General features: G+C 61.3%; 106 protein-coding genes and 1 pseudogene (1 of these 107 cut by a window edge). 72 read left to right on the top strand and 35 right to left on the bottom strand.

Going from position 1 to position 114,403, the window contains the following annotated elements; translation table 11 throughout:
* Positions 1 to 405: biotin/lipoyl-containing protein (locus tag HMPREF2604_RS11155; protein WP_305764411.1), on the bottom strand; the 405-nt coding region annotated here is incomplete at its 3' end.
* Between the two features lie 148 nt (positions 406 to 553).
* Between HMPREF2604_RS11155 and HMPREF2604_RS11160 the strand changes: the two genes are divergently transcribed.
* On the top strand, positions 554 to 952 hold the full coding sequence (locus tag HMPREF2604_RS11160) for an oxidoreductase (RefSeq protein WP_070519782.1): 399 nt from the start codon (positions 554 to 556) through the stop codon (positions 950 to 952).
* Here the strand turns inward: HMPREF2604_RS11160 and HMPREF2604_RS11165 are convergent.
* Positions 949 to 1,491, bottom strand: a complete 543-nt coding sequence (locus HMPREF2604_RS11165) for an isochorismatase family protein (protein WP_070565428.1) — start codon at positions 1,489 to 1,491, stop codon at positions 949 to 951. The two genes, HMPREF2604_RS11160 and HMPREF2604_RS11165, sit on opposite strands and share 4 nt — an antisense overlap.
* 28 nt (positions 1,492 to 1,519) lie before the next feature.
* Here HMPREF2604_RS11165 and HMPREF2604_RS11170 point away from each other — a divergent pair, with 28 nt between their 5' ends.
* Positions 1,520 to 2,794 (top strand): glutaminase, encoded by a 1,275-nt coding sequence (locus HMPREF2604_RS11170; protein ID WP_070565430.1) that lies wholly within the window; start codon positions 1,520 to 1,522, stop codon positions 2,792 to 2,794.
* Positions 2,795 to 2,846: 52 nt separating this feature from the next.
* On the opposite strand, the gene HMPREF2604_RS11175 is transcribed toward HMPREF2604_RS11170, so the two are convergent.
* On the bottom strand, positions 2,847 to 4,346 hold the full coding sequence (locus HMPREF2604_RS11175; protein WP_070519789.1) for a leucyl aminopeptidase: 1,500 nt from the start codon (positions 4,344 to 4,346) through the stop codon (positions 2,847 to 2,849).
* 155 nt (positions 4,347 to 4,501) lie between these two features.
* On the opposite strand from HMPREF2604_RS11175, the gene HMPREF2604_RS11180 reads away from it, so the two are divergent.
* On the top strand, positions 4,502 to 5,605 hold the full coding sequence (locus HMPREF2604_RS11180) for a branched-chain amino acid aminotransferase (RefSeq protein WP_070519791.1): 1,104 nt from the start codon (positions 4,502 to 4,504) through the stop codon (positions 5,603 to 5,605).
* A gap of 9 nt (positions 5,606 to 5,614) precedes the next feature.
* On the opposite strand, the gene HMPREF2604_RS11185 is transcribed toward HMPREF2604_RS11180, so the two are convergent.
* Together HMPREF2604_RS11185 and HMPREF2604_RS11190 are read right to left on the bottom strand one after the other, a co-directional pair.
* The gene (locus HMPREF2604_RS11185; RefSeq protein WP_070519793.1) at positions 5,615 to 6,529 is read right to left on the bottom strand and encodes a nicotinate-nucleotide--dimethylbenzimidazole phosphoribosyltransferase; all 915 of its coding nucleotides are present in this window, start codon (positions 6,527 to 6,529) and stop codon (positions 5,615 to 5,617) included.
* Positions 6,530 to 6,541: 12 nt separating this feature from the next.
* The gene (locus tag HMPREF2604_RS11190; protein WP_070519796.1) at positions 6,542 to 7,234 is read right to left on the bottom strand and encodes a DUF3043 domain-containing protein; all 693 of its coding nucleotides are present in this window, start codon (positions 7,232 to 7,234) and stop codon (positions 6,542 to 6,544) included.
* 179 nt (positions 7,235 to 7,413) lie between these two features.
* On the opposite strand from HMPREF2604_RS11190, the gene HMPREF2604_RS11195 reads away from it, so the two are divergent.
* Positions 7,414 to 7,758 carry a HesB/IscA family protein gene (locus tag HMPREF2604_RS11195; protein ID WP_070512402.1) on the top strand — a complete coding sequence of 115 codons (345 nt, stop codon included), beginning with the start codon at positions 7,414 to 7,416 and terminating at the stop codon, positions 7,756 to 7,758.
* Between the two features lie 83 nt (positions 7,759 to 7,841).
* On the opposite strand, the gene asnB is transcribed toward HMPREF2604_RS11195, so the two are convergent.
* Entirely contained in the window at positions 7,842 to 9,764 is a 1,923-nt protein-coding gene (asnB, locus tag HMPREF2604_RS11200) for an asparagine synthase (glutamine-hydrolyzing) (RefSeq protein WP_070519798.1), read from the bottom strand.
* Positions 9,765 to 10,118: 354 nt separating this feature from the next.
* On the opposite strand from asnB, the gene HMPREF2604_RS11205 reads away from it, so the two are divergent.
* The 12 genes and pseudogenes from HMPREF2604_RS11205 to HMPREF2604_RS11260 all read left to right on the top strand — a co-directional run.
* Complete coding sequence (locus HMPREF2604_RS11205; protein ID WP_070519800.1) at positions 10,119 to 11,198, top strand: aa3-type cytochrome oxidase subunit II; 1,080 nt, start codon at positions 10,119 to 10,121, stop codon at positions 11,196 to 11,198.
* A 19-nt stretch (positions 11,199 to 11,217) separates the two neighbouring features.
* Positions 11,218 to 11,649: an aa3-type cytochrome oxidase subunit IV gene (locus HMPREF2604_RS11210; protein ID WP_070519802.1), complete on the top strand. Its 432-nt coding sequence runs from the start codon at positions 11,218 to 11,220 to the stop codon at positions 11,647 to 11,649.
* Between the two features lie 555 nt (positions 11,650 to 12,204).
* The gene (locus HMPREF2604_RS11215) at positions 12,205 to 12,816 is read left to right on the top strand and encodes an aa3-type cytochrome oxidase subunit III (protein ID WP_369815732.1); all 612 of its coding nucleotides are present in this window, start codon (positions 12,205 to 12,207) and stop codon (positions 12,814 to 12,816) included.
* A gap of 67 nt (positions 12,817 to 12,883) precedes the next feature.
* Positions 12,884 to 13,771: a cytochrome bc1 complex diheme cytochrome c subunit gene (locus HMPREF2604_RS11220; protein ID WP_070519807.1), complete on the top strand. Its 888-nt coding sequence runs from the start codon at positions 12,884 to 12,886 to the stop codon at positions 13,769 to 13,771.
* A complete protein-coding gene (locus HMPREF2604_RS11225) occupies positions 13,768 to 14,988 on the top strand; it encodes a cytochrome bc1 complex Rieske iron-sulfur subunit (protein WP_070519809.1) in 1,221 nt (406 codons plus the stop codon). Before HMPREF2604_RS11220 ends, HMPREF2604_RS11225 begins: the two co-directional genes overlap by 4 nt.
* Positions 14,988 to 16,610: a cytochrome bc1 complex cytochrome b subunit gene (locus tag HMPREF2604_RS11230; protein WP_070519811.1), complete on the top strand. Its 1,623-nt coding sequence runs from the start codon at positions 14,988 to 14,990 to the stop codon at positions 16,608 to 16,610. The genes HMPREF2604_RS11225 and HMPREF2604_RS11230 overlap by 1 nt, the downstream gene beginning before the upstream one ends.
* 885 nt (positions 16,611 to 17,495) lie before the next feature.
* Positions 17,496 to 18,125 carry a C40 family peptidase gene (locus HMPREF2604_RS11235; RefSeq protein ID WP_070520146.1) on the top strand — a complete coding sequence of 210 codons (630 nt, stop codon included), beginning with the start codon at positions 17,496 to 17,498 and terminating at the stop codon, positions 18,123 to 18,125.
* 158 nt (positions 18,126 to 18,283) lie between these two features.
* Positions 18,284 to 19,360, top strand: a complete 1,077-nt coding sequence (locus tag HMPREF2604_RS11240) for a C40 family peptidase (RefSeq protein ID WP_070519813.1) — start codon at positions 18,284 to 18,286, stop codon at positions 19,358 to 19,360.
* A 3-nt stretch (positions 19,361 to 19,363) separates the two neighbouring features.
* The gene (locus tag HMPREF2604_RS11245; RefSeq protein WP_070565432.1) at positions 19,364 to 20,527 is read left to right on the top strand and encodes a glycosyltransferase family 4 protein; all 1,164 of its coding nucleotides are present in this window, start codon (positions 19,364 to 19,366) and stop codon (positions 20,525 to 20,527) included.
* Entirely contained in the window at positions 20,520 to 21,476 is a 957-nt protein-coding gene (locus HMPREF2604_RS11250; protein WP_070565434.1) for an ROK family protein, read from the top strand. Before HMPREF2604_RS11245 ends, HMPREF2604_RS11250 begins: the two co-directional genes overlap by 8 nt.
* Before the next feature lie 66 nt (positions 21,477 to 21,542).
* The gene (locus tag HMPREF2604_RS11255; RefSeq protein ID WP_070565436.1) at positions 21,543 to 22,289 is read left to right on the top strand and encodes a lysophospholipid acyltransferase family protein; all 747 of its coding nucleotides are present in this window, start codon (positions 21,543 to 21,545) and stop codon (positions 22,287 to 22,289) included.
* A 72-nt stretch (positions 22,290 to 22,361) separates the two neighbouring features.
* A pseudogene (locus tag HMPREF2604_RS11260) lies at positions 22,362 to 23,276 on the top strand (hypothetical protein); the annotation flags it as partial.
* A gap of 35 nt (positions 23,277 to 23,311) precedes the next feature.
* Here the strand turns inward: HMPREF2604_RS11260 and HMPREF2604_RS14560 are convergent.
* Positions 23,312 to 24,574, bottom strand: a complete 1,263-nt coding sequence (locus HMPREF2604_RS14560) for a glycosyltransferase 87 family protein (RefSeq protein ID WP_371440693.1) — start codon at positions 24,572 to 24,574, stop codon at positions 23,312 to 23,314.
* A 60-nt stretch (positions 24,575 to 24,634) separates the two neighbouring features.
* Here HMPREF2604_RS14560 and HMPREF2604_RS11265 point away from each other — a divergent pair, with 60 nt between their 5' ends.
* Positions 24,635 to 25,147, top strand: coding sequence for a polyadenylate-specific 3'-exoribonuclease AS (locus HMPREF2604_RS11265; RefSeq protein ID WP_070519824.1), 513 nt, complete (start codon positions 24,635 to 24,637; stop codon positions 25,145 to 25,147).
* A gap of 66 nt (positions 25,148 to 25,213) precedes the next feature.
* Positions 25,214 to 26,602 carry a class II 3-deoxy-7-phosphoheptulonate synthase gene (locus HMPREF2604_RS11270; RefSeq protein WP_070565440.1) on the top strand — a complete coding sequence of 463 codons (1,389 nt, stop codon included), beginning with the start codon at positions 25,214 to 25,216 and terminating at the stop codon, positions 26,600 to 26,602.
* A 27-nt stretch (positions 26,603 to 26,629) separates the two neighbouring features.
* Here HMPREF2604_RS11270 and HMPREF2604_RS11275 read toward each other — a convergent pair whose 3' ends face one another.
* Positions 26,630 to 27,880 (bottom strand): protein kinase domain-containing protein, encoded by a 1,251-nt coding sequence (locus HMPREF2604_RS11275; RefSeq protein WP_070565442.1) that lies wholly within the window; start codon positions 27,878 to 27,880, stop codon positions 26,630 to 26,632.
* Positions 27,881 to 27,930: 50 nt separating this feature from the next.
* Between HMPREF2604_RS11275 and HMPREF2604_RS11280 the strand changes: the two genes are divergently transcribed.
* On the top strand, positions 27,931 to 28,329 hold the full coding sequence (locus HMPREF2604_RS11280; protein ID WP_070519830.1) for an Rv2175c family DNA-binding protein: 399 nt from the start codon (positions 27,931 to 27,933) through the stop codon (positions 28,327 to 28,329).
* Here HMPREF2604_RS11280 and HMPREF2604_RS11285 read toward each other — a convergent pair.
* Genes HMPREF2604_RS11285 through HMPREF2604_RS11295 form a run of 3 tightly spaced genes read right to left on the bottom strand, consistent with a single transcriptional unit; the run spans position 28,298 to position 31,545 of the window.
* Positions 28,298 to 29,836, bottom strand: coding sequence for an alpha-(1->6)-mannopyranosyltransferase A (locus HMPREF2604_RS11285; protein ID WP_070565444.1), 1,539 nt, complete (start codon positions 29,834 to 29,836; stop codon positions 28,298 to 28,300). The genes HMPREF2604_RS11280 and HMPREF2604_RS11285 overlap by 32 nt on opposite strands.
* Before the next feature lies 1 nt (position 29,837).
* Positions 29,838 to 30,929, bottom strand: a complete 1,092-nt coding sequence (locus HMPREF2604_RS11290; protein ID WP_070565608.1) for a polyprenyl synthetase family protein — start codon at positions 30,927 to 30,929, stop codon at positions 29,838 to 29,840.
* A 43-nt stretch (positions 30,930 to 30,972) separates the two neighbouring features.
* The gene (locus tag HMPREF2604_RS11295) at positions 30,973 to 31,545 is read right to left on the bottom strand and encodes a GNAT family N-acetyltransferase (RefSeq protein WP_070533340.1); all 573 of its coding nucleotides are present in this window, start codon (positions 31,543 to 31,545) and stop codon (positions 30,973 to 30,975) included.
* Positions 31,546 to 31,798: 253 nt separating this feature from the next.
* On the opposite strand from HMPREF2604_RS11295, the gene HMPREF2604_RS11300 reads away from it, so the two are divergent.
* Both HMPREF2604_RS11300 and HMPREF2604_RS11305 read left to right on the top strand, forming a co-directional pair.
* A complete protein-coding gene (locus HMPREF2604_RS11300; protein ID WP_070565446.1) occupies positions 31,799 to 32,242 on the top strand; it encodes an SAV_6107 family HEPN domain-containing protein in 444 nt (147 codons plus the stop codon).
* A 152-nt stretch (positions 32,243 to 32,394) separates the two neighbouring features.
* Positions 32,395 to 32,802 carry a DUF3040 domain-containing protein gene (locus tag HMPREF2604_RS11305; protein ID WP_070533336.1) on the top strand — a complete coding sequence of 136 codons (408 nt, stop codon included), beginning with the start codon at positions 32,395 to 32,397 and terminating at the stop codon, positions 32,800 to 32,802.
* Between the two features lie 78 nt (positions 32,803 to 32,880).
* Here the strand turns inward: HMPREF2604_RS11305 and HMPREF2604_RS11310 are convergent, their stop codons facing one another.
* Genes HMPREF2604_RS11310 through HMPREF2604_RS11320 form a run of 3 tightly spaced genes read right to left on the bottom strand, consistent with a single transcriptional unit; the run spans position 32,881 to position 35,317 of the window.
* Positions 32,881 to 33,447, bottom strand: coding sequence for a TetR/AcrR family transcriptional regulator (locus HMPREF2604_RS11310; protein WP_070533334.1), 567 nt, complete (start codon positions 33,445 to 33,447; stop codon positions 32,881 to 32,883).
* Positions 33,448 to 33,482: 35 nt separating this feature from the next.
* Entirely contained in the window at positions 33,483 to 34,172 is a 690-nt protein-coding gene (locus HMPREF2604_RS11315; protein WP_070565448.1) for an ABC transporter ATP-binding protein, read from the bottom strand.
* Complete coding sequence (locus HMPREF2604_RS11320) at positions 34,169 to 35,317, bottom strand: ABC transporter permease (protein WP_070519845.1); 1,149 nt, start codon at positions 35,315 to 35,317, stop codon at positions 34,169 to 34,171. The genes HMPREF2604_RS11315 and HMPREF2604_RS11320 overlap by 4 nt, the downstream gene beginning before the upstream one ends.
* 524 nt (positions 35,318 to 35,841) lie before the next feature.
* On the opposite strand from HMPREF2604_RS11320, the gene mraZ reads away from it, so the two are divergent.
* The 19 genes from mraZ to HMPREF2604_RS14140 all read left to right on the top strand — a co-directional run bounded on the left by mraZ (position 35,842) and on the right by HMPREF2604_RS14140 (position 56,630).
* The gene (gene mraZ, locus HMPREF2604_RS11330) at positions 35,842 to 36,276 is read left to right on the top strand and encodes a division/cell wall cluster transcriptional repressor MraZ (protein ID WP_010190539.1); all 435 of its coding nucleotides are present in this window, start codon (positions 35,842 to 35,844) and stop codon (positions 36,274 to 36,276) included.
* A 174-nt stretch (positions 36,277 to 36,450) separates the two neighbouring features.
* Complete coding sequence (rsmH, locus tag HMPREF2604_RS11335) at positions 36,451 to 37,494, top strand: 16S rRNA (cytosine(1402)-N(4))-methyltransferase RsmH (RefSeq protein WP_070565452.1); 1,044 nt, start codon at positions 36,451 to 36,453, stop codon at positions 37,492 to 37,494.
* The gene (locus tag HMPREF2604_RS11340; protein ID WP_070565454.1) at positions 37,491 to 38,327 is read left to right on the top strand and encodes a cell division protein FtsL; all 837 of its coding nucleotides are present in this window, start codon (positions 37,491 to 37,493) and stop codon (positions 38,325 to 38,327) included. Before rsmH ends, HMPREF2604_RS11340 begins: the two co-directional genes overlap by 4 nt.
* Positions 38,328 to 38,653: 326 nt before the next feature.
* On the top strand, positions 38,654 to 40,522 hold the full coding sequence (locus HMPREF2604_RS11345; RefSeq protein WP_070519851.1) for a peptidoglycan D,D-transpeptidase FtsI family protein: 1,869 nt from the start codon (positions 38,654 to 38,656) through the stop codon (positions 40,520 to 40,522).
* Positions 40,523 to 40,580: 58 nt separating this feature from the next.
* Positions 40,581 to 42,134 (top strand): UDP-N-acetylmuramoyl-L-alanyl-D-glutamate--2,6-diaminopimelate ligase, encoded by a 1,554-nt coding sequence (locus HMPREF2604_RS11350; RefSeq protein WP_070519853.1) that lies wholly within the window; start codon positions 40,581 to 40,583, stop codon positions 42,132 to 42,134.
* Positions 42,131 to 43,666 (top strand): UDP-N-acetylmuramoyl-tripeptide--D-alanyl-D-alanine ligase, encoded by a 1,536-nt coding sequence (murF, locus tag HMPREF2604_RS11355; protein WP_070519855.1) that lies wholly within the window; start codon positions 42,131 to 42,133, stop codon positions 43,664 to 43,666. The genes HMPREF2604_RS11350 and murF overlap by 4 nt, the downstream gene beginning before the upstream one ends.
* Positions 43,667 to 43,689: 23 nt before the next feature.
* Positions 43,690 to 44,802 carry a phospho-N-acetylmuramoyl-pentapeptide-transferase gene (gene mraY, locus HMPREF2604_RS11360; protein WP_070519857.1) on the top strand — a complete coding sequence of 371 codons (1,113 nt, stop codon included), beginning with the start codon at positions 43,690 to 43,692 and terminating at the stop codon, positions 44,800 to 44,802.
* Positions 44,799 to 46,190, top strand: coding sequence for a UDP-N-acetylmuramoyl-L-alanine--D-glutamate ligase (gene murD / locus HMPREF2604_RS11365; RefSeq protein ID WP_070565456.1), 1,392 nt, complete (start codon positions 44,799 to 44,801; stop codon positions 46,188 to 46,190). The genes mraY and murD overlap by 4 nt, the downstream gene beginning before the upstream one ends.
* Positions 46,191 to 46,209: 19 nt before the next feature.
* Positions 46,210 to 47,691, top strand: coding sequence for an FtsW/RodA/SpoVE family cell cycle protein (locus tag HMPREF2604_RS11370; RefSeq protein WP_070565458.1), 1,482 nt, complete (start codon positions 46,210 to 46,212; stop codon positions 47,689 to 47,691).
* A gap of 29 nt (positions 47,692 to 47,720) precedes the next feature.
* On the top strand, positions 47,721 to 48,806 hold the full coding sequence (gene murG / locus HMPREF2604_RS11375; RefSeq protein WP_070519863.1) for an undecaprenyldiphospho-muramoylpentapeptide beta-N-acetylglucosaminyltransferase: 1,086 nt from the start codon (positions 47,721 to 47,723) through the stop codon (positions 48,804 to 48,806).
* Between the two features lie 39 nt (positions 48,807 to 48,845).
* Positions 48,846 to 50,336, top strand: coding sequence for a UDP-N-acetylmuramate--L-alanine ligase (gene murC / locus HMPREF2604_RS11380; RefSeq protein WP_070565460.1), 1,491 nt, complete (start codon positions 48,846 to 48,848; stop codon positions 50,334 to 50,336).
* Complete coding sequence (locus tag HMPREF2604_RS11385) at positions 50,329 to 50,988, top strand: cell division protein FtsQ/DivIB (RefSeq protein WP_070565462.1); 660 nt, start codon at positions 50,329 to 50,331, stop codon at positions 50,986 to 50,988. Before murC ends, HMPREF2604_RS11385 begins: the two co-directional genes overlap by 8 nt.
* Positions 50,989 to 51,194: 206 nt before the next feature.
* Positions 51,195 to 52,559, top strand: a complete 1,365-nt coding sequence (gene ftsZ / locus HMPREF2604_RS11390) for a cell division protein FtsZ (RefSeq protein ID WP_070565464.1) — start codon at positions 51,195 to 51,197, stop codon at positions 52,557 to 52,559.
* A 24-nt stretch (positions 52,560 to 52,583) separates the two neighbouring features.
* Entirely contained in the window at positions 52,584 to 53,324 is a 741-nt protein-coding gene (gene pgeF, locus HMPREF2604_RS11395; protein ID WP_070565466.1) for a peptidoglycan editing factor PgeF, read from the top strand.
* Positions 53,325 to 54,038, top strand: a complete 714-nt coding sequence (locus tag HMPREF2604_RS11400; RefSeq protein WP_070565468.1) for a YggS family pyridoxal phosphate-dependent enzyme — start codon at positions 53,325 to 53,327, stop codon at positions 54,036 to 54,038.
* A gap of 69 nt (positions 54,039 to 54,107) precedes the next feature.
* Entirely contained in the window at positions 54,108 to 54,530 is a 423-nt protein-coding gene (locus HMPREF2604_RS11405) for a cell division protein SepF (RefSeq protein ID WP_070519876.1), read from the top strand.
* A gap of 212 nt (positions 54,531 to 54,742) precedes the next feature.
* Positions 54,743 to 55,054, top strand: coding sequence for a YggT family protein (locus HMPREF2604_RS11410; protein ID WP_070520150.1), 312 nt, complete (start codon positions 54,743 to 54,745; stop codon positions 55,052 to 55,054).
* Between the two features lie 168 nt (positions 55,055 to 55,222).
* Positions 55,223 to 56,353 carry a DivIVA domain-containing protein gene (locus HMPREF2604_RS11415; protein ID WP_070565470.1) on the top strand — a complete coding sequence of 377 codons (1,131 nt, stop codon included), beginning with the start codon at positions 55,223 to 55,225 and terminating at the stop codon, positions 56,351 to 56,353.
* Between the two features lie 106 nt (positions 56,354 to 56,459).
* Positions 56,460 to 56,630 (top strand): hypothetical protein, encoded by a 171-nt coding sequence (locus HMPREF2604_RS14140; protein ID WP_168163002.1) that lies wholly within the window; start codon positions 56,460 to 56,462, stop codon positions 56,628 to 56,630.
* A 63-nt stretch (positions 56,631 to 56,693) separates the two neighbouring features.
* Here the strand turns inward: HMPREF2604_RS14140 and HMPREF2604_RS11420 are convergent, their stop codons facing one another.
* Positions 56,694 to 57,767: an HNH endonuclease signature motif containing protein gene (locus HMPREF2604_RS11420; RefSeq protein WP_070565472.1), complete on the bottom strand. Its 1,074-nt coding sequence runs from the start codon at positions 57,765 to 57,767 to the stop codon at positions 56,694 to 56,696.
* Positions 57,768 to 58,130: 363 nt separating this feature from the next.
* Between HMPREF2604_RS11420 and ileS the strand changes: the two genes are divergently transcribed.
* Complete coding sequence (ileS, locus tag HMPREF2604_RS11425; RefSeq protein ID WP_070565474.1) at positions 58,131 to 61,328, top strand: isoleucine--tRNA ligase; 3,198 nt, start codon at positions 58,131 to 58,133, stop codon at positions 61,326 to 61,328.
* A 110-nt stretch (positions 61,329 to 61,438) separates the two neighbouring features.
* Here ileS and HMPREF2604_RS11430 read toward each other — a convergent pair whose 3' ends face one another.
* The 6 genes from HMPREF2604_RS11430 to HMPREF2604_RS11455 form a co-directional block, all read right to left on the bottom strand.
* The gene (locus HMPREF2604_RS11430; RefSeq protein WP_210384688.1) at positions 61,439 to 62,686 is read right to left on the bottom strand and encodes an MFS transporter; all 1,248 of its coding nucleotides are present in this window, start codon (positions 62,684 to 62,686) and stop codon (positions 61,439 to 61,441) included.
* Between the two features lie 107 nt (positions 62,687 to 62,793).
* Positions 62,794 to 63,435 (bottom strand): GntR family transcriptional regulator, encoded by a 642-nt coding sequence (locus HMPREF2604_RS11435; RefSeq protein ID WP_070562676.1) that lies wholly within the window; start codon positions 63,433 to 63,435, stop codon positions 62,794 to 62,796.
* A 127-nt stretch (positions 63,436 to 63,562) separates the two neighbouring features.
* Complete coding sequence (locus tag HMPREF2604_RS11440) at positions 63,563 to 64,168, bottom strand: metallophosphoesterase family protein (protein ID WP_083299252.1); 606 nt, start codon at positions 64,166 to 64,168, stop codon at positions 63,563 to 63,565.
* Complete coding sequence (locus HMPREF2604_RS11445) at positions 64,161 to 65,822, bottom strand: ABC transporter permease (RefSeq protein ID WP_070565478.1); 1,662 nt, start codon at positions 65,820 to 65,822, stop codon at positions 64,161 to 64,163. The genes HMPREF2604_RS11440 and HMPREF2604_RS11445 overlap by 8 nt, the downstream gene beginning before the upstream one ends.
* Positions 65,823 to 65,856: 34 nt before the next feature.
* Positions 65,857 to 66,924: an ABC transporter substrate-binding protein gene (locus tag HMPREF2604_RS11450; RefSeq protein ID WP_070565480.1), complete on the bottom strand. Its 1,068-nt coding sequence runs from the start codon at positions 66,922 to 66,924 to the stop codon at positions 65,857 to 65,859.
* Between the two features lie 32 nt (positions 66,925 to 66,956).
* On the bottom strand, positions 66,957 to 67,949 hold the full coding sequence (locus tag HMPREF2604_RS11455) for an ABC transporter ATP-binding protein (RefSeq protein WP_070565609.1): 993 nt from the start codon (positions 67,947 to 67,949) through the stop codon (positions 66,957 to 66,959).
* A gap of 111 nt (positions 67,950 to 68,060) precedes the next feature.
* On the opposite strand from HMPREF2604_RS11455, the gene HMPREF2604_RS11460 reads away from it, so the two are divergent.
* On the top strand, positions 68,061 to 69,533 hold the full coding sequence (locus tag HMPREF2604_RS11460) for a DNA polymerase IV (RefSeq protein WP_070533297.1): 1,473 nt from the start codon (positions 68,061 to 68,063) through the stop codon (positions 69,531 to 69,533).
* Here HMPREF2604_RS11460 and HMPREF2604_RS11465 read toward each other — a convergent pair.
* Complete coding sequence (locus HMPREF2604_RS11465; protein WP_070533294.1) at positions 69,530 to 70,465, bottom strand: asparaginase; 936 nt, start codon at positions 70,463 to 70,465, stop codon at positions 69,530 to 69,532. The genes HMPREF2604_RS11460 and HMPREF2604_RS11465 overlap by 4 nt on opposite strands.
* A gap of 106 nt (positions 70,466 to 70,571) precedes the next feature.
* Between HMPREF2604_RS11465 and HMPREF2604_RS11470 the strand changes: the two genes are divergently transcribed.
* Positions 70,572 to 71,201: a WKL family lipoprotein gene (locus HMPREF2604_RS11470; RefSeq protein ID WP_070519893.1), complete on the top strand. Its 630-nt coding sequence runs from the start codon at positions 70,572 to 70,574 to the stop codon at positions 71,199 to 71,201.
* Positions 71,202 to 71,326: 125 nt separating this feature from the next.
* On the opposite strand, the gene HMPREF2604_RS11475 is transcribed toward HMPREF2604_RS11470, so the two are convergent.
* Entirely contained in the window at positions 71,327 to 72,274 is a 948-nt protein-coding gene (locus HMPREF2604_RS11475) for a DUF6263 family protein (protein ID WP_070565482.1), read from the bottom strand.
* Between the two features lie 32 nt (positions 72,275 to 72,306).
* Between HMPREF2604_RS11475 and lspA the strand changes: the two genes are divergently transcribed.
* The 4 genes from lspA to HMPREF2604_RS11495 are packed head-to-tail and all read left to right on the top strand — an operon-like array spanning position 72,307 to position 74,628.
* A complete protein-coding gene (gene lspA, locus HMPREF2604_RS11480; protein WP_070562687.1) occupies positions 72,307 to 72,837 on the top strand; it encodes a signal peptidase II in 531 nt (176 codons plus the stop codon).
* Positions 72,821 to 73,744, top strand: a complete 924-nt coding sequence (locus tag HMPREF2604_RS11485; RefSeq protein WP_046647986.1) for an RluA family pseudouridine synthase — start codon at positions 72,821 to 72,823, stop codon at positions 73,742 to 73,744. Before lspA ends, HMPREF2604_RS11485 begins: the two co-directional genes overlap by 17 nt.
* Positions 73,741 to 74,340 carry a hypothetical protein gene (locus tag HMPREF2604_RS11490; RefSeq protein WP_070565484.1) on the top strand — a complete coding sequence of 200 codons (600 nt, stop codon included), beginning with the start codon at positions 73,741 to 73,743 and terminating at the stop codon, positions 74,338 to 74,340. The genes HMPREF2604_RS11485 and HMPREF2604_RS11490 overlap by 4 nt, the downstream gene beginning before the upstream one ends.
* Before the next feature lie 18 nt (positions 74,341 to 74,358).
* Positions 74,359 to 74,628, top strand: a complete 270-nt coding sequence (locus HMPREF2604_RS11495) for a type II secretion system protein (RefSeq protein ID WP_070519902.1) — start codon at positions 74,359 to 74,361, stop codon at positions 74,626 to 74,628.
* Here the strand turns inward: HMPREF2604_RS11495 and rarD are convergent.
* Positions 74,625 to 75,530, bottom strand: coding sequence for an EamA family transporter RarD (gene rarD, locus HMPREF2604_RS11500; RefSeq protein ID WP_070562693.1), 906 nt, complete (start codon positions 75,528 to 75,530; stop codon positions 74,625 to 74,627). The genes HMPREF2604_RS11495 and rarD overlap by 4 nt on opposite strands.
* Positions 75,531 to 75,595: 65 nt before the next feature.
* Here rarD and dnaE point away from each other — a divergent pair, with 65 nt between their 5' ends.
* Positions 75,596 to 79,171: a DNA polymerase III subunit alpha gene (gene dnaE / locus HMPREF2604_RS11505; RefSeq protein WP_070565611.1), complete on the top strand. Its 3,576-nt coding sequence runs from the start codon at positions 75,596 to 75,598 to the stop codon at positions 79,169 to 79,171.
* A gap of 112 nt (positions 79,172 to 79,283) precedes the next feature.
* Positions 79,284 to 80,480 (top strand): cobalamin-independent methionine synthase II family protein, encoded by a 1,197-nt coding sequence (locus HMPREF2604_RS11510; RefSeq protein WP_070519906.1) that lies wholly within the window; start codon positions 79,284 to 79,286, stop codon positions 80,478 to 80,480.
* An 87-nt stretch (positions 80,481 to 80,567) separates the two neighbouring features.
* On the opposite strand, the gene HMPREF2604_RS11515 is transcribed toward HMPREF2604_RS11510, so the two are convergent.
* Together HMPREF2604_RS11515 and HMPREF2604_RS11520 are read right to left on the bottom strand one after the other, a co-directional pair.
* On the bottom strand, positions 80,568 to 81,194 hold the full coding sequence (locus HMPREF2604_RS11515) for a hypothetical protein (RefSeq protein WP_070565486.1): 627 nt from the start codon (positions 81,192 to 81,194) through the stop codon (positions 80,568 to 80,570).
* A 109-nt stretch (positions 81,195 to 81,303) separates the two neighbouring features.
* Positions 81,304 to 83,217 carry a choice-of-anchor I family protein gene (locus HMPREF2604_RS11520; RefSeq protein ID WP_070565488.1) on the bottom strand — a complete coding sequence of 638 codons (1,914 nt, stop codon included), beginning with the start codon at positions 83,215 to 83,217 and terminating at the stop codon, positions 81,304 to 81,306.
* Positions 83,218 to 83,395: 178 nt separating this feature from the next.
* Here HMPREF2604_RS11520 and ilvA point away from each other — a divergent pair, with 178 nt between their 5' ends.
* From ilvA to HMPREF2604_RS11540, 4 genes are read left to right on the top strand one after another with little or no spacing between them, the layout of a single operon-like run.
* Entirely contained in the window at positions 83,396 to 84,679 is a 1,284-nt protein-coding gene (gene ilvA / locus HMPREF2604_RS11525; protein ID WP_070565490.1) for a threonine ammonia-lyase IlvA, read from the top strand.
* Positions 84,679 to 85,317, top strand: coding sequence for a YigZ family protein (locus HMPREF2604_RS11530; RefSeq protein WP_070565492.1), 639 nt, complete (start codon positions 84,679 to 84,681; stop codon positions 85,315 to 85,317). Before ilvA ends, HMPREF2604_RS11530 begins: the two co-directional genes overlap by 1 nt.
* A gap of 34 nt (positions 85,318 to 85,351) precedes the next feature.
* Complete coding sequence (locus HMPREF2604_RS11535; protein ID WP_070519916.1) at positions 85,352 to 85,588, top strand: hypothetical protein; 237 nt, start codon at positions 85,352 to 85,354, stop codon at positions 85,586 to 85,588.
* Positions 85,589 to 85,594: 6 nt separating this feature from the next.
* Positions 85,595 to 85,981: an RNA-binding S4 domain-containing protein gene (locus HMPREF2604_RS11540; RefSeq protein WP_070519918.1), complete on the top strand. Its 387-nt coding sequence runs from the start codon at positions 85,595 to 85,597 to the stop codon at positions 85,979 to 85,981.
* Here the strand turns inward: HMPREF2604_RS11540 and HMPREF2604_RS11545 are convergent.
* The 5 genes from HMPREF2604_RS11545 to HMPREF2604_RS11565 all read right to left on the bottom strand — a co-directional run bounded on the left by HMPREF2604_RS11545 (position 85,978) and on the right by HMPREF2604_RS11565 (position 92,054).
* Entirely contained in the window at positions 85,978 to 86,982 is a 1,005-nt protein-coding gene (locus HMPREF2604_RS11545) for a GTP pyrophosphokinase (protein WP_070565494.1), read from the bottom strand. The genes HMPREF2604_RS11540 and HMPREF2604_RS11545 overlap by 4 nt on opposite strands.
* A 49-nt stretch (positions 86,983 to 87,031) precedes the next feature.
* Positions 87,032 to 87,640: a hypothetical protein gene (locus tag HMPREF2604_RS11550; protein ID WP_070565496.1), complete on the bottom strand. Its 609-nt coding sequence runs from the start codon at positions 87,638 to 87,640 to the stop codon at positions 87,032 to 87,034.
* 141 nt (positions 87,641 to 87,781) lie between these two features.
* Positions 87,782 to 89,167 (bottom strand): 3'-5' exonuclease, encoded by a 1,386-nt coding sequence (locus tag HMPREF2604_RS11555; protein ID WP_070565497.1) that lies wholly within the window; start codon positions 89,165 to 89,167, stop codon positions 87,782 to 87,784.
* An 89-nt stretch (positions 89,168 to 89,256) separates the two neighbouring features.
* On the bottom strand, positions 89,257 to 91,452 hold the full coding sequence (gene glgX / locus HMPREF2604_RS11560; RefSeq protein ID WP_070565499.1) for a glycogen debranching protein GlgX: 2,196 nt from the start codon (positions 91,450 to 91,452) through the stop codon (positions 89,257 to 89,259).
* A gap of 20 nt (positions 91,453 to 91,472) precedes the next feature.
* Positions 91,473 to 92,054, bottom strand: a complete 582-nt coding sequence (locus HMPREF2604_RS11565) for a TetR family transcriptional regulator (protein ID WP_070565501.1) — start codon at positions 92,052 to 92,054, stop codon at positions 91,473 to 91,475.
* 176 nt (positions 92,055 to 92,230) lie between these two features.
* Between HMPREF2604_RS11565 and HMPREF2604_RS11570 the strand changes: the two genes are divergently transcribed.
* Positions 92,231 to 92,968: a hypothetical protein gene (locus HMPREF2604_RS11570; protein ID WP_070565503.1), complete on the top strand. Its 738-nt coding sequence runs from the start codon at positions 92,231 to 92,233 to the stop codon at positions 92,966 to 92,968.
* Positions 92,969 to 93,117: 149 nt separating this feature from the next.
* Positions 93,118 to 93,519: a hypothetical protein gene (locus HMPREF2604_RS11575; RefSeq protein ID WP_227485693.1), complete on the top strand. Its 402-nt coding sequence runs from the start codon at positions 93,118 to 93,120 to the stop codon at positions 93,517 to 93,519.
* Here HMPREF2604_RS11575 and HMPREF2604_RS11580 read toward each other — a convergent pair.
* The gene (locus HMPREF2604_RS11580) at positions 93,516 to 94,439 is read right to left on the bottom strand and encodes a YbjN domain-containing protein (RefSeq protein ID WP_070565505.1); all 924 of its coding nucleotides are present in this window, start codon (positions 94,437 to 94,439) and stop codon (positions 93,516 to 93,518) included. The genes HMPREF2604_RS11575 and HMPREF2604_RS11580 overlap by 4 nt on opposite strands.
* A 152-nt stretch (positions 94,440 to 94,591) precedes the next feature.
* Between HMPREF2604_RS11580 and hisD the strand changes: the two genes are divergently transcribed.
* The 14 genes from hisD to pyk all read left to right on the top strand — a co-directional run bounded on the left by hisD (position 94,592) and on the right by pyk (position 107,038).
* Positions 94,592 to 95,941 carry a histidinol dehydrogenase gene (hisD, locus tag HMPREF2604_RS11585; RefSeq protein ID WP_070562719.1) on the top strand — a complete coding sequence of 450 codons (1,350 nt, stop codon included), beginning with the start codon at positions 94,592 to 94,594 and terminating at the stop codon, positions 95,939 to 95,941.
* 3 nt (positions 95,942 to 95,944) lie between these two features.
* Positions 95,945 to 97,048, top strand: coding sequence for a histidinol-phosphate transaminase (locus HMPREF2604_RS11590; RefSeq protein ID WP_070562721.1), 1,104 nt, complete (start codon positions 95,945 to 95,947; stop codon positions 97,046 to 97,048).
* A 56-nt stretch (positions 97,049 to 97,104) separates the two neighbouring features.
* Positions 97,105 to 97,737, top strand: a complete 633-nt coding sequence (gene hisB / locus HMPREF2604_RS11595; RefSeq protein ID WP_070519938.1) for an imidazoleglycerol-phosphate dehydratase HisB — start codon at positions 97,105 to 97,107, stop codon at positions 97,735 to 97,737.
* Positions 97,738 to 97,743: 6 nt separating this feature from the next.
* On the top strand, positions 97,744 to 97,926 hold the full coding sequence (locus tag HMPREF2604_RS11600; RefSeq protein WP_070562724.1) for a hypothetical protein: 183 nt from the start codon (positions 97,744 to 97,746) through the stop codon (positions 97,924 to 97,926).
* Positions 97,927 to 97,976: 50 nt separating this feature from the next.
* Positions 97,977 to 99,197: an MFS transporter gene (locus tag HMPREF2604_RS11605; RefSeq protein WP_070520166.1), complete on the top strand. Its 1,221-nt coding sequence runs from the start codon at positions 97,977 to 97,979 to the stop codon at positions 99,195 to 99,197.
* Positions 99,194 to 99,829: an imidazole glycerol phosphate synthase subunit HisH gene (hisH, locus tag HMPREF2604_RS11610; RefSeq protein ID WP_070519943.1), complete on the top strand. Its 636-nt coding sequence runs from the start codon at positions 99,194 to 99,196 to the stop codon at positions 99,827 to 99,829. Before HMPREF2604_RS11605 ends, hisH begins: the two co-directional genes overlap by 4 nt.
* A 30-nt stretch (positions 99,830 to 99,859) precedes the next feature.
* Positions 99,860 to 100,642 (top strand): bifunctional 1-(5-phosphoribosyl)-5-((5-phosphoribosylamino)methylideneamino)imidazole-4-carboxamide isomerase/phosphoribosylanthranilate isomerase PriA, encoded by a 783-nt coding sequence (priA, locus tag HMPREF2604_RS11615; protein ID WP_070519945.1) that lies wholly within the window; start codon positions 99,860 to 99,862, stop codon positions 100,640 to 100,642.
* A 4-nt stretch (positions 100,643 to 100,646) separates the two neighbouring features.
* Complete coding sequence (locus HMPREF2604_RS11620; RefSeq protein WP_070533252.1) at positions 100,647 to 101,450, top strand: inositol monophosphatase family protein; 804 nt, start codon at positions 100,647 to 100,649, stop codon at positions 101,448 to 101,450.
* A 129-nt stretch (positions 101,451 to 101,579) separates the two neighbouring features.
* On the top strand, positions 101,580 to 102,344 hold the full coding sequence (gene hisF, locus HMPREF2604_RS11625) for an imidazole glycerol phosphate synthase subunit HisF (RefSeq protein ID WP_070565507.1): 765 nt from the start codon (positions 101,580 to 101,582) through the stop codon (positions 102,342 to 102,344).
* Positions 102,341 to 102,742 carry a phosphoribosyl-AMP cyclohydrolase gene (gene hisI, locus HMPREF2604_RS11630; RefSeq protein WP_070565509.1) on the top strand — a complete coding sequence of 134 codons (402 nt, stop codon included), beginning with the start codon at positions 102,341 to 102,343 and terminating at the stop codon, positions 102,740 to 102,742. Before hisF ends, hisI begins: the two co-directional genes overlap by 4 nt.
* A complete protein-coding gene (locus tag HMPREF2604_RS11635; RefSeq protein ID WP_185963198.1) occupies positions 102,735 to 103,364 on the top strand; it encodes a TIGR02234 family membrane protein in 630 nt (209 codons plus the stop codon). Before hisI ends, HMPREF2604_RS11635 begins: the two co-directional genes overlap by 8 nt.
* A 173-nt stretch (positions 103,365 to 103,537) precedes the next feature.
* Positions 103,538 to 104,365 (top strand): indole-3-glycerol phosphate synthase TrpC, encoded by an 828-nt coding sequence (locus HMPREF2604_RS11640; protein WP_070565511.1) that lies wholly within the window; start codon positions 103,538 to 103,540, stop codon positions 104,363 to 104,365.
* 41 nt (positions 104,366 to 104,406) lie between these two features.
* Positions 104,407 to 105,312 (top strand): prolipoprotein diacylglyceryl transferase, encoded by a 906-nt coding sequence (lgt, locus tag HMPREF2604_RS11645; RefSeq protein WP_070562730.1) that lies wholly within the window; start codon positions 104,407 to 104,409, stop codon positions 105,310 to 105,312.
* 304 nt (positions 105,313 to 105,616) lie between these two features.
* Complete coding sequence (pyk, locus tag HMPREF2604_RS11650) at positions 105,617 to 107,038, top strand: pyruvate kinase (protein WP_070520168.1); 1,422 nt, start codon at positions 105,617 to 105,619, stop codon at positions 107,036 to 107,038.
* 159 nt (positions 107,039 to 107,197) lie between these two features.
* Here the strand turns inward: pyk and HMPREF2604_RS11655 are convergent, their stop codons facing one another.
* A complete protein-coding gene (locus HMPREF2604_RS11655) occupies positions 107,198 to 109,588 on the bottom strand; it encodes a glycogen/starch/alpha-glucan phosphorylase (protein WP_070565513.1) in 2,391 nt (796 codons plus the stop codon).
* Between the two features lie 141 nt (positions 109,589 to 109,729).
* A complete protein-coding gene (locus HMPREF2604_RS11660) occupies positions 109,730 to 110,938 on the bottom strand; it encodes an amidohydrolase (RefSeq protein WP_070565515.1) in 1,209 nt (402 codons plus the stop codon).
* Between the two features lie 36 nt (positions 110,939 to 110,974).
* On the opposite strand from HMPREF2604_RS11660, the gene HMPREF2604_RS11665 reads away from it, so the two are divergent.
* Positions 110,975 to 111,373, top strand: coding sequence for a hypothetical protein (locus HMPREF2604_RS11665; RefSeq protein ID WP_070565517.1), 399 nt, complete (start codon positions 110,975 to 110,977; stop codon positions 111,371 to 111,373).
* Between the two features lie 31 nt (positions 111,374 to 111,404).
* On the opposite strand, the gene HMPREF2604_RS11670 is transcribed toward HMPREF2604_RS11665, so the two are convergent.
* Positions 111,405 to 112,523, bottom strand: a complete 1,119-nt coding sequence (locus HMPREF2604_RS11670) for a glycerate kinase (protein ID WP_070565519.1) — start codon at positions 112,521 to 112,523, stop codon at positions 111,405 to 111,407.
* 172 nt (positions 112,524 to 112,695) lie between these two features.
* Between HMPREF2604_RS11670 and gdhA the strand changes: the two genes are divergently transcribed.
* Entirely contained in the window at positions 112,696 to 114,042 is a 1,347-nt protein-coding gene (gene gdhA, locus HMPREF2604_RS11675; protein WP_070565521.1) for an NADP-specific glutamate dehydrogenase, read from the top strand.
* A gap of 114 nt (positions 114,043 to 114,156) precedes the next feature.
* Positions 114,157 to 114,403, top strand: the 5' end (the start) of a protein-coding gene (locus HMPREF2604_RS11680; protein WP_070565523.1) for a DivIVA domain-containing protein. 500 nt of this gene lie beyond the right edge of the window; the window shows 247 of its 747 coding nt (coding positions 1-247); it begins with the start codon at positions 114,157 to 114,159; its stop codon lies beyond the right edge, outside the window.

A 114,403-nucleotide genomic window follows, 5' to 3' on the forward strand; every position in this document is an offset into this window, starting at 1 on the left:
GATGGTGCCCTCGGTGACGGACTCACCGAGCTCCGGCATCTCTACGTCGGTGGCGTCACCAGAAGCAGCAGGGGCCTCGGACTCAGCGTCTTCAGCAGGCTTGTCCGGAGTCTCCTCGGCCTTCTCGGAGGAATCCTCCGACTCCTCAGCAGCCGGTGCGGACTCGCCCTCGTCACCGATGATGGCGATGACCTCGCCCACGTCTACGGTGTCATCTTCCTCTGCCTTGATTTCGAGGATGGTGCCGGCGACTGGGGACGGGATTTCGGTGTCGACCTTGTCGGTGGAGACCTCGAGGAGTGGTTCGTCGACCTCGACGGTGTCGCCGACGGACTTCAGCCACTGGGTAATCGTGCCTTCGGTTACAGATTCGCCCAGTTCGGGCATCACAACAGAGTGTGCCATAAGTATTAAGACTCCTCGAAAGTTGGAATTATTGAAACGCTAGTGTTCGATTCTACAGCGTGTTTATAAAAGGCGCGCACGGGTGGGGTGAATTAGGGCATCCTCCGCGCGAAGGGGCTCAAGGATGCCTCCGGTAGGCTAAAGAGCCATGTTCAACCCCTTCCGCCGCAACAGCTCTAAGTCCCAGCTGCGCCCGCCCCGCGCACCGGGGGAGACGATTCGCGCAGAAGATGCCCGCGAGCTTCAAACCTGGGCACAGGGACGCGCATATATCGAGGCCTTCGTTGAGCCGGAAACCGTGGTCAACGAGATGTCCGTGGTCGTAGTTGATGAGAACGGCGCCTTCATCCGCCGCCGTATCGGCGGGCCGAAAGGGATCGATGCGGTAGCCAAGCTGCTTCGATGCGATGTCTATGACGTCGAGGAGACCGGCTATCCGCAGCGCATGCGCGAGCGCATTGAACGCGAACGCATCCTGCGCAAGAGGGAAGAGCAACGTGAACGCCGCGAGCGCTTTGAGCAGCGCCAGCAGCAGAATAAGGACTAGTCCTTCACGATGGTTGCGCCCGCATCCGCGAGCTCGGCAAGCGCGGCGGCGCCACGGGACTCATCGACAGGCGCGCAGTAGTGTGCCAGAACGCGGACGGCGAAGCCTTCCTTAACTGCGTCGAGCGCCGTGGCCCGCACGCAGTGATCGGTGGCGATGCCAACGATGTCCACGGCGGTGATGTTGTGCTCACGCAACCAGTCTGCCAATGACACACCATCGGCCGCGCCTTCGAACCCGGAATACGCAGCGGTGTATTCGCCTTTGCGGAAGTAGGCTTGGGCGGCGCCGATGGATTCGTGCATGGCGGCACCAAATGAATCAGCAACGCAGTGCACTGGCCAGGAATCGACGAAGTCGGGCGATTCGGAGAAGTGGCTGCCCGGATCGATGTGCCAGTCCTGGGTAGCCACGACGGTGTCATAGCTGGGCTGAAGGGCGCCGATACGGTCAGCCACCTCGTTGCCTTTTTTGGTGGCAAGTGCGCCGCCAGGGCAGAAGTCATGTTGGACGTCAACGATGATGAGTGCAGGCTTCATACGCGGTAATTCTATAGGCTGGATGCCGATGAAATCACCGATTCCTTTTTATCTACAAAAAATCCTCGACCGCGTTCACGACCACGATTCCGGCGAGGTCGCGGACTATATCCCAGAGCTGGCCAGTGCAAACCCTGACCAACTCGGCGTAGCCCTGTGCTCTGTGACGGGGCACCTGTACAGTGCTGGCGATGCGGAGAACCGCTTTACCATCCAGTCCATCTCCAAGCCCTTCGTCTACGCGCTGGCGCTGCAGGAGCTGGGGCTCGATGAGGTTCGTGAGGTCGTCGGCCTAGAGCCCTCCGGCCAGGCCTTTAACGAGCTCTCCCTGGCAAAGGATCACCGCCCAGTGAACCCGATGATCAACGCCGGTGCCATTGTGGTCAACCAGCTCATCAACGGTGTGGACTCCAGCGTGGAGGACCGCGTGGAGAAGATTCGTTCTTTCATTTCAAAGCTGGCGGGGCGCGAGGTGGACGTCGATAAGCGCCTGTGTGACTCCGAGCTCGAGCACGCCGAACGAAACCTTTCGCTCGCGCACATGCTGCGTTCTTATGAGATCATTCAGGACGATGCCCACGACGCGGTACTGTCCTATACCTCGCAGTGCGCGCTGTCGGTCGACGTGCGCGACCTCGCCGTCATGACCGCGACTTTGGCCAATGGTGGGCGCCAGCCGGTGACAGGGGAGAAGATTCTGGACGCCGACGTGTGCCGCATGACCTTGGCAGTGATGAGTTCGTGTGGCATGTATGACGGCGCGGGGCGTTGGATGGCGGAAGTGGGAATCCCCGCTAAGTCGGGTGTGGCCGGCGGGCTCATTGGTACGCTGCCGGGGCAGATTGGTGTGGCGACGTTCTCGCCGCGCCTCGACGAGCAGGGAAATAGCGTGCGTGGCACCGCGATTTTCCGTGAGCTCTCCTCGGACATGGGCCTGCACCTGATGTCCACGGAGAACCGCTTCGGCGTGCACCCGGTGCGCAGCGTCGACGAGGATGAAGGGACCGCGATTATCCGACTGCAGGGCCACATCAATTTCACCGCTACGGAAGCCATCCTCCACGAGCTGGAGGAGCGCCAATTCTCTGGCAAGCGCCTAGCGCTGGACTTCTCGCAGGTTTCCGGCCTGCACACGGTGGGCCGACGCATGCTCAAGGAAGGCCTGCGCCGGCTGCGCGAGGGCGGCAACGAGGTGGCGCTTGTCGACGATAACGGGGTCGTCACCGACCGCGCCATGTCCGACGGCACCGTCCTCCCGCTGGCGGACAAGGAGGACTACGTCATCGCCGGCGAAGAGGTGTGAGCGGCCTGAAGCCGCTCACACGAGGGGCCGAATTGAAGCCGCCCACACGAGATTAGGACTCGGAGATCTCGCGCAGCGTTGCCACCACGGTGCGCACCGGTACGCCGGTGGCGCGCTTCGGGGTGTAGCCGCGCGGAGCGGAACCGTTCCAGGAGGGGCCGGCGATATCGATGTGTGCCCACTCGATGCCTTCGCCTACGAACTGCTTTAGGTAGGTGCCGGCGAACTCCATGCCGCCCTCGCGCTTGGCGTTGATGTTGCGGATGTCCGCGGCCTGGGACTTAATCTCCTCGTCGTGCTCCTCCAGCAGCGGCATCGCCCACGCGTTTTCGCCCACCTCGCGGCCGATTTCGGCGATGCGATCGCGGAAGACCTCGGAGCCCATAACGCCCGCGGTGCGAGAGCCCAGCGCCACGATCTGTGCGCCCGTAAGAGTAGCGGTCTCGATGAGGTAGTCGGGCTTGTCCTCGCTGGCGCGCGCAATGGCGTCGGAAAGCACGAGGCGGCCCTCGGCGTCGGTGTTGAGCACCTCTGAGGTCAGGCCACCGTAGTGGGTAATGACATCGCCCGGGCGGGTGGCGCCAGAGCCCGGCATGTTCTCAGCCAGCGGCAGGGTAGCGGTGATCTGGACCGGCAGCTTTAACTTGGCAGCCGCGATAATGGTGGCAGCCATGGCAGCCGAGCCACCCATGTCCGAGATCATGTCCCACATACCGTTGCCCGGCTTCAAAGAAATACCGCCGGTATCGAAGGTGATGCCCTTGCCCACAAGAGCCACGTGCTTCTTGGCCTTCTTGGGCTTCCAGCTCAGGCGCACCAGGCGCGGCGGGCGGGCCGAGCCCTTACCCACAGCCAAGATGCCACCGAAGCCCTGCTTTGCCAGCTGCTTTTCATCGAGCACCTCGACGTCAAGCCCGGCTTCCTTGGCCTGGCTGGAAATGATGGCGGCGTAGGACTCCGGGTAGAGCTCGTTCGCCGGGGTATTCACCAAGTCGCGGGTGAGCAAGACAGACTCAGCCACGGTGCGAGCGGCCTCGAATTCCTCGGAGGCGGACTTATCAGCCACAACGACGAAGGTTGCCGGCTGTTCCTTTTCCGTGAGCTCGGTGGAGCGGATGCCGCGGTAGGCGTAGCCGCCAAGGATGAGGCCTTCGACGGCGGCGCTCACACCGAAGTCCGCGAGGGTGGTCACGATGGTGCCCACGCCCGCGGTGGCGCGAGCGGCGCTGCCCGCGGCGCGGCGCAGCGCTTCATCGTCGAGTTCCTCGACGCCGCCCAAACCCAGCGCGATGACCTGTGCGGCGCCCGCCTTCTGCGGTGCGGGGACCTTCACGATTTCCCCAGCCTTGCCCGTCGCCCCCACTGCGGTGAGGGCCTCATACGTCGAGCGCAGCGCCGAGGAGCCGAGCAGGGAGGTACCCGGCACCTCGAGCCCATCCTCGCCAGCAAAGGTTGCGATCAACAGGGCGTCCGCCTGCTTGGGGGCCTTCTTGGCCAGCTCAACGGTGGGGAAAGAGCCGCGTGCGGGCAATTCGAACGTGGTAGAAGCCACGGTGTCCTCCTTGAGAAAAGTGACAATGGGATACTCCTCACACCCTACCCGTGTCCATGATGTGGAACGCGTCAGGGGCGATGCGCTCAAGAGGTGACTACGCCGCTAGGGCATTTCTGCATATCTATAGGTGTTGGGGGAGTACGCTATGAAACATGTTGAATTACACCGTGACGCGAACTGAAAACCCCACCTCCCCGGAGCGCCTGCAGGAGATTTTGGCTAACCCGGGCTTTGGCAAATACTTCACCGATCATATGGTGACGATTGACTGGACCGAGGACAAGGGATGGCATGACGCGCAGGTGCGCCCCTACGCGCCGTTCAGTATGGATCCGGCGTCCACTGTCTTCCACTATGGCCAGGCTATCTTCGAGGGCATCAAGGCCTACCGCCAGCCCGATGGCAGCATCGCCACCTTCCGCCCGGAGCAGAACGCGCAGCGTCTGCAGGCTTCCGCGGAGCGCATGGCCATGCCGCAGCTTCCGGAAGAAGAGTTCATTGAGTCTCTGCGCCAGCTTGTCGACGTCGACCAGGCCTGGGTCCCCGAAGCCGGTGGCGAAGCAGCTCTGTACTTCCGCCCCTTCATGATCGCTACCGATGTGTCCCTGGGCGTGCACCCGGCGCACTCCTACCGCTATGTTGTCATCGCCTCCCCGGCCGGCGCGTACTTCTCCGGTGGTATCAAGCCGGTGTCCGTCTGGCTGTCCACCGACTTTGTTCGCGCTGCCCCCGGCGGCACGGGTGCGGCCAAGTTTGCCGGCAACTACGCGGCCTCCCTGCTCGCTCAGGCGCAGGCAGCGGAGAAGGGCTGCGACCAGGTGGTGTGGTTGGATGCTATCGACCGCACCTACATCGAGGAGATGGGCGGCATGAACCTGGCCTTCGTCTACGGCGAAGAGGGCAACCAGACTCTGGTAACTCCGGCGTTGTCGGGCTCGCTGCTTCCGGGCATTACCCGCAAGTCCCTGCTGCAGGTGGCCGAAGATATGGGCTTGAAGGTCGAAGAGCGTCGCATCACCTACAAGGAGTGGGAGCAAGACGTTGCTTCCGGTGCGATGGTGGAGGCCTTTGCCTGCGGTACCGCTGCCGTCATTACCCCGGTGGGCCACGTCATGGGCACCGATACTGACTTCCACATCAACAACGATGAGGCAGGGGCCACGACGATGGCTTTGCGTGAGCGCCTCACCGGCATCCAGCGCGGGTCCGTTGAGGATACCCACGGCTGGCTGCACACGCTGGTTGAAGCGAAATAAGTGGGTTGCCTAGGCGAGCTCGGCGGCCAGCTGCACCAGCGGCAAGGCCGCGAGCGCGCCGAGGGGGAAACCTTCACTCAGGTTTAAATCAAGCAGTGGGGTTAGTCCCAGCTCTTTGAGAGCAAGGGCATAAGCCGGTTCGGGGGTGGTCGTCCCTGCGCGCAGCCAGCCCTTCACGCCGGGCGCGGTGCGCTCGGCCAAGACGGCGGCGGTGGCGGCCAGTGGACCGTCGATAAGCACCGGCGTCCGCCGCGCCGTGGCTTGCGCGATGAAACCCACCAGCGCCGCGAGGCTCGGGGAACCGATGGTCTGCACGACCTCCCAGCCCTCCAGGTTGCGGGCGCGGAACATGGAGTCGCGCACGACGCTCACGCGGGCTTTCCACATTGCATCCGTGATGCCGCTGGCCAGAGTATTCGTCCCCACAATCGCCACCGGTTCGGTATGGGTAATCCGGCCCATGACACTGGCGGCGACGGTGTTTGCGCCGATACCACAATCAGACGTGATGAGCAGATCTGTGCCCGAATCGATCTCTCGGTCAGCCGTAGCCATACCGAGTTCGATGTGTGATTCGCACTCTGCCGGGGACATAGCGGCGGAGGAGTCGCCAGGCTCAGCGCTGGTGGACTCTGTGCTGCATTCGACGAAGTCGATGCCCGCTCCTGCACGCTCCGCGGCGCTGAAGAGATTATCGCGCCACCGATCTGCATCGTTGGGGGAGTGCTCTGTGGCCCCTGTACCGTCGACGGTGCGTTCAACGTTGGCATCAGTGCCCTCAAAGACGATGGCTCGGGGGCGCTGAAGGGGCTTCGCCTGCGGGGAATCCTGCGCTGCCGCCAACCACGCGGCAATTTCTGCTACGCGGTTTGGGTGAGCTGCGGTTGAAGGGCGCAGCTGGGGAACGGCGGTGAATTCAGGCATGTGTCCTCCGGATTAGACGGTGGCTCCGCGCTCCACCTGCGGGCGCGGGGTGCGCCACTTACGCGGCTGGGAGGCGCGGGAGTACGCGTAGAAGCCTAGGCCAAAACCGGCCTCGGTGGTGCCGGGGAACTTGAGGCGTACGGCGTTATTGCACTTGCGCGCGAGCCAGAAACCCTCGACAGCGAAGACAACGATGACCGCCATGGCGCCGATAGAAATGATCTGGGATAGGCGCGGATCCCGGCTGCCGACGAACATGAGCACCAGCAGCACGATCATAAAGGGCATGACCCATTCGTTGATGAAGCGGCGGGAATCTACCCAATCACGTACGTACCGGCGAACCTCGCCCTTATCGCGGGCGAGCAAGTAGCGCTCGTCACCGGCGGCCATGCGTTCCTGTGCCACCTTGTTGCGCTCGCGGGACTCTTGACGCTCCTTGCGCTTGTATTCCTTCCATTCCGCCTTAGACATGGAAGCCTTGAGTTCCTTGCGGTGCTGGTAGCGCTGCGCGTCCGACATCCCCCGGGGATCACGCTTGACGCCGCGGGCGATTTCCTGCGCATCACGCTTGGGCGTGGGGCGGCCCTTCGGCGGCGTGTAGCCCTTGCGGTGCGGTTTCTCGGCGGCGGGTTGCTCTTCCGGCGCCGGGGTCTGCTCGGCGGGGGAAGAAGTCTTGTCATCTTTTTGCCACGGAAGTTTCACGCTGTTTAGCGTACAAGGTCTAGCAGACATAGCGGGAATAGGCCCGCGGGAGAGAGCGTTGTGGTGAGGGAACAGGACACCAGTGAACCACTAGTGAACTGTGAGGCATCCTTTCTTCCTCACCTGTGAGGGGGTAGGGTGGGCTCCAGAAAAATTCCGCATATATAAGAGGAGAAATCATGACCGCTCCCGCATCTGCAACCGGAGTTATCCTGACCGAGGCCGCTGCCGCCAAGGCAAAGTCCCTGCTTGAGCAGGAAGGCCGCGACGATCTGTCACTGCGCATTGCTGTCCAGCCAGGTGGCTGCGCGGGTCTGCGCTACCAGCTCTACTTCGATGACCGCACCCTGGATGGTGACAAGGTGGACACCATTGGCGGCGTCAACCTCGTCGTGGACAAGATGTCCATCCCTTATCTCACCGGTGCCAAGATTGATTTCTCGGACACCATTGAGGCCCAGGGCTTTACCATCGACAACCCCAACGCCGGCGGCTCCTGCGCTTGCGGTGACTCCTTCAATTAAATTCAAGTAAAGCCACGTTGACAAAACGATAGAGCCCTCGTCCGCAGTGTGCGGCGAGGGCTTCGTCAGTTTTGTTGTTTGGACTAGAGCTTCACGGGGTAGTCGCGCTGCTCGATCTTCGGGTCGATGCGGTCTTCCACGAAGATGCCGTGCCAGATCATGAAGGACAGAACCGTCCACAGGCGGCGCGAGTGATCGGATACTCCGTCGCGGTGTTCCTTGAGCATCTCCAGTACTTCCTTCTTGTTGAAGATGTCCTCGGTCTGGGACTCCGTGATCTGATCTTGGGCCCAACCGTAGAGTTCATCGCCGGCCAGCCAGTGGCGCAAGGGAACTGGGAAGCCAAGCTTCTTGCGGTGCAGCACGTGCGGCGGGACGATCTGCTCCATGGCCTTGCGCAGCGCGTACTTGGTGGTGCCGTGCGAAATCTTGAGGTCATAGGGGATGGTCTCCGCGACCTTAAACACTTCCTTGTCAAGGAAGGGCACGCGTAGCTCGAGCGAGTTGGCCATGTTCATCTTGTCGGCCTTGACCAGGATATCGCCGCGCATCCACGTAAACAGGTCGAGGTGCTGCATGCGGGCTACGGGGTCGAAGTCCTGAGACTGCGCATAAATCGGCGCGGTCACCTCGCGGTGGTCCCATTCCTGTTTAGCCCAGGGCAGGACGCGCTGGAGCTGCTCGAAGTTGAAGGAACGAGCATTTCCGTAGTAGCGCTCCTCCATGGTCATGGAACCGCGGTTGAGCAGGGACTTGCCCTTCATTCCTTCGGGGAGCACCTGTGAGAGCTTGCCCAAGCCGCGGCGCAGTGGGGAAGGAATTTTCTCAAACGGAGCCAGCGAGAGCGGTTCCTTGTAAATGGTGTAGCCACCGAAGAGCTCGTCTGCGCCTTCGCCGGAAAGTACCACCTTGACGTGTTTGCGGGCCTCCTGGGCAACGAAGTACAGCGGCACGAGGGAAGGATCGGCAACGGGATTGTCCAGGTACCACATGATCTTCGGGACGGCGTCGGCGTACTCCTCGGGGGAGACAATTTTGACGATGTGCTCCACACCGATTGCCTCGGCAGACTCGGCGGCGACATCCACCTCGGAATAGCCTTCCCGCTCGAAGCCAGTAGTGAAGGTGAGCAGGTTCGGATTGTGGCGCTTGGCCAAGGCCGCAATGGCAGTGGAGTCAATGCCGCCGGACAGGAAGGAACCTACGGTTACATCGGCACGCATGTGCTTCTCGACGCTATCCTCCAACGCCCGTGCAATCTTGTCGAAGAGCTTTTGCTCTTCGCCCTGCTTAACGGGCTGAATAGGGAAGCGAGGCTTGAAGTAGCGCTCAGACACGACCTTTTCGCCGGGACGAAGAGTAACGGTGCAACCCGACTCGACGCGGCGAATATTGGCGTGGAGGGATTCCGGTTCCGGCACGTACTGCAGGTCGGTGTAGTGCTCGATGGCGCGCTTATCAAGGCTGAGATCTAGACCTAGCGAATTGGCCATCGAGAGGATGCACTTCATCTCGGAGGCGAAAACCGTGCCGGCAGCCGTGGTGGCGTAATAGAGGGGCTTGATGCCGAACTGGTCTCGAGCGGCAAACATCGTGCGCGTTTCGGTGTCCCAGATGACGAAACCAAACATGCCGCGTAGGTGCTCTACTACGTCCTTGCCCCAGTGGTGGTAGCCGACGACGATGGGCTCACCATCGCCCTCGGTGTTAAAGGTGTAGCCGGCGGCGATGAGCTCTTCGCGCAGTTCGACGTAGTTGTAAATTTCGCCGTTGAAGGTGAGAGCGTAGCGCTGTGGGTTGTCTTCGGGGCCCCAACGCAGCGGCTGGTGGGAGTGCTCGAGGTCGATGATGGACAGGCGGTTAAAGCCAAAAGCCGCATCATCGTCATGCCAAGTACCAGCAGCGTCGGGGCCGCGATGGCGCATGCACTGGAGGGACTGCTCGAGTGCCTCCACGTGTTGGGCGGCGTTGCGATCGGCGCTGAGCAGCGCGCAGAGTCCGCACATAAACTTGCTTCTCCTTATATATCAAGGTCTATCCTCGACACACTTTACGGCTGGAGTTGGGCGATCTGCGAACCCCGCGCCGCGTTCCCCGTTAGGGTGCGAACTTTCGGATGATGTACAGCAGTATGCCTTGTGAATTGAGTCATAGGCGGAAGGGGGAGGGTGGGGTAGCTGGTGTGACCTTGCGCAGGTGGGCCGGTAACATCCCGTACGTTCACTATTTATAGAGCGGAACTAACACCTGATCAGTCCAGCGAAAAGGTCTGAAATTCAGGCGTGATCCTCTATCCTGATTGGGTAGGAATGCTCTGTGAGTATTCGAGAAGTTTGTGTGCACAGAAAGGCAGAACACACGTGGGACAGCGTAAGCAACGCAACCTCGGCCGTAAGGCAGGCTTGGCGGGCGTTATCGCTCTGGGCGGTCTAGCTCTGGCAGGTTGTGACGTCGCAGCGCCGACGGCCGTTGAAAATCTCCTAGGTATGGGTTGGCCAAAGGGTGTTACCCCTGAGGCTCACTCGATGTACAACTTCTGGATCTGGGTCTGGGTTGCTGCATGGATTATCGGCTTTATTATGTGGGGTCTCTTCCTCACTGCCATCTTCCGTTGGAGCGCGAAGAAGGCCGAGAAGGCTGGCAAGGGCGAGTTCCCGAAGCAGCTGCAGTACAACGTGCCGCTGGAGATGGCATTGACCATCATTCCGATCCTTATCATTATGGGCCTGTTCTTCTTCACCGTTCAGGCACAGCAGAAGGTTACGGCCTTGGATAAGAACCCTGAGGTCACCGTTGACGTGACTGCCTTCCAGTGGAACTGGAAGTTTGGTTACGCCGAGAATAAGGTTGATGGCGAGAATTACAATGGCGCCGATACTGAGCGCCAGAAGCTCGCTGAGGAATCTGCTGTGGATCCAGAGGGTACTGCGAACCCCAACCCGATTCACGGTAAGTCCATGGGCGACATTTCCTACCTCAACTTCAACAAGATTGAGACCGTCGGTACCACCGAAGAGGTTCCGGTTCTGGTTCTCCCGGTAGACACTCCGATTGAGTTCCGTCTTGCCTCCGGCGACGTTTCCCACGCATTCTGGGTTCCGGAGTTCCTGTTTAAGCGCGATGCCTACGCACACCCGGAGAAGAACTCCCAGGAGCGTCGCTTCCAGGTTGAGAAGATTGAGGAAAAGGGTGCCTTCGTCGGCCGCTGTGCTGAGATGTGCGGTACCTACCACTCCATGATGAACTTCGAGATCCGCACCGTTGACCGCGCGGACTTCAACGAGTACCTCAAGTTCCGCGAGGAGAATCCGCAGGCAACCAACGCCGAGGCCCTTGAGCACATTGGTGAAGAGCCTTACGCAGTTACCACCACTCCGTTCAACTCGCTGCGCGATACTCGCGATGCCGACAACTTCGTTGACACCTCGTCTGCGGCATAAGAAAAGGAACTGATACACAATGCGTGCAACATCTAAGGTCTTTTACTCAATTGCGACCTACCTCTTCGTGTCGCTCATCGTCTACATCATTGGTGTTAACTACGTCAAGGATGATGGCTACCTGTACGGCGCCGAGTGGGTCGGTATCGTTGGCATGCTCCTTGCCATGCTTCTCTGTATCATGCTGGGCGGCTACCTCCACTTCACCGATAACCGCGTTGACGTCACTCCGGAAGATTGGGAGGAAGCGGAGACTGAAGACGGAGCCGGTATTCTCGGCTTCTTCTCTCCGAGCTCCATTTGGCCGCTGTGCATGACCGGCTCCATCGCGGTGCTGGGTCTTGGCATCATCTTCCTCTACTTCTGGATGATCATCCTGGGTGCTGTCTTGCTCGTGACGTCCGTTACCGGCCTGTCCCTGCAGTACGGTCTTCCGAAGGAAAAGCACTAAGGCTTAGCCACTCCTGCCGCGCGACTTAGCGCCACGACTTCTCACGCCCCTGCCACACAACGTGGCGGGGGCCTTGTCGATCTTCAAGGCGTCGCGAAGCGTTGCAAAAAGTTCCCGGAGGCCCCAAAAAAATTTGTGTAGCCCGGCAGACTGGGGAAGGGCTTGGGGTACCAGGATGGCTGGGAGCAGGTCGGCCGTAGGAATTCCAGCACGTTAACGTGCGTTTTTACGGGGGTCATCCGAAAGTTGCAGTCCTGCACTTACGCGGCCGAGCGGGGGTGTGATTTATCTCATTAGGGCACGTCATGGGGAAGTAGCTCTGGCGGACGGGCTCCGGGTAGTTGACGTGCTTTGAATGCTTGCCGTCTTCGTTAGTACGTTGCACTACCTGCAGGGATGGGGCGTCGTAAAGCGCGGTGAAAAGTTCCCAACTATTTCCTGAATGATTTGGGCACTCCGGACGAGCTGAAGATAGTGAAGGTCTATGCTCTGGCCTCAAAAAAATCGGGGGGAAATGAGATGACTTATGCGGCTAGACCAGCCATACTGTTATGCGTGACGAGCGTAGTTTCTAACCAAGGTATGGCAGCACCACGTGTTGCCGCGCTGAACCGACCCAACATGGTCAGCGTTGGCACCATCGTGTTCCTGTCTCAGGAATTGATGTTCTTTGCTGGACTGTTCGCGATGTGGTTCACCTCGCGTGCGAACGGCCAGGAGGGTGACTGGGCTGAGCACACCGCGCACATCAACGTGCCGATGGGCTTCATCATTACGACAGTCCTGGTTCTTTCCTCCGTGACCTCTCAGTTCGGCGTGTTTGCAGCAGAAAGGGGTGACGTATACAAGCTCCGACTCTGGTACTCGGTGACCATCGCGTTGGGTGTTGTCTTCCTAGGCATCATGGCGTTCGAGTGGACAGAGTTGATCATGGCTGGTGTCACTGTTCAGTCCAGCGTGTTCGGTTCGGTCTTCTACATTCTGACCGGCTTCCACGCGGCTCACGTGACTGCGGGTCTGATTTCCTTCGGAATCATCTTGGCGCGCATCGCCCGCTCCAAGTTCACGCCTGCACAGGCCACCGCGGCAATGGCAGTGTCCTACTACTGGCACTTCGTTGACGTTGTGTGGATCGGCGTGTTCGTAGTCATCTACCTAGTTCAGTAGGCCGTAGTCGCCGGGGAGCAACCGGCCTACAGCCATTCATTTCCATGTACGAGTTATCTAAAGGAAAATGATGGATAACATCCAGCAGCCCGCCGCAGTGGAAGACACCACTGCCGCGGCTAAGAAGACCCGCCGTCGCCGCAAGGCGAAGCGCACGCTGGCTGGCGTCTTTGCGCTGAGCATCGGCCTTACCGGCGCTGGCGTCTTGGCTTCTGCCTTGACCCCTGACGCGCAGGTGGCTACAGCCGCAAAGGATGACCAGGCACTCGTTCAAGAGGGCAAGGACATCTACGAAGTCGCTTGTATTACCTGCCACGGCGCTAACCTGCAGGGCATCCAGGACCGCGGCCCGTCCCTCGTTGGCATTGGTGCCGGCTCCGTGTACTTCCAGGTTCACTCCGGCCGCATGCCGATGATGTCTAACGACGCTCAGGCTGAGCGCAAGACTCCGCGCTACACCGAGCAGCAAACCCTGGCGCTTGCCGCTTATGTTGCTGCCAACGGTGGCGGTGCCGATATCGTCTACAACGAGGACGGCTCCGTTGCGCAGGAATCCCTGCGCGGCGCTAACTACAACGGGCAGATTCAGGCAGAGGACGTAGCTAAGGGTTCTGAGCTCTTCCGCATGAACTGCGCGTCCTGCCACAACTTCACCGGCAAGGGCGGCGCGCTGTCCTCCGGTAAGTTTGCCCCGCCGCTGGCTCCGGCCAACGAGCAGGAGATCTACCAGGCAATGCTGACCGGTCCGCAGAACATGCCGAAGTTCTCTGACCGTCAGCTGACCGCAGACGAGAAGAAGGACATCATCGCCTACCTCAAGTCTGCAAAGGAAACCCCGTCCCCGGCCGGCTGGTCGCTCGGCGGTCTCGGCCCAGTGGCTGAGGGCCTGGCAATGTGGATCATCGGCATCAGCCTTCTGTGCGTTGCCGCTATGTGGATTGGATCTCGCTCATGAGCAACGTAAAGAAGAATTACTCTCGCAAAGAGCTCGATGCTATGAGCAACGACGAGCTCGCAGCACTCGGCACCGAGCTTGACGACGTTACCGTCGCATTCCGCAAGGAACGCTTCCCGGTCGAGGGCGACCCCGCTGAGAAGCGCGCCGCCGGCAATGTCACCTTCTGGCTCATCGTTTCTGTACTGATGGGCATCGCCTTCCTTGGCGTTTACCTTTTCTGGCCGTGGCAGTACAAGATGCTGGGGGAGGACGGCCTGTGGTGGCACACGCTCTACACCCCGCTGCTGGGCCTGACTTCCGGCCTGTGCATTCTGGGCCTGGGCTTCGCCATTGTTCAGTACGTCAAGAAGATTCTCCCGGAGGAGATCTCAGTCCAGCGTCGCCACGACGGTCCTTCCGAAGAGGTTGACCGCCGCACGCTGACCGCGCTGCTTAATGATTCTTGGAACACGTCGACGCTGGGTCGCCGTTCCACCATCAAGGGTCTGCTCGGCGGCGCCGGCGTTCTGTTCGGCCTGACGGTTATTGCGCCGCTGGGTGGCGCCATCAATAACCCGTGGAAGAAGCGCCACGATCTGAACTATGCCGGCGACGGCACGTTGTGGACCTCCGGTTGGACCATGCATGAAAAGGGCGTCAAGCTCTACCTTGCTCGCGACACCGGTACTATCGCCGAGAAGCATGAAGGCGAATCCGGCACTCACTACACCACCCGCGGTGTTACCCGCCTGGTTCGTGTACGTCCGGAGGACCTTGCGGCCGGCGGCATGGAGACTGTTTTCCCGCTGGCTGCTGAGGATGTCAACGATGGTGCTGAGTACTCCGAGGACAAGGACGTCTACGAGAACCACATGCACTCCATCCATGGCAACCGTAACGCCGTGATGCTCATCCGCCTGCGCAACGATGATGCCAAGAAGGCCATCGAGCGCAAGGGCCAGGAGGACTTCCACTACGGCGATTACTACGCCTACTCCAAGATTTGTACCCATATTGGTTGCCCGACCTCGTTGTACGAGGCTCAGACCAACCGCATTCTCTGCCCGTGCCACCAGTCGCAGTTCGACGCTCTGCACTACGGCAAACCGGTCTTCGGTCCGGCCGCCCGTGCACTTCCGCAGCTGCCGATTGACGTGGACGAAGAGGGCTACCTCATTGCTAAGGGCAACTTCATCGAGCCCGTCGGACCTGCATTCTGGGAGCGTAAGTCATAATGAGTAACAAACTTGCACAGATGGGTAACAACATGGACGAGCGGTACTCCGCTGCCGGCGTCCTGCGTACCCAGCTCAACAAAGTCTTTCCCACTCACTGGTCCTTCATGCTCGGTGAGATGGCACTGTACAGCTTCATCATCTTGGTGCTGACCGGCATCTACTTGGCGCTGTTCTTCGATCCTTCCATCACGAAGGTCATTTACGACGGCGCTTACACCCCGCTCAACGGTGTGGAGATGTCGCGTGCCTATGCAACTGCGCTTGACCTCTCCTTCGAGGTTCGCGGTGGTCTGTTCGTGCGCCAGATGCACCACTGGGCAGCACTCATGTTCATGATGTCCATGATTGCCCACATGCTTCGCATCTTCTTCACCGGTGCGTTCCGTCGCCCGCGTGAGGCTAACTGGATTATCGGTTGCGCCTTGATTCTCTTGGGCATGATCGAGGGCTTCCTCGGTTACTCCCTTCCGGACGACCTCCTCTCCGGTGTCGGTCTGCGAATCATGTCCGCCATTATCCTGGGCCTGCCGATCATCGGCACCTGGCTGCACTGGGCCATCTTCGGTGGCGACTTCCCGTCCGACCTGATGCTGGATCGTTTCTACATCCTGCACGTGCTGGTTATCCCGGGCATCATCCTGGGCCTGATTGCAGCTCACCTCATCATGGTCTGGTTCCAGAAGCACACCCAGTTCCCTGGACCGGGCCGCGCTGAGAACAATGTTGTTGGCGTCCGCATTATGCCGGTCTTCGCCACCAAGGCCATTGGCATGGGCATGATGGTTGCCGGCGTGCTGGCTCTCATCTCCGGTCTGATGACTATTAACTCCATCTGGAACCTTGGCCCGTACAATCCGTCTCAGGTTTCCGCTGGTTCCCAGCCGGATATTTACATGCTGTGGACTGACGGTGTTGCTCGTGTCATGCCGGCATGGGAGCTCTACATCGGCAACTACACGATTCCGTCCGCCTTCTGGGTTGCACTGCTCTGTGGCTTGATGGTTGTGTTGCTGTTTGCTTACCCGTTCATCGAGAAGAAGCTGACTGGTGACGACGCCCACCACAATCTCTTGCAGCGCCCGCGCGATGTCCCGGTTCGCTCCGCTATTGGCGCGGCTGCCATCACGTTCTTCCTTCTGGTGACGCTGTCCGGTGGTAACGACCACGTGGCTCACTTCTTCCAGATCTCCCTGAACGCGATGACTTGGGTTGGCCGTATCGGTCTCATCGTCCTGCCGCCGATCGCTTACTTCATGACTTACCGCATCTGCGTTGGTCTGCAGCGCTCCGACCGTGAGGTCCTGGAGCACGGTATTGAGACTGGCGTTATCAAGCAGCTGCCGAATGGTGCCTTCATTGAGGTCCACCAGCCGCTTGGCCCGGTGGATGACCATGGCCACCCGGTTCCGCTCGAGTACTCCGGTGCCGCGGTTCCGAAGCAGCTCAACCAGCTGGGTCTGGCTGACTCCGAGACGCAGGGCATCTTCTCTTCCGATGACCCGTCCATCGTCTCCCGCGTCAACGAGATTCGCCACGAGAACCACGCTGAGGAGGCGGAGATGTTCCGCCAGCTCAACGAGTCTAATCGCCGCGAAGACGAGGAGAACGGCCGCATCTAGCGCCTTCACTCGCTGAAACACGCTCACAAGAGCCCGTGCTCCTTTCCAATACGAGGAAAGGAACACGGGCTCTCAGCGTTTCTGTATCCGCTTTGTAGCGCTGTGACGGGCGGGTAGGACGCAGTGGTGGGTCCTGAACCGGCAAAGCGGGCAGTGGCCCTGCCAGAGTTGGGTATAGCGGCTGCAGTTAACTTTCCGTTAACCGTGAATCAACTTTGCCCCTTTATGCCACTCAAGGTGGCTGATCTCTAATGGTCGAGCAATAGCACCGGGGTCGGTGGAGGAATCTGCTAAAAGTCCACAGCATTTCTTGATTCTTTGGTGGTGTTTTAGGAGTGCACTGTGGGTAGGTTGGGGCATTTGATGCCCGGCATTACCGGTGTGTGACGAAGGTTACATCATTATTTTTATGGCGAATTCGGATTCCGGTCATGCGCTATTGGTCTAGTGGTCTCGCGTTGGCTGGCGACCCTGTTGTGGCAGGTTGTTGCCTGTATCTTCTGGTGGGTAGTGTGTATTGGAGTCGGGGCTGCGCGGGGGATGTCTTTTAGGTTTCCGTTTGATAACAGGACGGTAACGAAGCCGGTTTTGCGTTTCTGACTCGACATCTCTTGTGATGATTTCGTAACCTATTCGAGACATTGAGTTACCGACACGGTGTACACATCACCGGTGCTCAATACGAACTGAAGATTTAAGCGCCGCGTCTGGCCCCTCCTAAAACCGGGGGCCGAGCGGAGATGGCTCTACAGGAATGGGTCATCGTCGAACGCTAGGCCCGCCCCTTGGGTCAGAGCTTTTGCCCGCGTCATCAAGAAGGTGAATGAATGATTCGCCGTCTTGGCGGGCGAAGTAGGCGCATAGGAAGATTTGGAGTTTAAATTCGTGGCTAAGCACCGTCGTCAGGGCAACGTGAACACCCGTCGCATCGCATCTACCGCTGCTATCGCAGCAACCGCAGCTGTTACCGTACCGGCTGCCGCCAACGCTGCCGAGGTCGTTGTTCCGGACACCGACATCCGCTTTGAGGTCGCCGGCCTGGAGAATGTTCCTAACATTCAGCAGCTGCCCAACGTTGATCGCTACATCCCTGCCTTCAAGGCAAACCAGGGTGGCGGCTACGCCGCTGCTGTTGAGTCCCCGGCGACACCGGCCCCGGCGCCGACCCAGTCCGTGGGCGAGAAGGTTCTTGAAGCCGCTCGTTCCGCCATCGGTTCCCCGTACGTCTACGGCGCTAACGGCCCGAGCGCCTTCGATTGCTCTGGCCTGACCTCCTGGGCTTACCAGCAGGCTGGCGTGTCCATCCCGCGTACGTCCCAGGCGCAGGCATCTGCCGGCACCCCGGTGTCCCTCGATGCGCTGCAGCCGGGTGACATCATCGTGTACTACTCTGGTGCATCTCACGTTGGCATCTACACCGGCCATGGCACCATCATTGACGCTCTGAACTCCGGTACCCCGGTGGGTGAGCGTTCCCTGAACTACATGCCGATTCACTCCGCAGTTCGCTTCTAAGCGCACTCGGTAATCGTCCTAACCCCTTCCGCCGCTCTTGCCATGTTGATGGTGAGGGTGGGGAAGGGGTTCGGCTATTCTTGTAGACGTTATGTTTTTGCTCGACTGAGGGTATAATTCAGTTATCTATTAACCTTCTCTAAGTTTCGGGGGTATCCATGTCGCGTCGTGGCCTTGCGTGTGCGGTCGCTGCACTTGCCTTGAGCACGGTTCCAGTTGCCATCCTTTCACCGTCGGCTGTGTCCCAGGAGGTTTCTCCGGAGCAGCAGCAGGAAGGCGCTCCGCAAGCGGAGGATCCTGAAGACCTGCCCGGCCTCATTGAGCGCATGGCGGACGTCGCCCAGCGCGTGTCTGCCAAGGGTGAGGAAGTCAAGGGGCTCGAGGATGAGCTCGCTGAGTCGGAGAAAGAGATCGGCGAGCTGGAATTAAAGGCCGAGGAAGCGCAGCGTACTTCCGAAGATGCCTCAGCCGCTGTGGCCGAACAACAGGAACGCATCGATGCTCTAGCGCAGAAGCGCTATCGTAGGAATGCCGCTGCAACGTCGGTCTCCGCCGCCCTCAATGCAAATGACGTGGCCAGTGCGGTAGAACGGATGGGCTATCTAGGTGCCCTATCCAAGGCCGCGAAGCGTGAGGAAGACGCAATGGTCGCGGCTTCCGCAGCGGCCGACAACGCGCATCAAGAGGCGGTTGATGCCGCCGAGGAGGCACGCCATAAGCGTGACGAGCTGCAGGTAAAGCGTGACTCGGTGCTGAAAGAAAAGGCCGAGCTGGAAGAACAACAGAAGGAACTTGAGGCCACCGTTGATGGCTTAAGCCCAGAAGCGCGTGAGGCATGGGTCCAGCACTTCGGTGGATCCTCCGACCTTGACTTGGCTGCGCTGGCCGATGGCTCCGGGTCTGCCGCTGTGGAAGCCGCTCTCAGCCGTATTGGCGCCCCGTATGGCTGGGGCGCAACGGGTCCTGATGTTTTTGACTGTTCTGGCCTGATGGTGTGGAGCTATCAGCAGATGGGCAAGAGCATTCCGCGCACCTCGCAGGCGCAGCTCGCCGGTGGTACGCCGGTGCCGCTGGACCAACTCCAGCCCGGCGATATTGTGGGCTATTACCCCGGCGTTACCCACGTGGGAATGTATATCGGTGATGGCCAGATTGTTCATGCCTCCACCTATGGCGTCCCCGTGGCCGTGGTGCCGCTGAATTCCATGCCGGTGGAAGGTGCCGTACGCTATTAGGACATGGCGCGCACACTCCTCGTCACCAATGACTTCCCGCCCACCATCGGCGGGATCCAGTCCTATCTTCGAGATTTTCTGGCGACCCTCAACCCGCAGGATGTCGTGGTTTTCGCCTCGACTCAAGACGGGGACGCCGCTGCGGAGTATGACTCGACGCTGCCCTATACCGTGGTCCGCTGGCCGCGCTCCATCATGCTGCCAACGCCTGCTACGGCCCGCCAGATGCAGCGCCTCATCCGAGAACACGATATCAAGGCCGTGTGGTTTGGTGCTGCGGCCCCACTCGCGCTCATGGCGCCGGCAGCGCGTGCAGCGGGCGCGCGCCGCATCGTAGCCACAACGCACGGGCATGAGGTGGGGTGGTCCATGCTTCCTGGGGCACGGCAAGCCTTGCGCAGGATCGGCAAGTCTTCGGATGTCCTCACGTATATCTCGGACTACACGCGCAACAGGTTGGAGCCCGCGTTCGGCTCGGGTGCGCGGTGGGTTCATTTGCCCTCGGCGGTCAACCTGGAGGATTTCACGCCAGCTACCGCAGCAGAGAAGCAGGCGGCCCGTGCGCATTTCGGGTTGGGCCCCGGCCCAGTAATTGTCTGCATCTCCCGTCTGGTCCCGCGTAAAGGTCAGGATCAACTCTTGCGCGCTATGCCAGCGGTGCGTGGGCGAATTCCAGATGCGCAATTACTCATTATCGGACGCGGCCGCTACGAGCCGACCTTGCGTGAACTTGCGCATCTGTACTGCCCAGACGCCGTGATTCAGGAGGCGCGGGATACGGCGGAATTGCGTTTGGCCCTCCATGCGGCCGATGTATTCGCCATGCCTGCACGCACACGAGGTGGCGGACTCGACGTCGAGGGACTCGGCATTGTTTACCTTGAGGCGCAGGCGGCGGGGCTGCCAGTGGTTGCTGGAGATTCCGGCGGAGCGCCGGAGACGGTGACTCCGGAGACAGGGCTCGTTGTGCGCGGGTCTTCGGTGCCGGAGCTTGAGGAGGCGCTGTGCACGTTGCTTGGCGATGCCCCCCGGGCCCACCGTATGGGGGCAGCCGGGCGCCGCCACGTGGAGGAGCGCTGGACGTGGGAAATCATGGGCGCACGATTGCGCGAGATTCTCGAATGTGATCGAGGGCAAGCCGGGGTATATCCTACTAGTCATGCTTGAACACACTCCCTCCGCTGAAGGCGGCCGCAGTGGCCTCACCATCGGGTTCGATATTGGTGGAACAAACCTGCGCGCCGCGGTGATTGATCCCGCCGGAGAGATTGTGGATTCGATGAGCGTGCCTACGGCCGTGGAAGCGCGAGAGCTCGAAGATGACATCGTGCGTTGCGTCGACAGCCTCGCAGCTTCTCATGACATTGATGCCGTTGGGCTTGCCCTCGCAGGGTTCTTGGATCCCGAATGCGAAATTGTGCGTTTTGCTCCGCATTTGCCGTGGCGGGACGCCCCAGTGCGTGAAATCTTGAGCAAGCGCTTGGACGTTCCTGTCCGGCTTGAGCACGACGCCAACTCGGCCGCGTGGGGGGAGTGGCGCTTTGGTGCAGGACGCGGGGCGAAGGAATGGGTTTTCTTTGCCGTCGGTACCGGCATTGGAGCTACGCTATTTAATGACGGCACGATCTACCGCGGAGCTTTCGGCACTGCCCCTGAGTTTGGGCACCTCGTTGTTTCACCGGGCGGACGCCAATGCTCGTGCGGAAAGCGCGGCTGCCTCGAACGCTACGCGTCCGGAACCGCTCTGCCGGACACCTGCGCGGATCTGCGCGGTGACTTTGAAACAACCCTCCCGGAGAATCCCTCCGGCGAGGAGATCACCGCGGCCGCTCGCCGGGGAGATCCCCTAGGTTTGGCTGTCATGGATAACTTCGGACAGTGGTTGGGGCAGGGACTATCCATGGTGGCGGATGTCCTTGACCCCGAGCTGATCGTCATCGGCGGTGGGGTATCCAAGGACGCGGATCTGTACCTAGATCGGGCACGGGAAGCCATGGCTAGCCAGATTGTCGGGGCCGGTCACAGGCCTCTGGCCCGAGTCGCAACCGCGAAACTGGGTTCCGCGGCGGGTATGATTGGTGTCGCTGATCTCGCCGGCCAGGAGCACCGAGGTTAACACCGCACATTTTTCTTTCACCGGACAGCGTGGCCTGTTCGGCATAAACAGATAGGACTATAAGCGATGCGAAACAAGTGGTACTGGGCCTTTAAGCACATTTTTTTTGGCCCGGCCCTTCGAGTATGGAACCGCCCATGGTCCGAAGGAATGGATCGCATCCCGGAATCCGGTTCGGCTATCTTGGCATCCTCTCACCAAGCCGTCATGGATTCTTTCTACTTCCCCCTGTTATGCCCGCGGCAGATTACTTTTCTGGCTAAGAGCGAGTATTTCACCACCCCCGGTTTCGTTGGCGGCCTGCAAAAGTGGTTCTTTAGCTCCGTGGGGCAGGTACCGATTGACCGCGTCAATAAAGACGCGAGCGACGCCATGCTAGCGAGCGCGCAACGCATTATCGGCCGCGGGGATCTCTTTGGAATCTACCCGGAGGGAACTCGTTCGCCCGATGGACGCATTTACAAGGGGCGCACCGGCATGGCGCGCATCGCGTTGACTACTGGTGAGCAGGTAATTCCCATCGCCATGATTAATACCCGGAAGGCAAACCCGATCGGTTCATGGATCCCGCGCCCGGTTCGCGTCGGCATGCGCGTGGGGGAGCCCATCGATCCCCAGGCGTGGGCTGCCGAGCGCAACCTTGATCCACAGGACCACGCTACCGTGCGCGCCTTCACGGACTACGTGATGAAGCAGCTCGCTGAGTTGGCGGGTAAACCCTATGTCGACGTGTACGCCTCCGATGTGAAGGCATCTCTGCAAGCTGGACACGGCTACCCGGAAGGGGCCGAGCCCGGTTCGGAGGCACGGTAGTCAGTGTCTTCTTCTCTAACCAAACGCCTGGCGTGGCCCGATGTAGCGAAAGGCATCTCCATCCTGGGCGTCGTGCTACTGCACATCACGCTCACCGTTCCTGAATCAGGGGAGACGTGGCTGGCGGCCTTTAACGTCTGGCTGGATCCGCTTCGCTTACCTCTGTTCTTCTTGGTGAGCGGCTTTTTTGCCCAGAAGGTTTTTCGCTTTAGCTTCGCGGAGCTTTTCACACGCCGCCTGTGGTACTTCCTCGTTCCCTATGTGGTCTGGATGCTCGTTGAGCAACAAACCAAACGCGTGGAGTACCACTGGGTCTTTGGAGATCCCATCTTCGATGTTGGCCAAATGACAGCCAGCCTGCTCGTGGGCCATTCCATGGCATGGTTTTTGCATTCGCTGATTCTGTTCAACATCTTCTTGTGGTGCGTACGCAAGCTCCCCGGGTGGGCAGCGATGGCGCTGAGCTGTAGCCCGATTCTGTTCACCGCTTGGCAGGCGCAATACACCTCGATTGCGAAGGCCATCATGTTTCTCCCGGTCTTTGTCGGCGCCGCCTATTTCCGTGATGCCATTTCCGCCTTCGCTGCAGCCATCGAGGCACCGTTTAAGGGCATATGGGATCACCGCAGTTTTTGGGCGTATTCCGGGATGACAGTGGCCTACGCCATCGGCTTTTTTACTCGCCGCGCGTGGGATAACTTCTCCGGAGAAGTTGACGTTACGTGGTTGCTCCCGGGCGCGGAGGCGCTGGTGAGGGATGACGTTCATATCCTTGTTCGCATGGTAGAGCAGTTCTTCGAGGTCCCAGTGGGAATCGCGGTGGCGGTTGTGGTGTCCTATATTCCGGCCCTGTCCACCGGACTGCGTTTCATCGGTGCTCACACGCTGCCTATCTATCTTGGGCATCCCATCGGCCTCACCATTCTTTATGGCTACCCCATGGCGCTCCATCCTCGCGAGGTTAGCCTGGCGGGCCAGTGGCCGCTGGAAAACACGTGGTTCTGGCTTAGCATGTGCGTTCTTTATTGCGCTGTCGCGTCGCTAGCACTGTGGGCTTTGGGCAAGGTGCCCGTCGTGGGCTGGACGCTTAAACCGCCGCCGATCGGTGCGAGTCGGCGAAAAACGGAACCGTCGTCTGTAGGCTCAAGCCTGAGCCAGCAGCTCACCGCGACAAGAAACACGACGAGCAAGAAATAGTCGTTGCCCGGAATCTGCTGCCACCACGACCACGTCAGCTCCAGCTGCTCATTGTGCGGGACGAGCCAGTGGCCGCGGGCCAGCAACGTCAGCCATGTGAGGGCAGCTAGGAACCAGTGTCGGCGGGCGGTCAGATATACCGCTGCTAAGCAGAGCCACGTGAAATGGTGAGACCACGAGACCGGGGAGCACAGCAGCGCCGCCGAGGAAGCGAGCAGCACGAGCTCGACCTGCGATGATGTATGCTCCATAAGCCACCACAGAAGCGCGACGATGGCGATGCATCCGAGAATCCAAAGAGCTGATGCTTGCTCGGGGACAATGCGGCTTAGCAGGCCGCGGAGTGATTGGTTGCCGGAGTAGGCCAGCCCGCCGATGCGCGAGGAATCACGAAGGGTATCGGTCCAATACACCGCGGAGCTTGCCGGGGAGGCGAGGTGCCCCACCACGCCACATGTGACGAAGGACCCCACCGCAGTGGCAAGAGCGCGCCAGTCGCGGCGAACGAAAAACACGGCGAGGAACACCGCTGGGGTGAGCTTGATGGCTATTGCAATGCCCGTAAGCACACCACGCCTCGAGCTTCGTGGGCTCAGCAGTAAGCAATCTACAACGACCGCCGCGGTCAACAAAAGGTTCACTTGGCCGAAGCTGAGCGTCTCAGTAACCGGTTCCATCAGCATGCAGGCGCACAATGCCCACGAGGACCACCAACCAGGTCGCTCAGTAGCACAGCTCCGAGAAATCACGGCATACAGGCAAACCCACAGCGCCCCGAGCGATGCTGCGGTAAGAAGAACGGACAGCGGCCACAACGGGAGCCATGACACCATGGCGAAAAGCGCTGCAGCAAAAGGCGGGTAGGTAAAAGGCAGCGAAAAACCGTTGTCGAGCACATAGCTCTGTGCGTAAAGATTCTCTCCGCGTAGAAGCGCGCGTCCTCCCTCGCGATAGACATCGAGGTCAATGTGGTAATAAGGTGCAATGCTGCCGCTGCTGAATAATGCCGGAAGCTGGATAATCCACGCTAGGGAGGCCAGCCCTGCTATGAACAAGGGGAGAAGAGGGGAGGAGAGAGCTTTCTTCACGCAGTTGAGTATAGACCCCAGTGGGCAGGCCTATGTGGGCGGGAGACTAGGATACGGGGCGTGCGCTACTTCTACGACACCGAATTTATCGAGGACGGATCGACCATTGAATTGGTCTCCATCGGAATTGTCGGGGAAGACGGTAGCGAATACTACGCGGTATCCACAGACTTCGATCCGGCCAAGGCAAACGCATGGGTGCGTGAGAATGTTTTGGATAAGCTGCCGAGTCCAGCAGATCCGGTCTGGAAATCGCGCGAAACCATCCGCGAAGATCTCCTGAAATTCCTCGGCCGGCACTCCACTCCCATCGAGTTGTGGGCCTGGGTGGGCGCTTATGACCACGTGGTTGTTGCGCAACTCTGGGGCGATATGGCGAGTCTGCCCAAGGGCCTGCCGCGCTATACCCGGGAGCTTAAGCAGTATTGGGAATTCGCCGGCCGCCCCAAGCTGCCTCCAGTCCCGAACGGCAACCATGACGCGTTGGTCGACGCCCGCCATAATCTGGCCAAATTTCGGGTTTGTGAACAGCACTTGCCGTTGACTAGGGGCAACCGCGTTAATAAAGCGTGAATTAATACCGTGGCCGAAATGCCATTAACTAACGCGCGATAGACCCAAGATGGTTAAATACTGGGTGTGAGTTGGACAGTAGATATTCCCAAAGAAGTGCTCCCTGATCTGCCACCGCTGCCGGAGGGGATCAACGAGAAGTTTCAAGATGCGATTGCCCGCGAGGCAAAGCAGCAACCCAGCTGGGATCAGCTGCAAGCCGATAACGTGCGCAAGATCCTGGAATCCGTCCCACCTATCGTCGTGGCTCCAGAGATTGAGGACCTCAAGCGCAAGCTTGCCGACGTCGCCCTGGGCAACGCCTTCCTCCTCCAGGGAGGCGACTGCGCGGAAACCTTCGAGTCCAATACGGAGCCGCACATCCGCGGCAACATCAAGACGCTGCTTCAAATGGCCGTAGTTTTGACGTATGGCGCGTCCACCCCGGTGGTTAAGCTCGGTCGCATCGCCGGCCAGTACGCGAAGCCGCGCTCCTCTGATCTGGACGCAAACGGCTTGTACAACTACCGCGGTGACATCGTCAACGGCGTAGAAGCCAACGAGGAATCCCGCCGCCACGATCCCGCCCGCATGATCCGTGCCTACGCGAACTCCTCGGCGGCCATGAACCTGGTCCGCGCACTGACCCAATCCGGTACTGCTGACCTTTACCGACTCCACGAGTGGAATCGCGAGTTTGTGGCCAACTCTCCGGCAGGCGCTCGCTACCAGGCCCTGGCAAATGAAATTGAGAACGGCCTGGCCTTCATGAACGCCTGCGGAGTCTCAGACGAGACCCTGCGTTCGGCACAGATCTACTGCTCCCACGAGGCCTTGCTGAAGGATTACGAGCGTTCCATGTTGCGCTTGGGTACGGACTCTAACGGCGAGACCAAGCTCTACGACCTGTCCGCTCACCAGCTGTGGATCGGCGAGCGCACCCGCGGCCTCGACGATTTCCACGTCGCTTTCGCCTCCATCATCGGCAACCCCGTGGGCATCAAGCTTGGCCCAGGAGTAACCCCGGAGCAGGCTGTGCAGTACGCAGAGCGTTTGGACCCGAACCGTGAGCCTGGCCGCCTCACCATGATCGCCCGCATGGGCCACGACAAGGTGCGTTCCGTCTTGCCGCCGATCATCAAGGCCGTGGAGGACTCCGGCCACAAGGTTGTGTGGCAGTCCGATCCGATGCACGGGAATACCTTCACGGCATCGAACGGCTACAAGACCCGCCACTTCGACAAGATCGTCGACGAGGTCCAGGGCTTCTTCGAGGTGCACCGTGAACTGGGTACTCACCCTGGTGGTGTCCACCTAGAGTTCACCGGCGAGGACGTCACCGAGTGCCTCGGCGGCGCTGAGGACATCACGGACGTGGATCTGCCGGGCCGCTACGAGTCCGCCGTGGATCCGCGCCTGAACACCCAGCAATCGCTGGAGCTGTCCTTCCTTATCGCCGAGATGCTGCGCAACTAGAGTCTGCGCAGCTAGACGCTGCGCAGACTAGTACGGCCTCCAGAGAATCGGCCACGTGCCGTATTCTCCGGAGCCAAACCACCAGGCCGCCACGGCGACGGCCAAGGTGGCAAGCCCGACGAGGATGAGGAAACCTATAAGCGCGATGGCGCTGCGGTTGCTCAAGGGGCGCTCTTCCGGCTCCTCCTCGGCACCGGCCGGGGGAAGCGGCGCAGAAGGTTCTGCTACCGCAGGGGACGGTGCCGGAGGATTTACCGGTGCGGCCGGCGGGAGAAAAACATCGTTTCGAGGCTCTACACGGGTTTCCCGCGTGGGCGGTTGAGGCGCCGGGATCGTGGACGTGGCTTCGAAGACCCGGGTATTGCCTGCCCCCGAAAAATCCGTGGGCACAGCGGCTGTTCGTGCAGCAGCCGAGTTCCGCGGGACGGGGACGGTGAATTGCGGGAGCTGCAGTTCACGGGATACATCATCCAGCGCATCGAGGAATTCGCCGGCATCCGCAAACCTTTCGGCCGGCTGGCGCGCGGTGGCGGTGGCTACGAGGGCGTCGAAAAGCATAGGCACCCCCTCGATGCGTGAGGACGGCGCCACCACATCCGCGTGCACGCGCGCTGTGGCGTGGGCTAGTGGGGTCTCGCCGTGGAAGGGGACCGTGCCGGTAAGGAGCTCAAACAGGACAATTCCGGCCGAATAGACATCGGAAGCCGGGGTGATATCCGCACCCGTAACCTGCTCGGGGGAGAGATAGCTGACGGTGCCGACGATTTGACCCGAGCTATCGTGCTCCGCCTTGGCGGAGCGCACCAAGCCGAAATCGCCGACCTTAACGCGGTGGTTGTCCGTGATGAGAACGTTGTCCGGCTTGATATCTCGGTGCACCAGTCCGGCGTGGTGGACCTCGGTGAGCCCGGCTAGCACGGAGTGCATGACGCCGGCCGCGGCATGTGGCGGCATGGGTCCGCGTTCAGCAAGGAGCTCGCGCAAGGTGCCGCCGGTGATGAGCTCCATGATGAGATAGATGGGTAACCCATCCGCGGAGAAATCATGCACGGCGACGAGGTTGGGGTGGCTGAGCTGCGCCATGGCGCGGGCCTCGCGCTCGAAGCGGGTGACGAAGACAGGGTCATCGTGATAGCGCTCATCCATGACCTTGGCGGCCACTGCGCGGCCCAAGCGCATGTCGACACAGCGATACACAGTGGACATGCCGCCGCGAGCGATCGGCTGATCGATGCGGTAGCGTCCTTCGAGAATGTCGCCCACGTTCAGCCTTGTCATGGATTCCAGTATGGCCGATCAGCGCCCCAAAGTGTGATCCGGCTACAGTTGTGTCCGTGACTAATTCTGAGAACAACTTCGAGAATCCCCACCCGGAACTACCGCAGCTCCTCGCCGGGGAAAAGCTGCTGACGCTCGCTGAGGTTGCTGAAAAGCTCGATCTTCCCATCACTCGCGTCTTTGACCTGCTCAACGCGCGTAAATTCATTGTGTGGCGAAACGCCGAGGGGGAGCGCCTCGTCCCGGAGGCATTCTTCAATTCCAAGGGCGTCATTTCCAAGCACGTGTCCGGTGTCATTACAGTTCTTTCGGACAACGGGTGGGGCGACAATGAGATTCTGGCGCACCTGTTTACCGAAGATGAGTCTTTGCCAGGCCGCCCCATTGACGCGCTCCACGGGCACCTTGCGCGCGAGGTTATTCGGCGCGCGCAGGCTTCGGCGTTTTAGCAGTAGCAGCCTCATCCATGGCCGCGGTGGTGCGTGGAACACCATCGAAAATCCACTGCGTTGCTGACCATGCCACGACCACCATGGCGATGTCCCAGAACCAGTTATAGAGCTGGTGGTTTCCGTCGCCAGCGAAGGCCACTCCGATAAAGAGGGCCACGCCGGTGGTTAGTTTGATCAAAGGCAGCGGTGGGCGGAAGGTTCCCATGAGCGTGAGCACGGAGGCGTAATACCAGGGAAGCGTCACAGAGTTGAAGACGAACGCCACCTGGTAGGCAGCAGCCGTAGCGGCAATCGCGCGGCGCACGCCCGTTCGCCCCCACCACCACACGATGACGAGGCCGAGGAGCATGAGGATCATCGCAATTGAACGCAACACGCTGAGCACCCCGTTATAGGTGGTATCGGGGGAGAAGACCTGGATGAGCGGTACCAGAATGTCGGCGAGCAAGGTAGGGCCGGCCAGGGGATTGATCACCTTGGAATTGCCGCTGATTTGTGACAACCAGCCCCACGAGCTTCCCGACGCCCACGTAATCACCGCCACCGCCAGCGCGACCTCCGCTACGGCAACGACGCCGGACAGGAGAAAGACCCCGAAGCGCTTGAGTGGCGTGGTGCCTTTCGGCGCCCAGTGGTGCAGCATGAGCCACACGATAAACGGTGCGGCGAATACAGCTGTGGCTTTGAGCGACACCGCTACGCCGACAAGAAGGAGGCTGAGATGAAACTTGTCGTGAACCGCGGCGAGCAATCCCAGCGATACCAAGCCCACCATGACCGATTCATTGTGCATGCCGCCGATGAGGTGCAATAGAATCACTGGATTCGCTACACCCAACCACAGTGCTAGCGCCGGATCGCCCCCGATGCTGCGTGCAAGGCGTGGAATCGACCAAGCGATGGCGGCAAAGCCGAGGACCGATATCGCCTTATAGACGATGATGCCCGCGGCGACATTGTCCCCCACGAGGTTGGTTACCCCGTTGCCCATCCACAAGTGCAGCGGACCATAAGGCGTAGTGGTGTTTCGCCAGTCGTGTGAGACTTCCAGCAGGAAGGGGCCGGGGTTAACAGCCGCGCCTTCGACATAAGGATCGAAACCATCGCGCACCATGGCTCCCTGCATGAGATAGGAGTACACGTCCCGCGAAGCCAGTGGGGCCGCGCACAACAGCGGGGCAACCCAGCACATCAGCATTCGGCGGATGTCAGACAGCGCGCCGTCGGGTTGCGGGTTCTTGAGCTGTGGGGCGATGAGATAACGCCCAGCCAGGACCCACGCGGCGACCAATCCAAAGAGGCCAACCCAATAGAGGACTATGCCGATGTTGCGGCCGTGGCCATACGCGAGGAATCCGATGTTGAGTGCCTCCAGAAAGCCGCCGCGGTTCCGGGTTGCGCCACCAGAGAAGGAGGCGAGAGCAAGGATCGCCGCGGAGACGATGCCCAAAGGAAGCGGGTTGGGAATGCGCAGGGATACGCGCGCGGATGCGGAGCGGGCCATGCTACATCCGGCGTGCGGTGGATTTGTGGGCAAGCTCTTCCAGCGTTGCCGTGACTTCGGGGGCGACCTGGGCATTATGAAGGTGGTCAAGGCCCGAGCGCGTGAGATCGCTGATGCGCTGCTCGACGACATCCGGTGCCCCGGAATCGGCAATGATCTGGGCCATGCGGGCGATATCTGCGGGATCCTCCGTCTGGCCGATGAGGCGGCGAAGCTCCGAAGCAGCAGTGGGATCAGTGGCATCCGCACGTTGCAGAGCCAATGACAAGAGGACCGTGCGCTTGCCCTCGCGCAGATCATCACCGGCGGGCTTGCCAGTAATTGCTGGGTCACCAAAGACCCCCAACAAATCATCGCGGAGCTGGAATGCGACCCCGATGTCTTGTCCATAGCCGCGGAAAGCGGCAACAAGCTTTTCGGGTGCTCCTGCTACGGCTGCGCCCAAATGCAACGGGCGCTCGATGGTGTACGCGGCGGTCTTGAAACGGTTTACTGAGTCCGCCAACGTTGCATCCTCGGAGCCTTCCGCTTCGAGGCAAATATCCAGCATTTGCCCGCCGATAACCTCGCGGCGCATCGCCCGCCACGGCGCCCGAGCGCGCGCGAGCGCCTCGGGGCTCAGGCCGGAATCCTGGAGCATGTCCTCGGCCCAGACCAAGGCCATGTCGCCCACAAGGATGGCGAGAGACTGCCCGAAGAAGTCAGCGTCACCGCTGAGCCCGAGCTCCCGATGGCGAGCGGCTACGCCACGGTGGACGGTGGGATTGCCGCGCCGGGTATCGGAAGCATCCACGATGTCATCGTGGATGAGAGCACAAGCCTGGATGAATTCTAGGGAAGAAGCTGCGCGGAGCATCGCCTGCGGGGACTCCGTGCCCTCGAGCCCATGTGCGCCGATAAAACCTGCCCACGCGTAGAGAGGGCGGATACGTTTTCCGCCGTCCAGCACGAAGGATTCCAAATAGGAGATCGCGTTAGTCACCGGGGAACCGATGGACGCGATGGCGTCGCGCTGACTATCTAGGAAAAGCTCGAGCTCCTCGCGTACGGCTACGGGGATATCGTCCAGGGAAGGTATTTGCGGAGTAGTCACGCCTGCCACTCTACCTGGGCAGGCTCACGGATTAGACGCCAGGTTAAGCGGTACCGGCTGGTGCTAGCGGCACAGCTGATTGCAGGATGGCGAAGGGGCGTGAATCGGCGGGGTAATGGAGCTGGCGAAGGAAGTCACTAAAGCCCATTTTGCGGTAGAGGCCGAAGGCGGAGTTGGCTTCATTGGGAACCTCAGGTGTGGAGAGCAGGATGTAGCGGGCGGGGAGGTTCCAGGCCAGTGCTTCAAGCAGCGCACGGCCCAGACCGTGGCCCTGTGCCTCGGGCACTACGTGGATTTCCGCCAACTCAAAATAGTTGTGGAGAACCTCTTCTTGCTCTGGGGTTGCGCCGCCGTTGTTGGAGAGCGCTCGGCGGAGTTGCCTATCCCACCAGGTATCAGGAGAGCCTAGAAAGCCGTAGGCAAAGCCGGTGATGCCGTCTTCGGAGGTGGCCGCCACGCAGGAAAACCCCGGGCGTATGAGATCCCCGCGCCACCGCATGATGGAGCTGTTGCGTACTGAGGGGTCGTAGTTCATCGCTGCAATGTAGATATCCACCAAGTGCGGGAGGGCAATGGCGAACTCTTGGGGGCTTAGGCGGCGCAGCGTGTAACTCACATGTCTAATAACAACAGATTCTTGCGGTATGTGAAAGCAGGCAACGAACCCTTCGCAGGCAAATCTGATGTGCATGTTCGAAAAACGTGGAGAAGTTCGGTAAAACTATTGTCAAATTCGAACATGTGGACTAACATTGGGGGTGGATGTAGGAAGGCGGCTTTAAGGTGAATCGCGTCAACAAACAACGACAGGAAATCAACAACACAGTCTCTATTGACAAGCTCAGGAAGAAGCCCAAGGGGGAGAGGTCATGGCACAGGTAATCTCAGCAACAGCAGCGGCGCGGAGCCGTAACCGGGAGGCGTTGCAGTGCGTACGCCGCGATCGTTTCGTGGGTCAAGCGTTGGATTTGTTGGTGGAGGCGCGCCAGAGCGCAGCGGAGGGGCGATTCGCGGACGCTTTGGAAATGGCCTATCGCGCCTCGCTGCGCGCTGCCGGGGCTCGGGTAGCGGCGTCCACGGTGTCACGTCGCCGGCGCTTGCCTACCTCCGCTTGGGAGCAAGTGGCGCTCATCGGCCCGGCTGATGCGCAGTGGGCAGCGGAGTTTAAGGACTACTCGCGTGTGCGTTCGCGAGTGGCATCCGGACTGGATCCGGTCCCTGATCCTGATACGGTCTATCGCTATGTGGCGCTTGCCGCCCGCTATGTGGATGCGACTGAGTCTGAGCTGGGCTTCGGTGGTCTCGCGGCTTAATACGGAGCGCGGGGCCACAGTAGTGGGGCGTAGTGCGTTTAAAACGTGTGGACTGTCTTTGCGGGAACTATCTCGCTATCCTTGACGTTATAGAGGTAGTAATCCTATTTCCCAGTTCCACTACCTAAACCCAACCCACTACGGAGGACGCTGTGGCCCTTTCTGAGCACGAACAGCAAGCGCTGCGTGAAATTGAGCAGTCGTTGCTGGCCAATGATCCTGATTTTGGTGCGTCGGTGTCCGGTGAAACTTCTTTCGGCGCAAACTCGGGCGCTATCACCCTCCGCGGAGTTGCCCTGATTGTTGTCGGTCTCTGCATGATGGTGGGCGGTATTGCGTTGGCCCAGCAATCCCTGTGGTTTGTGAGCCTCTCGGTCCTCGGCTTTCTAGTCATGTTTGGATCCGGCGTCTGGATGCTGCGCGGGAACTCGGAGGATTCTCTGGTTGCAGTCGGTGCGCAGTCGTCCACTCGGGATCGCGGCAAGCAATCCAAGAAGGGTGGTAGCGACGTTGGGAACCGCCTCGAAGACAATTTCCGTCGTCGCTTTGAAGGCCGCTAAGCGTCTAGAACCGGTCCCAAAACTGGTCCTGAATAGCCCTCCGCTTTAATCCGCGGAGGGCTCTTTTGATGTGGTGGCCTAGGGTAGGATGGCTTCGGCCATTGCGTAGAGGGTTTGCGTTGCGCTGTTGAGCTTTTCCGGTGAGCCGTCCGCCAGCTCAGAGGCGCGGACGATGGCCGCATTGAGCAACGAGATATCTACTGGGGAAACGCCGGGGCAGAACTCGTCAACGATGGAGGCGAATCCGCCATGAGACTTCTGTACTGCCTCGTCAGCAAAGGCCTGGGGGAAGTGCTGTGCGGCGGTCATTAAATGGCCGTGTGCACTATGAATAAAGAGATCGAGCGTGGCGTCGACATAGGCGTGGATGCGCTTCTTAGGCTCCGGGGAGGCTACCTTTATGGCGGCCTCGAGTTGCTCATTCCACGATTGGGTCGCCTGAATAAGCAGCTGTACCAGTAGATCGTGCTGGGATGATACGTATCGATAGATGCTGGGGCGGGCAAGCCCGACTTCTGCGGCAACTTCGGCCAAGGTGGGGACTGCACCATGGCTAGTGATGATCAGCTTTTCGGCAGCCTCGAGCACCGCGCGGTGCTGGACGGCGCGGTGCTCGGCTACTGTCGTTTCAGTGATCTTTGGCATGCGTGTGAGTCTACGTTAAGCTGCGCATTCTTTGCTTATCGCTGGGCGGATGCGGTGGCCGGTGTTAAGCGGCCGTCGACCATCTCATAGACCTTGTCGCAGTGATCGAGAACCTCGTAGTCGTGAGTGACCATGATGCCCGCGACGTTAAAGTCGTGGCATTCTTTTGCCAAGAGCGCAACGATCTCCTGGGAGCGTGCACGATCCAGGGCTGCGGTGGGCTCGTCGACAAGCAGCACCTGGGGGTCGCCAACGAGTGCACGCGCGATGCCAACGCGCTGCCGTTCACCGCCAGACAGGCTTCCTGGGCGGTGCTTGGCGCGGTGCTTCATGCCAACCTTGTCGAGGAGTTCGGTGCTGGAGTAGCGCCCAGTCTTTCCAATGACTTTGCTGGCCAGCTCGAGCTGTTCCTCCGCAGTCAACGCGGAAGGAAGATTTCCGGTGGACTGGAAGACGAAGCCGATGTGGTTGCGGCGGATCTGCGCCAGTTGGGCGTCGCCAAGCTGCACGATGTCCTCGCCCGCGACGAGGACCTGGCCGGAATCGGGCGTCGTCAATGCGCCCGCAACAGCGAGCAGCGTGGACTTGCCGGAACCTGATGGGCCGACCACGGCAACGAATTCGCCGGGATCGATGCTGAGGTTGACGGAATCGAGTGCCTTAACCTGCGAGTCGCCATCGGTGTAGCTGACGGTGACGTCTTTTAGTTCTAAAGCTGGGCTCATCGGTTTTCTCCTAGGGCTGCGAGGGGGTTGGTTCGGGTGACACGGACAACGGCGATGAAAGCGCCGAGCAGACCAGCGACGAAGAGGATGAGTCCGCCACTGATGACGGAACTGAATTCGGTGGCATAAGGCATGGCAGTCTGCTCCAGGAGGCTGCCCAGGCCGACGGCGACAAGCGCACCCGCCAGGATGGACAAGACAAGGATGACGACTGCCTGGCCGAGGCTATCGCGCAACAAGAAACCCTTGGTCGCGCCCATCGCGCGGAGGGTGGCGATATTGCCGGCCCGCTGAATGGTCCACACGAGGAAGAAGGCGCCAGTCACGAGTGCGGCGATGACGTACAGGAACCACGTGATCATGGATAAGGTCATCATCTCGGCGGTGTAGCCGGGGGAGGAGTCGAAGCTTTCCTTGAGGGTTCGAACATCCAGGCCGGACTGTTCCGAGAGGGCCTCGGTGTCCGGCTTGTCTGACGTGCGGGCGACGATGACGGAGGCTTCGTCATAAGCGTCTGGGTTCACGGCTTCGCCGTGGCGACCGCCAGCGTGGATCTCTTGCCAGATGTCGAGCGGAAGGTAGGCCACGTCCACGTGTCCGAAGGTGCGTTGGTTATCGGTAAACCCAACGACATTCAGCGGGATATCCAAGCGATCGAGCGTGATGGTGTCGCCGACCTCGATGCCCTCATCGTGCAGGGTGGAGGAGACGATGATGTCGTGCTTGGTGTTGCTGGGCTGGCCGTCGACCCGGTTGGTGTCAAGTGCGGGCAAACCTGCCGGTGCCACGAAGGAGTCCGGTTCTACTCCCAGCAGGGTCAGGTCCACTGCCGTGCCGTTTTGGTTATGGGCATTGGCGATGGTCAGGCCAAGAGGGGCGGCTTCTTCCACGCCGTCGTGCTGAGCGAAGGACTCGCTATCAGAGGCATCGACAACCGAGCGGGTGAAAGCTGAGTCTTTCTGGGTGCCGTCGGCGAAAGCGACGACGTCGGCATCCATTGCTTTTAGTCCGGAGACGCCGTCGTTGACCAAACCTGCTGTGAGGCCGGAGATGATGACGACGAGCATGGACATGAGGGCAAGGACAACGCCCATGAGGATGAATCGGGTACGCGCGAAGAGCATCTCGCGCCAAGCTAGATACATAGGGGATCTTCCTAGTGGGTGAAGAAAACTAATGGAGCGCCATCCCGTGGTTCTCAAGATGGCAACACACTGTTTCTATCATAGGAACGCGGCGTTTCTAAAAAGGGAGGCGGTGGTGGCGGCGCTTTTGGTCGCTTTCCCTCAATTCCCCACTTTCACCCACTGCGTGTGGGCTGGGGACTGGAGCCTGGGTGCCGCTGGCGGTTTTGTTGGGGGTGGGGCGGGCAAAGTTGCAGGATTCTGGGGCTGGTGAGGAGATTTAGTTTCTAAGGGGTGGAAGTTGCGTGGGTGATTGTCCGGGGAGGGTCCCTACTTTAGCGGTATGTCAAGGGGGTGCCGGGAAAACTTCCCACCGGAAAAACATCCTTTTATCTGGGGATTTATTGTGACACGCGGGAGGGTGGGGTGCTAAAGGTGTTGGTGGTGGGGGAAAGTGGGGTAGAGTGGGGCGCAGCGGAGGAGAGTTGTTCTCTTGTCGCGAGAGGAATCCGGAGTTTTCGAGTGACAGGAAGGTGGACCCGGGGATGTTTCTCGGCACCTACACTCCCAAGCTCGATGACAAAGGGCGGCTTACGCTTCCAGCGAAGTTTCGCGAAGAACTGGCCGGTGGCCTCATGGTCACCAAGGGGCAGGATCACTCGCTTGCGGTGTACCCGCGCGAGGAGTTCGCGGCACGAGCCAGGAAGGCTGCGGCTGTGTCTCGTACCAACCCGGACGCACGTGCGTTCATCCGTAACTTGGCAGCGAGTGCGGACGAGCAGCGTCCCGATGGGCACGGGCGTATCACGCTGTCTGCAGGCCACCGTGAGTACGCAAACCTGACGAAGGAATGCGTGGTTGTGGGCTCGGTCGACTTCCTCGAAATCTGGGACGCAGCCGCATGGGCTGAATACCAGGCGCAAACTGAAGACGCTTACTCGGCGGCAGACGCCGATGACGTACTTGCCGGACTGCTTTAGGGCTAGCCCGGTGCACCGAGAGTGCGTGTACGGACTCTGCCCGAGGAGGATGAGCTGGTGTACTTCCCCGACATCAGAACCCTTCCTCGGACAGGGCCCTATACGCACTCGATTTTTTATCGACCACATCAGACAGCAGCCTCAGGCGCCTGAACGGAAAGGGGGACAGCAGCTGTGGACCGCAATGGCACTATTACCTACGACGTGAATGACAACCATGGCCATGTCCCCGTCATGCGTGCGCGCATGTCTCAGCTGCTTGCCCCAGCGGTTGAAGCGGCAGGGGAGAACGCAGTGATTGTCGACGGCACCCTCGGCGCCGGCGGCCACAGTGAGTACTTCCTTAACTGCTTTCCCGCCGCACGCATCATTGGTGTGGATCGTGACTCCGCTTCCTTGAGCAATGCTTCTCGCCGTCTCAGTCCCTTCGCTGACCGCTTCGTCGCCGTCAACGCGCGCTTCGACGAGGTGGGCAGCGCCATTGCGCAGGGCGAGCACGAAATTTTTTCTATCGCGCGGGAGCACGGCATTGCCGGGGCGCTGTTTGATCTTGGTGTGTCATCCATGCAGCTCGATCAGATCGACCGCGGATTTGCGTACAAGACCGACGCGCCGCTGGATATGCGCATGGACCCACGCCAGGAAATGACGGCCGCCGACATTCTGAATACGTATAGTCACGGCGAGCTTGCCCGCATCCTCAAGACTTATGGTGATGAGCGCTTCGCCGGCAAGATTGCGTCCGCTGTGCTCAAAGAAAGGGAAAAGGAACCTTTCAGCAACTCCGCGCGATTAGTTGAGCTGTTGTACGCCGCTATCCCGGCGGCAACTCGCCGCACTGGCGGCCACCCTGCGAAGCGAACCTTCCAGGCTTTGCGCGTCGAGGTCAACCGCGAGCTTGAAGCGATTGAGCAGGTTATCCCCGTAATCACGGATGCCCTGTCCGTTGGTGGGCGCGCGGTGTTTATGAGCTACCAGTCGCTCGAAGATCGCATCGTCAAGCATGCCTTCACCAAACTCAGCACCTCGACCACACCGGCGGGCCTGCCCATGGATCTCCCGGGCACCGCGGCGCACTACTCCATTGTGACGCGTGGGGCCGAGAAGGCGAGCAAGGAAGAGATTGCGGAGAACCCGCGGGCGGCATCCGCCCGGGTGCGCGCTCTCGAGCGTCTTGAAGGGACCCCGTCTTTTCATGAACCGGGAGGTAGGCCATGACGTTGAGAGACCGCACTGCACAGGCAACCGACCGCCGCGACCACGAGAGGACCCACACCATGGGCACTAGCCGCGATTTCACTACTGGAGCCGACGTCTCGGGGCAGGGGACCGCACTGCTTGAGCGGGGTCGCCGTACCACGCCGCTGCCCAGCCGCACTCCGCATCGCGGCACAGTGCCCTCACGACGGGGCGCAACCAGTCTGCGGGGAAACCGCCTTGGGTCGAAGCAGGTAGTGAGCAATCGTGGGCGCCGTGTTGTGCAGCCCACTCGGGTCACTGGCCTTTTCGCCCGCCTGTCCTTCATTGCCATCGGCCTACTTATCGCTGGTGTGGCTGCGGCCATGTGGCTTTCGGGCTTGTCGACGTCCCAGACTTTCAAGATTCAGGAGCTTACCGCCCAGGAATCCACGCTGGATAACCAGCTAGAAACTCTCAACCGAGACTTGGAAAATGTTCGCTCCGCCTCCGATGTTGCCCGCCGTGCCCACGAAGCCAAGATGGGTATCCCGGTCCAGCCGGGCGTTGTGGAAGTCGGTCCGGACGGCAACGTGGAACAAAAGCGTGAGGCAACTCCGGATATGGAATCGGTCATCGATGTCAACGGCGAGCCGGTCCGCCCGGGACAGGCTTCCAGTGACCCGAACGCGACCGCCAACATGTCCGACAACCTGAACGCCCGCCCGAATCTCAACGGAAGGCAGGGCGAGCGTGAGAGCTCTTCCCCGAATGATTCACGTTCGGGAGACAACTCCGAGGGAGGTCAGTCGGGTGAAGGAAACGTAGAGCTGCCGGACATCCCAGCTCAGGCTCCTTACGCCGCTCGGGGGTAGAATCCCTTCCCGCTCCGCGCGTGCCTGCGTGGACGGGCGGCGATCATAGGGCACAATTCGGGATGAGTTCATCTCCACCCCCGCACCAGTGGGGGCACGATGTTTAGCTGTTCAAATACCCATCCTCGCTGCAGATAGAAAGGTGACGTGTGACCCCACCACACTCAGGTGGCCGGCGCCCGAGGCGCGTTTCCGCCGCCCGTGCCGCCCAACCGCGCGGTACCTCTCACCAACCACGGCAGCGTTACGACGCCGACCGCGTCGTTCCCGCGACCCGTTCCCGAAACCCGCGTACCGGCAAGCCGTTTATGAGCCAGCAAAAGACGATGCACCGTCGCGTTCATGTCATTGCGGCGGTACTACTCGTCGTCATGCTGGCGTGGATGGGGCGCCTCGCATGGGTGCAGATCGTGTGGGGCCCAGACTTGGCAGCGAAGGCCGCAGAACAGCGAACTCGTGTTTATGTGGATACCGCTGGGCGTGGCGAGATTCTTGCTCGCGATGGCCAGCGTTTGGCCTACACCATGCGCGCTCGGTCCTTGACTGTGTCACCGACCCGCCTGCGCGATGAGCTTCGTGAACAGGAAGAGCAGAAGGCCTCCGACGAGGCCGAGTTTGCGTCCCTAGCGCCCGACGCAAAGAAGACCTACCTCGACGACAAGGTGACAGAGAGGCTCACCGACATGTCGAAGGGAATCCCGGACAAGCTGAAGGAAGCGGGCATCGACGCCGGGGACGTAGATTCGGAGCAGATCATGGATAAGCTCCGCGCCGATACCCAGTACGAGGTTCTCGTGCGCAACGTCGACCCGGATGTCGCGGTAGCCATCGCTGAGGAATACCACGGCCTGGCTGCCGATGAACAGCAAATCCGCCAGTACCCCAACGGATCGATCGCTGAGAACGTCATTGGCAAGGTATCCATGGATGGCCAGGGACAATTTGGTTTCGAAGCTTCCGGAGACACCACCCTCACGGGAATCGATGGCAGCTCGACGGAAGACGTTTCCGCCAGCGGCCAGGTCATCCCAGGTACTCTCCGCGATCAGGTGCCCACCACCGACGGCAAGAACGTGACGCTGACGCTGGACCTCGACTTGCAGACTTACGTGCAACAAAAGCTGGAGAAGGCGAAGGCCAACTCGAAGGCGAAGAGCGCCGAGGCAGTCGTCTTGGACGCAGCTACCGGCCAGGTTTTGGCGATGGCAAATACTGGAACGGTTGATCCGAACAAGGACATCGAAAAGCAGCTGGACAAGGATAAGACCTTCGATAACCTTGCTGTCTCGCATCCCTTCGAGCCGGGCTCGGTGGCAAAGATCATCACCGCCGCAGCAGCCATTGAAGAGGGGCTTACTGACCCCAATGAGGTTCTGCAAGTGCCCGGTTCCATCGACATGGCCGGCGTGACTGTGAACGATGCCTGGCCGCACGGCGTCGAGCCCTACACCACGACCGGCGTCTTCGGTAAGTCATCGAACGTGGGAACGCTGATGTTGGCGGATCGACTCGGCCAAGATAAGTATGCCGACTACCTGAAGAAGTTCGGCCTCGGCCAGACGACCGGCATCGAGCTGCCCAACGAGTCCCCGGGACTTGTTCCCGATCGCTCGCAGTGGTCGGGCGGAACGTTCGCTAACCTGCCCATCGGCCAAGGCCAATCATGGACCGCCTTGCAATTGGCATCTATTTACCAGGCACTGGCCAATGATGGTGAGCGCATTGAGCCGCGCATCATTGACTCGATTACAGCGCCGGACGGGACGAAGGAAGAACTGGACGAGCCCGAGACCACCCGCGTGGTCAGCACCGAAACCGCGCGCACAGTCGTGGACATGTTCCGCGCCGTTTTCCAGGATGACCCGCAAGGCATCAACAACGGCACCGCCGGAAACGCAAACATTGAGGGCTATCAGCTCTCCGGAAAGACGGGTACCGCGCAGAAAGTCGATGAGAAAACTGGGGCTTATTCCAACTCCAAGTACTGGATCACGTTCGCGGGCGTTGCGCCTGCCGACGACCCCCGCTTCGTCGTCGCCGTCATGCTTGATGAACCTGAATCCGGCGTCAACGACGACGGTTCCGGCGGTCAATCTGCGGCCCCCGTATTCAGCGATATTGCATCCTGGTTGCTAGACCGCGACAATATCCCGCCCTCCCCGCCAGCACCGAAACTGACCTTGCGTGCCGAGTAAAAGCAACAGCGCCGATAAATACACCTAGAGCACAGAACAACAGAGAAGAGGAAGCATCGTGACAAGCAGCACCAGCCTTGAGCGCCTAGCAGAGATTTCTGGGGGCACGGTGATCGGGGATGCCTCGATCACCGTGGGGGCCTGTGGATTGAATTCTGCGACGCTGCCGCCCGGCGGCCTGTTCGCGGCGCTTCCTGGAACACGCGTACATGGCGCGAAGTTCGCCGCAGATACCGCGGCGGCTGCCATTCTTACGGATGCCGAAGGCCAGCGTATTCTCGTCGAAGCAGGGGAGTCGCGGCCGATTCTCGTGGTGGAGGATATCCGCGCCATCCTCGGTACCGTCTCTGCCGAGATTTATGGTCATCCCACGCAAAAGCTCACCATCCTCGGCGTGACGGGCACCTCCGGTAAAACCACGACGAGCTACCTCCTTGAGGCGGGGCTGTTGCACGCAGGCTATTCAGTCGGCCTCATCGGCACGACGGGCACTCGCATCAACCGCGAGCCGGTACCTACGTCCTTGACCACTCCGGAGGCGCCGACCTTGCAGGAGCTTTTTGCGCGAATGGTCTCCGAGGGCGTCACGCACGTCGTGATGGAGGTGTCCTCCCACGCGCTTTCTTTGGGGCGAGTCCAAGGCACGCACTTCAACGTGGGCGGATTTACCAACCTGAGCCAGGACCACCTGGACTTCCATCCGACAATGGAGGACTATTTCGAGGCCAAGGCCATGCTTTTCGACGGGCCCCAAGCCGCCGACCGCTCCGTCATCTGTGTCGATGACGAATGGGGGCGTCGCATAGCGCAGCGAGCAGCTGCACGCCCGGTGATTCAGGTGTCGACGGGCTCGGAGGCGCGCGAGGCTGATATCACCGGCCGCCAGCTGCGCACCGAGGTTACCGGTGCGCAGCAGGTGGAACTCAAGGTCGCCTCTGGTGAGCAGGCCGGTACTTATGAATTCCGCCTGCCCATGCCGGGCACCTTCAACATTGCCAATGCGGCACTCGCGACGGGAATGGCCGCCGCTGTGGGAGTCGAGCCACGAGTTTTCCTCGAAGGAGTCGAAAAGGTGGCGGTCCCAGGCCGCATGGAGCGCATCGACCGCGGCCAAGACTTTGTCGCCGTGGTTGACTACGCACACAAGCCGGCTGCAATCGCGGCCGTGCTGGACACCCTGCGTACGCAGTCGGACGGCAGCGCGGGCCGCATCGGCATCGTCGTTGGCGCAGGTGGCGACCGTGACTCTTCCAAGCGTCCGCTTATGGGCGCGGCGGCCGCGAAGGGCGCCGACCTTGTCGTCGTCACCGACGACAATCCCCGAACCGAAGACCCGGCCGCCATCCGCGCTGCCGTGCTGGCGGGAGCCCGCGAGGCGAACCCGTCGGCCGATATTCGAGAAGTTGGCTCCCGCGCCGAGGCCATCGATGAGGTCGTGACGTGGGCGCAGCCGGGTGATGCTGTCATCGTCGTCGGCAAGGGCCATGAGGTAGGACAGTTGATTGGCGATACCGTTCATCACTTCGATGACCGCGAGGAGATGGCTCGCGCCCTTGATGCCATGGCCACTGCGACTACCCTGAGTAACGAAGAATCCAAGGAGCAAGCATGATTGCGTTAAGCCTCGCTGAGATCGCTCAGATCACGGGCGGCCGCCTGGATAATGTCAACGATCCAGATACCCGAGTGACTGGGTTCGTCGAATTCGATTCTCGTAAGGTCACCCCGGGCGGTCTCTTTGTGGCGCTGCCCGGCGCTCGGGTAGATGGGCACGACTTTGCCAACACCGCGATTGACAAAGGGGCCGCGGCTGTTTTGGCGGCGCGGCCGGTGGGCGTTCCGGCGATCGTCGTCGAGCCGCACGGGCGCGTCGAAGGCGACGGTGCCAATGCGGACATTTATGCCAATGATGCCGATGGCTCCGCCGCGGCCGTCGTTGAAGCACTCTCCGCGCTCGCCCGAGCAGTAACCCAGCGGCTTGCAGCCGAACAGGAGCTCACCATTGTGGGCGTTACTGGTTCGGCGGGAAAGACGTCCACCAAAGACCTCATAGCCACTATCTTCCGTGAGGTGGGGGAGACCGTTGCCCCGCCGGGCTCCTTCAACAATGAAATTGGGCTGCCCTATACAGCCCTGCGCTGCGATGAGCACACGCGCTACCTTGTGGCAGAGATGTCGGCCCGCGGCATTGGGCACATCCGGCACCTGACCAACATCACCGCGCCGCGCGTCGGCGTTGTTCTCAACGTTGGCACAGCACACCTCGGCGAGTTTGGGTCGCGGGAGAACATCGCGAAGGCCAAGGGAGAACTCGTAGAAGCACTGCCGAAGGCTGAAGACGGCGGCGTGGCCGTCCTCAACGCCGATGATCCTTTCGTCGCGGCGATGGCTCCCCGCACGGGGGCCAAGGTGGTGTACTACTCCACGGAAAACCGCCGCGGAGGCGCACCGGCAGCGCAGTATTACGCCACCGATATCGAACTCGACGACGTTGCCCGCCCCTCCTTTACCTTGCATAGCCCGGATGCCGAGCCCGTTGCCGTGAAGCTGCAGGTTTTTGGCTCCCACCAGGTATCCAACGCGCTCGCTGCCGCGGCCGCAGCGATCGAGCTCGGGGTATCGGCCGCCACCGTGGCTGCTGCGTTGTCTGGGCATCGCCTCGCCTCCGAGCACCGCATGGACGTGCGTACACGCCGCGATGGCGTCACTGTCATCGATGACTCCTATAACGCTAACCCGGACTCGATGCGCGCGGCGATCGCCGCCTTGGCCTATACCGCCGCCGCGCGCCCCGATGCTCGTGCCATCGCGGTGCTGGGGGAGATGGGAGAACTCGGCGGCGATGCGGAAAAATCTCACCGCCAGCTCGGTGAGATTTTGGCCAAGTACCACGTGGAGCACTTAGTAGCAGTAGGGGAGAACCCCAACTGCCGGGCAATGGCTAAGGCTGCCATGCAGCAGGGTATAAATACAGTGGTGTGCGCCGATGCCGCGGCGGCTGCAAAGGCTGTCGACGGCATACTGCGCGTGGCCCCGGCAGGGGTCGATGATTGGGCTAACCGTAGCGTTAAGGACGTGGTCTTGATTAAGGCCTCCAATGCCCAACGTCTTTGGTTGGTCGCGGAACAGCTGAACAACAGCTAGCCGCTAGAAAGGACTTCAAGCTCGTGACTCAGATCATCATCGCTGGTGCGGTTAGCTTCCTCGTGGCGATCTTTACCACCCCGGTTCTTATCCGGTACTTTTCCGACACTGGCCGCGGACAGGAGATCCGTGAAGACGGTCCCAAGTCCCACCTGCGCAAGCGTGGTACGCCGACGATGGGTGGACTAGCCATCCTGGCCGGCATCCTTGTGGCCTATCTCGTTGCCAGCATCTACGGGCTCCTGACGGGGCATGAGGGCTTCACCGCGTCGGGTCTCCTCGTCCTTGGTTTGACGCTGGGACTTGGCGCAGTGGGGTTTGCGGATGACTTCATCAAGCTCTTCCGGCACCGCAATCTCGGCCTTAACAAGACCGCAAAGCTCGTCAGCCAGCTCGTGCTGGCGCTGCTCTTCGGCTTCTTTGTTCTGCGCTTCCCCAATGATGATGGCCTGACCCCCGGTTCCACGAAGCTGTCCTTCATCCGTGACCTGAAGACTTTTGACCTCGCCGTCGGCGGCACCGTGATCGGAACCATCGTGTTCTTGATCTTCATGTACATCCTCATCGCCGCGTGGTCGAACGCCGTCAACCTCACCGATGGGCTCGACGGGCTTGCGGCCGGTGTCACGGCCATCGTCATGGGCTCCTACTCGCTGATGACCTTCTGGCAATTCCGGTACTCCTGCGCCACCAACTTCGCCGCCGGCTGCTACCAAGTGCGCGATCCCCTCGATCTGGCCGTGCTCGCGGCTGCGGGCTTGGGCGGCTGCCTCGGGTTCCTGTGGTGGAACGCCGCCCCGGCAAAGATCTTCATGGGAGACACTGGCTCCCTGGCGCTGGGTGGTCTGGTCGCCGGCATCTCCGTCACCAGCCGCACCGAGCTGCTCATGATCATCATCGGCGCGCTCTTCGTCATCGAGACGGTGTCCGTTGTCATCCAAATCGTGGTCTTCCACTCCACCGGCAAGCGTTTCTTCCGTATGGCTCCGATCCACCACCACTTCGAGAATGGTGGCTGGGCAGAAACAGCCGTCGTCGTCCGTTTCTGGTTGCTGGCCGCCATGGCGGCCATGGCCGGCGTCGCCATCTTCTACGGTGATTGGCTGACTGCTGCGGGCATTGGAGTCGGAGCATGACGCGTCCAGAATTCCTATCCGGCCGCGTCCTTATCGCCGGCGCAGGCGTATCTGGTCGCGGTTGCGCGGCGGTCTTGGCCAGCCTGGGCGTGGACCTCACGGTGGCTGACGGCAACGCGGAATCCCGCAGCCGCATCGCCTCCGAGCTGGGCGTCGCTGCCGTAGACACGGCTGCGGCCGACCTTTCGGAGTACTCGCTCGTCGTGACCTCACCAGGATGGCGCCCCGACTCGCCGTTGCTCGTCGCGGCCGCTTCCCAAGGCCTTGAGGTCATCGGCGATGTTGAGTTGGCCTACCGCCTCGACCGCGCAGAGGTCTTCGGCGCCCCTCGCCGCTGGCTCGCGATAACCGGTACGAACGGCAAGACCACGACGACCGGCATGCTCGCCGCCATCATGGCTGCCGATGAGCAGTGCTCCGGCCAGCGCGCACAAGCGGTAGGCAATATCGGCGTCTCGTCCTTTGATGCCCTGGCCGCCGAGCCCCGCGTGGACATCCTCGTGGCGGAGCTCTCCTCTTTCCAACTGCACTGGTCCTCCCAGCTGCGCCCGGAGGTGGGAGCGCTGCTCAACCTCGCCGATGATCACCTGGATTGGCACGGTTCCTTCGATGCCTACGCCGCCGACAAAGCCAAGATCCTGCGCGGGCAGCACGCCGTCTACGGCAAAGATGACGAGCACGTTATAGCTCTCGCCTCCTCGATTCCGGCAGCGACTGCCTTTAGCCACGCCGAGCCCGCTGCGGGTGAGGTGGGAGTTAGCGCCGGTAGTCTCGTGGTGAACGAGGTCGCTGGGATGAAGGCCGCCGTTGTCGAGGACGTCACCACCATCCAGCCCGCCGGCCTGGCCGGGGTGCTGGACGCTGCCGCTGCGTCTGCGGTTGCCGCTCTCGCCGGCGCGCGCCCCGAGTCCATCGCCGAAGGCCTCGCCTCCTATGTGGTGGCGGGGCACCGCGGAGAGGTCGTTCACCGCCACTCTGGCGTGACCTACATCGATAATTCCAAGGCCACGAACCCACACGCCGCGGAAGTCGCTCTGCGCGGCCTGGATTCGGTGGTGTGGGTCGCCGGCGGTCAGCTCAAAGGCGCCGACGTTTCGGACCTACTGCGCACCCACGCGGCGCGGTTGAAGGCGGCGGTTCTGGTGGGCGTCGACAAGCATGTGCTCGCCCAAGCCTTAGCAAAGGAAGCGCCGCACGTCCCCGTCGTCATCGTGGATAGCCACGACCCAGAAGCAGCAATGGAGCAGGCAGTGGCCGCCGCAGTGCAACACGCCGAGGCCGGCGATACCGTACTTTTGGCGCCCGCTGCGGCATCGTTGGACATGTACACCGGAATGAGCCAGCGCGGCGACATCTTTGCCGCCGCTGCCCGCCGTCTCGCCCGCTAGCTAGGAGCACCCAGAAGCCGTGACTGCCACCAGCACCCAGAAGCCACCACGCACGCTGGGACACCACCTGCGTGATCTCCGTGAGCGCCTGCGCGCTTATCCCGGGCTCGATTACTTGGTGCTGCGTATTGCCATCTTTTCACTCATTGGCATTGGCGTGCTCATGGCCTTTTCCTCGTCGATGGCGACGTCCCTTTCAGAAAGCGATAGCCCGTGGTCAGCCGCCCTGCGTCAGTGCGTGCTCGTCGTCGCCGGCCTCATTGTGTTCTGGATTGGCCTGCGCATGTCACCACGCACGCTGCGGGTGCTCGTGCCCTGGTTCTTGGGGCTGTCCATCTTGCTTCTCATCCTCGTCCTCGTTCCCGGGATCGGTACTGGCCGCGCGGAGGTCGGTTCGCAGTCATGGATCATGCTGCCGGGAGGCGTGGCCTTCCAGCCTTCAGAGTTCGCGCGTGTGGCTGTGGGCATGTACGGTGCCTCGGCGCTGGCGGATAAGACGCATCGCTCGATGCGCCTGACGGATCCATTCATGATGTACTCCATCATCGCCGGCATCATGTTCGTACTTATCGTTGCTCAGGGTGACTTGGGCATGGGCGTATCCTTTGCCCTCATCGTTGTCTTTACCCTGGTTTTCGCAGGCGTGGATTGGCGCGTTCCTACCGTCGTCGGCATCTTCGGCGCTATCGGCATGATCACCGTTTTCCTAGCCGGTGGCTTCCGCTCGCACCGCTTCCACACCTACTTCGATGCCTTGCGCGGAAACATTGAGGACACGCAAGGTACAGGTTTCCAGGCTTACCAGGGCTTCCTTTCGCTTGCCGACGGCGGCTTCTGGGGCGTGGGCCTCGGCCAATCGCGCGCCAAGTGGTTCTACCTCCCAGAAGCGAAAAATGACTTCGTCTTCGCCATCATCGGTGAGGAACTGGGGCTGTGGGGCGGTGCCATGGTCATCGGGCTTTTTGCCGTGCTGGGCTATTTTGGACTGCGTACCGCAACCCGCGCGCAGGATCAATTCCAGTCCCTGCTGGCCGCCACATTGGCGGTCGGTGTTGTCGTGCAGGCATTCATCAACATTGGCTACGTCATCGGCGTGCTGCCGGTGACGGGTATTCAGTTGCCGATGATTTCCGCGGGCGGTACAGCTGCGGTGATTACGATCGGTTCGATGGGGCTGCTGTGCAACGTGGCGCGCCATGAGCCGCTCCAAGTGTCCGCGATGCAGAACTTTGGCCGCCCGCTCTTCGACCGCATTTTCTTCATCCCCGAGCCGACGCCGCCCAACGAGCGCCGCGGCGGAGCCCACCGAGCCCCGCGCGAACGCGCGCATGGCAAGCACCCTCAGCGCGTGCGCCGCGAGCACTCCCAACGACAGGTGGAGCGCAGCCGCGAGGAAAGGTTTGGCCGCGCTGTGACGGGGCGCTCGCCGCGTGCGCAGGTACCGCGTGAGGAGCAGCGGCGGGAGTACCGCCGAGAGCGTCGGCGCGGCGAGCGTCGGTAGGGCGGGGCCGCGCTGGTAGCGTGTAGAGCATGAATGACACGCCGATTTCCGTCGTTATCGCAGGTGGCGGCACTGCCGGTCACATTGAACCCGCGCTCGCGGTGGGGGAGGAGCTGCGCTTACGCCACGGCGCGCGGGTGACCGCATTGGGAACCCCACGCGGATTGGAGCGCGATATTGTGCCGGCGCGCGGAGTCGATTTGCGCATGATTACCCCCGTCCCGGTCCCGCGCAAGATCAACGCTGATGCTGTGAAGCTGCCCTGGCGAATCCTCACGTCCGTGCGCGAAACCCGCGCGGTGCTCAAAGACGTTGGGGCCAACGTTGTGTTTGGAACCGGCGGCTATGTCGCCGCCCCGGCCTATTTGGCGGCCAAGTCCTTAGGCATTCCGTTCTTCGTTCTCGAAACCAATGCCCTGGCCGGCATGGCGAACAAGTTAGGCGTGCGTTTGGGCGGCACGGGCATTAACGCGCAAGAAGGTTCTGGGATGCCCGGGGATGTCTTGGGCATCCCCGTGCGGCCGGGCATGGGGGAGGACCCCGACGGCGCAAAGGCGGCAGCTGCTCGCCAGAACTGGAACCTGGACGCACATCGCCCGACCATCGTGGTGACCGGCGGATCACAGGGCGCAGTGAGCATTAACACCGCCGTCGCCGGCGCGCTCGATGACCTATGCCGGGATTTCCAAGTGTTGCATGCTTATGGCAAGAAGAACGAGGCGCCGGCTGGGCGCGAACACTACACGGCGGTGCCTTATATCGATGACATGGCTGGCGCGCTCGCGGTTGCTGACCTCATGGTGTGCCGCTCCGGTGCAATGACCGTGGCCGAGGTTTCCGCCGCCGGTCTACCCGCGCTCTACGTGCCGCTGCCGCACGGCAATGGCGAGCAAGCGCTGAACTCGCGGGCATTGGTGGAGGCGGGGGCCGCGGTCCAGATTCCGGACGCCGAGTTGACCTCGGAGCGCCTTATCAGAGAAGTTCGCGCTATTCTTGACCACCCCGAGGCCCTGGCAGCCATGCGTGCCGCTGCCGATGCCAGCGAGGCCGGCGACGTTGCGGCTGTCATCGCTGACCGCATCGCGCAACGCGTCGCCGCCGGCGTCCGCGATTAGGCGCACAGTACAGGTTTATTAAAGAAGGATTTTTTCACTATGACTGACACCCCCTCCACCACGGACCTGTCCCGCGTTCACTTTGTCGGTATCGGAGGCTCCGGCATGTCCGGTCTCGCGCGCATCCTGGTCAGCCGGGGTGCGGTCGTCACCGGCTCGGACGTTAAGAAATCGACGGCTGTTGACGTCCTCCGCACAATGGGCGCGCACATTGCCATTGGGCATGCGGCCGAGAACCTTGAAATGGCCGGCGATAGGCCGACGGTTGTCGTGACTTCCTTCGCCGCCATCCCGCAGGATAATCCTGAGCTCGCTGCCGCGCGCGCCGCCGGTATTCCGGTTATTCGCCGTTCCGATCTATTGGCCGAGTTGATGGAAGGCCACCGCCAGGTGCTGCTTGCCGGAACCCATGGAAAGACCTCGACCACGTCCATGGCGGTATCCGCGCTCCAACAGGCGGGGCTGGATCCTTCCTTCGCTATCGGTGGACAGCTGAACCGTGCTGGTACGAACGCACACGGCGGTACGGGCGATGCCTTCGTGGCGGAGGCCGATGAGTCCGATGCTTCGCTCTTGCGCTACAGCCCATCCGTGGCCGTGATTACGAACATCGAGCCCGATCACCTCGATTATTTCGGCACCGCGGAGAGCTACTACCAGGTCTTCGATGACTTCGCCGACCGCATTGTCGACGGCGGCTACCTTGTCGTCTGCCTCGAGGATGCGCAGGCGGCCGCCACCGGTGAGCGTGCCGCTGAGCGCGGTATTCAGGTGCTGGGCTATGGCGCGCGCGGCGAGGCAGACGCTGCTTCTTCGGTGCCCCTCGCGGCTGAGGTTGTGGAGGAGACAGTCTCTGCCGTCGGCGCGCACGTCCGCGTTCGCCTGACCCTGCCGGGCCAGGCTCCGCAGGAGCTAAGCTATGACCTGCACGTTCCCGGCCACCACATGGTGCTCAATTCGGCCGCTGCCCTGTTGGCCGGTGCGCTCGCTGGCGGGGATCCGGCGGAGCTCGCCGCGGGCTTGACCGACTTTACGGGCGTGCGCCGTCGCTTTGAGTACCGCGGAAGCGAGCGCGGCATCCGCGTCTTCGACGATTATGCGCACCACCCCACGGAGGTTTCCGCAGTTCTCGGTGCGGCCCGCGCAAAGGCGGATGCGGAGGGCGAGGGCGCGCGCGTCATCGCCTGCTTCCAGCCGCACCTGTACTCCCGGACGATGAAGTTCGACGCCGAATTTGCTCAGGCGCTGGCGCTTGCCGACGCCGCCGTCGTCCTCGACATCTACGGCGCCCGTGAGAAGCCGGTAGAGGGCATTACCTCCCGCATCATCACCGACAAGATGCCGGAAGACATGCCGGTTATCTTCGAGCCCGATTTCTCCGAAGCCGCCAGCGACGTCATCTCCTTGGCACAGCCCGGAGATATCGTCCTGACCATCGGTGCGGGCACGATTACCTACGTGGCTGGCGAGATTCTGTCCGAGCTGGGCAATAAGGACGAGGCGGAGGAGCCGAAGGAACCGAATGTCTAAAAAGGCTGGGGTGCTCGTGGTGGGCGCGGTCCTTCTCGTAGCGGTGATCGCTGCCGCAGTGGTGTGGCTTTTCCCGATCCTTACGGTGAAGTCCTTCGAGGTAGTGGGAAATGACCATGTCACGGCTGAGGACGTGGAACAGGCCAGTGGCGTGCCTAAGGGCACAAACCTGGCGCGCCTGGACGCTCGCGAGGCCGCGCAGGGCGTGGCGGAGATCCCCTGGGTGGAAAGCGCAACTGTGTCGCGGGCTTTTCCCTCGACGGTGCACATTGAAATCGTCGAGCACGAGGCAGTGGCTTTCGTGCGCGACGGTGACAGCACCGTCCTAGTGGATAACCACGGCAAGGAATTCGTGGAAGCCGAGGCGCCGCCCGAAGCCGTGGAAATCACCGGGCACACCGACTCCGGTTCCCCGGAAATGCAAGCGGCCGTCGATGCCGTTGCGGCCCTTCCCGCTCCAATCCGGGAAAAGGTATCGGCCCTCGAGGTCAAGGATAGGTACTCGCTGACGTTCCGAACCAAGGACAACAAGACCATCTTTTGGGGTGCCTCGGAAGACAATAAGAACAAGGCAATCGCTTTCGAGGATGTGCTCAAACTCGAGGGTGAATCCTGGAACATTTCCAACCCGTCGCTGGTGACTCGCCGCTAGGTCCGTCGCGAGTGGGACGGGTGTGGCGCTTGTTAAGAAAACCGCATGTCAGCAACCCTAAAGTAGAGGTTGAGGGTACCGACACGCGGCAAAATGTGCGCCGAAATTACCCCGTTGTCGTTAAAGATGGATGTAACCGCCTCTCGCGAAAAGAGGCGCCTCCTCGTTTACATTAAAAGCTTATTCGAAAGGCAAGAGACCCTCGTATGATCTCATCTAGCAACAACCTCGCGGACATCAAGGTCGTCGGCGTCGGCGGCGGCGGTGTCAACGCTGTCAACCGCATGATCGAAGAAGGGCTCAAGGGAGTCCAGTTCGTCGCCATCAACACCGATTCCCAGGCGCTGATTTTCTCCGATGCGGACACCAAGCTCGACATCGGCCGCGAGGCCACCCGCGGCCTCGGCGCCGGCGCTAACCCGGAGGTTGGCAAGACCTCCGCGGAGGATCACAAGACCGAAATCGAAGACGCCCTCCAAGGCTCCGATATGGTCTTCGTGACGGCCGGCGAAGGCGGCGGAACCGGCACCGGCGCGGCCCCCGTCGTGGCGTCCATCGCGAAGAAGATGGGTGCGCTGACCGTTGGCGTCGTTACCCGCCCATTCAAGTTTGAGGGCGCGCGCCGTACCCGTCAGGCCATGGCTGGCATCGAAGAGCTGCGCGAGGTCTGCGATACCCTCATCGTTATTCCGAATGACCGCCTCATGCAGCTGGGCGGCGAGGAGCTGTCCATCGTCGAGGCCTTCCGCGCCGCCGATGAAGTTCTGCACAATGGTGTTCAGGGTATTACCAACCTCATCACTATCCCGGGCATGATCAACGTCGACTTTGCGGACGTTCGCTCCGTTATGTCCGATGCCGGCTCCGCCCTCATGGGTATCGGCTTCGCTCGTGGGGACAACCGCGCGCTCAACGCCGCCGAGCAGGCCATCAACTCCCCGCTGTTGGAGTCGACCATGGAAGGCGCCAAGGGCGTTCTACTGTCCATCGCTGGTGGCTCCGACCTGGGCCTCCACGAGGTCAACGCAGCCGCCTCCATGGTGGAGGAGCGCGCCGACGAAGACGCCAACATCATCTTCGGCACCATCATCGATGACAACCTCGGTGATGAGGTTCGCGTCACTATCATCGCCACCGGCTTCGACGCACAGGCCAACATGACTACGCAGCCGGCGCAGCCCGGTCAGGCTGCACCGCAGAGTCAGCAGGCCACCCCGGCTGCCCGCCCGGGTTCCCTCTTTGAGAACCGCGCCGAGGCACAGGCGGAAAGCCCCGCCGCATCCCGCGCTGAGGCCCCGCGTGGGGACTACACCCGCGCTGAGCCGCAGCGTGTCGACGCCCAGCGTATCGAGCGCGAGGAGTACACCCCACGCCACTCCTACGAGCGCGAGCAGCCGGCCGAGCCGGCCCCGTCCAGCGGGCTGTTTACCACCTCGGACCGCTTCCGCGGTGAGGAGTACCGCCGCGGCGCCGACGACGAGTACCGCCTCTCGCGCCCCGCTGAGCGCCGTGGCCGCGACTTCGATGATGACGGCGACGACGATCTCGACGTGCCGTCCTTCATGCGTTAGTCCCAGCCCGCTACTCTGGAGTGCATGCCAGTAAACGAGGAAGCACACGTAGCACAACGCCCCGTCCGCATGGTTTTCACCAGCCGTGCCGGCGGGGCGTCGTCGTCCCCTTATAACTCTTTCAACTTGGGTGATCACGTTGGTGATGACCCCGAGGCCGTGACCGCCAATCGCCAGCGGCTTCTGCGGGTGACTGGTCTAGAAGACATCGTGTGGATGGAACAGCTCCACACCAACACGGTCACGGTGGTGGGGGCCGAACGCCGCGGTGTCCGCGAACCCGTCCCCGCCACCGATGCCGTAGTAACCACCGAAAAGCGCTTGGGGCTAGGCGTGCTCGTTGCTGATTGCACACCGGTGCTGCTTGTCGACGTCTCCGCGGGCGTCATCGCCGCCGCCCACGCCGGACGCCTAGGCGCGCGCAACGGAATCGTCCGGAATACGGTCAACACAATGATTGAGCTGGGTGCCACCCCTTCGTCGATCCAAGTGCTCATGGGGCCTGCTGCTTCTGGGCGCAACTATGAGGTGCCGGAGTCGATGGCGGACGACGTCGAGAAGCACCTGCCCGGCTCCAAAACCCGGACCTCTTCTGGAACGTGGGGCGTTGACGTGCGCGCCGGTCTGATTCGCCAGCTGATGGGGATGGGGGTTACGGCCATTGAGTCGGATCCGCGCTGCACGATCGAAGACACTGATTTCTTTTCTTATCGCCGCGAGGGCGTCACCGGGCGTCAAGCCGGTGTGATTTGGTTGGAGGATTAAATGACTAGCAAGGACCCCGCTGAGCGTCGCGAAGAACTACGGGCCGGACTGGAGCGCACCCGCGCTGAGATTCGACGTTTTGCCGCCACGTATGACCGTCCCGTGCCACAGCTGCTGCCGGTGACGAAATTTCACCGGGCAGAGGACATCGCGCTGCTGGGGGAGCTGGGCATTACGGATGTGGCAGAAAACCGTGAGCAGGAGGCGCGCGCCAAAGCAGAGGCGCTGCCCGAGATTCGCTTCCACATGATCGGCCAGATCCAAACCAAAAAGGCGAACCACGTCGCCCGCTGGGCGCACAGCGTGCACTCCCTTGACTCAGAAAAGCTTGCCCGGGCGCTGGACCGAGGAGTGGCGCTTGCCCAAGAACGCGGGCAACGCGAGGACGCCCTTCCGGCATTCATTCAGGTTTCCGCCGATGGCGATACCGCACGCGGCGGATGCCCGCTGGAGGATGTCCCCGCTCTGGTGGATGTCGTTGAAGAGCTGGAGAATGTGCAGCTGCAGGGATTCATGGTGGTTCCTCCACTGGAGAGCGAGCCTGCGGAGGTATTCGCTCGGGTAAGGGCGCTGACCGACGAGGTCGCGGCGAAGCTCGGACGGGCTTTAAAAATGTCAGCCGGAATGAGCGCAGATTTGGAGGCGGCGATTGCATCTGGAACGGATATCGTGCGTGTCGGAACCGGAATCATGGGAGCTCGCCCGCTAGGTTAATTGACATTGCAAAAGCGCATTACAAGACAGCAAATGAACAGCACACACTAGGTCAGAGGGAGACCCAGAATGTCACTGATTGATAGGACTAAAGAGTTCTTCGGGCTGGGCCCGATGGACATGGACACCGACGATGCTTACTACGCTGACGAGCGCAGCTACAGCGCACCGGCGTACGCACCTTCCTACGAGAAGCCGGAAGAGGAATTTGTCCCGACTATCGTGGCGCTGTCGCTCGTCTCCTTTGACGATGCAGCGAAGGTCGGTGGCCCTTTCCGTGACGGTGACGCAGTGGTCTTCGAGCTCACTGACGCTGACCGTGGCTCCGCAAAGCGCTTCGTTGACTTTGCCGCTGGCCTCTGCTTTGCGCTGGAAGGCCGCATGAAGAACCTGACCAAGGGCGTGGACACCAGCCGTAAGGTTTTTGCCATCGTGCCGAAGGGCGCCGATATCTCCACTGTTGAGCTGGAGCGCGCAGCTCACCTGCGCTAAGTACGTCGCGTTCTACCGCCCCATCGATTTCTTTTCTCCCGTGTTGGCTAAGGGGAGGGGAAAGTGGTGGGGCGGTTTCGCATTGATGAAACCGGCGGCGTAGTGAGTACGGGGATAGTTCAGCCGACGATTAGCCGTTCATGTTCGCCGAGCGCGAACCGGAGGGCAGGGGAATACCGTTAGTGGGGGTGGTTCGGATAGGCTCGGGCACTGTGAATGCTTTAGGTTCAATTCTCCTCGTTGCCGTGAGTCTTTACTCGTGGATTTTGTTAGCGCGAATCGTCATCGAAATGATTCAATCTTTTTCGCGCCAATTCAATCCGCCCCGCTGGTTCATGATGGTTGCAGAGGTGCTTTTCGTAGTCACTGACCCGCCGGTTAAGGCGCTGCGAAAGGTGATTCCTCCGCTGCAGTTGGGAGGCGTTGCGCTCGACGTTTCCATCATTGTTTTGTTCCTGCTTTTGTCCATTCTTTCGCAACTGATTTCGTGGCTATTTTTCGGCCCCAGCGGACTTGCTGTGTAACTAACGGGTGTATTAAACCCTCCTGTTAACGTTGAGACTCGTGCCAGCGTTAGATAATGTGTTGATTCGGATACAATGAGTTAGCAAAATCCGTATTATTAACCGCATATGTACCCGGCCTCTGGAACCTCTAGAGGTTTGACCGATTCGTAAGGGGAAGAGAAGTCAATGCCACTGTCACCCGCTGATGTACACAACGTCGCTTTCAGCAAGCCGCCAATTGGCAAGCGTGGCTACAACGAGGATGAGGTAGATCAGTTCCTCGACCTCGTTGAGGATGCTCTTGCTCAGCTGCAGGACGAGAACGATGATCTCCACGCCCAGGTTGAGGAACTGAAGTCTCAGACTTCGGCCGGCGCCGCTGGCGGCGCTACTGCCGCTAAGGTCGACGAGGCCGCTGTGCGCAAGGAAGTTGAATCCAAGCTTCGCGCCGAGTACGAGGCAAAGCTGGCTGACTCCAAGAATGAGATTGCCAAGGCCAAGGAAGAGACGAAGCGTGCGCAGGAGCAGGCAAAGGCTGCTCAGGCACAGTCTTCCCAGGCGTCGGCTGCTCAGGCAAAGGACAACTCCGCCGAGCTCAAGGCAGCTCGCGAGGAAGCTGCCGCCGCCAAGCGCGAGCTCGAGGCTTCCAAGAAGGAACTGGCGAACACGAAGAAGGAGCTGGAGTCCGCAAAGAAGAACTCCGCAGCCTCCACCACCGCCTCTTCCGCCGCTGCCGTGGCTGGTGTGGGCGCTGCCCAGTCCAACGCACAGGGCCTGGCTACCCCGGATACTCATATGCAGGCAGCCCGCGTGCTGGGCTTGGCTCAGGAGATGGCGGACCGTCTCACCAGCGAGGCCAAGGCTGATTCCGAGTCCATGCTGGCTGAGGCCCGCACGGCGGCAGAGAAGCAGCTTGCCGACGCTGACTCCCACTCCAAGGCCCAGCTCGCGGACGCCCAGAAGCGCTACGAAGCTCAGCTGCAGGAGGCCGATACCCGCTCCAAGAAGCTGGTGGCGGACGCTGAGAACAAGGCAAAGCAGACTGAGTCCGACGCTACGTCCCGCGCCGAGGCGCAGATTCGCCAGGCAGAGGAGAAAGCAGCTGCGCTGCAGGCCGATGCCGAGAAGAAGCACACCGAGGTCATGAACACGGTCAAGCAGCAGCAGACCGCTCTGGAGGCTCGCATCTCCGAGCTGCGCACCTTCGAGCGCGAGTACCGTACCCGCCTCAAGACGCTGCTGCAGTCTCAGCTTGAGGAGCTGGAGTCCCGCGGTACCGCTGCTCCCAACGGTGAAGCCGGCAAGTCCAACAATTAATCACTGAATCAGCGGCGTCCCTGCGGGGGCGCCGTTATTCTTTTCTGTGGGTATGTATTCTTAGTAGGTATTGATTTTTCAGGCGTGGCGGGGAAGGAGAGCGCGCATGCTTATCGGTGCATTACTTTTGGCCTTTGTGGCCTTCTTGGCGTTCGTGAATTACATCCTCTCCGCCTCTGAGTGGTCTCTGTACCTGCTCTTTGCTTCTGCCGGGGTAGGCATTGTTCTGTTTATCGCAGATACCGTGATTAAACTGCGCCGCAAGCACGACGAGTAGCCCTCGCCCCCAGGAGTTCTGGGTGGAGGGCTTTTTCTGCGAAGACACCTAGTTGTGTCGCTCCTAGTCGTCTCTTTCCGGGGCGTCGAATAGCCCGGGAGGCGCTTGCAGAGGCGTGGGCGGCGGGAGGGGACCGTACGTCTTTGTGGCCGTTCCGTTGACCCGGGCCATGCGGCCGCGTCCCGGTGGCGCGTTCGGATCGTCCTGGTTCACGCCATTGTGATACGGGCACAGCATCACCAGGTTTTCCTGGTTGGTATACCCGCCGTTCTTCCACGCGATGAGATGGTGAACTTGGCATTCATCGGCGGGCTTCATGCAGGAGCCCCAAGCACAGACCGGGAACTCAGCCATGGCCATGATGCGCTGCTTGATGCTGGCGGAGCGCTCCTCATAGTAGAGGTTGACCGGCCCGTGATAGGGGTGGAAGAGAGTCGCCAGCGCGCCATCGAGGTCGATCTCTTCGGCTATGACCTTGTTGAGGTATTCCGCGCCGGTCATCGTTGCGCCGTTGGTCATCTGCAGCGTGATTTCCTCGCCGTCGCCGTTGAGAATCTTCGTCATTGCATCCAGCGGGACCAAGATATTGGTTTGCAAACCGCGGCGCGGGGCGGCGCCTTTGAAGAAAGCTTCGCGGATGGATTCGAGGGGACGTTCGCGGTCGACGGCGTCGCTAAGCTCTGCAATCATTTGCGCGGGGCCTGTGATTGCCATCGTCCACGGTGCATTGCGGCGGCGGTAGATGGTCACGCCCTCCTTCGGTGCGGGCGGGGCCGAGTGTTCTTTGAGCTTCTTCTTCGCCAGCTTTTCCATCGCGAGGGTATCGGCGCTGGTCCGGCACAGCTCCAGGCGCAACTTCCATCCCAATGCCTGCGTCTTGGCTTTGCGGGCATAGCGGTCAATGATCTCCAGAGTGGGCAATGAGTGGCCGCGCTGGCGCGCAGCCTTCACTGCATCACGTTGCATCTTGGTCATGGCGGTCTTGCCAAAGAAGCTCGTGTGCAGCCGCACCAACTGCGCGGCAGTTTTGTCGGGGGAACCGGCGGCGATGAGGTCTGCTTCAGACATGCCTTCGCACTCGGCGATGACATCGATGCCGGCCCCGAGTGCGTTGAGGAAAGTCTGTAGCGCGTTCATATTTGTGGAGCATAAAACACCTTCTGAGCTGCGCGCATTAGAAAAAATGTTCCTGTGGAAAACTGTTTCTCAGGCACCTCTTTTGTGCACTGTCGTTTCTATTTTGGGGTTCACGGGAACCTGCGCCTGTGAAAACTTGACCCCTCGGTTATACTTTGGAGCTATATGCAGTGAGCCGGCTATCACCGGGGAGCATTCCGGAAGAACGTGAGGCGCGTGAGCGTCGCATTATTAGAACCGGGCGGGTAGGGACCGTCATCTCCTTCACATCAACGAAGCGGGGCGCCTCGGCGCCCAAGCGGGGTGGTACCGCGAGCCGTACGGCGCGTCCCCGTCACAGCGAACGAGTGAAGGAATTTTTAGATGAGCAACAACCCCGCGAACGTCGGCAGTGTTTATCCCAAAGTCGATATGACTGCTGGGTCTTCCCGTTTCCCCGATATGGAGCAGGAAGTCCAGAAGTACTGGAAGGCCGACGACACCTTTAAAGCCAGCCTCGAGCAGACCGAAGGCTGCCCCGAGTATGTCTTTTATGACGGCCCTCCCTTTGCCAACGGTCTGCCGCACTACGGCCACCTGCTGACCGGTTATGTCAAGGACATCGTCCCGCGCTACCGCACCATGGCCGGCAATCACGTCCCTCGCGTCTTTGGCTGGGATACGCACGGCTTGCCGGCGGAGCTGGAGGCAGAAAAGCAGCTCGGCATCACGGACAAGGGCCAGATCGAGGAGATGGGCCTGGAGAAGTTCAACGAGTACTGCGCCAAGTCCGTCCTCGAGTACACCGATGAGTGGGAAGAGTATGTCAACCGCCAGGCTCGCTGGGTGGATTTCGAGAACGGCTACAAGACCATGGACTTGGAGTACATGGAGTCTGTCATGTGGGCGTTCAAGGAGCTCTATGACAAGGGCCTGATCTACCAGGGATTTAGGGTTCTGCCGTACTCCTGGGCGGAGCACACCTCCCTGTCGAACCAGGAGACCCGCCTGGATGACTCCTACAAGATGCGTCAGGACCCGACCCTGACGGTGACGTTCCCGGTGGCTGGTGCCGTGGAGGGAAGTGCGGCGGAGAAGACGTTGGCGGAGAACGCCGAGCTTGCCGACGCCTCCTTCCTCGCCTGGACCACCACCCCGTGGACCCTGCCGTCCAACCTGGCTCTGGCGGTCCACCCGGAGGTTGATTACGTCCTGTTCAAGGCCACCGAGGGCGACTTTGCTGGCCGTACCTTCGTGATGGCTGAAGCACTGACCGGCACCCTGGCGAAGGAGCTGGGTGAGGTGGAAGTCCTCAAGACGTTCAAGGGCGCGGAGCTGGAGGGCTTCAAGTACGAGCCCATCTTCGGATTCTTCCCGGACGTGGAGAATGCGTACCAGGTCTTGCTTGCTGACTACGTCACCACCGAGGACGGCACCGGTGTGGTCCACCAGGCCCCGGCCTTCGGTGAGGACGATATGCTCACCTGCCAGAAGTACGGCGTGGGCCTGGTCATCCCGGTGGATGAGGACGGCAAGTTTACCTCCCAGGTACCGCCGTATGAAGGCCAGCTCGTCTTCGATGCCAACAAGGCCATCATCAAGGACCTCAAGGCCGCTGGCCGCGTGGTACGCCACGTGACCATCGAGCACTCCTACCCGCACTCCTGGCGCTCCGGCGAGCCGCTCATCTACATGGCGCTGCCTGCATGGTTCGTCAAGGTGACGGAGTTCCGTGACCGCATGGTCGAGCTCAACCACAATGAGATCGAGTGGCTGCCGGAGCACATCCGCGACGGCCAGTTCGGCAAGTGGCTGGAGGGCGCTCGCGACTGGAACATCTCCCGCACCCGCTACTGGGGCGCTCCGATCCCGGCGTGGATCTCCGATAACCCGGAGTACCCGCGAGTCGATGTCTATGGCTCGCTGGATGAGCTGGAGCGTGACTTTGGCGTGCGTCCGACGAGCCTGCACCGCCCGTACATTGATGAGCTGACTCGTCCGAACCCGGATGATCCGACGGGCAAGTCCACGATGCGCCGCGTGCCGGATGTGTTGGATTGCTGGTTTGAGTCCGGCTCGATGCCGTTCGCTCAGAAGCACTACCCGTTTGAGAACAAGGAATGGTTTGAGACGCATTCCCCGGCGGACTTCATCGTGGAGTATTCCGGCCAAACGCGCGGCTGGTTCTACCTCCTGCACGTGTTGTCCACCGCCCTGTTCGACCGCCCGGCGTTCAAGAAGGTTGTCGCCCACGGCATCGTGTTGGGCAATGATGGCCTGAAGATGTCGAAGTCCAAGGGCAACTATCCGAATGTGAATGAGGTCTTCGACCGCGATGGCTCGGATGCGATGCGCTGGTTCCTCATGTCTTCGCCGATCTTGCGCGGCGGCAACCTCATCGTCACCGAGCAGGGCATCCGCGAGGGCGTGCGCCAGGCCATCCTGCCGATCTGGAACTCGTACACCTTCCTGCAGCTCTACGCCTCCCAGGACGCAAAGTTCGACGTGAGCTCCACCAACGTGCTGGACCGCTACATCTTGGCCAAGACCCATGACTTGGTGAAGAACACCAACGACGCGCTGGCGAATACCGATATTGCTTCGGCAACGGAGGAGGTCCGCCTCTTCGCGGACGCGCTGACCAACTGGTACGTGCGCCGCTCCCGTGACCGTTTCTGGGAGGGCGAGGAAGCCCATCCGGAGGCCTTCAACACGCTCTACACGGTCCTGGAGACGGTCTCCCGCGTGGTGGCGCCGTTGCTGCCGCATGTGGCCGAGGTTATCTACCGCGGCCTGACCGGTGAGCGTTCCGTGCATTTGGCTTCTTACCCGAAGGCCGAGGACTACCCGGCTGACGATGCCCTCGTGGCCGCCATGGATGCCACCCGCGCGGTGGCCTCCGCGGCGTCCTCGGTGCGCAAGTCCAACAAGCTGCGCAACCGCCTGCCGCTGCCGAAGCTGACGGTGGCGATGAAGGATTCGGCGCGCCTGGCGGATTTCAAGGACATCATCCGGGATGAGGTCAACGTTAAGGACGTTGAGCTTACCGACGATGTCGACGCGGTGGGCACCTTCGAGGTCGTGTGCAACGCCAAGGTAGCCGGACCGCGCTTGGGCAAGGATGTTCAGCGAGCCATCAAGAACCTCAAGGCGGGCAACTACGTGCGCGAGGGCGAGGACGTCGTGGTCGACGGCGATATCCGCCTGTCCCCGGACGAGTACACCGAGCGCCTCATGGCGGCGAATGCGAAGTCGACGGCTCGTGTGGAAGGGCTCGATGGCCTCGTCGCCGTGGATACCGAGGTGACGGAGGAGCTCGAGGCAGAGGGCTGGGCAGCGGATGTCATCCGCGGCCTGCAGGATGCGCGTAAGGCCGAGGATTTCGTGGTGACTGACCGCATCACCGTGGTTCTCTCCGTTCCAGCGGAGAAGGAAGAGTGGGCTCATCGCCACCGCGAGCACATCGCGGCGGAGGTGCTTGCCGTCGACTTCACTGTGACGGCCCAGGCTCTCGAGCCAAGCGATGGACAGAACATCCATGATGTCCTCAAGGGCGTGACGGCTACCGTGGCCAAGGCCTAAATCCGCAGCGAAAAGCTCCGCTTCCCTCGAGTGGGAGGCGGAGCTTTGAGCATTTGCGCACTGGTGGCGCAAGGCGGCCCGGAGGGGGCCGCGATGACGGGGTGTTTTCGCTAGCGGCGGGTGCCGGGCAGGTGTGCGCGCCACGCAAGGATGACGTTGATGAGGCACACCAGCGCCAAGAAGCTGCCGATGCTGAACAACGCCGTGAAGCCGATATAGGGCGCAAGCGCGCTAAAGGCCATCGGGATGAAGAAGCCAGTGTAGGAAATGGAGTAGTACACGGCGGTCAAGCCGGCGAGCTCTCGCTCGCCCGCGATGCGCTGGACCTCGGACAATCCAGCGACCAGCGCCAAACCGTATCCCGAGCCCATCGTGGCGGCGGCCGCGATGCCGAGCGGCAGGGACAGTGAGTGAGCAGCAAACGCCCCGAGGATTGCGCCGACGGTGATGACGAACATCGACAGGGCCGAGGCTCGCGCGGACTTGTGGGTATCAACTAGGCGGCCCAGCATCTGGACGGCCACGCCGCAGCCCAGGGTGATGACGGTCATCAGGCCGGAGAAAGCGATGGGGGCGTTTCCAGCGGATTCGGATAGCAGCTGTGGAAGGAGCGCATAGGCCGCTCCCGCGCAGCCAAAGACCCAGGGGGCCACGGGCACGACGACACGCAGGAAACGCTTGTGCGCAGCGGCGGGGATGTGGAGCATCTCCAGCATGTCACGCACCCTGAGCTCCAGGATGGTGGTCTTGACATCGCCTCGGCTGGGCTGGCGGGTCTCAGGCGTATGCAGGAGCCACACGGCAGTCAACAGCGTGAGCAGCATGTGGAGGATATAGGCCGTGTGAGTCGGCCATGGCCCCCACTGGGCCAGCACCGAAGCGATACCCGCGCCGACGAGGAAGCCGGCGGTCAAACACAACGAAGCCTTACGAGCGCCGGACGCTGGGTCGCCGCCGGCGCGCGTGATGAGCTCCGTAATCCACGTTGAACCCACCGCCATGACTAGGCCTAATGCCATACCGCACAAGACGCGTCCCAACGCGATGATGAGTGGTTCGTTGGGGGCGATGGAGAGCAAGAAAGATCCCACCAAGGACAGCGGTGCCGCGGGGAGCAACAATGGGCGGCGGCCGAGCAGATCGGACAGTGGGCCACCGATGAGCAGTGCGGGGATGATGCCAACCACGTAGGCGGCTAAGAGCCCGTTGACCGTCACCTGGGAAAAATTCGAGGTCTCGCGGTACATCACCAGCAGCGGGGTGAACTCGTTTCCTCCCCACGCCACGGCGATCATCGAACCGGCGACGGGGAACCACGCGCGCTTAGGCAGCGGCGCTTCGGCGGAGCGGCTGGGCAAGCCTGGGGTGGCAGCGCTTTCAGTGCTTTCGGTGGTGTCGGCGTCTGTGGGGGCGTCGGGTTGGGGAGTGGGCGCCTCGACAAGCGGGTTCGAATGCGCAGAGACAGTCACAGTTGCTTCCTTGAGGAGTTGAGGTGGGAATGGAGTTCGGTCAGGTAGGTGTCGATGTCGCCGGTGCGGAGGGCGTCGGCAAGCAAGGCGTGCTGGGCCACGAAGCCGCGTGCCTTCTCGACGCTGCGGCCGATGGCAGTTGCGGTAAAGCGCTGTTGGCGCTCGCGCAAGGTGTGGCCGAGGTGGGCGAGGAGGCGGTTGCCGCCGTTGTCCATGATGGTTTGGTGGAACTTCGCATCCAGTTGGGTATAGGTGCCCAGATCGCCAGCGTCGAGGGCGGCCTTTTGCTCATCGATGGTGGCGACGAGGACATCGGCGATGAGGCCGCGCTCCTCTGCGGACAGTCCACAAATATGGCGGGCAGAGTTCTCATCCACGAGGAGGCGCGCCTCGTAGACCTCACGGATTTCGCGGGGGCTAATCGGTACGACCAGTGCACCGCGCTTGGGGTAGAGCTTCAAGAATCCCTCCACCTCCAAGCGGAGGAAAGCCTCGCGCACCGGGGTTCTACTCATTCCCAGCTCGGCGGCAAGGGCGGCCTCGGAGAGCATCTCCGAGTCATCGATGTCGTCATCGATGATGCGGCGCTTGAGGTGATCGTAGGCCCGTTCCGCGGCGGGTACCTTGTCTTTTTGCATGTATACATGATGCATGCATGCGGTGCTTTCGGTCTAGCGCAAACGCCAATTCGTGAGACATTGATCACGCGGTGGGCAAGTGAGAGCTAGTTCTCTGAGCGGCGCGTGTGGTCAGGTAGGAGATGTGTTAGAGGCGAGTGAGGGAGGAAGTGGGGACGTCGTAAAGCACTGCCTCTCCCATACCGACCCAACCGATAAAGGGATTGTCCTGAAGCACTTGTGGAGTGTGGACGTGGCCAAGAATCCATGCGTCGAAGCCACAGGCCTGTAGCTGTTCGGGTGTCGTGGGCAAGCATATGCCTTTAGAGAATTCACCGGTCACTGATGAGTGCAGTAATCCCAGATGCGGCTCGTTGCTCTGGCGCGTTGGAAAGGTGAGTGTGCGGGGATCGGGATCGGCAGCTACCGCGGCGGTGACAACGGTAGCGCCGGCGCAGTGAAAGGAGTGAACGTCGGCGGAATGAACCGTTACAGGCGAAGAGAAACTGAGTTCGTGGTGGACGTCGTGATTCCCGGAGATGAAATGGACGTCGCTGAAAAGCTCGCATGCGCGAGCCATGACTTTCTGTGCTTGGGGTACGTAGGTGGCTGCGTCGGCTTTGCGGTCAATGATGTCACCGAGGCAGATACATGCATCCGCAGTCGTGACCTCCAGTACGTTTAGCACCCACTCCATGCCTGGCGCGTCGGGGCGGCCAAGGTGAAGGTCCGCGAAAATGAGGATACTAGCCACGTGCCCTCCTTCCTTGCCACCACGTGATTAGGACTAGCACGACAGTGGAGGTTCCTACACCGATGAGCGTCATAGCCATGGCTTCAGCGCGGTGGCCCTGGTCAAATTGGTTCATGATCCACGGCGCAAGGAGATTGAGCTGGCTCGGGCGGATCAGGGAGGACATGACGAGCTCGCGGAAGCCCACAAAGAACGCCAGCAGCCAACCGGCAAAGATACCCGGGGCAAGCAGCGGCAAGGTGATGCTGCGCAACGTGTGGGAGGCGGAGGCGCCGGACACGGCGGCTGCCTCGTAGACCGAAGGGGAAACCGCGCCAGCGGAGGTCTTGATGTTCTGCACCGCCATCGGCAGGAAGAGAACAGTAAAAGCCATGACGAGGATGATCATGGAGCCATAAGGTGTCCATGGCAGCCAGGGAGCGTTCCATAGGAGAATGAAGCCAATGGCGAGAACGATTCCGGGGACGGTATCCGGTGCTACAGCAAGGAAGTCGACAACACGGGCGCTGATCTGCCTGGTTCGCTGGGTGAGCAAGGTGACCGCGATGCCGAGGATGACCGCCGTTGTGGCGCCAATTGCACCGAGGGCGATGGAACGCAGCAAAGCTTCTTGAGCGGAAGGCATCTGCAGGACGATGGCGAAATAGTCGAAGGTGAGGTTTTGAGGCGTTGGGGGCGCGGATCGCAGAATGGTCATGGCTGCCAGGGTGATGGAAATATACGGGATGAGCACCGAGCAGGCGATGATGAGGAAAGCAACTAAGCTGCCAAGGACCTTGCCTGCGGTGCCGATGCGGAGCGAGACTTGGCGGGATACTCGTCCACCACCGGTAAGGTCGCGCCGCGAGACCCATTGCTGGAATGCCCATGCGCCCACACCAAGTGCAAACAACACCGATGAGGAGGCTGCTGCATCGGAGAAACTCAACGGGTCGATGGTGACGTCTTGGTAGATGGAGGAGACGAGGACCGTGAAACCGATGGCGTTTCCCAAGGTAACTGGGGTGCCGAACTCGCCGGCAGCCTTGATGAAAATGATCAGTGCGCCCAGTGAATAGGGGCCCACGACGGTGGGGAGGATGATGCGACTAATCTGTTGCCACCGGCTGGCGCCTGCGACTTGAGCCATTTCCAGAGAGGATGCAGGAATTGAGGTCAGACAGTTGCGCAGGATGAGATAGAGGAAGGGGAAGAGCTCGCACGCCATGATGAAAGCCATGCCAGGAACCGAGTAAATGGCGTCATGCGCGAGCTTGCCGACGGTATGCCCGAAGAGCAATTCGGAGACTCCACCGCGGCGGGTGAAATCCATCCACGCCATTGCTGCGGCAAAAGGCGGGGTCATGAAAGGAATCATGATGGCGATTTCTATCCAGTTCGCTTTAGAAAAAGACGTCCACGCGCGCAGGAAAGCTAGCGGGGCGGCGAACAGAGTAGAAAAGACCACCACGAGGAGGGAGAGGACGACCGTATTGAGCAGCACCTCTCCCATTCCCGGCTCCACAATCTTGTGGAGAGAAGAAGGCTCATCGCGGTACCCCACCACAGCGCTGATGAGCACCGATACCAATGGCGCAGCGACAAGCACGAGCAGCACGAAGAGTACTGCATAAATGCCGAGAGTTCGCTGAGGGCTGCGGATAGTGGTGCTCATAAGGTGGGGTTGCTCCGTGGTGAGATAGTAGAGGCTACTTCAGGTAGCGCTCAGCGAACTTTTCCTTGATGTCCTTGGAGGAGGAGGCGATGCCATCGAGATCCTCGTTGAGGGTTTCAATCTCCTCCAGCTTCGGGCCGTTCTTCGGGGTGATCTCGGTGTTGGCCGGGATCATGTTCTTGGAAGCAGAAATCTCCTGTGCCTCATCGGAGAACATGAAGTCGACAAAAGCTTCGGCAGCGTCCTTGTTGTCGGTGGTCTTGAGGATCATGACCGGTCGCGGGGTTACGGTAGTGCCGGAGGAGGGGATAACAACCTCAAGCGGCTCGCCCTTGGCCTGAGCGGAGTATGCGGAGTAGTCCACACCACCCATGACGATGCCTCGAGAACCGGAGGTGACCTGGTCCAGGGCCGGACCGTTAGCGCCCTGGACAATCATGCCGTTGTCGAAGAGTTTGTCAAAGAGCTCCCAGGTCTTGTCCTCGCCCCACTGATCCACCATGGCGGCAATGAGGTCAGCGGCGGTGCCGGACTCGCGCGGATCCGGCATAATGACCTGATCCTTGTACTTTTCGTCAGCGAGGTCCTCCCAGTCCTGAGGAGCGGAGTCCACCACGTTGGTGTTGGTCACCAGTGCCAACGCGGAGCCATCGCGGCCGGTGAAGGTGCCGTTTTTGGATACCCAGCTCGAGGTGATCTTGTCAGCACCTTCCGGGGTGTACTCCGCCAGAGCGCCTGCCTTGTCCTGCTTGGAAGCAGCGGACCAAGAAGCCAAGTAGACCACGTCTGCCTGCGGGTTAGCCTCTTCCGCCTTGAGCTTGGCGGTGATCTTGCCGGTGGTGTCGGCGAAGACGTTGACCTTGACATCGGTCTTTTCCTCGAAGGCTTCGACGAGGGCGTCGGTAAGGCCCTGCGGGTTCGCGGAGTAGTAGTCCAGCTCGCCGGACAGTCCCTCCGGGGCTTCCCAGGCCTCGGCGCTGGTTTCAGCACCGGTGTTGTCGGCGGAGGATGCGTCGGTGGAGTCAGCGGAATCAACAGAACCGCAGCCAGCCAGAGCCAGAGCGGAAGCAGCGAGGGCGAGAGAAAGCTTCTTATACAGCATGGAGAATCCTTAAAAGTAGAAAACGGATGTGACTAGTACGCAAGACGTACCGTCGAACCACGATCGACTCGAGAGCGGCTGTAAGCCACCCAAGGCTCGTCAGCGCCTTCGACATCGCAGTGCAGCTCGTAGCGTCCGCCGATGTACTGAGCGGTGCGGACGATTCCGTCCACGTGGTGCGGGAAAGACCCGATGTCTTCCTCCGCGTCAAGGACGGTGAGGTTTTCCGGGCGGACGTCGGGAAGCCCGGCGCGGCGGTTCATAGTACCCACGAAGCCACCGACGAAGGGGGTGGCAGGGGAGTCGTAGAGGGTGACAGGATCGGCGAACTGTTCGATGACGCCGTCCTTCATGACGACGACGCGGTCCGACATGGACAGAGCCTCGGACTGATCGTGGGTGACGTAGATGACCGTGAGGCCTAAGCCGTGGACCAAGGCAGTGAGCTCGGCACGTATCTGAACACGCAGGGCAGCATCGAGCGCAGAGAGAGGTTCATCCATTAGTAGCAACTGCGGGTTGGACACAAGCGCGCGGGCGATGGCTACGCGCTGCTGCTGGCCACCGGAGAGTTGATTGGGGCGAGCTTGTGCCTTCGGGGTAATTCCGACCATGTCCATGCACGCGCGCACACGTTCTGTGCGTTCCACAGAAGACAGCTTGTTACCCGCGGTGGTGAGGGGAAACTCGATGTTTTTCTCCACAGTCATGTGCGGCCACAGCGCCAGATCTTGAAACACCATGGACAGGTTGCGCTTATTAACGGGAACGTTCGTGTGTGGGCCGAACACTTCTTTATCGGAGAAGGTAATGGTTCCAGTATCAGGGGTTTCCAGGCCTGCGATGCAGCGCAGAAGCGTGGACTTACCGCAACCGGAGGGGCCGAGGATGGAGATGAACTCGCCGGAGTTAATGACGAGGTCAGTGGCATGGAGACCAGTGTTGTCCGCGAACTCGCGCTTAATGCCGGTAACGACCACGTGGGCCTGGGAGGCGGGTTGTTGGGGCGAGAGTTGAGAAGTCACGGCGAAAAAGGTTAGGGCGGTAAAGTAAGCGGATGGGGGCGTTGGGGTTACGAAGGTGGTAAAGAAACATGAATAATGGGTGACGGATACGCGGTGTTTAAACTGGAGCACATGCAACGCTGGGTTCTTCACATCGACATGGACGCGTTCTTTGCGTCGGTGGAGCAGCTCACCCGCCCTACCTTGCGCGGCCGGCCTGTGCTGGTGGGAGGAACGAGCGGACGCGGCGTCGTCGCCGGTGCTTCCTATGAGGCCCGCGCATATGGAGCTCATTCCGCAATGCCCATGTTCCGCGCGCAGCAGCTCGTGGGTTATAAAGCCGTGGTGGTGCAGCCGCGCCGGGCGGTGTATGTGGCGGCCTCGCGCCGGGTATTTGGAATTATTGCGCAGCATGCGGGGGTCATCGAACAGCTCTCCATCGACGAGGCCTTCATGGAACCGGCCGCACTCGCCGGAGCCACGCCCGCCGAAGTCCGTGAGTGGTCGGAGAATCTGCGCCGAGTGATTCGAGCTGAGACGGGCCTTCCCAGCTCCATCGGCGCCGGTGCAGGCAAGCAAAGCGCGAAGATTGCGTCAGGGGAGGCCAAACCGGACGGGACTTTCATCGTGCCCCAGGAGCGCTTCGATGAGCTCATCCACCCGCTGCCGGTGGGCAAGCTCTGGGGAGCGGGCCCAGTCACCCAGCAGAAGCTCGCAGCCATTGGCGTGGAGACTATCGGACAGCTGGCGGCGATGAGCCGCAAGGAAGTCGAGATCTCACTGGGCAACGTGGTGGGCGTGCAGCTGTGGAAGCTCGCCCAAGGGATTGATGAGCGTCCGGTCGCCCCGCGCGCGATTGCTAAACAAATCTCCACCGAGTTCACCTACCCCACGGACCTGCGCACGGCGGCGGAGGTGGATGCGGCACTAATCCGCGCGGCGCAGGGCGCGCATTCCCGCCTGCTCAAGGACGGCCGCGGCGCGCGCACGGTGACGGTGAAGCTGCGGATGGCGGATTTCCACATCGAATCCCGCTCGGCCACGTTGCCCTATGCCACGGATGACCTGAAGGTCCTCGAGGCTAAGGCCTTGAGTTTGGCGCGCTACCCGGAGGAGCTCGGGCCCATCAGGCTGGTCGGGGTGAGCTACTCGGGGTTGGAGGAGGCCCGCCAAGACGTGCTGTTTCCGGAGCTAGACCGCGAGGTCGTGCGTCCAGCTCCGGATACGGATTACGAGACTGGCGTCAGCGATCACCTGCCCGGCGCGCCGGAACCCGAGGCAGAGCCCGGAGCAGAGTCGGAATCGCTGGGAGAAGCGGGATCGGATTCGATGCGCCGCTGGCATGCTACCCAGGACGTCTACCACTCCGAGTTTGGCCACGGCTGGATTCAAGGCGCCGGTCACGGGGTGGTCAGCGTGCGCTTTGAAACTCGCGCTACGGGCCCGGGGTTCGTGCGCTCTTTCGCGGCTGAGGATGAAGACCTCCACCCGGCCGATCCATTGGACTCACTGGCCTGGGAGGGGGCGCTGCCAGGCGACGCCACCGAGGCCGATGGGCCCGAGATTGACACCGCTGGGGCGGAACCGTCACGCGAGGATAGCTAGCCCGCGGTATAAGCCGCGGTGGGCGGTGCTGGGTTAAACATCTCTGCCACCGGTGTGCCGGTGGCAAGTGCCGCGGCGAGCATAATGCGGGCTTGGCCGGCTCGGAATCCACCGGAGGCCACCGCACCCATCTCGCCCAAGGTGGCACCGCCACCTGCGCCGCCATAGGCCAGCTTGGTGGCTCCGTAGGGCGTGCGGGTGCTAATCACCACGGGCACACCCGCTTGCAGCGCGCGGGCAACCCCGGCTCCCATCTCTTCACCCATGTTCCCCGAGCCCATGGCTTCGATGACGAGGCCTTGGGTGTGGTTGAGGGAGGCGTCGACAAGCGCGGCACCGGCACCCGGGTAGGCGGCGATGATCTCAACGGGGTGTTGCGCCATGGGGGAGAGCGGCAACGGCGGCAGAGCGGAGTCACCCACCGGTAGCTCCTCAAAGCCGTTGAGCTGCGAAGTATGCCATTTGCGCGCGCCGCGTCCGGGAATGGTCTTGCCGCCGAATTGCACCCACACGCCGGGCTTTCCGGAACGCAGGAGCTCATAGGAATCGCGCAGATTGCGCGGGCCATCACCAGCCGGGTGGTCGAAGGCGCGCTGCGCGCCAGTGAGCACGATGGGCCCCTCGCCGAGGTCGAAGAGGGATAACGCCAGCGCAGTTTCCTCCATGGAATCGGTGCCGTGCGTGATGAGGACACCATCAATCTCTGGGCGCGCAAGGTGCTGGCGCACACACAGCAGTAGCTCATCGAGGTCTGCCAAAGTAATCGAGCTGGAATCCAGCGCGCGGAATTCCACCACCTCAATGTCGTGTGTTCCGACTTCAGCGTCGAGGAATTGGGCTAGCTGTTGCCCACTGACGGTGGGGACCAGGGATCCGTCACGGACCGTCGTGCAGGCGATGGTGCCACCGGTGGCGATGAGGGCGAAAGTCATGACAGCAGGCTACTACAGGCACGCACCTGCGCGGGAACCCCAGGGCGGCGGTCGTGGACGCTAAAGTAAAAGGGATAAACCACGATCCCCTACGTGAGGAGTATTTGTGAAATCCTTCAAGCTGAGCGCCGCCGTTGTGGCCCTGGGCGCCGCGACTGCCCTGGCTGCCTGCTCGTCTTCCGAGGATGCAGACACCGAGAACAGCACCGCCGCTAAGCCTTCGGGCGAAACCTCCGCATCGCAGGTGGCCTCCACCGAGATGCCTACCGTGGAGCAGCTCAATGAGATCCTGACCAAGGCCGCCGACCCGAACCTTCCGCAGGAAGAGAAGGTCCAGCTGGTCCAGGGCAGTGAGACGGCGCCGGAGCTTTTCGACGTCATGTCGCAGTCCCAGGCCGAGTCCGGTGCCACCTTCGAGGTCGTTGCCCCGGTCATCCCGGGCCTCGTGCCGGATTCCGCGCTCGCGACCGTCCACATCAATACCCCGGACGGCCAACAGCAGACCGCCGACCAGGTGGAGTTCATCAACGAGGGCGGCACGTGGAAGCTGTCCAAGACGTGGGCCTGTGTCCTGGTCACCAACATCGTCCCGCCGGAAGAGGTGCCGGAGATGTGTGCTGATTCCGTACCGGAAGGCGCAGAGGCGCCTGCCGACGCCCCCGCTGAAGGCGCCGAAGCTCCTGCCGACGCCCCGGCAGAAGGCGCTGAGGCCCCAGCCGACGCCCCGGCTCAGTAAGACTGGGATTCAAGCTTCACCGCCCGCCACCACACTGGATTGAGAGCCGGTGGGTGGCGGGCGCTGCGCTGTCCGAAGGTCGGCGCGCGGTTGCCTGATGCGGGGCAGGCGCGGCGCGCAGCGGACTAGTCGGTGGTGAACGTCATATCGGTGGCGCTGGTTTGCACCACGCGAAGATCGGAGCTGTCCGCACCATAAGAAATGGCAGTAGTCACGGAGACATCGCCGGCTGTGGGAAGTGGTTTGGTCAGATCAACGGTGACCGTGCCCTTCGACGTCGACGTGGTGTCCATGACCTTGAGCTCTTTGCCCCGCAGCTCCTCGGGGGCGTCAGCGCCGTCGAAGGAGAGCGCGCCCAGGGACGGCCGCTGCTCAACCTCGACGTTGAGCGTGGCGATATCCCCGTCGAGCTTGTCCAAGGTATAGGTCGTGGTTTGCAGCAGCGTGGACTCGCCGGTAACGCGCGATTCCACGACCCACTGAGCGCCGGAGCCAATTTCCTCATCCGGGAAGACGATGGGCAGCGAGGTCAGGCTGGTGATGGCGTGCTCCACAGTGCTGCGGGCCTCGTCGGTTGCGGCCTGCGGGGCGGCAAGGCGCAGCGAGTTCATTTGCCCGCTATCCGTGCCGCGCCACCCAAACTGGAAGCCCTCGGCGGAGGAGACGTCCGCGCCTTCGGCCGCAGGTTTGCCCACGGTAACGAAGGCGTTGCGGCTGGCCGGCAACTGGCCCTCAACATTCTCGGTGGCAGCCTCCACCGAGGCCTGTAGCGGAAGGGTGACCTTGTCCTTGGTCGCTGGTGCAGGAGCCGAGCTGCCGTCCTTGCGCAATTGCTGGTCAAAACCCGTGGCGACCTCATAGGTCAGCTCCTGAGTGGCATCGAGATCCTTATACGCCACAACGCGGCTTGCGTCGTCACCGGGTTCTAGGAGGGTGACGCGCGGGGCGTCGAGGGCTAAGCCCACTGGCTCCTCGACTGGCTTGGCCGGCTGGGAATAGGAACAGCCGGCGAGCGCGCCGCTGACTCCCAAGACGGTGGCGGACAGGACTGCTAGAGCTCTCACACGAAACACGCATTCCAAATTACCGGATGAGCCTGTTTAGAATGGAACGAGTGAAAGCAAGGAGTTATATCGGAGTGATGGTTGCGGTGGTGCTCGGTGTGGCCGCCGTCGACCAAGCCGTGAAGGCACTGATGCTGTCCATCCTCACGGAAGGCGAAGCCCTACCGGTAATCGGTGACTGGTTCCGCTTCTACCTTCTCTTTAACCCCGGCGCCGCCTTCTCTATGGGAGGGGAAGGCTCGACGTGGCTGTTTACCACTATCCAACTCGCCTTCGTTGTTGGTGTAGCAATCGCCGCCCCGCGCATTCATGACAAGTGGCAGGCCATCGGGCTGGCGATGATCGCCGGCGGTGCTCTGGGCAACCTCATCGACCGCCTCGTGCGCGAGCCAGGGTTTTGGTTCGGCCACGTGGTGGATTACATCTCCGTGGGCAGCTTCGCTGTTTTCAATATCGCGGATGCGGCCATTACCTGTGGAGTCGTGGTCTTCATCATTGCGATGTTTTGGGCGGAGATGCACGAGAAAGCTGAAGAAAAGGAAACGGGGGAGAGTAATGCGCGAAAGCCGTAGGTTGCCGGTGCCCGAAGGTCTCGATGGCATGCGCGTGGATGCCGCCTTGGCCAAGCTCCTGGGCATTTCCCGCGCCCGCGTGGCCCAGCTGTGCACGGCGGGTGATGTGGAAATCGACGGTGCGGCCGTGGGCAAGTCCGAGCGCTTAAGCGCCGGTGGCTGGATCGACGTCATGATGCCAGCGCCCGAGGAGCCGCTCATCCCTAAGGAAGAGCTGGTGGAGGGCATGGATGTCCTCTACGCGGACGAGGATGTCATCTGCGTGTTCAAGCCCGTGGGGGTGGCCGCGCACCCGACTTTGGGCTGGGATGGGCCCACCGTCATCGGCGGGCTGCGGGCGGCGGGCTATGCGCTTGCCGACGCCGGCCCTACCGAACGCAAGGGCATCGTCCACCGCCTCGACGTGGGTACCTCAGGCGTCATGGTGGTCGCAGCTAGTGAGCGGGCCTACTCGCAGCTCAAGAACGCCTTCCGCGAGCGCACCGTGAAAAAGACCTATCACGCCGTGGTCCAGGGCCTGCCCGATCCCATCGTCGGCACCATTGATGCGCCTATCGGGCGTCATCCTTCCGCGGGCTGGAAGTTTGGGGTCATTGATGACGGCAAGCCGGCGGTGACGCACTACACGCTGCTCGAGGCCTTCCGCGAGGCCAGCCTCCTTGAAGTCCACCTGGAGACCGGCCGCACCCACCAGATCCGCGTGCACATGTCTGCTACTGGGCATCCCTGCGTGGGCGACCCGATGTATGGTTGCGACCCGAACCTGGCGAAACGCGTGGGCCTTAACCGCCAGTGGTTGCACGCGGTCGAGCTCGGTTTTACTCACCCGGGCACCGGCAAGTGGTTCGAATGCACCGCACCCTACCCGGACGATCTCAAGCACGCCGTGGAGGTATTGCGCGGATGAGCCCGCAGCGGAGCACACGCCAGCGCATCTATCGGCGCCGCCGCACCGCGGCGTTGGTGCTGCTGGCCGTGTTGGCGCTGGTGGTGATTGTCCTTTTCGGTCTGCTTGGCACGCAGCCTCGCTCGGCGTTGCAGGGAGATCAGCTGGGCCCGGATGGAACCGAGACTGCCGCCGAATACCGCGAGCGCGCGGAGGCCTCGCTGGCGCAGGCGGATAAGCCAGCCTATGCGTTGGTGGGTTTTACTAAGCCGCTGAGTCCGCACGACGTCTCTGAGGCCCTGCAACCAATCCAGCGCATGGATGCCATCGTGATCGGCTTGGCTGCCCCCATCGCTGTTCCCGAACCCGTCACAGGGGCCGAGCGCGCCGACGTCATCGAGGCGGTGTTCGCCCGCGTGGCTGCGCAAGCCAATGGCATGGGCGAGGAAGTCCCCACGCACGTTGATGCGGTGGTGGTCTATTCTGCGGGCACCCAACTGCGCGCACTCGCCTCCGACCCGCGGGTCGATACCGTGGAGGTTGCCCCCGACGATGCCGCCTGGGGATCCTTCGGCGTGCGCCCGCCCGCTAACGTCGGACAGAACGAGAACCGCTAAAACAGTCAAGGAGAAGACATGCGCTTGTTTCCGAACACCTCTACGTGGCCGCCGAACTACCGCTTTGCTTACCTCTTGATGTGGGCGGGCGCTTTCATCGCCTCTGGGGCTGCCATCGCGCAAGGGATCTGGGGTGCGGACAAGCTCGCCCTCGGCATTCTCATCGTGGTGGCCATCTACTGCATCGCCATGGCCGTCCTCATGCCGCGGTGGGCGCTGAACGCGCGCGAGGAATCCGCCCGGCGCGCCCAGGCTAAGCAAGCGCGCGAGGAGCTGAAGCGCCGCTAGCCCTCTGCGGTGGCGCGTGATGCGTCGGCAGGGTGGAGGCGGGCGCGGCGTCGAGAAGCGCGGCCCATGCGCACCAAGTCCGCAAGGTAGATGATCACCGCAACCCAGATGATGGCAAAGCCAATCCAGCGTTCGGTGGACATGTGCTCCTGGGTCACGAACAGCGCCCACAGCATCTGCATGATGGGGGTCATGTACTGCAGCATGCCGAGGGTAGACAGGCGCAGGTGCTTAGCACCCTGCGCGAAACACAGCAGCGGTAGGGCGGTGACGAGGCCGGAGGTAATCAGCAGCGCGATGTGCCCGGGGCCTTCGGTAATGAAGGTGGATTCGCCCTGTGCCTGCAGGTAGCCCAGATAAATGAGTGCGAAGGGGAGCATGACAATCGTTTCCGCGGCCACCGACCCCATGGAGGAGACCGTGATGCGCTTTTTAAGCAGGCCGTAGATACCGAAGCTGAAGGCTAGGGCCAGTGAGTAGTAAGGGGCCTGACCGGTCATGAAGGTCAGCCACAACACTGCGATGAAGGCGATGCTGACCGACGCCACCTGCGCCTTCGTCAGCTTTTCCTTGAGGAAGATGATTCCTAGGGCCACGGAGACGAGCGGGTTGATGAAGTAGCCAAGTGCGGCATCGGCCACGTGGTCGCTGTTGATGGCGATGACGTAGGTTCCCCAGTTGATGGTGATGGCCACGCCGCAGGCGAGCATCCACCCCCAGGTGCGCAAGCTGAACGCGCGTAACTCGCGCCAGCCGCCGGTTACCAAGAGCATTGCGGTGACAAGAACCGCGGTCCACACGATGCGGTGGGCCAAGATCTCGAAAGGGCTGGCGGGGCGCAGAAGCGGGAAAAACGCCGGGAAGAAGCCCCACATGAGATAGGCAGCAATAGTGTAGAACATTTAAGAAAATGTACCTCAGCGAGGAGCTACGGGCGAAGTTTGACGTCCCCGCTAAGATGAGCCGCATGGCCAAAAACTCCTCCTTCGTCCACCTGCACAACCACACCGAGTTCTCCATGCTGGATGGCATGGCCAAGGTGGATATGTTGGCGGATGAGGTGGTTCGCCAAGGAATGCCTGCCGTCGGCATGACAGACCACGGCAACATGTATGGCTCCAATGCCTTCTACCAAAGGATGACGAGTGCTGGCGTGAAGCCCATCATCGGCATCGAGGCCTATCTTGCGCCCGAGTCACGCTTCAACAAGAAGCGCGTGCTGTGGGGAACCCCGGACCAGAAGCGCGATGACGTCTCCGCTTCCGGTGCCTACCTGCACCAGACCATGCTGGCGGAAAATGAGACCGGCCTGCGCAACCTGTTCACGCTGTCCTCCCTGGCCTCCTATGAAGGCCAATTGGGCAAGTGGCCGCGCATGGACGCGGAATTGATTGCCGAGCATGCCGAGGGCATCATCGCCACCACCGGCTGTCCATCGGGTGACGTGCAGACCCGCCTGCGCCTGGGCCAGTTCAATGAGGCGTTAGAGGCCGCCGCTATGTGGCAAGACATCTACGGCAAGGACAACTTCTTCTTGGAGCTCATGGACCATGGGCTGGACATCGAGAAGCGCACGCGCGATGGCCTGTTGGAAATCGGCCGCAAGCTGGACCTGCCGCCGCTGGTGACCAATGACTGCCACTACGTGCTGGAAACCCAAGCCCCCGCGCACGAGGCGATGCTCTGTGTGCAGACCGGCAAGACCTTCATGGATCCGGACCGCTTCAAGTTCGACGGCACCGGCTACTACATCAAATCTGCCGCCCAGATGCGTGAGCTGTGGGACCATATGGTCCCGGAAGCCTGCGATAACACTCTGTGGATTGCGGAGCGCGTGCAAGACTACGGCAAGATCTGGGAGGAACATACCCACGACCGCATGCCGATTGCCGACGTCCCCGAAGGCCACACCCCAACCTCCTGGCTGACCCATGAGGTTATGGAAGGACTCAAGGATCGCTTCCCCGGTGGGGATGTTCCACAGGAGTACATCGACCGTGCTGAGTACGAAATCAGCGTCATCGATATGAAGGGCTACCCGTCCTACTTCCTTATCGTGGCCGAGCTTATTAAGCACGCGCGTTCCATCGGCATTCGCGTTGGTCCGGGCCGTGGTTCGGCGGCCGGTGCGCTCGTGGCCTACGCGCTGACGATTACCAATATTGACCCGATCGAGCACGATCTCCTCTTCGAGCGATTCCTGAACCCGGAGCGCCCCTCCGCGCCGGATATCGATATCGACTTCGATGATCGCCGCCGCGGCGAGATGATTACCTACGCCGCCGAGAGGTGGGGCGAGGACAAGGTGGCGCAGGTGATCACCTTCGGCACCGTGAAGACGAAGCAGGCTATTAAGGACTCCGCGAAGGTGCACTTTGGCCAGCCCGGCTTCCAGATGGCCGACCGCATTAACGGCGCACTGCCACCGGCCATCATGGCCAAGGACATCCCGCTCGCCGGCATCATGGACCCGGAGCACGAGCGCTATTCGGAGGCGGCCGAGGTCCGGCAGATGATTGAGACCGACCCGGACGTCAAGAAGATCTACGAGACCGCCCGTGGTCTTGAGGGCGTGGTCCGCCAAGCCGGCGTGCACGCGTGTGCCGTGATTATGGCTTCGGTGCGCCTCATGGACCACATTCCGATGTGGAAGCGCCCAGCCGACGGCGCCTACATCACCGGCTGGGACTACCCGGCCTGCGAGGCCATCGGGCTGCTGAAGATGGACTTCCTGGGCCTGCGCAACCTCACCGTGATTGGTGACTGCCTGGAGAACATCAAGAAAAACCGTGGCGAGGAAGTCCACCTCGAAGACCTTCACGCCGACGACCCGAAAGCCTCGAAGGTCTATGACCTGCTCTCGCGCGGCGATACCCTGGGCGTGTTCCAGCTGGACTCGGGCGGCATGCAGGAGCTGCTCAAGCGCATGAAACCGACTGGTTTTAAGGACATCGTGGCCTCGCTGGCGCTCTACCGCCCGGGCCCGATGGGCGTGAACGCGCACTGGGATTACGCGGACCGCAAGAATGGGCGCAAGGAAATCACTCCGATCCACCCCGAGCTGGAGGAGCCGCTCAAGGAAATCCTCGATGAGACGTACGGTCTCATCGTGTACCAGGAGCAGATCATGCGTATCTCGCAGAAGGTGGCAAACTACACCGCCGGCGAGGCAGACGGCTTCCGTAAGGCCATGGGTAAGAAGAAGCCCGAAGTCTTGGCGCAACAGTACGACAAGTTCTGGGGCGGCATGAAGGACAACGGCTACTCCAAGGAAGCGATGGACGCTCTGTGGGGCACCATCGAGCCCTTCGCCTCCTACGCGTTTAACAAGTCCCACGCCGCAGGCTACGGCTTGGTGTCCTTCTGGACGGCCTATCTCAAGGCCTACTATGCGCCGGAGTACATGGCTGCGCTGTTGACCTCGGTGGGTGACAAAAAGGATAAGTCCGCCATCTACCTGGCCGACTGCCGCCACCTGGGCATCCGCGTGCTCTCCCCGGATGTCAATGAATCGGTGGAGACTTTCCAGGCCGTGGGCGATGATATCCGCTTCGGCATGGGCGCTATCCGCAACGTTGGTGGGGATGTGGTGGATTCCATCGTGAAGACTAGGCGGGAGAAAGGCGCCTATACGTCCTTCTCCGACTACCTGGACAAAATCGAGCTGGCGGCCTGTTCGAAGCGCGTCACCGAATCCCTCATCAAGGCCGGTGCCTTCGATTCTTTGGGGCATCCGCGCAAGGGACTCATGCTCATCCACGAAGATGCCGTGGATTCGGTGCAGACGACGAAGAAGGCGGCCGACAAGGGCCAATTCGATCTCTTCGCCGGCTTTGGCGGGGAGGAAGGGCAAGGCGAGTCCGTCTCCGCCTTCGCCATCGATATTCCGGACGAGAACTGGGACCGCAAGCACGAGCTGGCCCTGGAGAGGGAAATGCTGGGCCTGTATGTCTCCGGCCACCCGCTCGACGGATTCGAAGAAGCCCTCAACGCGCAGACCGATACCCCGATTACGAAGATCCTCAACGGTGAGGTGGGCAATGGCCAAGAGCTGGTGATTGGCGGCATTATCTCGGGCGTTGACAGGCGCTTTTCCAAGCGTGATGGCTCGCCCTGGGCCATCGTCAGCATGGAGGACCACAACGGTGCACAGGTAGACATCCTCGTGTTTAACCAGGTGTATTCGTTGGTGGCCGCGCAGATCGCGGAAGATAACATCATCCTGGCCAAGGTGCAGGTGAAGATCCGCGATGAGCGCATGTCCCTGTTCTGCTCCGATATCCGCATCCCCGATCTTGGTCCCGGCAACGGTGCCGGCCTGCCGCTGCGCCTGACCATGCGCACGGATCAGTGCACGATGGACAACATTGCGCGCCTCAAGCAGGTCCTGGTCAACAACAAGGGCGAGTCGGATGTGTACCTCACGCTTGTCGACGGCGAAGAGTCCACCATGATGGTCCTTGGTGAGCATTTGCGTGTGGAGCGCTCCAGCAACCTCATGGGTGATCTCAAGGCGACGATGGGCGCCGGCATCCTGGGCTGAGACAGCATGCTTCGTTCGGGTGCTGAATAAAAGTACAGAATGAAGCGGGCTGCGCCTCGCCCGTGGGTTACGCTAGACAGCACAGTCTAGTTGAAAGGGAGACCGTTTCCTCATGGTCAATAAGATCCGCACCACCCACGTTGGCTCGCTGCCGCGCACGAAGGAGCTGCTGGAAGCTAACCTCGAGCGCTCCGCAGGCACCATCTCCGATGAGAAGTTCCACGAGATTCTGGAACGCTCGGTCGCAGACGTCGTTAAGCGCCAAGTCGATCTCGGCATCGACATCATTAACGAGGGCGAATACGGCCACATCACCTCCGGCGCCGTGGACTACGGCGCGTGGTGGAACTACTCCTTTACCCGCCTGGGTGGTCTGACCATGACGGACAAGGACCGCTGGGAAATCGGTGACAAGATTCGTTCCGAGCCGGGCAAGATTCGCCTTTCGTCGATGAAGGATCGCCGCGACCGCGCCCTTTTCGCCGAGGCCTACAACGACCCGGATTCGGGAATCTTTACCGGCCGCAAGAAGGTGGCCAACCCGGAGTTCACCGGCCCGGTTACCTACATTGGCCAGGAACAAGTCGAGGCAGACGTGAAGCTGCTTGCCGACGCCCTGCCAGAGGGCACCGAAGGTTTCGTCGCCGCCCTGTCCCCGGGTGCTGCGGCGCGCTTGCCTAACAAGTACTACGAGGATGAGACCGATCTCGTGCGTGCCTGCGGTGAAGCGCTCAAGGTGGAGTACAAGGCCATCACGGATGCTGGCTTGACCGTGCAGTTCGACGCCCCGGACCTGGCTGAAGCCTGGGACTCCGTGGTCCCGGAGCCGACGGTCGCGGACTTCCAGGCCTTCCTACGCGAGCGCATTGAGATCCTCAACGAGTCCATCAAGGACATCCCGCGTGAGCAGACTCGTCTGCACATCTGCTGGGGTTCCTGGCATGGCCCGCACGTGACGGATATTCCGTTCGAGGACATCATTGAGGAGATCCTGCAGGCCAAGGTCGGCGGATTCTCCTTCGAGGGTGCCTCGCCGCGTCACGCCCACGAGTGGCGCGTGTGGAAGGACCACAAGTTGCCGGAGGGCACCGTCATTTACCCGGGTGTGGTTTCTCACTCCACCAATGCTGTGGAGCACCCACGCTTGGTAGCAGACCGCATCATCCAGTTCGCTGAACTGGTCGGCCCAGAAAACGTGATCGCATCGACGGACTGTGGTCTCGGCGGCCGTCTGCACCACCAGATCGCGTGGGCCAAGCTGGAATCCCTCGTGGAGGGTGCGCAGATTGCCACCGAGGAGCTGTTCTAAGCAGCGAGCGGCCTTGAACCAGCGAGCAAACTAAATAAACGCGCGAACCGAGCAGGTTCGCGCGTTTAATTTTTGGTGGGGAGGCGGTTACTTCGCAGCAGCTTTCTCGCCTTCCTTCTTCTGGGAGTTATCCCAGTAGAAGCCGTGGCTCTTGAGGAAGGCGCGCAGACCATCGAGAACGGATGGGTCGAATTGTGCGACCACGGTCAGCGCATTAATAGCGACGGCGACCAGAGCGATAATGCCGCCGACCCACGCAAAGACCTCTTCGGCTGTGTCATTGGGGCGGGCGGACTGTACCCATTCGGGCATCTCGTCCCATTCCTTCTCCAACTCGGCGTCCTTTTCCGCTTGGACGCAGTCTGGCTCTGCTGGCATGCCAGAGGAACCATAACCGTTAAGGATGCCGAGCCCCAGCTCCTGCGGCCCCATGAAGGAAGAACCTGCGGTGCCATCAGCCACCGCCTGCTCGTGCTCCTCACGCGCCTTGTGCACAGCGTCCGCACATTCCTTGGAGAGATCGGAGGTGTCGATGTGACCGACGTTCATCGAGCTTCCACCGTTGGGGCCCTGAGAGCTTCCGCCACTAGAGCTTTGGCTCTGGGAGGAAGCGGAGGACTGGCTGCTCTCAGCGGATTCTGCGGCTGTGGCCAACGGAGTGACCAGGGCCATCGTCGTCGCGCACACTGCGATAAGGGAGGTGGAAAGGCGCATAATCAGGAATTCTCCTTGAAAGAAGGTGCGAAGGGGGTGCGAGAAAAAAGGGGCTAGCTTGTCCTAAGCCCACTTCAATGTAGCAGCCCGCCCCGAGGAAAAGTAGGGATTACAGGAACTTCTCCAGCTGCTCACGCAGCGGCGCCGGTGCAAGGCTGAGGACGGTTTCGCGGATACCCGGAGTGTTCAGCAGGCCTACCGCGGCAGCCACCGCGGCGATGACTCCGATGACAGAACCGGCGATGATGCCCGCGGTGGATGAGTGGGAGCTGTGGTTATTCTTGCCCTCGTCGTCCTTGTTGTCGGCAGCGTCTTCGTCGTCGAGCACATCTTCAACGGAGTAGATGGTGGTGGTTCCGGAGACTTCGTTGCCCACGATGAGCAGGTGCTCGCCGTTGGGGGAGTTGGCCTTGTCGACGAAAGTGAAGCCCTCCGGGCCCAAGTCACCGGCAGCGGCGAACTCATCGGTGGAGAAGTCGCGATTGTTGACATAGGTGACGAAGGAGGCATTGGCCGGGTCAGTGACGTCATAGACGAAAACGCCGCCGACGCGCTCGGCGCCAACGAAAGCATAGGTGCGATCCCCAACCTTGCCGATTGTCAGGGCCTCCGGTTCAGGGCCCTTGTTGTCAGAGCGGTCATCAAACTCGGCCGCTTCGTTATCGGCGTTGTGGTGGAACACACCCGGTTCATTCAGCTCAGCGGTGATCTTTTCAAAATCGCTACCGGAGTCGAAGACGACCGTGCCGTTGGCATCGTAGATGCTAAAAGACCGGGAGCCGTAGGCATAGAGTTCATCGAAGCAGCCCTTCTCTTCATTCCAGCCGGAAGCAGTACTCAGCTTCAGGTTGCCGGCCTGTTTCTTATCGGCGAGGTCTTCCGCAGAGACGTCGCCCAGCGCGCCCTCGCACACCTTGCCGTCCTCGATGAGGTCCTTGAGCTCGACTTCATCGGTGTAGACGCCGGAACCACCGTCCTTTTCCTTGACACCCCACTCGCGGGCATCGCCTTCGTTCGCGGTAGCAAAGTAGGTCTGGCCACCGGCGGTGAAAGCGCCGATGGAATCCGGCATGGACAGCCCCTTGACCGGGATGGTGCGCAGCTCAGCCGAATCATCCTTGTTGGAGGAGTCGAGCGGCACCTGCGAGTGATCCGCAATGTGAGCCGGCAGGATCTTCTCCACGGTGGCGGATTCAATATCGATGACCCCAATGGCATTGGCCTCCTGCAGTGTCACGTATGCCTTGCCCGCCTGGGAGGAGATGTACTCCGGTTCGAAGTCAATGGAGGGCTTCGCCTCGTGCCCGGAGGGACCAAAGACGCGCACCCCCTCAGGCAGTGGCTTGCCGTCGAAAGCCGTGAAATCAGCGATGCGGGCATCCGCCTGAGCCGGCGCCGCAACTCCCGCCGGCAGCTTGATAACGGAGACGGAACCTTCTGGGTCGGCGACGTAATCGGTGCCCTCGGCGTTGAGCTCGTTCGACGGCTCGCCCTCGTTGGCCACGAGAGCGTAGCTTCCGTCCGCGGTGAGGTGGACGTTATCCGGCAAAGCCCCCACCGCCACGCGCCCCAGCTCGGCGGCGGCCAGGTCCTCGGCCGCAGCGTTGAAGAAGAGCGCCTCGCCGTTCTCGGTCTTGTCCGCCTGCTGGACGGCGGCCACAGCCAGGCCATCAGGGCGCACGGCTACGGAGTTGATCTCTTTGCCTTCACCGGCAGAAATGGAGCCGATCAAGGTGGGCTTGGCTGGGTCAGCGGCGTCGAGGACGTCGATCTGGCCCGCGTGCGCGTTAACCGTAAGGATGCGCTTGGAGGCTGGGTGGAAGGCCACGATTTCCGCGGCTGACTCTGCGTACACGCCGGATTCATAGGTGCCGATCGGGGTCACCTTGAGGTTGGCGTCAGCGGCGGAATGCTCGATGACGTTGTCCACAATCGCGGCCGAGGATGCCGGAACGGTCAGGCTAAGGCTAGTCGCGGTCGCAGCACACACCGCGAGAGTGCGGCGGGAGAAAGAGCGAGACATTGAGAAAGACTCCTTGAAGCGGAACGAAAAAGTTTCCGAACCACCGTACGTTGCGCCCATGGTGCTTTTGGGGAACGCAGCGTTGCAAACAATCGATATCTAGGTAAACGTTGGGTGAATCGGTCGAATGCTAGGTAATGTGCGACGCGAGAGAGCTGGGGCGCTAAAATGAGCCACCATGACAAGCACCCCGCAAGACTTCGAGCCAATCCACGCCTCTGATATCCAACTGGCACAATCGCGAATTAGCTCGGAGATTGCCCCGACTCCGCTGCAGTATTGCCCGCGCCTGTCCCAAGAAACCGGCTATGAGGTGTACTTAAAGCGCGAAGATCTGCAGGACGTGCGCTCCTACAAGATTCGCGGCGCTCTGTACGGCATGTCGAACTTAAGCGAAGAACAGCGGAAGCAGGGGATTGTTACTGCCTCTGCCGGCAATCACGCCCAAGGAGTGGCTTATGCCTGCCGCACCATGGGGATCCACGGCAAGATCTTCGTGCCGGAGCCGACCCCGAAGCAAAAGCGCGACCGCATCCTGGTCCATGGCGGTGACGTCGTGGAACTCGTGGTCACCGGCGCCAACTTCGATGAAGCGGCAGCCGCCGCGCACGCGGATGCTGCGGAACGCGGTGCCTTCTTTATTGAGCCTTTCGACGCACGCGATACCGTTACCGGCCAGGGAACCGTCGCCGCGGAAATCGTGTCCCAGCTGTCGTACATCGGTAAATCCCTCGACACCGTGGTTGTCCCCGTGGGCGGCGGCGGCCTGATCTCCGGCATCACCTCCTACCTCGCTGACATGGCCCCGCGCACCGCGGTGGTTGGCATTGAGCCGGCCGGGGCGGCGTCGCTCAGCGCTGCATTCGCTGCCGGCGAGCCGGTAACGCTCGACACCGTGGATCCTTTCGTCGATGGGGCTGCAGTCAAGCGCATCGGTGAGCTGCCCTTCAAGGTTTTGGAGGCCAATCAAGGCCGCTTGCACTGGGATGTCGTCTCCGAAGGCGCTGTGTGCACTGAGCAGTTGGCCCTGTACCAGAACGAAGGCATCATCGCCGAGCCCGCCGGCGCGCTGAGCGTGACCGGCCTGTGCACGCTGAACCTGCAGCCGGGTTCGACGGTGGTCTGCGTTATTTCCGGCGGCAACAATGACGTGCTGCGCTACGCCGAAATCATGGAGCGCTCCCTAGTACACCGCGGCCTCAAGCACTACTTCTTGGTGAACTTCCCGCAGGAGCCAGGCCAGTTGCGCCACTTCCTGCAGGATGTTCTCGGCCCGGAGGATGACATCACCTTGTTTGAATACCTCAAGCGCAATAACCGCGAGACCGGCGCGGCACTGGTAGGCATCGAACTGGGCAGCGCAGCGGGCATCGATGGCCTGCTGGAGCGCATGGAGAAGTCGAAGCTGAATTGCCAGCAGCTTCAGCCGGGCACCCCTGAGTACGACTTCCTCGTCGCATAATGCTGGAGAGTTATCAACGCCCGGTCGCAGGTGACGTCGTCGAGCACGAGATTGAGATCAAACGCTCGCGGTTTATCACTCTCATCGGCCGCGCCACGAACGAGGCGGAAGCACGCGCGCTTATCGACGCCGCCCGCGACCGCTTTCCCGACGCCCGCCACCACTGCTCGGCGTATATCTATCACGTCGATGGCTCGAATCCGGTGGAGCGCTCCTCCGATGATGGCGAGCCCTCCGGCACCGCCGGTAAACCGATGCTTGATGTTTTGAAAGGCTCGGGGCTGCTTGATATTTGTGCGGTGGTCGTGCGCTATTTCGGCGGTATCAAGTTGGGTGCGGGCGGGCTCGTTCACGCTTATGGCGGTGCCGTGAGCGAGACGATGGAACAGGTTGAGCATGTCACGCGCGCCTTGCGCGAGCTCTATACTGTCGAGGTTTCCCACGCGGAGGCCGGCCGGCTGGAAGCGGAGCTGCGCAACCGCGGCGTCGACATGGTGGATACCGCTTATGGCCAGGCAGTGACTTTCACCGTGTCCGTTGAGCCCGGCGGTGAGGAGAAACTCGCTGCAACGCTCGCGGCACTGACTCAGGGTGGGGTAGGGCCGAAGGAAGCCGGAACAGCCTGGGTGGAGCTTTAAGGTTGCGGGTTTCTGGCCATGTAAAATAAGCCCCATGACTATGCAGCGACGCCCCAACAATCCCATTGAGCAACGCAAACAAGCCGTACGCACCCACGCACGCAACGGCGCTGTGTGTGTCGTGGGAGGCGTCGCCGGCGGCATCCTCCTGGGTTGGGCATTGACTGGTTTCTGGACCTGTATGGCCATTGGCCTCATCGTCGCCGTGGTGGGTGGCGTGTACAACTGGGTCAAGATCCAGAAGATCGTCAACGAAAACCACAACCTATAAGCGTCTATGGTGAATCAGCCCGACGGGCGGCCCGTCCGCATTGACGCCTGGGTCTGGTCCGTGCGCATGTTCAAGACCCGGTCAGAAGCTGCCACGGCGGTGCGCGCCGGGCACGTCAAGCTCAACGGCAACGCCACCAAGCCCGCACAGCAGGTTGTCCCCGGCGACCGCGTGCGCGTGTGGCGCAACCACCACGAACATGATCTCGAGGTGCTCGCCACCGTGTCCAAGCGCGTGGGCGCTCCCATCGCGCGGACCTGCTACATCGACCACGCACCGCCGCCACCGCCGAAGGAGTTTTTACCCTCGGTTCCGGTTCGCCCGCGCGGTGCCGGCCGCCCCACGAAGAAGGAGCGCCGGCAGATGGACAAGTTCCGCGGCGGATTCCGCTAATTATTCCGGAAGTTTTTTAAGGCCTTCAGGCGCGCGTTCAGGCGACGCTTGCGATCCTTGCGGTCGCCGGCTTGGGCGGTGGCCTCGATGTGCTGGGCGCCGAACTTGTTGAGCAGCAAATCGTCGATAAGCCTGACCTGGCCCGGGCGGAAGCGGTAGCGCATGGCGTCATGCACGTGGGCGATAGCGTCTTCATCGAGGAGCTGCTTGAGCTGGCTTAGACGATTGATGCCGTTGTTTTCTAAAAGCTCCGCTAGGAAGCGATAGTGCTCCGAGCGTGAACGCGGAAAGCGGTTACCCAGAATGATGGCGAGGACGCCGGGGAGGGTCTCTGCCGTGATTTCCACGTCATCGTCCGCCTCGGAGCTGGGGGCCTTAAGCGCCGCAATCTCATCGAACTGCTGGTCCGCCAACTCAATGAGGCCCGCAGCGAGCGTGAAAAGGCGATCCACCTGTGGGGATGGCGGGTTTGGTCCCTGCTTGTACCGGATATCGTGCTCAAATTCCGCCCAGGCGTGCTGCAGCACAGTGCGGATTTGAATCTCAAAGGTCCAGCCAACATAGGCTTCAAGTTCCTCAAGGGCAGCGGCACTATCTTCAGAGACCTTGAGCACTAGGTGGTGTGAGCCATAGCCAAAGCCGCCGGAAATCCGCGTTTCTGCTGCCTTGTCCACCGAGCGAAGCACTGTGAAGGTTTCCCCCAGAACTTCGAGGGCCTCCGGAATAACCGTGGAGTGGAAGACGGTAATCCGCACGCCCAAGACATCGTGGATATCCTCCCACGGAGTGGGGTACATCAGCTCGCCGTTGCCGCGACGCTTCTTTGCCTTGGCCTTCAGGGACGGCCAAAGCTTGACGCGGGTAGCTACGCGGTCGAAGATAATTCCGGCGTCGTTAAGCAAGTCCTCGATGGCATCGCGGAAGTCCTGCGCCGCAGTGGGATGCGCGTGCACCCAGGAATGATACTGGTTGCTCAAGCGGGACATGGATGATTCAGCCATCGTGAAACGTGACTCCTTTCGGCCACGGCGGAAAAGTGCGGGGGTGCGTCTACACCTCCAACGGGAAGCCGTTAGCTAATACTAGCGGTTGCATGCTGAGCGGGGCTCGATGGCGCGGACGCAATTCAGCAGCGCGCCACGCTAACTCCGTGGCGCGATGCGGGGATACGTTGAACAACGCATAAAGAGTGTGCGCATCAGGCACGAGGTACGTGATGCTTCGAGCCTGGCTGAGCCTCTGAAGATGATTGTCTAGGATAACGAAAGCCTGCGGATGGGCCAACCAGGACGAGATCGTGCAGCGATGAGCACGCACCTCGAGGCCTGCCTCGGACCCCATGAAGCCGAGTTCGGCAGGGCGGGTGAAGAATCGCAGTCCCTGCTCCGTCAACGCTCGCCGCTGCAGATTCAGCGCTGCGGAATCCCATGCCTGGCGTACGGTCAAGCCCATATCATCCAGAGCGCGCTGGCTCACACGCTTGGCCTCCGTACCCGTGCCGCGCACTATGGACATCGATAGCGTGCGCGATAGCTGGAGGCTAGCAGGTGAGTCCCCAAAACCATCATCACACAGCTTAATTCCGGTCAGCTCTTCGCTCGGGCAGAGCGAGGGGAGAAGGCGATCGACGTGGAGGGAAGTGGACAGCGCGATGGTCATAAGGATTTATCTCCGTAACGGTTGGGCAGGTGCAGATTCCTTATGCTTATTGGACTGCGCTCCACGCCCACCGGTTCCCAGCGAAGAGGAGAATTCCTTTGTAATGGGGCTTATCGCGGGTGCCTTGAGGCCAATCGCGGGTTAAAACGGAGGTGCTTCATCGAGTTGAAGCTCCTCGAGGAGCTTGTCTGTCTGCCAGATCTCAATATTCTGGCCCTTGCCTTGTAGCTCTTCGGCGCGCTTTTCCTTCGACGTCTTGGTGGCCCACTGGCCCACGACGAGGATGGTGGTTTTCTTCGTGACGTTCTTGCCCACCTTTCCACCGCGCTCAGCAATCTTGGACCACAACAGACCTTTATCAAAAGGTTCGAAGTCACCGGTGAGGGTGACATTCTGGCCAAACAATGCGCCTTCTGGATCGGCGTCGGGGTTCGGATCCGGGATGGTGTCTGGCGTGGATACGGACTGCCATGGGGCCGGCCCGCGGCGCTGTGCGGACCCGGAGCTCTTCTTTTTCGCACCCGAGGTCGTCCCCGCCATGCGCGTCTTGTCGCGGAAATCCGTGCCGGCGCCTAAGTCCGCTGCAGACAACGGAGCAGTGTTGGCGCGCAGAACTGGGATGACGGACTCCTCGCTCAAGGTGCCCAGGGCAAAGTCCCGGGTGGTGAACAAGTCCTCGATGGAACCAGAGTGACCAAAGCGCTGGGCCAGGGCACTAATAATTTCGCCGGCTGCCCGGGCATCCGCTGTGGCTTCGTGGTGGTGGAAGTCCTCGGCCCCGATGTAAGAGGTGACGGTCGGAAGCTTATGGTTGGCCACGTCGATGACACCGGCGCGGGAGGCATCGCGAGCCAGGGCCAGCGAGCACGCCAAGCGAATCTCCGGAACCGGCGCCGCAGATTTCATAAGGCCGCTGCGCAAGGCCGTGGAATCGAACTGTGCGTTGTGGGCCACCATCGTGTCAGAGCCGAGGAAGTCGAAGAGCTCGGCAGCAGCATCAGCAAAGGGCGAAGCATCAGCGACGTCATCTGGCGTGATGCCGTGGATACTGATGTTGACGTCGTCGAAGTGCTCTAGGCCCGGCGGGGGAGTGCACAACCAGGTACGGGACTCGGTCTCTTCGCCATCGCGGAAGCGGACCGCGCCGATCTGGCACACCGAACCCCAGTTGTCATTGGCCGTTTCCACATCGACGGCGGTGAAGTTCAATCCCTGAACACGAGTGCTGGCGGCCGGTGCTTCGCCGCGCAGGGCGGCCTCCACCGCCTGCGCGAAAGCCGTGGCATCCTGGCCGGGTGCAAAACGGATGACCGTGTCACCAGCACCACCTCCGGAACCGCTGGTGCCGTGAACGATGACCTGCCCAAAACCAGTTGCCGTCGGCTCCGTGCATTCCACGCCCGTGGCTCCAGCGAGGGAGAGACTCTCGTGGGCTGGTGCGCCGAGGGAAGAAGCAAGCAAAGAGCGGCGGAAAACAATGGCTTCGGCGGTGACATCAATGACGGCACCGTGGGCAGTGTAGGACACGGATTCCTTTCAAAGCATGGTGTTGGTGGTGGAGAGCAAGCGGTGAAGAAGCAGCCAAAGCTTCAGCTGCTTCTTGCCGAAGCAACCGATTATGCAGATTCGTCGTTGTCGTCGAAGACCGGGGGCTCGGTCTGGCGCAAGATCAGCGTGGAGCGCGGCTGCACCATGATGGTTCCTTCGGCAGCGATCAGCTTTTCCTCGTCCGGGTATCCGCCGGAATCAGAAGTATCGACGATGAGCCGCCAGCTAGCGCCCAAGTCCTTCTTCGGCAGGGTGAACTCAATGTCCTCGTGGTGGGCGTTGAAAATCATGATGAAGGAATCATCCGTGATGCGTTCGCCGCGGGCCGTCGTTTCCGTGATGGCGTTGCCATTGAGGTAGACCATGAGGGCCTTGCCGAATTCAAAATCCCAGTCCTCCGGAGTCATCAGCTTGCCGGAGGGCACGAGCCATGCAATATCGCGGTCTTTCACCTCAGAACCGAAGGGGCCACCGGCCAAGAAACGCTGGCGACGGAACACCGGGTGGTTCTTGCGGATGTTAATCAGGCGCTTAGTAAAACCGTGCATGGCGATGTTCTTTTCCTGCTCCAACATCGACCAATCGATCCAGGAAATCTCGTTGTCCTGGCAGTACACGTTGTTGTTGCCGCCCTGGGTGCGGCCTAGTTCATCGCCGTGGCACAGCATCGGGGTGCCTTGGGAGAGCAGAAGAGTGGTGAGGAAGTTGCGGACCTGGCGGCGGCGGAGCTTCTTAATTTCTTCGTCGTCAGTCGGGCCCTCCACGCCGTGGTTCCACGAGCGGTTGTGGGATTCACCGTCGCGGTTGTCCTCCCCGTTGTCCGCGTTGTGCTTTTCGTTGTAGGACACCAAATCACGCAGCGTGAAGCCGTCGTGAGCGGTGATGAAGTTAATGGATGCGGTGGGGCGGCGGCCGTTGTTGGCATACAAGTCGGAAGAGCCGGTCAAGCGTGAGGCAAACTCACCCATCTTCGACGGTTCCCCGCGCCAGAAATCACGGACGGTATCGCGGTACTTACCGTTCCATTCGCTCCAAATGGGCGGGAAGTTACCAACCTGGTAGCCGTTATGGCCCACGTCCCAGGGCTCGGCGATGAGCTTGACCTTGGAGACCACCGGGTCCTGCTGCACCAGATCGAAGAAGGTGGCGAGCTTGTCGACGTCATCCAGCTCGCGCGCCAGAGTAGACGCGAGATCGAAGCGGAAGCCATCCACGCGCATCTCCGTCACCCAATAACGCAGCGAATCCATAATCAGTTGGAGGGAGTGCGGGTGGCGGACATTGAGGGAGTTACCGGTGCCGGTGTAGTCCATGTAGTGCTCGGGATTGTCATCGACCAAGCGGTAGTAAGCGTGGTTATCAATACCGCGGAAGGCAATGGTTGGCCCCATGTGGTTGCCTTCGGCGGTGTGGTTGTAGACCACATCGAGGATGATCTCAATCCCTGCCTCGTGGTAGGCGCGAACCATAGCCTTGAACTCAGCCACCGCCTCGCCGGGCTTCTTGGCATAGGCGTAGTCCGCATGCGGCGCGAAGAAACCGAAGGTGTTATAACCCCAGTAGTTGCGCAGGTCCAGCTGGCGCAGACGGTCATCCTGGAGGAACTGGTGGACCGGCAGCAGCTCGACGGCCGTCACACCCAAGTCCTTGAAGTAGTTGATGATCGCCGGGTGCGCCATGCCGGCGTAGGTGCCGCGCAGCTCCTCTGGCACATCCGGGTGCGTCATCGTCATGCCCTTGACGTGGGCTTCGTAGATGATGGTTTCGTTATCCGGGGTATGCGGCCGGTTGTCGCCGTGCCATTCGAAGAAGGGGTTGATGACCACCGACAGCATCGTGTGGCCCAAGGAATCATCCTCGTTGCGCCCAGTGCCAGGCTCTTCAGCGAAGATATCGTAGGAGTACAGCGAGGCATCGCCGTCAAAATCACCGTCGAAGGCGCGGGCATAAGGATCGACAAGCAGCTTCGAGGGATCGCAGCGCAGGCCGTGCTCCGGTTCATAAGGGCCGTGGATGCGGTAACCGTAGCGCTGTCCGGGGCTGACGTTGGGGAGGTAGGCGTGCCAGACATGTGCGGTGACTTCAGTCAACTCAATGCGCTCTTCGCTGCCATCGTGGTCGATGAGGCAGAGCTCAACCTTCTCCGCGATTTCGGAAAAGATAGCAAAATTAGTTCCGGCTCCATCGAAGGTGGAGCCGAGCGGGGAGGGGGAACCAGGCCACACCTGGCGAGATGGCGTTAGATCAGCACGGGTCTCAGTCATGAGGCTCAGCTTAGTCAATTCTATTCGCAGCGATCGGTTCGCAGTGACTTTAGACCGGCAACCATGAGTTCCGCGGCGCGCACAGAGGTGGCGTCCACGGGCGCGGTGCCCGGAGAAGGAGAGGCCGTGCTGGGCGACGTCCCGCTCGGCGACGCCCCACTGAGCTGCTCGCGGGATTGCTCCATGAACGTAGCCCCGAGTGTGTAGTGGATCAGCGTACGAGCGGCGACGGCGATATCCTCCGGTGACGCATCGGGGGCTTCTTTCTGCAGCGTAGTTGTGAATAGCTCTTCTAAGTCGGTGCTGGCTGAAGACTCTGGGAAAGCGGCGCCAGCGATGGCTACCTCAGCTCCATCGCGCCAGCGGCGCAGCTCTCGGTGCAGCGAGCTGACCAACTCCGCCGTGGTTTCACCCGCGACGGGGGAGAGGATCTCAGCGGTCATGGCGGCGATGAGCGATTGCTTGTTAGCTACATGCCAGTACAAGGCGCCGGGAGCCACGTCGAGGTTGGTGGCGACGCGGCGCATGGTGACGTCGGCAAGCCCGTAGCGGGTCAAGAGTTCGAGGGCGGTGGAAACGATAGCGTCGCGAGATAGATGCACACGACCAACTCTACGCGGCGCAAGAAACCCCTAGTGGGGCTCACAGGAAGCTTCAAGGTGTAAAATATGATTTCTTCAAACAGCCCTTGTTAGGGTTGTCGGAGATGCCCAAGAGCAACCACCACGCCTAGCGTGGATTTACCTATCGCTCTCTATTTAATTTGAGGAGTTATCCCTTGTCCTTTTTGACACCTGCCAAGAAGTCCCTCATCGCTGTTGCACTCGTTGCACCGCTTTCCTTGGCTGCTTGTGGTTCCGATGACGAGAACGCAGGCGACACCGCTTCCTCTGCGGCAAAGACCACCACGACGACGAAGTCCAAGGAAAAGACGTCTGAGAAGAAGACGGAAGAGAAGACTTCTGAGGAAAAGAAGGAGGGGGAAGAGAATAAGGACGGCGAGAGCGCTGCTCCGAAGCCAGAGGGAGAGAATCCTGAGGGCGGCGACCAGGCTGTAGCCAACCCCTTCGAAGAGGGTGCGGACCCGTTCCAGAACATGCCAAAGGTTGAACCGGTTCAGGGTGAGGCTGCAAGCCAGGAGGATATCGACGGTATCAACACCCTGGTACGTGGCATGTATGAGCAGCAGACCATGCGCTCCTTTGTGAAGTACCTTCCGGAGCACACCTGCGCGGCTGTGCGTAATGATCCAAACTCCGGGCTCGACCAGGTGGACTACAACCAGGTCCCGGATGTGCCGATGAACCAGCTCAAGGACATGATGGCCGCAGCCGGCCAGGACACCTCCCAGATGGAGGGCTTCGACTGGTCCAAGACCGGTGTTGAGTCCATCAACGATGTCGTGGTCAACGGTGACGATGCATCCGCAACCGTGAACGTCAACACCAGCAAGGGCATGGACAGCTCCACCATGCGCTTCAAGCGCGAGAACGGTAACTGGACCTTCTGCGGCTAGAGATTATCGTGCCTGCACTGCGTGCACCTAGCTTTCATATACCCCGCGCCATTGGATTCGGCGCGGGGTTGCTCGCGTTAGCGCTCCTTGGTTTCTCCGCTGTTGGCGCTGTCTGGGGGCTGTGGCGGCCTACTCTGGAGGGCCATCGCATGGAGGATGGCGGCTATGTCCTGCGCAACGTTGCCGACGTGCAATTCGATTCTTATATCACCTTCGTGCTGATCACCGGAGTCCTCGGTATGGCCTTGGGGGCAATCGCCCACCGTTGGGGAGAGCGCTACCGTGGCGTCGGTGTGCTGCTGTGGGTGGCGCTGGCGGCTTTGGCCGGTGCGGCGTCCTTCTATGTCTTCGGCGGGGCGACGGCCACTGATGTTCCGGAGAACCCTGGGGAATTCGTGGAGTTCGTGCCGAAGTTTTCGCCCGGCATCGCGTGGCTTGTGGGACCATTTATGGCCATGTTTGTCTACTGGTCCGCGCTGTTCTTTGAGCCGCCCAGCGTGGCGCTCGAAAGTGAAACGGAAGAAAACGAGGCAGCGGTCGACGTGCGCTAGGGCCACGCGACGGGGGAGGAGCCCACGGCATCGCGTGAAATGTCATCGATGCCGTGGAGGACGTGCTTGATGCCGCGGCCGAGGGCGGTTATCAGTTGGGCGTCGGATAGCCCGGCGCCCGTCATGACCGCGTAATCAATGCGCACCTGCAGCCCGTCAACGTTGGAGTGGCAGAAGGCCGAGGCCGAGTGATTGTTCCGGTTCCAATCATTGCAAATGAGGAAAATCTTGGAGAACTCGCTGCCCTGTAGGTTCGGGTCCCAATGGCCTTTGATGATGAGGCTTGGGCCGGAGTCAATGGCGAAGGCAAAGAGGACGTCATTGATCCAGGCATAAACTGCTTCATCGCCATCTGATTGGAAGCGCGAAATTCCCAGGGCGGGTAAGAGAGCTTCGAGGCGGGCCGTATCGACGCTGGCGACGGGGCCGTCGAGTTCTGTCTGTTCTTCCGGGACTGCCGGGCGGGGAAGCGTGAGAACGGGGAAATGTTTAGCCAGTTCTTCGAGGCAGGCCGCGGCGTTGTGGAGCGCTGGCACTACCGAAGCGGAGAGTTGGGCGCTCGTGGGTTTCTGGTGCACCACGAGGAAGGAGTGGCCCCACACTTCGACTTCGGTAGGGGAGGAATAGTTGAGCACGAGGTGCGGCGAGAGGCAGTCGTGGTTCCAGTCATTGACGAATTCGCTGAGTCTGGGGATATCGCCGAAACCAAGAATGCCATGGTGGGTGGTGTAGAAACGCAGGATCGGCTCGCCCTCAGTGTCCATGAAAGCGCGGGTTTCCCCGAGCGGCGAGTGCGGGAAGAGGAGCTCGTGTGCGGACACCCGGATGCAGTCAAGGTTTTCCCGGCGCGTGAGGCGTTCGACGCGGGCAAGCAGGTCTGACGGGGTCTGGCGGTCCAGGCCGTCGGCGCCGTTGCTCATTTCGTCACCTCCCTCTACCGATTCGGGATGCCGGAATGTGTTACTAGTGGCACATTCTATAACCCGCACCTGCCGGTTCGCTGGCTTTTCGGTCCGGGTATAGTAATGGGAAGGTATAGAAACCACTGCATATTATAAAAAGAGGTCCCAGCATGCTACGAACCATCGACCTGCGTGGAGAGGCACTTACTACCTCCCGTTTGCGCCGAGTATTGCCGCGAGGCGGCACGGACGTGTCCTCGGTGATGGGCACTGTTATCCCCATGGTGGAGAAGGTCCGTGACGGCGGAGCGGCGGCCGCCCTCGACTTCGGCGAAAAATTTGACGGTATACGCCCGGCCGCGGTGCGAGTGCCTCAGGAGGAGCTAAAGAAAGCAGCCGAAGAGCTGGACCCGAAAGTGCGGGCAGCCATCGAGGAATCCATCGCACGCGTGCGTGCTGTCCACGCTGACCAGAGGCCGGATTCGCACACGACCACCCTGGCACCGGGGGCAACGGTCACCGAGGTCTTTCACCCCATCGAGCGGGTGGGGCTGTACGTCCCGGGCGGCAAGGCGGTGTATCCATCTTCCGTCATTATGAACGCCGTCCCCGCCCAGGAAGCGGGCGCTGAGGCGATGGTCGTGGCCTCCCCGCCACAAAAGGAGTTTGGCGGACTGCCGCACCCGACGGTGCTGGCCACGTGCCACATGCTCGGCGTGGACGAGGTGTGGGCAGTAGGCGGCGGGCAAGCCATTGCGCTGTTGGCCTATGGCGATGATGAACCGGTTACCGGTGAGGAAGCACTGGAGCCTGTCGATATCATTACCGGCCCAGGCAACGTTTTTGTTGCCGCCGCTAAACGGGCAGTGCAGGGCGTGGTGGGCATTGATGCGGAGGCCGGGCCCACGGAGATCGCCATTTTGGCAGACGATAGCGCCAACCCCGTCTACGTGGCCTATGACCTCATCTCCCAGGCAGAGCATGATCCCATGGCTGCTTCCGTGCTCATTACTGATTCAGAGGAGTTTGCCGCCGCCGTGAACGCGGAGGTAGCGCAGCGTTATACCGCCACCGCCAATGCCGAACGCGCCGCCGAGGCGCTGCGCGGTGAGCAGTCGGGCATTGTCGTGGTTGAGGACCTTGAGGCGGGAATCGCCGTCGCGGATGCCTATGCCGCCGAGCACTTGGAGGTTCACACGAAGAACGCCCGGGCAGTTGCGGAGCGCATTCGCCACGCCGGTGCCATCTTCGTTGGCGACTATTCGCCCGTACCTCTTGGTGATTACACCGCGGGTTCCAACCACGTTTTGCCAACCTCTGGAACCGCGCGGTTTAGCGCCGGCTTGTCGACGCACACCTTCCTTCGCCCAGTAAACCTCATCGAGTATGACCGCGCGGCACTCGGCGAGGTAGCAGAGAACGTTATCGCCTTCGCCACAGCGGAGGCGCTGCCCGCCCACGGCGAAGCAATCGCCGCACGATTCGCCGAAGACACAGATGCCCAGAAAGGAGAAGCTTAAACCATGGCTGAGCTGAAGGATCTTCCCCTTCGTGAAGAATTGCGTGGTTCCAGCGCCTATGGCGCCCCGCAGCTGACGGTAACCAACCAACTCAATACCAACGAGAATCCTTATCCGCCGTCGGAGGCGCTGGTGAAGGACATGGTGGAGGCCGTCGAGAAGCACGCACGCCAACTCAACCGCTACCCGGAGCGCGATGCCGTCGAGCTGCGCACGGCGCTGGCGGAATACATCAGCGAGCAGACCGGTGTCACCGTGGGCGTGGAGAACGTGTGGGCAGCCAACGGTTCCAACGAGGTGCTCCAGCAGCTGCTGCAGGCCTTCGGTGGGCCGGGCCGCAGCGCGCTGGGATTTACGCCGAGCTACTCCATGCATCCGATCCTGTGCGCAGGTACACAGACCGAATTCATTTCCTGCCCGCGCGATGAGGACTTCCGCATCGATGAGGAGGCGGCTTTGGGGGCCGTCGCCAAGCACAGCCCCGACGTCGTCTTCATCACCACCCCGAACAACCCCACCGGTGATGTCACCCCGATCGAACTGGTGGAGAAGATCGCGCAGGCCGCGCCGGGCATCGTCATCGTGGACGAGGCCTACATGGAATTCTCGCCCTCGCCCTCAGCTACAACACTGCTGGCGAAGTACCCGACCAAGCTCGTGGTCTCGCGCACGATGTCCAAGGCCTTCGATTTCGCCGGCGGGCGCTTGGGCTACTTCGTGGCGGATCCCGCTTTCGTGGAAGCCGTGATGCTCGTCCGCTTGCCGTACCACCTCTCCGTGCTATCCCAGATCGCGGCCACCGTGGCTCTTGCTCACAAGGAGGAGACCTTGGGTACCGTGGCGAAGCTTTCGGCGGAGCGGGATCGGGTTGTCGCACGGCTCCAGGAACTTGGCTATTACGTTGTGCCGAGCGAATCCAACTTCGTCTCCTTCGGACGTTTTGCCGATCAACACGCGGTGTGGCAGGGATTCCTCGACCGCGATGTGCTGATCCGAGACAACGGCGTACCGGGTCTCCTGCGCGCCACGATTGGGCTGCCCGAAGAGAATGACGCCTTCCTTTCGGCCGCGGCGGACTTGGCAGATACAGTAGAGATGACTAACTGAGAACTGAAACTTGAGCCCAGGAAAAGGCTCATGATGAAAAGAAGGAGCGTGGGACAATGAGCGCTGGTGAAGCTACACGCCACGACTTAGGCGACCGCATTGGCCGCGCAGAGCGCGTGACTGGGGAGACAAAGATCTCCGTTGAAATCAATCTCGATGGCACCGGCCAGGCGGATATTTCGACGGGGCTGCCGTTCTTTGACCACATGCTCAACGCTGTGTGCACTCACGGCTCCTTCGACCTTAAGGTCCATGCCGAGGGCGATATCGATATCGATGCCCACCACACGGTGGAAGACACCGCGATTGTTCTTGGCCGCGCTTTCCTCGAAGCACTGGGGGATAAGTCCGGCATCCGCCGTTTCGGTTCCCAGCTTCTGCCCATGGATGAAACGCTGGTGGAGGCCGTCGTTGACATTTCTGGGCGGCCCTACTTTGTCATGAATGGCGAGCCGGAGAACTTGGAGTGGCAGGTTATTGGCGGGCACTACGCCACGGTGATCAACCGGCACTTCTTCGAAACCTTTGCCACACACTCGGCGACGACTCTGCACGTCAACGTGCGCTATGGGCGCGATCCGCACCACATCACGGAAGCCGAGTACAAGGCAGTGGCCCGCGCCCTGCGCCAGGCAACCGAGCGGGATCCGCGAGTAACCGGAGTTCCTTCGACGAAGGGAGCACTCTAAGACGCTATGAATGTCATGGTTCTCATTCTCTTTCTCGTCGCCGGTCTGCTCGTCGGTGGCGCGTGGGCGGCGTATCAGAACGGTTCAGTATTGCTGACTGTGGTCGCGGGCGCGCTCGCGGCGGTCGCCGTGGCCGCCGCGTTGGTCTGGTTCCTCGACATCTTTTTGGCAGGATTGGCGGCAAAGTGACAGATAACGCCCCTCAGAGTGTGTGGAAGGTTGCCGGCTTCAAGGAAACCATGATCGCGGTGGTTTCCGCCTTCGGCGCGTGGTCAGTTTTGCTACCCGTGGTGCCGTTGGCTGTGTTGGATTCCGGCGGATCGGCCACGCTGGCTGGCGCCACAACCGGCGTGTTCATGCTGGCCACCGTGCTTACCCAAATGGCGACTCCGATGCTGCTGCGCATCTTTGGCTACCGGCCGATCATGGCGGCGTCGGCGCTGCTCTTGGGCGTGCCGGCGTTGGGCCACATGCTGGGCGACGCCGCCCCAATCGCCCTAGGCTTTTCCGCACTGCGCGGTATTGGCTTTGGTGCCCTGACGGTGTCAGAAAACGCGCTCATCGCGGAAATCACGCCGCGGCGCTTGTTGGGCAAGGCCACTGGAATCTTCGGCCTTTTTATCGGCGCGGCACAGATGGCCTTCCTGCCCGTCGGCCTTGCCGTCGCCGCAGCGTACAACTATAACGTGGTGTACCTCTTGGCCGCCGGCCTCGGCCTTCTGGGTTTCTTCACCTGCATCCTCGTACCGCAGATCAAGGCTGCCCCGGTGGGAATGCCGGACCCATCGGATACCACTCCGCGTGCCCCAATGTGGAAGCTTGTGCTCGTGCCGGCACTGGCGTTGATGAGCTTCTCCGTGAGCTACGGCGTGGCCTCGAATTTCATTTCGCCGGCCGTGCGCGAATTGGATCCTGAACGCGGCGCGGTTTTGGGCGGCTTCATGCTGTCCGTGATTGGTGGCGCGGGCATGATTGCGCGCTACGTCGCCGGTGTCGTGGCGGACCGGGTGGGCAAGCCCGGCACACTCATGATTCCGGCCCAGGCTTCCTCGGTCGTGGGTGTGGGACTCATCGCCGCCGTGCTGTGGCAAGAGTGGTCGGTATGGCTGCTCGTGTTCGGTACGGTCATCTACGGTGCCGGCTTCGGCATCGTTCAAAACGAGGCGCTGCTGTCGATGTTTGACCGCCTCCCACGCGAGCGGCTCTCCGAGGGTTCTGCGGTGTGGAACATCTTCTACGACGGTGGTACTGGCCTTGGTTCGACGGTCCTTGGCGCCGTCGTGGCGATGTCAGGATACAAAGGCGCTTTTGCCGCAGGTGCCGCCATCATTGCAGTGGGCTTGCTCATGACGGCTGCTGACCTAGCTTTGGGTAAGACTCGCGTGAGCGAACTTAATGACATCCAAACGCGCTTGCGCAGGATTAGAAGGCCGAGGAGGCCCGGAAAGGAGCCACGATGAGCTCACACGACGTAGTTGTCCTTGATTATGGTGCCGGCAACCTCCGCTCGGCTTTGCGCGCACTTGAGCGGGTCGGTGCCACCGTGACGGTGACCGCAGACCCGAAGCTAGCGGTGGAAGCCGATGGCCTGTTGGTGCCCGGCGTAGGCGCCTTCGCTGCCTGCATGGAAGGCCTGCGCGCAGCCCAGGGGCCTCGGATCATTGGTCAACGCTTAGCTGGCGGCCGCCCAGTTCTCGGTATCTGCGTAGGAATGCAGATTCTCTTTGAGTCCGGTACAGAACACGGCGTTTATACGGAAGGCTGTGGTGAGTGGCCGGGGGAGGTGACCCGCTTGCAGTCGCCAGTTCTGCCCCATATGGGCTGGAACACCGTCGAGCTTCCCGACGATAGCCTTATGTTCCATGGCGTGAGCGCGCAGGATCGCTTCTACTTCGTGCACTCCTATGCCGCGCGGAGCTGGGAGCTCGAGACTGAAATCACTGAGCCGCCGAAGGTGGCGTGGTCCGAATATGGCGGTGACCGTTTTGTCGCCGCGGTAGAAAACGGTGCGCTATGGGCCACGCAATTTCATCCGGAGAAGTCGGGTGACGTCGGCTCGCAGCTGCTAAAGAACTGGATTGGAACGCTTTAAAGAGCCCACTCGAAAGGTAGACTACCCACCATGAGCTTTACACTGTTGCCCGCGGTTGATGTCGTCGACGGTCAGGCGGTTCGCCTTGATCAGGGAGAGGCCGGAACTGAAAAGCCCTATGGCTCGCCGCGTGAGGCCGCCCTTAAGTGGCAGGCCCAAGGCGCGCAGTGGCTGCACGCAGTAGATCTGGACGCAGCCTTTGGCCGCGGCTCCAACCACGAGCTGCTCGCTGAGATCACCACGAGCGTGGACCTTAACGTGGAGCTGACCGGAGGTATCCGGGATGATGACTCCTTGGCCCGTGCACTCGCCACCGGAGCCCGCCGCGTCAATATTGGTACCGCGGCTTTGGAGAACCCCGAATGGATTGCCAAGGTCTTGGCAGAGCATGGTGACCGCATCGCGGTCGATCTCGCAGTCCGGATGGTGGACGGCGAGTGGCGCACGCGCGGTAACGGCTGGGTTTCCGATGGTGGCGACCTCTGGGAGGTGCTCGAGCGCCTTGACGCCGCTGGTTGCACTCGCTTCGTGGTGACGGACGTGTCCAAGGACGGGACGCTGCAAGGCCCCAACATCGAACTGCTGCGTGAGGTTGCGGCCGCCACGGAGGCAAAGGTAACAGCCTCCGGTGGGATTTCCACCCTTGATGATCTGCGTGAATTGGCCCTCTACGAAAATGAGGGAATTGATTCCGCCATCATCGGCAAGGCTCTCTATGAGGAGCGCTTCACACTGGAGGAGGCGCTCGCGGCGGTTGCGGAAGTTACTCCGTTGCCGGGCGAAGAATACATTGACCCGATCGAGGAGAGGTAGGCCAATGGCCCCGATGTCAGGAACCTCCGCGTCGGATCCGCGCGAACTCGTGGCCTTTGCAGAAGCAGCGGTGGACCAGGTTGATGATCTCTTCCGCCGGGGCCTCGGTGCAGCGCCCGCGCGTTTCAAGGGCGAAGGGGACTTTGCCACAGAGGTGGATTTGCTGATTGAACAGCAGCTGCGACTGACGCTGAACCAGCTCACCGGTATCCCGGTACTCGGTGAAGAATCAGGCGGCAGCCTTGAAGAGACGGTGTGGGTTGTGGATCCCGTGGACGGAACCGCGAACTACTCAGCCGGGAATCCATGCTGCGGCATTCTTGTCACGCTTATCCACGAAGCAAAGCCGGTTGTTGCAGTAGCGGATTTCCCCCTGCTACACCGCCGCGTCGTTGCGGCGCAGGGCATGCAGCTGCGAACCAGCGGCGGCCCCTCCACTGGTTTCGGTGGTGGCGAAGAAGCCCAGGGATTCGACGAGGCTCGTGGCCACGTGGGCTGCTCCTCGCACCTGCCGACGGGCCTGTTCAATGATCTCCGGGAGACCGGGCTGCGTCCCCGCATGACCGGGTCCGTGGGGCTGGATAATGCTTTTGTGGCTCAAGGCGTGTTTGACGGCGCGGTGAATTTCTCGCCGCACCCGTGGGATAACGCGGCGGGTGCTCTCATGATCAAGGCTGCCGGTGGCCGTGTGAGTGATCCAGAAGGCAACGAGTGGACCGCGCATTCACAGGGATTCGTGGGCGGTACCCCGCAGGTGCATGCCACGATCTTGGATGCCATCGCCCGAAACCCCCGCGGAAGCCGTTGATAGGCGCTTGGCTTGCCTAGGACGCTAGTGCTCGTCGCTGGCGCCGCATACCGGACTTGAATTACATCAATCGGCAGTTCGATTCGAGCTGCCTTTCATTTCGCTTTGAGCTTTAGGAGGATTGTCACCATGGCTCTTGCCGTGCGAGTGATCCCGTGCCTTGACGTTGATAATGGCCGCGTGGTCAAAGGCATTAACTTTGAAAACCTGCGTGATGCCGGCGACCCAGTCGAGTTGGCCGCCCATTACGACCGCGTGGGTGCTGATGAGCTGACTTTTCTCGATGTGTCAGCGTCGAAGGACGGCCGCGGTACCATGCTTGACGTCGTACGCCGCACAGCCGATCAGGTCTTTATCCCGCTGACCGTTGGCGGTGGAGTGCGGTCTGTCGACGACGTCCGCGAACTGCTGCGTGCCGGCGCCGATAAGGTCTCCGTCAACTCCTCTGCCATCGCGCGCCCAGAGCTACTGCGCGAGCTCGCGGATGTGTTTGGCTCGCAGTGCATTGTGTTGTCGGTGGATGCGCGCCGTGCTGCAGATTTCCCCAGCGGATTCGAGGTCACCACGCATGGCGGAACGCGTTCTGCGGGCCTCGATGCCGTGGAATGGGCCAAGCGCGGTGAGGAATTGGGCGTCGGCGAAATCTTGCTGAACTCCATGGACGGCGACGGAACCAAGGCGGGCTTCGATATCGAATTGATCGAGGCAGTGCGCGAGAAAGTTTCCGTTCCGATCATCGCCTCCGGCGGTGCGGGAAAGGCCGAGCACTTCTCACCGGCTGTCGACGCTGGGGCAGATGCGGTGCTGGCCGCCAGCATTTTCCACTTCGGAGAAGTAGAGATCTCCGAGGTCAAGCAGGCGCTAGCCGCGGCAGGCAAGGAGGTGCGACAGTGACGAGGAACAGTGGCAACCCCACCACCGACCCAACGGCTGTCGGGGCTTATGAGCTGAGTGATGAGATTGCTCAGCAACTTAAGCGCAACGAGTCGGGGCTTGTTCCAGCCATTGTGCAGTCGGAGCGCGGTGAGGTGCTCATGTTGGCGTGGATGGATGACCATGCCTTGGCCTACACGTTGGCGACGCGCCGCGGAACCTACTATTCACGTTCCCGCCGCGAGTATTGGATCAAAGGCCTAACATCCGGCAACACCCAAGAAGTGGTCGGCGCGCGCTTGGATTGCGATGGTGACACCATCCTGCTCACCGTTCGTCAGCGCGGCGGGGCATGCCATACCGGTGACCGGACCTGTTTCGATGCACGTGATCTCATAGGGGAGGAGAATGATGGCTAAGCGCATTGGGCCCTTGTTGATGTTTGTCGGTGCCATCCTATTGTGGCTGTCTTCCCGCATGACGTGGGTAAAGGCTGCGGTTGAGGATGATAAGGCCGGCTCCAGCGTTGCGGAGCTATCGGGTTCCTTGTGGTCCCTCGAGCTCATCGCGTTGAGCGTTGTGGTCCTCGCTGGCGGTGTTGCGGCCTTCGCGCTACGGCGCACCGGCCGCCGAATCGTATCTGGCCTCACAGCACTTGCCGCGGCGGCTGCGGGATGGCGCCCTGTTGCGTTGCTGACCGCCGGCCCGGAGGCGGAGCGCGCCGAGGAACTGCTGCAGGGAGGCACGAATGATACCTCCGTGGAGTCCACAACCATTTCTGACTGGGCCACGGTGCTCTCCGCGGATGCCTCGACTGCCGGCCCTGTCCTCGCCCTCGTCGGCGCTGCACTCGCGCTCTTTGGTGCGGTCATGGTGGCCAGCAACCCGGGAGGCGATAAGCCCCGCTCCGCCAAATATGAGACACCAGCTGTACGGCAGGAGCGCCTGCAGGAAGATCTAGAAACCTCCCAGGATTCTGGCCGCGTGATGTGGGACGCTTTGGACGCCGATATCGACCCCACAGATCCCCGCACCACCTAAGGGGAGACGGCGGCACGAGCCACCGGCTCGTCTCATCTCCACCACGGGGTGTTGCGCTGATAGAAGGGGACCCCGGATTTCTGGTTGGAGGTAAGAGCGCGCTAGCCTAAGTGTGATCTCGAACTCCATCCTGTTTCTTTCATTGAGTTTCCTTCGGGGAAGGGAGGTGCTCCATGCCTACCCCGATTGCCGTCGATCACCTCGTGGCCGGCGTACTAGCTGATGTTGCCGCGCGGGAGGCCCGCGTTCCCTTCAAGGAAGTAAAGGCGCGTTCCCGAGACATGGATGCCCCGCGCGATGCTGCACAGGCTTTGCTGCGTCCGGGATGCTCTATCATTACCGAAATCAAGCGCGCCGTACCTTATGGCGGTGAAATTGCGCACTTGGAGAGCCCGCAGTCCGTGGCAGCGTTGGCGTATAGCCTGGAGGAAGCCGGAGTGCATGTGATGGCGTGCCAAACGGATCGCCGCCGCTTCCACGGTTCCCTCGAAGACATGCGGGCGGCCCGGTCCGCCGTTGACATACCGATGCTATGCCGCGACACCATCGTCGACCCCTATCAGATCCATGAGGCGCGGTGCTATGGGGCGGATGCGATTCCCCTGCAAGTGGAGCTGCTCGACCAGGCTCGCCTCGAGTCTCTCCTCGACCGCGTGGAATCCCTCGGCATGACCGCCATCCTGGAAGTTCGTACGTGCGCTGAGGTGGATCGCGTCATTAAGGCAGGGGGAACTGTCGTGGCGATCAACGCGTGGTCTTTGGCCTCCGATGCTATTAATCGGGAGGCCTTTTCTACTATTTCGCCGGGTCTTCCTGAGAGCATGACGCGCATCGCGGTGGGTGGGGTCAATAGCCCGCGAAACGTGTTGTCTTATGCTTCTCAGGGCGCTGATGCAATTTTGGTTGGTGAGTCCATCATGGCCGCCCAAGACCCCATGGCCTTGGCGCGTTCTTTGGTGGCTACCGGCCAGCATCCGGCGTGCCCTTCGCGCAGGACCTAGACGCGTTGTAGCGGGCGTCATTTTCAGGCACACTGTTTCCCGTGCAAATTTACAATCTCGCCAACATTCCCTCTCCGCCGCAAGGCGTGTGGCATCTAGGTCCGGTCCCAATTCGCGCTTATGCCATGTGCATCATCGTCGGCATCCTCGTTGCGATGTGGATGACGCTGCGCCGCTATACCGCCCGCGGTGGAAACCCGGATGTGGTGTGGGATGCGGCCTTGGTGGTGATACCGGCCGGAATTATTGGTGGGCGCCTCTACCACGTGATTACGGATAACGAAAAGTACTTCTGTTCCACGTGCAATCCAGTTGATGCGCTGAAGATTACCAACGGCGGCCTCGGCATTTGGGGCGCAGTGGCGCTAGGCACAATAGCGGTGTGGATCATGTTCAAGGTTAAAGGCATCCCATTGGGGCCATTTGCGGACGCCGTCGCGCCCGGACTTGTCTTGGCCCAAGCTATCGGGCGCTTGGGTAATTGGTTCAATCAGGAGCTCTACGGCCGTGAAACCACGGTTCCGTGGGCCTTGGACATCTACTACCGAGTAAATGACAGCGGCGCGTACGCACCAATCAGCGGACGCTCGACCGGGGAAGTAGTGACCTCAGTGCATCCGACCTTCCTCTATGAACTGCTGTGGAATGTGGCGGTGTGTGTGTTCCTGCTGTGGGCGCACAAGGCGTTCAAACTCGGCCATGGCCGAGTGTTCGCGCTGTACGTTGCCGGATACACGGCGGGGCGCTTCGTTGTAGAAAACATGCGCGCTGATGAGGCCACGCACATCTTCGGGTTGCGTGTCAACGTCATCGTTTCGGTGGTCTGCTTCGTTGTTGCGCTCATCGTGTACTTCCGGTTGCCACGTGGGCAGGAGTCACCGGAGGAAGTGGATCCCGCTCGTGCCGCGGAAGTTGAGAAGAATGGTGGCTCCGCAGGCTTTAATTAGGTACAGCTTTCGTAGCGTCTGCCTGTTTTAGGCGCTGAAAACAGAAAAAGTAGCCGGGATCACACACGGTGTTTTTGAGCTCTTATTCGGAAGTCTGAGGTTCCGAATGATGAGTACGAAATGCCCAGATGTGCCCGGTTATTCCCGTTTGTTGCCGAATATTTGGGGTTTTGCTCAGCCTTGGAGAGCACTCGGGACGAGGGCTGAAAATGTGCTACGAGCGCCATTCGTGGTGGCCGAGACCAGTAAACCGGGGTAGTTTGGGAACCGTTAGAAGCTCCCGATGTGAGTAAGGCATTCCATGTTGGATAGAAGAACCAAAATCGTTTGTACGTTGGGTCCTGCGGTAGCAAGCAAGGAAGGAATCCTTGGCCTCGTTGAAGCGGGCATGGACGTGGCACGTCTGAACATGTCTCACGGCGAGCACGCGGATCATGAAGCGAACTATCGCTGGGTCCGCGAGGCCACCGATGAGACCGGCCACGCCGTCGGTGTGTTGGCGGACTTGCAGGGTCCGAAGATCCGTCTGGGTCGCTTCATCAACGGTGAAGAGATGTGGAAGGACGGCGAGATCGTCCGCATCACTGTTGAGGACGTGGAAGGCACGCACGACCGCGTGTCCACCACGTACAAGAACCTGGCGAAGGACGCGAAGCCGGGTGACCGCCTGCTTATCGACGATGGCAAGGTCGCCGTCGTGTGCAAGGAAGTCGACGGCAACGACGTCGTCTGTGAGGTCACCGAAGGCGGTCCGGTCTCGAACAACAAGGGCGTGTCCCTGCCGGGCATGGACATTTCCGTCCCGGCCCTGTCGGAAAAGGACATCGCAGATCTCCGCTTCGCCTTGAAGCTTGGTGTCGACCTGATTGCTCTGTCCTTCGTGCGTTCCCCGGCCGACGTGGACAAGGTCCACGAGATTATGGATGAGGAAGGCCGCCGCGTTCCGGTCATCGCCAAGCTGGAGAAGCCGGAAGCTGTCGATGCCCTCGAATCCATCGTGCTGGCATTCGATGCCATCATGATTGCCCGCGGTGACCTCGGCGTCGAGGTGCCGCTGGAGCAGGTTCCGCTGTTCCAAAAGCGAGCCATCCAGATTGCGCGTGAGAACGCCAAGCCGGTAATCGTGGCAACGCAGATGCTCGATTCCATGATTTCCAATCTGCGGCCGACCCGTGCGGAGGCGTCCGACGTTGCCAACGCGGTGCTCGACGGTGCCGATGCAGTCATGCTCTCCGGCGAGACGTCCGTGGGCATCGACCCGCAGAATGTCGTGCGCACCATGTCCAAGATCGTCGCGAATGCCGAGCAGGGTGGCCGCGTTCCTCCGCTGACGCACGTTCCGCGCACCAAGCGCGGTGTCGTGTCCTACTCCGCACGCGATATCGCTGAGCGCCTTAACGCGAAGGCAATCGTAGCGTTCACCACCTCCGGTGATACCGCAAAGCGCGTGGCTCGTTTGCACTCGCCGCTGCCGCTGCTTGCCTTTACCCCGCACCCGGCCGTGCGCTCGCAGCTGGCCTTGACCTGGGGCGCCGAGACCTTCCTGAGTGAATCGGTGGAGTCCACCGATAACATGATGGAAGCCATCGATGAGGCGCTGCTGGGGATGGATAAGTACAAGGAAGGCGACATGATCGTCGTCATCGCCGGTACGCCTCCTGGAATCTCCGGTAACACCAACATGATTCAGGTCCACGAGCTGGGTCAGACGCTGCGCGATAAGTAGGGCTCTCGCGCAGTAAGGCAACGCCGCCTCACTCGGCCTCTTTCCCGCAATGGCGGAAGGGGGTAATTGAGTGGGGCGGCGCTTTTGCCTTGAAGGAGCCTTGAAGGACTACCCATCTAAGGGTTAATAGGCACTAGCGCGCCTATTAACCCCGTCTACCTAGACGTTGGCGATGGGAGTCGGGGCCAGCTTCCACACCTCGTTGGCGTAGTCGGCGATTGTGCGGTCGGAGGAGAAGCGGCCGGAGTAGCAGATATTAAGCCATGCCTTCTTGGCCCATGCCAGCTCATCAGCGTCATAGTCGGCTGCCATGCGGTCGCGGGTCTCGCGGTAGTCGGCAAAGTCCCCAAGAACGTAGTAGGTGTCCTGGGCGTGCTCGCCAAATCCATCGAGCAACGAGGAGCGAAGATCTCCAAACATGCCCGCATTTTCAGAGCCCAGCGTGCCATCGGTGAAGGCGTCGAGGACGCGTGCCAAGCCCGGAACCGTGTTGTAGAGCTCACCCGGGTTGTACTCGGCGCGCAGCTGCGGGATCTCCTCGTTGCGGGCACCGAAGATGTAGGCGTTTTCTTCGCCCACTGCCTCGACGATCTCCACGTTGGCGCCGTCCATGGTGCCCAAGGTCAGGGCACCGTTCATCATGAACTTCATGTTGGAGGTGCCGGAGGCTTCCTTGCCAGCGACGGAAATCTGCTCGGAGACGTCAGCGGCCGGGATGATGTGCTCGGCGGGGGAGACGTTGTAGTTCTCAACGAAGACCACGTTGAGCACGTCCTTGGTGGCTGGGTCGTTGTTGACCACGTCACCGATGGCGTTGATGAGCTTGATGATGGCCTTGGCGCGGACATAGCCCGGGGCGGCCTTCGCGCCGAAGATGAAGGTGCGCTTCGGGACGGTCTCGCCGTCGACCTTGATGCGGAAGTACAGGTCCAGGATGTAGAGTGCGTTCATCAGCTGGCGCTTGTACTCGTGCAGGCGCTTAATCTGGACGTCGAAGATGGAATCCGGGTCCACGGTTGCGCCCTGGTGCGCGTCAATCCAGGCGGCGAAATCCTGCTTGTTGGCGCGCTTGATATTGATGAGTTGGCGCAGTACCTTCTCATCCTCTGCCAAAGGAGCCAGCTTCGCCAGCTCAGTCAGATCGGTGACCCAGGCATCGGAGCCAGCTTGTTCTGTGAGCAGGTCGGACAGGCGCGGGTTGCACATGCGCAGCCAGCGACGCGGGGTCACACCGTTGGTCTTGTTGTTGAACTTCTCCGGCCACAGCTCGTGCCACTCGGAGAGCGTGTCAGCCTTGATGATTTCGGTGTGCAGGGCAGCGACGCCGTTGATGGAGTACGCGGCATAGCAGGCGATCCACGCCATGTGCACGTGGCCGTCGGATACCGGGGCCATGTAGTCGATGCGGCCCTGATCCAAGCCGCGTTGGGCCATGTCCTCGCGGAAGCGGCGGTCGATCTCTTCCACCAGTTCCCAGATGCGCCAGAACAGCTTCTGGAAAATGGACACTTCCCAGCTCTCTAGGGCCTCAGCCAGCACAGTGTGGTTGGTGTAGGCGAAGGTCTCGGTGACGACCTTCCATGCGTCATCCCAGCCCATCCCGTGTTCGTCGAGAAGCAGGCGGAGCAATTCCGGGATGGCCAGCACCGGGTGGGTGTCATTGAGCTGGATGCAGTTGTACTCAGCGAAGCCGGTGAGGTCCTCACCGTGGTGCTCGATGTAGTTATCGATCATCTGCTGCAGCGAGGCCGAGACGAAGAAGTACTGCTGGCGAACGCGCAGTACCTTGCCCTCGTAGGTGGTGTCGTTGGGGTAGAGCACGCGGCAGATATCCATGACACGCTCGCGCTCGACGATGGCCTCGGTGAAGCGCTGCGAGTTGAAAGCATCGTAATCGAATTCATCGATGGGTTCGGACTTCCACAGGCGCAGGGTGCCCACGTTATCGGTGCCATAGCCGGTAATCGGCATGTCATAGGGGATGGCGCGCACGTCCATGTCGTCGAAGTGGACCAAGCGCTGCTCGGAAGCGCGGCGAATGATGAAGTCGTAGCCGTTTTCCATCCATGCATCCGGCTCCTCGCGCTGGAAACCGTTGTCGAAGGACTGGCGGAACAAGCCGTAACGGTACAAGAGGCCATAGCCGGTCACCGGGTAGTCCTGGGTGACGGCGGAGTCGAGGAAGCAGGCGGCGAGGCGGCCCAAGCCGCCGTTGCCGAGTGCGGCATCGTGCTCGGCTTCGAGGACATCAGCCAACTCGTGGCCCGCAGCCTTAGTAGCGGCGCGGGCCTCATCGACGAGCCCGACGTTGGTGAGGTTGTTGAGCAGGGCACGACCCTGCAGGAACTCAGCGGAGAAGTAGTGCTGCTGACGAGTGGCGGCGTAGGCGCTGCGGGTGGCCTCCCAATTGTCTGCAATCTGCTCCATCACCGAGGAGGACAGACCGGACCAAAACTTGCGGTCGGTCGCACGAGAGGGGGAGACGCCGGCTGCGGCGCGAACGTGTCCAGGAACTGCGGATTGGAAATCGGAGTGCTGGGGTTGGCTCATGAGAATCCCTTCACTTGAGGCATATAAATGCGGAAAAATACCAACTCCCAAGCTTAACCAGTTCTGTATGCGCCTGCAGACCAGGACACTGACCAACGTTTCACGCAGACCGTGATGCCGAGTGGCGTTGGGCACAGAGGCTTAGCGTCCAAGGAAAGACAGAACGGCGGCGGCCCCGGCGCGAGTGGCCGAGCGCATCGTGGGCTCATAGTCCGGTAGGAAGGTAGCCTGGTGGTTAACGGGCGGGTTGTCGAGGAGGTTTTCCGGTGTGGAGCCGATGAACCAGAAGTAATAAGGCACGCCCCAGGCCTGCGGGAGATAGCAAAAGTCCTCGGAGACGGTGGAGGGCGCGGCGGTGACGGAGAGCTCGCCGAAGACCTCATCGAAGGAGGCGCGAACAGCCTGGTGGGTGGCAGCGTCGTTATCGGTGACCTCGCCGTGAGCGAAGTATTCGAAGGTCGGTGCTACCGGGCACCCGGACGCCTCGCATTCGGCGCGCACCATGCGCTCGAGGGAGGCGTAGACGCGCTCGGCCAATTCCGGTTTGTAATAACGCGTGTTGAGCACTAGCTCGGCGCCGCCTGGAATGATGTTGTTCTTATCACCCGAATGTAGCTCGCCCACCGAGATGACGAAGAAGTCATGGGGAGGAACTTCGCGGCCGACGATGGCCTGCAGACGCGTGACCACCATGGCGGCCACATAGGAGGGGTCGATGGCCTCGTGCGGCATGGAGGCGTGCGCCGAGCGCCCCGTGATGCGAATGCGAAGGGAGTCGCAGCCGGCCAGGATGGGGCCGGCGGTGGATTGGATTTGCCCAGCGGGGCCCGGCATGACGTGCTGGCCGAAGCACACATCCGGTGCGGGAACGCGCTCGGTGAGCCCGTCGGCGATCATGAACTTAGCTCCCATGGACGATTCTTCGGCGGGCTGGAACAGTGCTAGGAAGGTGCCGCGCCAGGCGTTGTGGTGGGTGTCGAGAATCGCGCACGCGCCGAGCAACGCGGTGGCGTGCACATCGTGCCCGCAGGCATGCATCGCGCCGTTGGTGGAGGCGAAGGGGACGCCGGTTTCCTCGGCTACAGGGAGGGCATCGAAATCGGCCCGCATCAGCGCGGTGGGGCCATCCCCATTGCGGAAGATAGCGACGATACCGTGTCCGCCGATGCCGGTGACGAGTTCACAATCGTAGTTTTCTAGTTGTTCCAGAATCCGCCCGGCGGTGCGTTCCTCTTCATGGGAGAGCTCAGGATGGGCATGCAGATCCTCATAGAAGGCCCGTTGCCAGCTGAGATCGACGGAATCGTTCACTAAGAGCTCGGTCAGACGAGAAAGTGTGGGATCTGCCATAGTTACTGTCCTCCAAGTTTGGGTAGGGTTACCTACATGCCATTGATTCACTTTGATGTTCTGGTGCCGGATGCCCAAGCCGAGCGTGTGGCCGAAATCTTTAGTACTGCCACCCACAAGCTGGTGGACAGCAACTCGCTGGCCTCTGCTGAGGTTACTCGTGTGCACGAGCCCGCACTCCCGGAGGGGTTGGAAGAGCAGCTGCGCCAAACCTACCGGGAGGAGCACGAAGAGCGTGACCTCGAAGACGCAAATGTTTACCGCTACGCCATCGACGTCGATGGCGTCAAGGGGTCTGTTAACCAGCTGACCATGGTCCTCGCGCGCCTGTTAACTCCGCATTCGGTCTTGCCGAAGGATCACGTGTTGCTGGAGGATGAGCTCGCCCACGAGCGCCCGGCCATCTTCCCGTGGGCGGTGCAAGTAACCCCTTAGTCCTGCAGAGAAGGTTTAGCCCCGAAGAGAGCTAGCTCTGTAGAAAGCTGCGGACGAGGCGTTCGGCTGCGGCGCTCAAGCGCTGGGCGACGTCCCCGCGTCCCTCCCCGCCGAGCTCCTCTAGGAGTGCGCCTTGCGGCGCCGGTGCCGTAGCGGAGCCAGCGATGATGCCCAGCGTCGGCGGCCCGGTCATCTCCGCCAGCGTGCCCACGACTTTTCCGGTGAGCGATTGCTCGTCGAAGCGCCCCTCGCCAGTGAGGACGAGATCCGCCTCGGCGATGCGCGCGGGTAGGTCGAGCGCCTCGGCCACATAGCGCCCGCCGGGAACGATGCGGCAGTGCTCTGCCGTGCCCCACAGCGTGCGTGAGAGCCAGCTTAAGGCGATGGGGATGCCGCCGGCGGCACCCAAGAACTCCGCTTGCGGGTCGGTATCCGTGACCTCGCATAGCTTCAGCATCGCGCCGGCGAGCAGTGCCACCTGTTCGCCCTCGGCGCCCTTTTGGGGGCCGTACATCGTCGCGGCCTGGATGGGAACGGCGCGCGTGTCGGTGACCAAGGTGTAGTCCAACATGGCCGCCTTCATGTTGAGCTGTGCGGTGTCGATGTGATCGAGGTTGACCAGCGGGGCGCCGCCTTTGGGCAGGGCGTAGCCGCGGGAATCGTGGGCGGCGGCGCCGAGCGCGGCGAGGATGCCGAGCCCGCCGTCGATGCTGGCGCTGCCGCCAAGCCCCAAGACGATGTGCTTGGCGCCGCGCGATTCGGCGTCAGCAAGCAGCACTCCCGTGCCATAGGAGTCTGCGTGGAGCGGATCGAGGGCGTCGGAGACAGCGGGCAGGCCGGTGGCCGCCGCGACGTCGATGAAGGCCGTGTCACCCACGAGCTGGTAGCTGGCCTCGGTGAGCCGCCCGATGGCATCGGTGGTGGGCAGCGTAATGGTCTGGCCCGCCGTGCCGTTGCGGTGAACGGCGGCGCTGGCGAGTACCTCCGCAGTGCCCTCGCCACCATCGGCCATAGGGAGAGTGGTTACCTGTGCCGTAGCGGCGTGCGGGGAGGAGCCGAGGGCGCGGCGCGCGCCCAAAGCAATGGCGGCGGCGGCTTCGGCGGCAGTGGCGGTGCCTTTAAATGAGTCGGGGGCAACAAGTATGCGCATGTTCATGAGTATATGGAAGCAGAAGCGCGAAAAAATTTTCGCCCTCTGACCTGCCTTTAATAAATTTCCCCGTACGCTCGTCTTGCAATTTAGGTCGATTGATAGAAAGCTGTCGGTTGTTCAATGAATGACGCACCAGCTGCTAAACACGGTGCCGAATGAAAGGATTGCCATGTCCATCGACCAGCAAATCTCCGACTATTACAGCAAGCTTCTCAAGCGCAATGCTGGTGAACCGGAATTCCACCAGGCGCTCGCTGAGGTCCTGGATTCCCTCAAGATCGTCCTCAACAAGGACCCTCACTACGCTGATTATGGCTTGGTCGAGCGGTTGTGCGAACCCGAGCGCCAGCTCATCTTCCGCGTCCCGTGGGTCGATGACAACGGCCAGATTCAGGTCAACCGTGGCTTCCGCGTGCAATTCAACTCGGCCCTCGGCCCGTACAAGGGCGGCCTGCGCTTCCACCCGAGCGTGAACCTGGGCATCATCAAGTTCCTTGGCTTCGAGCAGATTTTTAAGAACTCGCTGACCGGCCTTCCCATCGGCGGCGGCAAGGGCGGCTCCGATTTCGACCCGAAGGGCAAGTCCGAAGCCGAGGTCATGCGCTTTTGCCAGTCCTTCATGACGGAGCTGCACAACCACATCGGCGAGTACCGCGATGTGCCGGCCGGCGATATCGGCGTGGGCGGCCGCGAAATCGGTTTCCTGTTTGGCCAGTACCGCCGCTTAGAAAACAAGCACGAGTCTGGGGTCCTCACGGGCAAGGGGCTGACCTGGGGTGGCTCCCTTGTGCGCACTGAGGCCACCGGTTACGGCCTGGTGTATCTGACTTCGGAGATGATGAAGACCCACGGCGAGTCCTTTGACGGCGCCAAGGTCATTGTTTCCGGCTCCGGCAACGTTGCTATCTACGCCGCCGAGAAGGTTCAGCAGCTCGGCGGAACCGTCGTGGCGATGTCCGATTCCTCCGGCTACATCACGACCCCGAACGGCGTGGACTTGGAGCTGCTCAAAGACATCAAGGAAGTACGCCGCGAGCGCATTTCCACCTACGCCGGCGAGGCTGGCGCGGGCGTGGAGTACCACGAGGGCGGCAACGTATGGGGGGTCAGCGCCGACGTTGCCCTGCCGTGTGCGACCCAAAACGAGCTCGACGGCGATGACGCCAAGCTCCTGGTAAAGAACCACATCCGCTACGTTGCTGAGGGTGCAAACATGCCGTGTACCCCGGAAGCCGCGCACTACTTCGGGGAGAGCGGAATCGCCTTTGCACCGGGCAAGGCCGCGAATGCGGGCGGTGTGGCAACCTCCGCGCTGGAGATGCAGCAGAACGCATCCCGCGACTCCTGGTCCTTCGAGTACACCGACCAGCGCCTGCATGAGATCATGTCCAATATCTTCCGCAACATCGACAAGACCTCCAAGGAATACGGCCTGGAAGGTGACTACGTGGCGGGCGCCAACATTGCCGGCTTCAAGAAGGTGGCCGACGCCATGCTGGCCCAAGGCGTAATCTAGCCGTTTCCTTATCTCTGTATCTGCGCTTAACCTCCTCGCTTACCGGGGAGGTTTTGCCATTTCTTCCCGCGTGGGATACGTCGCAGTGTGTGTGCGCTTGGATAGGCTGGTGCCATGTACCGCGTATTTGAGTCCCTCGATGAACTTGTTCGCAATCTGGAACAGGCCTATGCCGTTCCCATGACCTCCAACTGCATGGTTCCGCGCCACGAAATGCTGGCGCTTCTCGACGATCTCCGTAACGCCCTCCCCGTTGAAATGGATGACGCCCAGGACGTCCTAGACAAGCAGGACGAGATCCTCCAGGGTGCTGAGGAGCGCGCGGAGCAGATTATTTCTGAGGCCACCGCCGAGGCCGATG

The organism is Corynebacterium sp. HMSC055A01 (assembly GCF_001809405.1).
Lineage (GTDB): Bacteria > Actinomycetota > Actinomycetes > Mycobacteriales > Mycobacteriaceae > Corynebacterium > Corynebacterium hesseae.

Coding starts and splice junctions, on each gene's coding strand:
- HMPREF2604_RS11160 (WP_070519782.1), top strand. CDS start 554: ATGTTCAACCCCTTCCGCCGCAACAGCTCTAAGTCCCAGCTGCGCCCG.
- HMPREF2604_RS11165 (WP_070565428.1), bottom strand. CDS start 1,491: ATGAAGCCTGCACTCATCATCGTTGACGTCCAACATGACTTCTGCCCT.
- HMPREF2604_RS11170 (WP_070565430.1), top strand. CDS start 1,520: ATGAAATCACCGATTCCTTTTTATCTACAAAAAATCCTCGACCGCGTT.
- HMPREF2604_RS11180 (WP_070519791.1), top strand. CDS start 4,502: ATGTTGAATTACACCGTGACGCGAACTGAAAACCCCACCTCCCCGGAG.
- HMPREF2604_RS11185 (WP_070519793.1), bottom strand. CDS start 6,529: ATGCCTGAATTCACCGCCGTTCCCCAGCTGCGCCCTTCAACCGCAGCT.
- HMPREF2604_RS11195 (WP_070512402.1), top strand. CDS start 7,414: ATGACCGCTCCCGCATCTGCAACCGGAGTTATCCTGACCGAGGCCGCT.
- asnB (WP_070519798.1), bottom strand. CDS start 9,764: ATGTGCGGACTCTGCGCGCTGCTCAGCGCCGATCGCAACGCCGCCCAA.
- HMPREF2604_RS11210 (WP_070519802.1), top strand. CDS start 11,218: ATGCGTGCAACATCTAAGGTCTTTTACTCAATTGCGACCTACCTCTTC.
- HMPREF2604_RS11220 (WP_070519807.1), top strand. CDS start 12,884: ATGATGGATAACATCCAGCAGCCCGCCGCAGTGGAAGACACCACTGCC.
- HMPREF2604_RS11225 (WP_070519809.1), top strand. CDS start 13,768: ATGAGCAACGTAAAGAAGAATTACTCTCGCAAAGAGCTCGATGCTATG.
- HMPREF2604_RS11230 (WP_070519811.1), top strand. CDS start 14,988: ATGAGTAACAAACTTGCACAGATGGGTAACAACATGGACGAGCGGTAC.
- HMPREF2604_RS11240 (WP_070519813.1), top strand. CDS start 18,284: ATGTCGCGTCGTGGCCTTGCGTGTGCGGTCGCTGCACTTGCCTTGAGC.
- HMPREF2604_RS11245 (WP_070565432.1), top strand. CDS start 19,364: ATGGCGCGCACACTCCTCGTCACCAATGACTTCCCGCCCACCATCGGC.
- HMPREF2604_RS11250 (WP_070565434.1), top strand. CDS start 20,520: ATGCTTGAACACACTCCCTCCGCTGAAGGCGGCCGCAGTGGCCTCACC.
- HMPREF2604_RS11255 (WP_070565436.1), top strand. CDS start 21,543: ATGCGAAACAAGTGGTACTGGGCCTTTAAGCACATTTTTTTTGGCCCG.
- HMPREF2604_RS11275 (WP_070565442.1), bottom strand. CDS start 27,880: ATGACAAGGCTGAACGTGGGCGACATTCTCGAAGGACGCTACCGCATC.
- HMPREF2604_RS11285 (WP_070565444.1), bottom strand. CDS start 29,836: ATGGCCCGCTCCGCATCCGCGCGCGTATCCCTGCGCATTCCCAACCCG.
- HMPREF2604_RS11300 (WP_070565446.1), top strand. CDS start 31,799: ATGGCACAGGTAATCTCAGCAACAGCAGCGGCGCGGAGCCGTAACCGG.
- HMPREF2604_RS11310 (WP_070533334.1), bottom strand. CDS start 33,447: ATGCCAAAGATCACTGAAACGACAGTAGCCGAGCACCGCGCCGTCCAG.
- HMPREF2604_RS11315 (WP_070565448.1), bottom strand. CDS start 34,172: ATGAGCCCAGCTTTAGAACTAAAAGACGTCACCGTCAGCTACACCGAT.
- HMPREF2604_RS11320 (WP_070519845.1), bottom strand. CDS start 35,317: ATGTATCTAGCTTGGCGCGAGATGCTCTTCGCGCGTACCCGATTCATC.
- mraZ (WP_010190539.1), top strand. CDS start 35,842: ATGTTTCTCGGCACCTACACTCCCAAGCTCGATGACAAAGGGCGGCTT.
- HMPREF2604_RS11340 (WP_070565454.1), top strand. CDS start 37,491: ATGACGTTGAGAGACCGCACTGCACAGGCAACCGACCGCCGCGACCAC.
- HMPREF2604_RS11345 (WP_070519851.1), top strand. CDS start 38,654: ATGCACCGTCGCGTTCATGTCATTGCGGCGGTACTACTCGTCGTCATG.
- murF (WP_070519855.1), top strand. CDS start 42,131: ATGATTGCGTTAAGCCTCGCTGAGATCGCTCAGATCACGGGCGGCCGC.
- murD (WP_070565456.1), top strand. CDS start 44,799: ATGACGCGTCCAGAATTCCTATCCGGCCGCGTCCTTATCGCCGGCGCA.
- murG (WP_070519863.1), top strand. CDS start 47,721: ATGAATGACACGCCGATTTCCGTCGTTATCGCAGGTGGCGGCACTGCC.
- murC (WP_070565460.1), top strand. CDS start 48,846: ATGACTGACACCCCCTCCACCACGGACCTGTCCCGCGTTCACTTTGTC.
- HMPREF2604_RS11385 (WP_070565462.1), top strand. CDS start 50,329: ATGTCTAAAAAGGCTGGGGTGCTCGTGGTGGGCGCGGTCCTTCTCGTA.
- ftsZ (WP_070565464.1), top strand. CDS start 51,195: ATGATCTCATCTAGCAACAACCTCGCGGACATCAAGGTCGTCGGCGTC.
- pgeF (WP_070565466.1), top strand. CDS start 52,584: ATGCCAGTAAACGAGGAAGCACACGTAGCACAACGCCCCGTCCGCATG.
- HMPREF2604_RS11400 (WP_070565468.1), top strand. CDS start 53,325: ATGACTAGCAAGGACCCCGCTGAGCGTCGCGAAGAACTACGGGCCGGA.
- HMPREF2604_RS11405 (WP_070519876.1), top strand. CDS start 54,108: ATGTCACTGATTGATAGGACTAAAGAGTTCTTCGGGCTGGGCCCGATG.
- HMPREF2604_RS11415 (WP_070565470.1), top strand. CDS start 55,223: ATGCCACTGTCACCCGCTGATGTACACAACGTCGCTTTCAGCAAGCCG.
- HMPREF2604_RS14140 (WP_168163002.1), top strand. CDS start 56,460: ATGCTTATCGGTGCATTACTTTTGGCCTTTGTGGCCTTCTTGGCGTTC.
- HMPREF2604_RS11420 (WP_070565472.1), bottom strand. CDS start 57,767: ATGAACGCGCTACAGACTTTCCTCAACGCACTCGGGGCCGGCATCGAT.
- ileS (WP_070565474.1), top strand. CDS start 58,131: ATGAGCAACAACCCCGCGAACGTCGGCAGTGTTTATCCCAAAGTCGAT.
- HMPREF2604_RS11435 (WP_070562676.1), bottom strand. CDS start 63,435: ATGCAAAAAGACAAGGTACCCGCCGCGGAACGGGCCTACGATCACCTC.
- HMPREF2604_RS11445 (WP_070565478.1), bottom strand. CDS start 65,822: ATGAGCACCACTATCCGCAGCCCTCAGCGAACTCTCGGCATTTATGCA.
- HMPREF2604_RS11450 (WP_070565480.1), bottom strand. CDS start 66,924: ATGCTGTATAAGAAGCTTTCTCTCGCCCTCGCTGCTTCCGCTCTGGCT.
- HMPREF2604_RS11460 (WP_070533297.1), top strand. CDS start 68,061: ATGCAACGCTGGGTTCTTCACATCGACATGGACGCGTTCTTTGCGTCG.
- HMPREF2604_RS11465 (WP_070533294.1), bottom strand. CDS start 70,465: ATGACTTTCGCCCTCATCGCCACCGGTGGCACCATCGCCTGCACGACG.
- lspA (WP_070562687.1), top strand. CDS start 72,307: ATGGAACGAGTGAAAGCAAGGAGTTATATCGGAGTGATGGTTGCGGTG.
- HMPREF2604_RS11485 (WP_046647986.1), top strand. CDS start 72,821: ATGCGCGAAAGCCGTAGGTTGCCGGTGCCCGAAGGTCTCGATGGCATG.
- HMPREF2604_RS11490 (WP_070565484.1), top strand. CDS start 73,741: ATGAGCCCGCAGCGGAGCACACGCCAGCGCATCTATCGGCGCCGCCGC.
- HMPREF2604_RS11495 (WP_070519902.1), top strand. CDS start 74,359: ATGCGCTTGTTTCCGAACACCTCTACGTGGCCGCCGAACTACCGCTTT.
- rarD (WP_070562693.1), bottom strand. CDS start 75,530: ATGTTCTACACTATTGCTGCCTATCTCATGTGGGGCTTCTTCCCGGCG.
- dnaE (WP_070565611.1), top strand. CDS start 75,596: ATGGCCAAAAACTCCTCCTTCGTCCACCTGCACAACCACACCGAGTTC.
- HMPREF2604_RS11510 (WP_070519906.1), top strand. CDS start 79,284: ATGGTCAATAAGATCCGCACCACCCACGTTGGCTCGCTGCCGCGCACG.
- HMPREF2604_RS11515 (WP_070565486.1), bottom strand. CDS start 81,194: ATGCGCCTTTCCACCTCCCTTATCGCAGTGTGCGCGACGACGATGGCC.
- HMPREF2604_RS11520 (WP_070565488.1), bottom strand. CDS start 83,217: ATGTCTCGCTCTTTCTCCCGCCGCACTCTCGCGGTGTGTGCTGCGACC.
- ilvA (WP_070565490.1), top strand. CDS start 83,396: ATGACAAGCACCCCGCAAGACTTCGAGCCAATCCACGCCTCTGATATC.
- HMPREF2604_RS11530 (WP_070565492.1), top strand. CDS start 84,679: ATGCTGGAGAGTTATCAACGCCCGGTCGCAGGTGACGTCGTCGAGCAC.
- HMPREF2604_RS11535 (WP_070519916.1), top strand. CDS start 85,352: ATGACTATGCAGCGACGCCCCAACAATCCCATTGAGCAACGCAAACAA.
- HMPREF2604_RS11540 (WP_070519918.1), top strand. CDS start 85,595: ATGGTGAATCAGCCCGACGGGCGGCCCGTCCGCATTGACGCCTGGGTC.
- HMPREF2604_RS11545 (WP_070565494.1), bottom strand. CDS start 86,982: ATGGCTGAATCATCCATGTCCCGCTTGAGCAACCAGTATCATTCCTGG.
- HMPREF2604_RS11550 (WP_070565496.1), bottom strand. CDS start 87,640: ATGACCATCGCGCTGTCCACTTCCCTCCACGTCGATCGCCTTCTCCCC.
- glgX (WP_070565499.1), bottom strand. CDS start 91,452: ATGACTGAGACCCGTGCTGATCTAACGCCATCTCGCCAGGTGTGGCCT.
- HMPREF2604_RS11575 (WP_227485693.1), top strand. CDS start 93,118: ATGGAGGATGGCGGCTATGTCCTGCGCAACGTTGCCGACGTGCAATTC.
- HMPREF2604_RS11580 (WP_070565505.1), bottom strand. CDS start 94,439: ATGAGCAACGGCGCCGACGGCCTGGACCGCCAGACCCCGTCAGACCTG.
- hisD (WP_070562719.1), top strand. CDS start 94,592: ATGCTACGAACCATCGACCTGCGTGGAGAGGCACTTACTACCTCCCGT.
- HMPREF2604_RS11590 (WP_070562721.1), top strand. CDS start 95,945: ATGGCTGAGCTGAAGGATCTTCCCCTTCGTGAAGAATTGCGTGGTTCC.
- hisB (WP_070519938.1), top strand. CDS start 97,105: ATGAGCGCTGGTGAAGCTACACGCCACGACTTAGGCGACCGCATTGGC.
- HMPREF2604_RS11600 (WP_070562724.1), top strand. CDS start 97,744: ATGAATGTCATGGTTCTCATTCTCTTTCTCGTCGCCGGTCTGCTCGTC.
- HMPREF2604_RS11605 (WP_070520166.1), top strand. CDS start 97,977: ATGATCGCGGTGGTTTCCGCCTTCGGCGCGTGGTCAGTTTTGCTACCC.
- hisH (WP_070519943.1), top strand. CDS start 99,194: ATGAGCTCACACGACGTAGTTGTCCTTGATTATGGTGCCGGCAACCTC.
- priA (WP_070519945.1), top strand. CDS start 99,860: ATGAGCTTTACACTGTTGCCCGCGGTTGATGTCGTCGACGGTCAGGCG.
- HMPREF2604_RS11620 (WP_070533252.1), top strand. CDS start 100,647: ATGGCCCCGATGTCAGGAACCTCCGCGTCGGATCCGCGCGAACTCGTG.
- hisF (WP_070565507.1), top strand. CDS start 101,580: ATGGCTCTTGCCGTGCGAGTGATCCCGTGCCTTGACGTTGATAATGGC.
- HMPREF2604_RS11635 (WP_185963198.1), top strand. CDS start 102,735: ATGGCTAAGCGCATTGGGCCCTTGTTGATGTTTGTCGGTGCCATCCTA.
- HMPREF2604_RS11640 (WP_070565511.1), top strand. CDS start 103,538: ATGCCTACCCCGATTGCCGTCGATCACCTCGTGGCCGGCGTACTAGCT.
- HMPREF2604_RS11655 (WP_070565513.1), bottom strand. CDS start 109,588: ATGAGCCAACCCCAGCACTCCGATTTCCAATCCGCAGTTCCTGGACAC.
- HMPREF2604_RS11660 (WP_070565515.1), bottom strand. CDS start 110,938: ATGGCAGATCCCACACTTTCTCGTCTGACCGAGCTCTTAGTGAACGAT.
- HMPREF2604_RS11665 (WP_070565517.1), top strand. CDS start 110,975: ATGCCATTGATTCACTTTGATGTTCTGGTGCCGGATGCCCAAGCCGAG.
- HMPREF2604_RS11670 (WP_070565519.1), bottom strand. CDS start 112,523: ATGCGCATACTTGTTGCCCCCGACTCATTTAAAGGCACCGCCACTGCC.
- gdhA (WP_070565521.1), top strand. CDS start 112,696: ATGTCCATCGACCAGCAAATCTCCGACTATTACAGCAAGCTTCTCAAG.